Origin of the sequence: Caballeronia novacaledonica (assembly GCF_900258035.1) — a bacterium.
Lineage (GTDB): Bacteria > Pseudomonadota > Gammaproteobacteria > Burkholderiales > Burkholderiaceae > Caballeronia > Caballeronia novacaledonica.
Window position 1 is genome coordinate 57,235 of record NZ_OGTP01000004.1, and the last position, 112,950, is coordinate 170,184.

At 62.4% G+C, this 112,950-nt stretch carries 110 protein-coding genes and 4 pseudogenes (2 of these 114 cut by a window edge); 64 read left to right on the forward strand and 50 right to left on the reverse strand.

Annotation, left to right across the window (positions count from 1 at the left end):
- From NOV72_RS08250 to NOV72_RS08275, 6 genes are all read left to right on the forward strand, one after another.
- Positions 1–61, forward strand: partial view of a response regulator gene (locus tag NOV72_RS08250; protein WP_106854112.1) — the final stretch only. It extends 350 nt beyond the left edge of the window; only the last 61 of its 411 coding nucleotides appear in the window; the start codon falls outside the window, past its left edge; the stop codon is at positions 59–61.
- The gene (locus NOV72_RS08255) at positions 39–710 is read left to right on the forward strand and encodes a response regulator transcription factor (RefSeq protein WP_106854113.1); all 672 of its coding nucleotides are present in this window, start codon (positions 39–41) and stop codon (positions 708–710) included. Before NOV72_RS08250 ends, NOV72_RS08255 begins: the two co-directional genes overlap by 23 nt.
- Before the next feature lie 204 nt (positions 711–914).
- A complete protein-coding gene (locus NOV72_RS08260; RefSeq protein ID WP_146149962.1) occupies positions 915–1,340 on the forward strand; it encodes a hypothetical protein in 426 nt (141 codons plus the stop codon).
- On the forward strand, positions 1,334–2,659 hold the full coding sequence (locus tag NOV72_RS08265) for an epoxide hydrolase family protein (RefSeq protein ID WP_106854115.1): 1,326 nt from the start codon (positions 1,334–1,336) through the stop codon (positions 2,657–2,659). Before NOV72_RS08260 ends, NOV72_RS08265 begins: the two co-directional genes overlap by 7 nt.
- 41 nt (positions 2,660–2,700) lie before the next feature.
- Positions 2,701–3,168: a DUF3331 domain-containing protein gene (locus NOV72_RS08270; protein ID WP_106854116.1), complete on the forward strand. Its 468-nt coding sequence runs from the start codon at positions 2,701–2,703 to the stop codon at positions 3,166–3,168.
- 2 nt (positions 3,169–3,170) lie between these two features.
- Complete coding sequence (locus tag NOV72_RS08275) at positions 3,171–4,178, forward strand: alpha/beta hydrolase (protein ID WP_106854117.1); 1,008 nt, start codon at positions 3,171–3,173, stop codon at positions 4,176–4,178.
- Between the two features lie 155 nt (positions 4,179–4,333).
- Here NOV72_RS08275 and NOV72_RS08280 read toward each other — a convergent pair whose 3' ends face one another.
- The 3 genes from NOV72_RS08280 to NOV72_RS08290 all read right to left on the reverse strand — a co-directional run bounded on the left by NOV72_RS08280 (position 4,334) and on the right by NOV72_RS08290 (position 7,719).
- Positions 4,334–6,151 (reverse strand): phospholipase D-like domain-containing protein, encoded by a 1,818-nt coding sequence (locus tag NOV72_RS08280; protein WP_106854118.1) that lies wholly within the window; start codon positions 6,149–6,151, stop codon positions 4,334–4,336.
- An 88-nt stretch (positions 6,152–6,239) separates the two neighbouring features.
- Positions 6,240–6,605: an NUDIX hydrolase gene (locus tag NOV72_RS08285; RefSeq protein WP_106854119.1), complete on the reverse strand. Its 366-nt coding sequence runs from the start codon at positions 6,603–6,605 to the stop codon at positions 6,240–6,242.
- Between the two features lie 283 nt (positions 6,606–6,888).
- Positions 6,889–7,719: a CHAD domain-containing protein gene (locus NOV72_RS08290; RefSeq protein WP_106854120.1), complete on the reverse strand. Its 831-nt coding sequence runs from the start codon at positions 7,717–7,719 to the stop codon at positions 6,889–6,891.
- Positions 7,720–7,878: 159 nt separating this feature from the next.
- Between NOV72_RS08290 and NOV72_RS08295 the strand changes: the two genes are divergently transcribed.
- The 3 genes from NOV72_RS08295 to NOV72_RS08305 are packed head-to-tail and all read left to right on the forward strand — an operon-like array spanning position 7,879 to position 11,779.
- Positions 7,879–8,223, forward strand: a complete 345-nt coding sequence (locus NOV72_RS08295; protein ID WP_106854121.1) for a HigA family addiction module antitoxin — start codon at positions 7,879–7,881, stop codon at positions 8,221–8,223.
- A complete protein-coding gene (locus tag NOV72_RS08300; protein ID WP_106854122.1) occupies positions 8,213–9,715 on the forward strand; it encodes an ATPase domain-containing protein in 1,503 nt (500 codons plus the stop codon). Before NOV72_RS08295 ends, NOV72_RS08300 begins: the two co-directional genes overlap by 11 nt.
- A gap of 6 nt (positions 9,716–9,721) precedes the next feature.
- Positions 9,722–11,779: an ATP-binding protein gene (locus tag NOV72_RS08305; protein ID WP_106854123.1), complete on the forward strand. Its 2,058-nt coding sequence runs from the start codon at positions 9,722–9,724 to the stop codon at positions 11,777–11,779.
- 45 nt (positions 11,780–11,824) lie between these two features.
- Here the strand turns inward: NOV72_RS08305 and NOV72_RS08310 are convergent, their stop codons facing one another.
- The 3 genes from NOV72_RS08310 to NOV72_RS08320 form a co-directional block, all read right to left on the reverse strand.
- Positions 11,825–12,349 (reverse strand): phasin family protein, encoded by a 525-nt coding sequence (locus NOV72_RS08310; protein ID WP_181290919.1) that lies wholly within the window; start codon positions 12,347–12,349, stop codon positions 11,825–11,827.
- Between the two features lie 475 nt (positions 12,350–12,824).
- On the reverse strand, positions 12,825–14,495 hold the full coding sequence (locus NOV72_RS08315; protein WP_106854125.1) for a purple acid phosphatase family protein: 1,671 nt from the start codon (positions 14,493–14,495) through the stop codon (positions 12,825–12,827).
- A 93-nt stretch (positions 14,496–14,588) separates the two neighbouring features.
- Positions 14,589–15,206, reverse strand: coding sequence for a flavin reductase family protein (locus NOV72_RS08320; protein ID WP_106854355.1), 618 nt, complete (start codon positions 15,204–15,206; stop codon positions 14,589–14,591).
- Between the two features lie 537 nt (positions 15,207–15,743).
- Between NOV72_RS08320 and NOV72_RS08325 the strand changes: the two genes are divergently transcribed.
- From NOV72_RS08325 to NOV72_RS08335, 3 genes are all read left to right on the forward strand, one after another.
- Positions 15,744–17,234 carry a SulP family inorganic anion transporter gene (locus NOV72_RS08325; protein ID WP_216858864.1) on the forward strand — a complete coding sequence of 497 codons (1,491 nt, stop codon included), beginning with the start codon at positions 15,744–15,746 and terminating at the stop codon, positions 17,232–17,234.
- A 178-nt stretch (positions 17,235–17,412) separates the two neighbouring features.
- Positions 17,413–17,646, forward strand: coding sequence for a DUF2934 domain-containing protein (locus NOV72_RS08330; RefSeq protein ID WP_106854126.1), 234 nt, complete (start codon positions 17,413–17,415; stop codon positions 17,644–17,646).
- Positions 17,647–18,172: 526 nt separating this feature from the next.
- Positions 18,173–18,745: a YbhB/YbcL family Raf kinase inhibitor-like protein gene (locus NOV72_RS08335; protein ID WP_106854357.1), complete on the forward strand. Its 573-nt coding sequence runs from the start codon at positions 18,173–18,175 to the stop codon at positions 18,743–18,745.
- 216 nt (positions 18,746–18,961) lie between these two features.
- Here NOV72_RS08335 and NOV72_RS08340 read toward each other — a convergent pair whose 3' ends face one another.
- Together NOV72_RS08340 and NOV72_RS08345 are read right to left on the reverse strand one after the other, a co-directional pair.
- Positions 18,962–19,483, reverse strand: coding sequence for an SRPBCC family protein (locus tag NOV72_RS08340; RefSeq protein WP_106854127.1), 522 nt, complete (start codon positions 19,481–19,483; stop codon positions 18,962–18,964).
- Entirely contained in the window at positions 19,461–19,865 is a 405-nt protein-coding gene (locus NOV72_RS08345; protein WP_245932947.1) for an ArsR/SmtB family transcription factor, read from the reverse strand. The genes NOV72_RS08340 and NOV72_RS08345 overlap by 23 nt, the downstream gene beginning before the upstream one ends.
- Before the next feature lie 83 nt (positions 19,866–19,948).
- Here NOV72_RS08345 and NOV72_RS32630 point away from each other — a divergent pair.
- Positions 19,949–20,112 (forward strand): annotated as a pseudogene (locus NOV72_RS32630) (fatty acid desaturase); the annotation flags it as partial.
- A gap of 2 nt (positions 20,113–20,114) precedes the next feature.
- Here NOV72_RS32630 and NOV72_RS08355 read toward each other — a convergent pair.
- On the reverse strand, positions 20,115–20,708 hold the full coding sequence (locus NOV72_RS08355; RefSeq protein ID WP_106854129.1) for a hypothetical protein: 594 nt from the start codon (positions 20,706–20,708) through the stop codon (positions 20,115–20,117).
- Between the two features lie 67 nt (positions 20,709–20,775).
- Positions 20,776–21,066 carry a muconolactone Delta-isomerase family protein gene (locus NOV72_RS08360; protein WP_106854130.1) on the reverse strand — a complete coding sequence of 97 codons (291 nt, stop codon included), beginning with the start codon at positions 21,064–21,066 and terminating at the stop codon, positions 20,776–20,778.
- Positions 21,067–21,397: 331 nt separating this feature from the next.
- Between NOV72_RS08360 and NOV72_RS08365 the strand changes: the two genes are divergently transcribed.
- The 3 genes from NOV72_RS08365 to acuI all read left to right on the forward strand — a co-directional run bounded on the left by NOV72_RS08365 (position 21,398) and on the right by acuI (position 24,289).
- Positions 21,398–22,024, forward strand: coding sequence for a cysteine hydrolase family protein (locus NOV72_RS08365; protein ID WP_106854131.1), 627 nt, complete (start codon positions 21,398–21,400; stop codon positions 22,022–22,024).
- Between the two features lie 37 nt (positions 22,025–22,061).
- Positions 22,062–23,240: an MFS transporter gene (locus NOV72_RS08370; RefSeq protein WP_106854132.1), complete on the forward strand. Its 1,179-nt coding sequence runs from the start codon at positions 22,062–22,064 to the stop codon at positions 23,238–23,240.
- 62 nt (positions 23,241–23,302) lie between these two features.
- Entirely contained in the window at positions 23,303–24,289 is a 987-nt protein-coding gene (gene acuI, locus NOV72_RS08375) for an acrylyl-CoA reductase (NADPH) (RefSeq protein WP_106854358.1), read from the forward strand.
- A 30-nt stretch (positions 24,290–24,319) separates the two neighbouring features.
- Here the strand turns inward: acuI and NOV72_RS08380 are convergent, their stop codons facing one another.
- A complete protein-coding gene (locus NOV72_RS08380) occupies positions 24,320–24,832 on the reverse strand; it encodes a winged helix-turn-helix transcriptional regulator (protein ID WP_106854133.1) in 513 nt (170 codons plus the stop codon).
- 248 nt (positions 24,833–25,080) lie between these two features.
- Between NOV72_RS08380 and NOV72_RS08385 the strand changes: the two genes are divergently transcribed.
- Together NOV72_RS08385 and NOV72_RS08390 are read left to right on the forward strand one after the other, a co-directional pair.
- Positions 25,081–25,704, forward strand: coding sequence for a cysteine hydrolase family protein (locus NOV72_RS08385; RefSeq protein WP_106854134.1), 624 nt, complete (start codon positions 25,081–25,083; stop codon positions 25,702–25,704).
- 13 nt (positions 25,705–25,717) lie between these two features.
- Positions 25,718–27,295 (forward strand): aldehyde dehydrogenase (NADP(+)), encoded by a 1,578-nt coding sequence (locus tag NOV72_RS08390; RefSeq protein ID WP_106854135.1) that lies wholly within the window; start codon positions 25,718–25,720, stop codon positions 27,293–27,295.
- A gap of 97 nt (positions 27,296–27,392) precedes the next feature.
- On the opposite strand, the gene gad is transcribed toward NOV72_RS08390, so the two are convergent.
- Together gad and NOV72_RS08400 are read right to left on the reverse strand one after the other, a co-directional pair.
- A complete protein-coding gene (gad, locus tag NOV72_RS08395; RefSeq protein WP_106854136.1) occupies positions 27,393–28,784 on the reverse strand; it encodes a glutamate decarboxylase in 1,392 nt (463 codons plus the stop codon).
- 363 nt (positions 28,785–29,147) lie between these two features.
- Positions 29,148–29,588, reverse strand: a complete 441-nt coding sequence (locus NOV72_RS08400) for an isocitrate lyase/phosphoenolpyruvate mutase family protein (protein ID WP_425428721.1) — start codon at positions 29,586–29,588, stop codon at positions 29,148–29,150.
- A 269-nt stretch (positions 29,589–29,857) separates the two neighbouring features.
- Here NOV72_RS08400 and NOV72_RS08405 point away from each other — a divergent pair, with 269 nt between their 5' ends.
- Positions 29,858–30,736, forward strand: coding sequence for an alpha/beta hydrolase family protein (locus NOV72_RS08405; RefSeq protein ID WP_181290921.1), 879 nt, complete (start codon positions 29,858–29,860; stop codon positions 30,734–30,736).
- 133 nt (positions 30,737–30,869) lie between these two features.
- Positions 30,870–32,453, forward strand: coding sequence for an FAD-dependent monooxygenase (locus tag NOV72_RS08410; RefSeq protein WP_106854138.1), 1,584 nt, complete (start codon positions 30,870–30,872; stop codon positions 32,451–32,453).
- Between the two features lie 89 nt (positions 32,454–32,542).
- On the opposite strand, the gene NOV72_RS08415 is transcribed toward NOV72_RS08410, so the two are convergent.
- On the reverse strand, positions 32,543–33,934 hold the full coding sequence (locus NOV72_RS08415; RefSeq protein ID WP_106854139.1) for an aminotransferase-like domain-containing protein: 1,392 nt from the start codon (positions 33,932–33,934) through the stop codon (positions 32,543–32,545).
- Between the two features lie 390 nt (positions 33,935–34,324).
- Here NOV72_RS08415 and NOV72_RS08425 point away from each other — a divergent pair, with 390 nt between their 5' ends.
- From NOV72_RS08425 to NOV72_RS08490, 14 genes are all read left to right on the forward strand, one after another.
- Positions 34,325–34,807: an MSMEG_0572/Sll0783 family nitrogen starvation response protein gene (locus NOV72_RS08425; RefSeq protein WP_061119141.1), complete on the forward strand. Its 483-nt coding sequence runs from the start codon at positions 34,325–34,327 to the stop codon at positions 34,805–34,807.
- Positions 34,808–34,812: 5 nt separating this feature from the next.
- Positions 34,813–35,820 carry a Nit6803 family nitrilase gene (locus NOV72_RS08430; RefSeq protein ID WP_106854359.1) on the forward strand — a complete coding sequence of 336 codons (1,008 nt, stop codon included), beginning with the start codon at positions 34,813–34,815 and terminating at the stop codon, positions 35,818–35,820.
- Positions 35,813–36,883 carry an MSMEG_0568 family radical SAM protein gene (locus NOV72_RS08435; protein WP_106854141.1) on the forward strand — a complete coding sequence of 357 codons (1,071 nt, stop codon included), beginning with the start codon at positions 35,813–35,815 and terminating at the stop codon, positions 36,881–36,883. Before NOV72_RS08430 ends, NOV72_RS08435 begins: the two co-directional genes overlap by 8 nt.
- Positions 36,884–36,885: 2 nt before the next feature.
- Complete coding sequence (locus NOV72_RS08440) at positions 36,886–37,446, forward strand: MSMEG_0567/Sll0786 family nitrogen starvation N-acetyltransferase (RefSeq protein ID WP_106854142.1); 561 nt, start codon at positions 36,886–36,888, stop codon at positions 37,444–37,446.
- Positions 37,443–38,393, forward strand: a complete 951-nt coding sequence (locus tag NOV72_RS08445; RefSeq protein WP_106854143.1) for a sll0787 family AIR synthase-like protein — start codon at positions 37,443–37,445, stop codon at positions 38,391–38,393. Before NOV72_RS08440 ends, NOV72_RS08445 begins: the two co-directional genes overlap by 4 nt.
- Positions 38,381–39,592, forward strand: coding sequence for an MSMEG_0565 family glycosyltransferase (locus NOV72_RS08450; protein WP_106854144.1), 1,212 nt, complete (start codon positions 38,381–38,383; stop codon positions 39,590–39,592). The genes NOV72_RS08445 and NOV72_RS08450 overlap by 13 nt, the downstream gene beginning before the upstream one ends.
- Positions 39,571–39,855, forward strand: coding sequence for an MSMEG_0570 family nitrogen starvation response protein (locus NOV72_RS08455; RefSeq protein ID WP_106854145.1), 285 nt, complete (start codon positions 39,571–39,573; stop codon positions 39,853–39,855). The genes NOV72_RS08450 and NOV72_RS08455 overlap by 22 nt, the downstream gene beginning before the upstream one ends.
- A gap of 32 nt (positions 39,856–39,887) precedes the next feature.
- Positions 39,888–41,159, forward strand: a complete 1,272-nt coding sequence (locus tag NOV72_RS08460) for an MSMEG_0569 family flavin-dependent oxidoreductase (RefSeq protein WP_106854146.1) — start codon at positions 39,888–39,890, stop codon at positions 41,157–41,159.
- 393 nt (positions 41,160–41,552) lie between these two features.
- Positions 41,553–42,278 carry a 2'-5' RNA ligase family protein gene (locus tag NOV72_RS08465; protein ID WP_181290923.1) on the forward strand — a complete coding sequence of 242 codons (726 nt, stop codon included), beginning with the start codon at positions 41,553–41,555 and terminating at the stop codon, positions 42,276–42,278.
- A gap of 613 nt (positions 42,279–42,891) precedes the next feature.
- The gene (locus tag NOV72_RS08470) at positions 42,892–44,232 is read left to right on the forward strand and encodes an MFS transporter (protein WP_106854147.1); all 1,341 of its coding nucleotides are present in this window, start codon (positions 42,892–42,894) and stop codon (positions 44,230–44,232) included.
- 59 nt (positions 44,233–44,291) lie between these two features.
- Positions 44,292–45,122, forward strand: a complete 831-nt coding sequence (locus tag NOV72_RS08475) for a phosphogluconate dehydrogenase C-terminal domain-containing protein (protein ID WP_106854148.1) — start codon at positions 44,292–44,294, stop codon at positions 45,120–45,122.
- Positions 45,123–45,171: 49 nt separating this feature from the next.
- On the forward strand, positions 45,172–46,422 hold the full coding sequence (locus NOV72_RS08480; protein WP_181290925.1) for a ribulose-bisphosphate carboxylase large subunit family protein: 1,251 nt from the start codon (positions 45,172–45,174) through the stop codon (positions 46,420–46,422).
- On the forward strand, positions 46,419–47,801 hold the full coding sequence (gene oiaK, locus NOV72_RS08485; RefSeq protein WP_106854149.1) for a 3-oxo-isoapionate kinase OiaK: 1,383 nt from the start codon (positions 46,419–46,421) through the stop codon (positions 47,799–47,801). Before NOV72_RS08480 ends, oiaK begins: the two co-directional genes overlap by 4 nt.
- A gap of 30 nt (positions 47,802–47,831) precedes the next feature.
- A complete protein-coding gene (locus tag NOV72_RS08490; protein ID WP_106854150.1) occupies positions 47,832–48,539 on the forward strand; it encodes a transcriptional regulator NanR in 708 nt (235 codons plus the stop codon).
- Between the two features lie 240 nt (positions 48,540–48,779).
- Here the strand turns inward: NOV72_RS08490 and NOV72_RS08495 are convergent, their stop codons facing one another.
- Positions 48,780–49,730, reverse strand: coding sequence for a LysR substrate-binding domain-containing protein (locus NOV72_RS08495; RefSeq protein ID WP_106854151.1), 951 nt, complete (start codon positions 49,728–49,730; stop codon positions 48,780–48,782).
- A gap of 215 nt (positions 49,731–49,945) precedes the next feature.
- The gene (locus NOV72_RS08500; RefSeq protein WP_106854152.1) at positions 49,946–50,551 is read right to left on the reverse strand and encodes a TetR/AcrR family transcriptional regulator; all 606 of its coding nucleotides are present in this window, start codon (positions 50,549–50,551) and stop codon (positions 49,946–49,948) included.
- 131 nt (positions 50,552–50,682) lie between these two features.
- Here NOV72_RS08500 and NOV72_RS08505 point away from each other — a divergent pair, with 131 nt between their 5' ends.
- Positions 50,683–51,606 (forward strand): NAD-dependent epimerase/dehydratase family protein, encoded by a 924-nt coding sequence (locus tag NOV72_RS08505; RefSeq protein ID WP_106854153.1) that lies wholly within the window; start codon positions 50,683–50,685, stop codon positions 51,604–51,606.
- A 2-nt stretch (positions 51,607–51,608) separates the two neighbouring features.
- Positions 51,609–51,953: a DoxX family protein gene (locus tag NOV72_RS08510; protein ID WP_106854362.1), complete on the forward strand. Its 345-nt coding sequence runs from the start codon at positions 51,609–51,611 to the stop codon at positions 51,951–51,953.
- A gap of 207 nt (positions 51,954–52,160) precedes the next feature.
- On the opposite strand, the gene NOV72_RS08515 is transcribed toward NOV72_RS08510, so the two are convergent.
- The 4 genes from NOV72_RS08515 to NOV72_RS08530 all read right to left on the reverse strand — a co-directional run bounded on the left by NOV72_RS08515 (position 52,161) and on the right by NOV72_RS08530 (position 54,274).
- Positions 52,161–52,499, reverse strand: coding sequence for a type II toxin-antitoxin system RelE/ParE family toxin (locus NOV72_RS08515; protein WP_106854154.1), 339 nt, complete (start codon positions 52,497–52,499; stop codon positions 52,161–52,163).
- Entirely contained in the window at positions 52,499–52,783 is a 285-nt protein-coding gene (locus tag NOV72_RS08520; RefSeq protein WP_106854155.1) for a type II toxin-antitoxin system Phd/YefM family antitoxin, read from the reverse strand. The genes NOV72_RS08515 and NOV72_RS08520 overlap by 1 nt, the downstream gene beginning before the upstream one ends.
- A gap of 216 nt (positions 52,784–52,999) precedes the next feature.
- Entirely contained in the window at positions 53,000–53,497 is a 498-nt protein-coding gene (locus NOV72_RS08525) for a hypothetical protein (protein WP_106854156.1), read from the reverse strand.
- 3 nt (positions 53,498–53,500) lie between these two features.
- The gene (locus tag NOV72_RS08530; RefSeq protein ID WP_106854157.1) at positions 53,501–54,274 is read right to left on the reverse strand and encodes a DUF2092 domain-containing protein; all 774 of its coding nucleotides are present in this window, start codon (positions 54,272–54,274) and stop codon (positions 53,501–53,503) included.
- Positions 54,275–55,135: 861 nt separating this feature from the next.
- Here NOV72_RS08530 and NOV72_RS08535 point away from each other — a divergent pair.
- Positions 55,136–55,747, forward strand: coding sequence for a LysR family transcriptional regulator (locus NOV72_RS08535; RefSeq protein ID WP_146149963.1), 612 nt, complete (start codon positions 55,136–55,138; stop codon positions 55,745–55,747).
- A gap of 42 nt (positions 55,748–55,789) precedes the next feature.
- On the opposite strand, the gene NOV72_RS08540 is transcribed toward NOV72_RS08535, so the two are convergent.
- From NOV72_RS08540 to NOV72_RS08550, 3 genes are all read right to left on the reverse strand, one after another.
- Positions 55,790–56,563: an ABC transporter ATP-binding protein gene (locus tag NOV72_RS08540; protein ID WP_106854159.1), complete on the reverse strand. Its 774-nt coding sequence runs from the start codon at positions 56,561–56,563 to the stop codon at positions 55,790–55,792.
- Positions 56,563–57,336, reverse strand: a complete 774-nt coding sequence (locus NOV72_RS08545) for an MOSC domain-containing protein (RefSeq protein ID WP_106854160.1) — start codon at positions 57,334–57,336, stop codon at positions 56,563–56,565. Before NOV72_RS08545 ends, NOV72_RS08540 begins: the two co-directional genes overlap by 1 nt.
- An 82-nt stretch (positions 57,337–57,418) precedes the next feature.
- On the reverse strand, positions 57,419–58,192 hold the full coding sequence (locus tag NOV72_RS08550) for an ABC transporter substrate-binding protein (RefSeq protein ID WP_106854161.1): 774 nt from the start codon (positions 58,190–58,192) through the stop codon (positions 57,419–57,421).
- Between the two features lie 106 nt (positions 58,193–58,298).
- On the opposite strand from NOV72_RS08550, the gene NOV72_RS08555 reads away from it, so the two are divergent.
- The 3 genes and pseudogenes from NOV72_RS08555 (at position 58,299) to NOV72_RS08565 (ending at position 64,450) form a co-directional block, all read left to right on the forward strand.
- Positions 58,299–59,837: a type I restriction-modification system subunit M gene (locus tag NOV72_RS08555; protein WP_106854162.1), complete on the forward strand. Its 1,539-nt coding sequence runs from the start codon at positions 58,299–58,301 to the stop codon at positions 59,835–59,837.
- Positions 59,838–59,935: 98 nt separating this feature from the next.
- Positions 59,936–61,030, forward strand: coding sequence for a restriction endonuclease subunit S (locus tag NOV72_RS08560; protein ID WP_146149964.1), 1,095 nt, complete (start codon positions 59,936–59,938; stop codon positions 61,028–61,030).
- 14 nt (positions 61,031–61,044) lie between these two features.
- Positions 61,045–64,450: pseudogene (locus NOV72_RS08565) on the forward strand (DEAD/DEAH box helicase family protein).
- Positions 64,451–64,703: 253 nt separating this feature from the next.
- Here the strand turns inward: NOV72_RS08565 and NOV72_RS08570 are convergent.
- Positions 64,704–65,885, reverse strand: a complete 1,182-nt coding sequence (locus NOV72_RS08570; protein ID WP_106854164.1) for a porin — start codon at positions 65,883–65,885, stop codon at positions 64,704–64,706.
- 362 nt (positions 65,886–66,247) lie between these two features.
- On the opposite strand from NOV72_RS08570, the gene NOV72_RS32635 reads away from it, so the two are divergent.
- Positions 66,248–66,604, forward strand: coding sequence for a DUF2000 family protein (locus NOV72_RS32635; RefSeq protein WP_245932949.1), 357 nt, complete (start codon positions 66,248–66,250; stop codon positions 66,602–66,604).
- On the opposite strand, the gene NOV72_RS08580 is transcribed toward NOV72_RS32635, so the two are convergent.
- The 9 genes from NOV72_RS08580 to NOV72_RS08620 form a co-directional block, all read right to left on the reverse strand.
- Complete coding sequence (locus tag NOV72_RS08580; protein ID WP_106854165.1) at positions 66,539–66,988, reverse strand: DUF3788 domain-containing protein; 450 nt, start codon at positions 66,986–66,988, stop codon at positions 66,539–66,541. The two genes, NOV72_RS32635 and NOV72_RS08580, sit on opposite strands and share 66 nt — an antisense overlap.
- A gap of 130 nt (positions 66,989–67,118) precedes the next feature.
- Entirely contained in the window at positions 67,119–67,568 is a 450-nt protein-coding gene (locus NOV72_RS08585; RefSeq protein ID WP_106854166.1) for a GNAT family N-acetyltransferase, read from the reverse strand.
- A 43-nt stretch (positions 67,569–67,611) separates the two neighbouring features.
- On the reverse strand, positions 67,612–68,031 hold the full coding sequence (locus NOV72_RS08590) for a cupin domain-containing protein (RefSeq protein ID WP_106854167.1): 420 nt from the start codon (positions 68,029–68,031) through the stop codon (positions 67,612–67,614).
- Positions 68,032–68,228: 197 nt separating this feature from the next.
- Positions 68,229–69,146 carry an NADP-dependent oxidoreductase gene (locus NOV72_RS08595; protein WP_106854363.1) on the reverse strand — a complete coding sequence of 306 codons (918 nt, stop codon included), beginning with the start codon at positions 69,144–69,146 and terminating at the stop codon, positions 68,229–68,231.
- Positions 69,147–69,211: 65 nt separating this feature from the next.
- Positions 69,212–69,757 carry a carboxymuconolactone decarboxylase family protein gene (locus tag NOV72_RS08600; RefSeq protein WP_106854168.1) on the reverse strand — a complete coding sequence of 182 codons (546 nt, stop codon included), beginning with the start codon at positions 69,755–69,757 and terminating at the stop codon, positions 69,212–69,214.
- A 130-nt stretch (positions 69,758–69,887) separates the two neighbouring features.
- The gene (locus NOV72_RS08605; protein ID WP_106854169.1) at positions 69,888–70,505 is read right to left on the reverse strand and encodes a nitroreductase family protein; all 618 of its coding nucleotides are present in this window, start codon (positions 70,503–70,505) and stop codon (positions 69,888–69,890) included.
- Positions 70,506–70,699: 194 nt separating this feature from the next.
- Positions 70,700–71,746: an AraC family transcriptional regulator gene (locus NOV72_RS08610; RefSeq protein WP_106854170.1), complete on the reverse strand. Its 1,047-nt coding sequence runs from the start codon at positions 71,744–71,746 to the stop codon at positions 70,700–70,702.
- Positions 71,743–72,039, reverse strand: a complete 297-nt coding sequence (locus NOV72_RS08615) for a DUF3331 domain-containing protein (RefSeq protein WP_106854171.1) — start codon at positions 72,037–72,039, stop codon at positions 71,743–71,745. The genes NOV72_RS08610 and NOV72_RS08615 overlap by 4 nt, the downstream gene beginning before the upstream one ends.
- Before the next feature lie 48 nt (positions 72,040–72,087).
- Entirely contained in the window at positions 72,088–72,738 is a 651-nt protein-coding gene (locus tag NOV72_RS08620; RefSeq protein WP_106854172.1) for an FMN-dependent NADH-azoreductase, read from the reverse strand.
- Between the two features lie 148 nt (positions 72,739–72,886).
- On the opposite strand from NOV72_RS08620, the gene pdxR reads away from it, so the two are divergent.
- The 15 genes from pdxR (at position 72,887) to NOV72_RS08690 (ending at position 88,004) form a co-directional block, all read left to right on the forward strand.
- Positions 72,887–74,350: a MocR-like pyridoxine biosynthesis transcription factor PdxR gene (pdxR, locus tag NOV72_RS08625; RefSeq protein WP_106854173.1), complete on the forward strand. Its 1,464-nt coding sequence runs from the start codon at positions 72,887–72,889 to the stop codon at positions 74,348–74,350.
- A 175-nt stretch (positions 74,351–74,525) separates the two neighbouring features.
- Positions 74,526–75,104 carry a YajG family lipoprotein gene (locus NOV72_RS08630; RefSeq protein ID WP_106854174.1) on the forward strand — a complete coding sequence of 193 codons (579 nt, stop codon included), beginning with the start codon at positions 74,526–74,528 and terminating at the stop codon, positions 75,102–75,104.
- 178 nt (positions 75,105–75,282) lie between these two features.
- Complete coding sequence (locus tag NOV72_RS32640; RefSeq protein WP_245932969.1) at positions 75,283–75,465, forward strand: hypothetical protein; 183 nt, start codon at positions 75,283–75,285, stop codon at positions 75,463–75,465.
- A gap of 32 nt (positions 75,466–75,497) precedes the next feature.
- The gene (locus NOV72_RS32645) at positions 75,498–75,737 is read left to right on the forward strand and encodes an MOSC domain-containing protein (protein WP_245932967.1); all 240 of its coding nucleotides are present in this window, start codon (positions 75,498–75,500) and stop codon (positions 75,735–75,737) included.
- A gap of 247 nt (positions 75,738–75,984) precedes the next feature.
- Positions 75,985–77,028: an NAD(P)-dependent alcohol dehydrogenase gene (locus NOV72_RS08640; RefSeq protein ID WP_106854175.1), complete on the forward strand. Its 1,044-nt coding sequence runs from the start codon at positions 75,985–75,987 to the stop codon at positions 77,026–77,028.
- Positions 77,029–77,061: 33 nt separating this feature from the next.
- Positions 77,062–77,367 carry a hypothetical protein gene (locus tag NOV72_RS08645; RefSeq protein WP_106854176.1) on the forward strand — a complete coding sequence of 102 codons (306 nt, stop codon included), beginning with the start codon at positions 77,062–77,064 and terminating at the stop codon, positions 77,365–77,367.
- A gap of 217 nt (positions 77,368–77,584) precedes the next feature.
- Positions 77,585–77,761, forward strand: a complete 177-nt coding sequence (locus tag NOV72_RS32205) for a hypothetical protein (RefSeq protein ID WP_181290927.1) — start codon at positions 77,585–77,587, stop codon at positions 77,759–77,761.
- Between the two features lie 211 nt (positions 77,762–77,972).
- Positions 77,973–79,643: an aromatic/alkene/methane monooxygenase hydroxylase/oxygenase subunit alpha gene (locus tag NOV72_RS08655; protein WP_035498102.1), complete on the forward strand. Its 1,671-nt coding sequence runs from the start codon at positions 77,973–77,975 to the stop codon at positions 79,641–79,643.
- Between the two features lie 60 nt (positions 79,644–79,703).
- The gene (locus tag NOV72_RS08660; protein WP_106854178.1) at positions 79,704–80,747 is read left to right on the forward strand and encodes an NADH:ubiquinone reductase (Na(+)-transporting) subunit F; all 1,044 of its coding nucleotides are present in this window, start codon (positions 79,704–79,706) and stop codon (positions 80,745–80,747) included.
- A gap of 41 nt (positions 80,748–80,788) precedes the next feature.
- Positions 80,789–81,874, forward strand: coding sequence for an aromatic/alkene monooxygenase hydroxylase subunit beta (locus tag NOV72_RS08665; protein WP_106854179.1), 1,086 nt, complete (start codon positions 80,789–80,791; stop codon positions 81,872–81,874).
- A gap of 35 nt (positions 81,875–81,909) precedes the next feature.
- On the forward strand, positions 81,910–82,263 hold the full coding sequence (locus NOV72_RS08670; protein ID WP_106854180.1) for an MmoB/DmpM family protein: 354 nt from the start codon (positions 81,910–81,912) through the stop codon (positions 82,261–82,263).
- Between the two features lie 58 nt (positions 82,264–82,321).
- A complete protein-coding gene (locus NOV72_RS08675) occupies positions 82,322–83,347 on the forward strand; it encodes an amidohydrolase family protein (protein WP_106854181.1) in 1,026 nt (341 codons plus the stop codon).
- Entirely contained in the window at positions 83,344–84,123 is a 780-nt protein-coding gene (locus NOV72_RS08680; protein ID WP_106854182.1) for a metal-sulfur cluster assembly factor, read from the forward strand. The genes NOV72_RS08675 and NOV72_RS08680 overlap by 4 nt, the downstream gene beginning before the upstream one ends.
- A complete protein-coding gene (groEL, locus tag NOV72_RS08685; RefSeq protein WP_106854183.1) occupies positions 84,101–85,738 on the forward strand; it encodes a molecular chaperone GroEL in 1,638 nt (545 codons plus the stop codon). The genes NOV72_RS08680 and groEL overlap by 23 nt, the downstream gene beginning before the upstream one ends.
- Positions 85,739–85,946: 208 nt before the next feature.
- Positions 85,947–88,004 (forward strand): sigma-54-dependent Fis family transcriptional regulator, encoded by a 2,058-nt coding sequence (locus tag NOV72_RS08690; protein ID WP_106854184.1) that lies wholly within the window; start codon positions 85,947–85,949, stop codon positions 88,002–88,004.
- 282 nt (positions 88,005–88,286) lie between these two features.
- On the opposite strand, the gene NOV72_RS08700 is transcribed toward NOV72_RS08690, so the two are convergent.
- Complete coding sequence (locus NOV72_RS08700; RefSeq protein ID WP_106854185.1) at positions 88,287–89,663, reverse strand: NAD-dependent succinate-semialdehyde dehydrogenase; 1,377 nt, start codon at positions 89,661–89,663, stop codon at positions 88,287–88,289.
- Between the two features lie 163 nt (positions 89,664–89,826).
- Here NOV72_RS08700 and NOV72_RS08705 point away from each other — a divergent pair, with 163 nt between their 5' ends.
- Together NOV72_RS08705 and NOV72_RS08710 are read left to right on the forward strand one after the other, a co-directional pair.
- Entirely contained in the window at positions 89,827–90,813 is a 987-nt protein-coding gene (locus NOV72_RS08705) for an AraC family transcriptional regulator (RefSeq protein ID WP_106854186.1), read from the forward strand.
- Positions 90,814–90,975: 162 nt separating this feature from the next.
- Positions 90,976–91,185 (forward strand): annotated as a pseudogene (locus NOV72_RS08710) (IS5/IS1182 family transposase); the annotation flags it as partial.
- Between the two features lie 284 nt (positions 91,186–91,469).
- Here NOV72_RS08710 and NOV72_RS08715 read toward each other — a convergent pair.
- The 12 genes and pseudogenes from NOV72_RS08715 to NOV72_RS08770 form a co-directional block, all read right to left on the reverse strand.
- A complete protein-coding gene (locus NOV72_RS08715; protein WP_106854187.1) occupies positions 91,470–93,209 on the reverse strand; it encodes an ABC transporter substrate-binding protein in 1,740 nt (579 codons plus the stop codon).
- Positions 93,210–93,311: 102 nt separating this feature from the next.
- Positions 93,312–93,593 carry a DUF2160 domain-containing protein gene (locus NOV72_RS08720; RefSeq protein WP_106854188.1) on the reverse strand — a complete coding sequence of 94 codons (282 nt, stop codon included), beginning with the start codon at positions 93,591–93,593 and terminating at the stop codon, positions 93,312–93,314.
- Positions 93,593–94,405, reverse strand: a complete 813-nt coding sequence (locus NOV72_RS08725) for a carbohydrate ABC transporter permease (RefSeq protein WP_106854189.1) — start codon at positions 94,403–94,405, stop codon at positions 93,593–93,595. The genes NOV72_RS08720 and NOV72_RS08725 overlap by 1 nt, the downstream gene beginning before the upstream one ends.
- Positions 94,395–95,291 carry a carbohydrate ABC transporter permease gene (locus tag NOV72_RS08730; protein ID WP_106854190.1) on the reverse strand — a complete coding sequence of 299 codons (897 nt, stop codon included), beginning with the start codon at positions 95,289–95,291 and terminating at the stop codon, positions 94,395–94,397. The genes NOV72_RS08725 and NOV72_RS08730 overlap by 11 nt, the downstream gene beginning before the upstream one ends.
- Positions 95,288–96,412 carry an ABC transporter ATP-binding protein gene (locus tag NOV72_RS08735; RefSeq protein WP_106854191.1) on the reverse strand — a complete coding sequence of 375 codons (1,125 nt, stop codon included), beginning with the start codon at positions 96,410–96,412 and terminating at the stop codon, positions 95,288–95,290. Before NOV72_RS08735 ends, NOV72_RS08730 begins: the two co-directional genes overlap by 4 nt.
- Positions 96,399–97,490 carry an ABC transporter ATP-binding protein gene (locus tag NOV72_RS08740; RefSeq protein ID WP_106854192.1) on the reverse strand — a complete coding sequence of 364 codons (1,092 nt, stop codon included), beginning with the start codon at positions 97,488–97,490 and terminating at the stop codon, positions 96,399–96,401. Before NOV72_RS08740 ends, NOV72_RS08735 begins: the two co-directional genes overlap by 14 nt.
- Positions 97,491–97,760: 270 nt before the next feature.
- Positions 97,761–98,697, reverse strand: a pseudogene (locus NOV72_RS33110) (transposase family protein); the annotation flags it as partial.
- Positions 98,698–98,783: 86 nt separating this feature from the next.
- Entirely contained in the window at positions 98,784–99,221 is a 438-nt protein-coding gene (hpxZ, locus tag NOV72_RS08750; protein ID WP_106854193.1) for an oxalurate catabolism protein HpxZ, read from the reverse strand.
- Positions 99,218–100,642 (reverse strand): AtzE family amidohydrolase, encoded by a 1,425-nt coding sequence (locus NOV72_RS08755; protein WP_106854194.1) that lies wholly within the window; start codon positions 100,640–100,642, stop codon positions 99,218–99,220. The genes hpxZ and NOV72_RS08755 overlap by 4 nt, the downstream gene beginning before the upstream one ends.
- Positions 100,639–100,818: an AtzG-like protein gene (locus NOV72_RS08760; protein ID WP_106854195.1), complete on the reverse strand. Its 180-nt coding sequence runs from the start codon at positions 100,816–100,818 to the stop codon at positions 100,639–100,641. Before NOV72_RS08760 ends, NOV72_RS08755 begins: the two co-directional genes overlap by 4 nt.
- Positions 100,819–100,829: 11 nt before the next feature.
- Positions 100,830–101,981 carry an amidase gene (locus NOV72_RS08765; RefSeq protein ID WP_106854196.1) on the reverse strand — a complete coding sequence of 384 codons (1,152 nt, stop codon included), beginning with the start codon at positions 101,979–101,981 and terminating at the stop codon, positions 100,830–100,832.
- On the reverse strand, positions 101,978–102,784 hold the full coding sequence (locus tag NOV72_RS08770; RefSeq protein WP_106854197.1) for a cysteine hydrolase family protein: 807 nt from the start codon (positions 102,782–102,784) through the stop codon (positions 101,978–101,980). Before NOV72_RS08770 ends, NOV72_RS08765 begins: the two co-directional genes overlap by 4 nt.
- 197 nt (positions 102,785–102,981) lie before the next feature.
- On the opposite strand from NOV72_RS08770, the gene NOV72_RS08775 reads away from it, so the two are divergent.
- From NOV72_RS08775 to NOV72_RS08795, 5 genes are all read left to right on the forward strand, one after another.
- Positions 102,982–104,007, forward strand: coding sequence for a BMP family protein (locus NOV72_RS08775; protein WP_106854198.1), 1,026 nt, complete (start codon positions 102,982–102,984; stop codon positions 104,005–104,007).
- Positions 104,004–105,575 carry an ABC transporter ATP-binding protein gene (locus tag NOV72_RS08780; protein WP_106854199.1) on the forward strand — a complete coding sequence of 524 codons (1,572 nt, stop codon included), beginning with the start codon at positions 104,004–104,006 and terminating at the stop codon, positions 105,573–105,575. The genes NOV72_RS08775 and NOV72_RS08780 overlap by 4 nt, the downstream gene beginning before the upstream one ends.
- Entirely contained in the window at positions 105,572–106,690 is a 1,119-nt protein-coding gene (locus tag NOV72_RS08785) for an ABC transporter permease (protein ID WP_106854200.1), read from the forward strand. Before NOV72_RS08780 ends, NOV72_RS08785 begins: the two co-directional genes overlap by 4 nt.
- A complete protein-coding gene (locus NOV72_RS08790; RefSeq protein ID WP_106854201.1) occupies positions 106,687–107,604 on the forward strand; it encodes an ABC transporter permease in 918 nt (305 codons plus the stop codon). Before NOV72_RS08785 ends, NOV72_RS08790 begins: the two co-directional genes overlap by 4 nt.
- Before the next feature lie 65 nt (positions 107,605–107,669).
- Positions 107,670–108,362 (forward strand): TetR family transcriptional regulator, encoded by a 693-nt coding sequence (locus NOV72_RS08795; protein WP_106854364.1) that lies wholly within the window; start codon positions 107,670–107,672, stop codon positions 108,360–108,362.
- A gap of 4 nt (positions 108,363–108,366) precedes the next feature.
- On the opposite strand, the gene NOV72_RS08800 is transcribed toward NOV72_RS08795, so the two are convergent.
- The 4 genes from NOV72_RS08800 to NOV72_RS08815 are packed head-to-tail and all read right to left on the reverse strand — an operon-like array spanning position 108,367 to position 112,578.
- Positions 108,367–109,263, reverse strand: a complete 897-nt coding sequence (locus tag NOV72_RS08800; protein WP_106854202.1) for an ABC transporter permease — start codon at positions 109,261–109,263, stop codon at positions 108,367–108,369.
- A gap of 1 nt (position 109,264) precedes the next feature.
- The gene (locus tag NOV72_RS08805; protein WP_106854203.1) at positions 109,265–110,179 is read right to left on the reverse strand and encodes an ABC transporter permease; all 915 of its coding nucleotides are present in this window, start codon (positions 110,177–110,179) and stop codon (positions 109,265–109,267) included.
- A 16-nt stretch (positions 110,180–110,195) separates the two neighbouring features.
- Complete coding sequence (locus NOV72_RS08810) at positions 110,196–111,485, reverse strand: ABC transporter substrate-binding protein (RefSeq protein WP_106854204.1); 1,290 nt, start codon at positions 111,483–111,485, stop codon at positions 110,196–110,198.
- A gap of 37 nt (positions 111,486–111,522) precedes the next feature.
- Complete coding sequence (locus NOV72_RS08815; protein ID WP_106854205.1) at positions 111,523–112,578, reverse strand: ABC transporter ATP-binding protein; 1,056 nt, start codon at positions 112,576–112,578, stop codon at positions 111,523–111,525.
- Between the two features lie 270 nt (positions 112,579–112,848).
- Between NOV72_RS08815 and NOV72_RS08820 the strand changes: the two genes are divergently transcribed.
- Positions 112,849–112,950, forward strand: the beginning of a protein-coding gene (locus NOV72_RS08820) for a polysaccharide deacetylase family protein (RefSeq protein WP_106854206.1). The gene runs 816 nt beyond the window's last position; 102 of the gene's 918 nt are visible here — the first part of the coding sequence; its start codon is at positions 112,849–112,851; its stop codon lies beyond the right edge, outside the window.

Below are 112,950 nucleotides of genomic sequence, written 5' to 3' on the forward strand. Positions count from 1 at the left end.
CCACGCTGCGCTCGGCGGTGCCGTGATTGGAGATCGTAATGACACCGGCCATCGACAATGAACATGAACGGAGCGAGTCGGTCGTCTTCATCGTCGACGATGACGTGTCAGTGCGTGAGTCGCTGCAAGCGCTGATTCGCTACGCCGGGTTCGAGGCCGAAACGTATGCGTCGGCGCAGGACTTTCTCGGGCGTCCACGCGCGACGGTTCCAAACTGTCTGGTGCTGGACATTCGCCTGCCCGATCTCGGCGGCCTGGAGTTGCAGAACCATGTGGCGTCGGAGCGTACGGAGATGCCGATCATCTTCATCACCGGCTACGGCGATGTTCCGATGACGGTACAGGCCATGAAGGCGGGCGCGGTCGAATTTCTCACCAAGCCATTCGATGACGAGATACTGCTCGATGCGATCCGCCTGGCCATCGAGCGCAGCCGCGTGGCATTGTCCGAAGCGGCGCGGATGAAGGTGCTCGCGGATCGCTACGCATCGCTCAGCCGACGCGAACGCGAGGTCATGGCATTGGTCGTGTGCGGACTGCTCAACAAGCAGGTGGGATTCGAGTTGGGCATCAGCGAAATCACGGTGAAGGCGCACCGCGGGCAGGTGATGCGAAAGATGAACGCGCACTCGCTCGCCGATCTGATAAACATGGCGCAACGGCTCCAACCGGGCCGCACGTCGAGTGCAATGCTCGAAGAAGCGGCATGAACAAGAGGCCTCTGCCGTAGACCGCTGCACGGCGGTTCACGCGTATCACATTTCCCCGCTCGCCTGCATTTCTCCACTCCGGCGTTGAACGGAGCCGCGTCGACTCTCACCAATACGAAGGTATCGCCAATACCTTCGTATAGTAGAACGCGCACTGCCTTTGAAATACCTTTGCGTTGTGAAGACAACCGTCAGGTTTCGGTCATGCGTGCATCTCCTCAACGTGTCTCGGAAGAGGCTGCCGGTTTGGCCACCGGACCGGTGCGCCTGTTCAAGGCGTTTGTCGCGACGATCTGTATCGGATCGCTGATCGAGATACCGCTCGATACCGGTGCTTCGATCGATTCGAATCGCTTGCTCTTCGTGCTGGCGCCAAAGCTCGTGATGATCTTCATCGGTGTGGCCGCCATCGCCGACGTGCCCTTCGCTCGCCAGGCATTCACGTTCATCTGCGCCGTGAGCGTATTGGCGATCGCGCCAGCATTGCCCATCGAATACGGTCGATACATCTCGATCGCTCTTCTTGTCTCCACCGTCGAATGCATCGGCAAAAGCGTGTGCATTGCAACCTTCGCGATCATGTCGTGGCGCGAAACGCAGTCTTATTCTCAACAGGATTTCTTATGCTGAAAGATATCGATCCCCAGACGCCGTCGCGTCGCCGCTTCGTGGGCGTGGCGGCGGCTGCCATCGCGGCGACTTCATTGAGCAAGCTCGCCTTCGCAGAAAGCACGCAGGCTATCACCGAAGTCGCGCCATCGGCGGGTGGTGACAAGACCGCTATTCGTCCGCTTCACGTGCATGTGCCGGAAGCGCAACTCGTGGAACTGCGCAGACGTATCAAGGCGACGAGATGGCCCGAGCGCGAGACGGTGACGGACGCATCGCAGGGTGTGCAACTCGCGACCGTGCAAAAGCTCGCGCGCTATTGGGCGACGGGCTACGACTGGCGCAAGGTCGAAGCGCGGTTGAATGCGCTGCCGCAGTTCGTCACGGAGATCGACGGCCTCGACATTCACTTCATCCACGTTCGTTCGAAACATCAGAATGCGTTGCCGATCATCGTCACGCACGGTTGGCCGGGCTCGATCATCGAGCAGATGAAAATCATCGGGCCGCTGACCAATCCGACGGCACACGGCGGAACGCCTTCCGACGCCTTCGATGTCGTGATTCCGTCGCTACCCGGCTACGGCTTCTCCGGCAAGCCGTCCGCAACGGGCTGGGATCCTGCCCGAATCGCGCGCGCCTGGGTCGTTCTGATGCAGCGCCTCGGCTACAGCCGATACGTCGCGCAAGGCGGTGATTGGGGCAATGCCGTCACCGAACAGATGGCGCTGCTCACACCGCCGGGACTGCTCGGCATCCATACCAACATGCCGGCGACCGTGCCCGACGATATCGCAAAGGCACTCAAGTTCGGCGACCCGGCTCCCGCCGGTCTGTCACCCGACGAGAAGCACGCATTCGATCAGCTCGACTTCTTCTACAAGCACGGTCTCGGTTATGCGCAGGAAATGGCGGGCCGGCCGCAGACGCTGTATGGAATCGAGGATTCGCCTGTCGGCCTCGCGTCGTGGATGCTCGATCACGATGCGGCCAGCCTCGCGCTCATTTCGCGTGTATTCGATGGACAACCGGAAGGTCTTTCGCGTGACGACGTGCTCGACAACGTGACGCTCTATTGGCTGACCAACACGGGCATCTCTTCGGCTCGGCTGTATTGGGAAAACAAGCTCAACTTCTTTGCGCCGAAACACGTCGGCATTCCTGTTGCCGTGAGTGTCTTTCCGGACGAGCTTTACGCCGCTCCGCGGAGTTGGACAGAGCAGGCTTATCCCAAACTGATTCATTACAACCGTCTGCCCAAAGGCGGGCATTTCGCCGCCTGGGAGCAGCCGAAGGCCTTCACGGAAGAGCTTAGAGCGAGCTTCCAGTCGCTGCGGTGACAAGCTCACGGGTGAGCAATCATGAACCGAGGTGAACTGTTATGACTTGCCGTATCGAAGACGACATCGTCCGACGTGCATTGATTGCACTGTTACCACCTGAGCAGCATCGGCCGAAATCCGAAAACCATGTGCACGGCCTTGAACGAACATCTCGCCGAAAGAGGCGCGTGGCGAACTTCGGGCCTGTCGATGAGCAACGCGTTCCTGCGCGCATCTTCGTGATCGAGCAGCCTTCGTCGCAGACATTGAGCGTGTGCTGGAGCGATTCTCAGTCCGGGCACTATGCCGCTCAAATGTGGCGCAAAGGCGTCGCACGTAAGGCATCTCTTTGCGTATTGAGCGGCGCGCAGATTCTTCCCGGCGATGCCGTGTACCGTCCGCACGCCGGCGAACGCCACTCGCCTGCGAATCGTGAATACATGCTTCTTGCGTCGGCGGTTCCGGAGGAAGCGAGCGTGGTACTTCAAGAGCAGTGTGAAGCACTGGCAATCTCAAGAGGAGAGTAGTTGTGACAGATGGAATCGACACGCGTCGCCGGCGTCTCCTGGGCGCTGCCGCCATGAGCGCGGGCGCAGTGGAACTCGGTATCGGACGGTTCGCGTTTGCAGCATCGAATGTTTCGTTCGACAAGATCAGGCAGATCAATGCGGGGGTTCTGAATGTCGGATATGCGGAACTCGGTCCGGCCGATGGTCCGGTCGTGATACTGCTTCATGGCTGGCCTTATGACATCCACAGCTTCGCCGATGCCGCGCCCCGAATTGCGCAGGCGGGCTATCGTGTGATCGTTCCGCATCTGCGCGGCCATGGAACGACGCGTTTCCTGTCCGGCGACACAGTGCGCAATGGCCAGCAATCGGTGCTTGCCGTCGACGTCATTGCGTTGATGGATGCGCTGAAGATCCAGAACGCGGTCATCGGTGGATTCGACTGGGGCGCGCGCACGGCCAATGTCGTCGCGGCGCTTTGGCCGGAGCGCTGTAAGGCATTGGTCTCGGTGAGCGGTTACCTGATCGGGAATCAGGCGGCCAACAAGACGCCGTTGCTGCCGAAGGCGGAACTCGCGTGGTGGTACCAGTTCTACTTCGCGACGGAACGCGGCAAGCTCGGCTACGAAGCCAATCGCCGCGATTTCGCAAAGCTCATATGGCAACTCGCTTCGCCGAAATGGCATTTCGACGATGCCACGTTCGACCGTTCCGCCAGATCGTTCGAGAATCCAGACCACGTTGCGATCGTGATAGACAATTACCGCTGGCGGCTAGGCCTCTCGAACGGCGAGCCGCAGTACGACGCACTCGAATCGCGGCTTGCTCGGGCGCCCGTCGTCACGGTTCCGGCGATCACGCTCGAAGGCGACGCGAACGGCGCGCCCCATCCGGAGCCGTCGGCGTATGGGAGGAAGTTTGTCGGCAAGTACGCGCACCGGACGATTTCCGGCGGCATCGGCCACAATTTGCCGCAAGAGGCACCGAATGCCTTTGCGGATGCGGTGATCGAAGTCGCGAGCTATTAGATCGATCGAATAGCTTTATAGGCACGAACATCACGATGCATTGCCGGTCGCTCTCGCGCACGGCTGGCTCTCGGGCCGCGGCCATCGTCATGATGGTGTTAATTCCGCTCATCTGGATCACGAAGCCGGGCAAGGCAGCGGCGGCGGCGCGCTTGTCAGGCGGAAGCCAGCGCCGGCCGCTGCGGTTCGGTGCGATCCTCGGGCGCGGCGGCCAGCGCGATGCGCGCTTTCGCCTCCGGACTGCCATCGACGTAATACTTGTCCGCCCAGTGCCTGTCCGGCTCCAGCGCCAGCTTGCGCGCTTTCTTCTTTTGCACCTTGGCTTCGATTGCTATCGCGCGAGCCCTGTAGTGCTCATAGAGCCGCAGAAACTCCGCGAGATAAATGGCCGCGATACGAGAATCGCTTATCTCGAGCAGGTTTTCGTCATTGTTATGCTCGGAGTTATTGCTCATGTTCGCCGAACCCGTGTACACAATGGGCTGCTCACCTTCGGCATCGATCACGAGGAACTTGTGATGGATGATGACGGGCGGATACGGCGGCCGCTTTTCGCCGGGAAAGAGCTGCATCTCGACGTCGAAACCTTCGGGCACGGTGGCGCTGGAAAAGTACCGGCCATCGACGACATCGCGGTTATCCTTGCTGCGGTGATAGAGCTTGATGCTCGTGAGCTGTGTCGCGTTCAGCTTGTCGCCCTGTTTCTGTTTCTCTTCGCCCGATTCGGCCGCGCGCTGCGAGATTGCGTTGACGAGACCGAACATCATCAAGCCCTTGTCTCCGGCGGCGAAGCATGCGTCGCGCAAGGCTTTGTCCGTCGGAGAGAAAAGGCAAAACAGCACGGAATGCTTTGCCCGTTGAATCGCCTGCACGATCGTGTCGATCTCGATGCGCTTGTCGTTCGGCTCGGGCGAAAACGAAGCGCGCACCGACGCACTGCCGATTTGCAACGCGCCGCTCCAGCCCTGCGGAAGTTTCTTCGTCGCGGCAAGCGACGGGTCGCTCGCGATCGCGGCTGCGCGGTCGCTATAGAGTTGCGCGAGTTCCGGCGAGTTCAGCAGATGCAGCAAGTTTGCCTGTTCGGTCAGCCCTTCGGTCGTGAAGTTCGCGGAACCGGTGAGCACCCGCGCGGGCTTTCCCGCGTTCGACGATGCATCGGTGACGATGAACTTGTTATGCATGATGTTCGTCGCCTTGCGCGGATGAAAGTCGATCACCTTGCCCAGTTCATCGACGACTTCCTGATTCGGCGAAGGCGGCTTGGGCTGTCCCTTCGGGGCATCGCCCGGATGCGAATCGTAGACGATAGCCGTCGAGTGCGCGCCCTGCGCTTTGGCGAAACGTGCGAACGCGGGTATGGCCCATAGATCGTCGGTCAGGTGATAGATGGCGCTTGCCGCGCGTGTCGCGTGATCGAATGCGGCATCGAAGCTCTGTTCGAGATCGTTGGCGAGCCAGCGGCGCAGCACGAGCGCCTTGTCGGCGGGCGGCGCTTTCGATGGATCGAGGCCCATCGCGGCGACCTTGCGCGTGAATGCCTGAGAACTCACGACCGCGCGATTGAACCACGTGCCGATGCCGTCTTCGATATGAGCGGGCAGCGTAATGGTCAGCCGGGACTGCTCGTCGTCGAGAAGCTGCGGATCGCTCGCGCTTCCGACTACGGGCCACGCCGTGTAGACGAACGATGTTTCGCGATCGGGTTCGTCGATTCTCGCGTCCCACCACATGAATTTCTGAATGGGCGCGACATTGGATGGCGCGTCCGGATGACCATTCGGGACAGGGCCATCGAAGGTCAGCCGGTTAGGAAGCCAGCTCGTCGGCGCGCGGTGTTTTCCGTCGGCCGACCAGAAACCCGGCGAGCGCTGAATGGCGAAACCCAGAAAATCGGCGCGCGTTTTGCCTGCGGCCCAGTCGAGCGCCAACAGCACGAGAGTAGGGGATAGATAAGCACGAATCTGGATGGCCATCGTTACCTCGCTTTGATGACAGCCATGCTATGAGACTCGTGTGACATTTATGACGCTGCTCCGGCCGCTCGATCACGGCGGCGCGGGTTCACTTCTTCCGCTTTTGACTGGCCAGTTTGACGATGTCGCCAGTCGGGGCGCTGGTCATGAGCCGTCGAACGTCTTCGAGCTCCACCCAGCGGCATTTGGATATTTCGTTGTTCGGACGCGGCTTCGCCCGGCTCGAAATGTCGCAATAGAAAACGTGATGATGTTTCTGCTTGCTCTTGAAGTCGAACAGATACTTCGCGGACTTACCGGAAAGCTGCGTTTCTTCCTTGAGCTCGCGAAGCGCCGCATCGGGCAGATGCTCGCCACGTTTGAGCATTCCACCTGGCAGCGCCCATTTGGACTCTCTTGCGACGAGCAGGATTCGTTTGCCTTTTCGACAGATGACAGTGGCGCGTTTCTTCAAAACTTGAACTCCGCGTTTTTTCTTGGTGTCGATGCTTGAGGTGTCTCCGGCTGCGCGTCACGCGCGCGCAGCGTGCGCTAATGCTATTACAAAATCAGCGTTATTCGCCAACGAATAATTAGTTTGCGACGCGTGCAAATTTGATTTCGTGACATAAAAGAGTCATCAAGACGTGATTGGCCGTGTCGAATGCAAATGTGCGGGTAAAGAGCGGCGCGCGTCACGCTTCAGAAACTCGGCCGCGCGGATCGTCGAGCGCGCGGCATTGCAATGGCCCGTGCTGCTACAACAGCCTGGATGCCGCCTTCAGTCGGCGCTTTTGTTCCTTCTTGAGCAGCCGAAGCGCGGCGTCGGCGCTCGCTTCATCCGGCAACGACCCTTGATGCGTGGTCAGCAGATTCCGGCTGGCGACGACGTCGTTCAATCCACCGAAACGCTTCTGCAACTGTTTCAACTCCTTCAAACTTTTGCGTTGCCTTTTCTGCAAAAGCGGTTCGAAGAATTCGATCAGATAACGAACTTTCTTCCCGGCTTTGCGGACGTCGTGATAAGAGTTGTAGTCCGAGCCGCCGGTTTTCGATGCATGCTGCATGCGCTTCTTGAGTTGCTTTTGCGCCGCCGATACACGCTTTCGCGCGAATTTGGTCAAGGGCGTACGCACGGCGGAAGTGTTCAATTCGCGATTCGCTTCGCTGATGGCTTCGCGCAGCAGCTTCGTCAGGTCCGAATTCAGCAGCGTCTCGCGGCTTCTGTCCGCGGTTTCTTTTCTGTTTTGTCGGAAGACGTTTAACAGTTCTTCGTCGCTCCTGTCTTCGACGAGACCGATCAGTATGTCCCAGTCACGGGTGTTTCCCGCCGCGTTCGCGAGAAACTTCAAGACTGCGCGCTGTTCGTTGTCGAACTGCTCGTCGAGTATCGGCCGGTATGCCCATAGCAGTGTCCGCAGCCGGCGCAAGGCGACCCGCAGCTTGTGCAGTTTCTCGGCGTCGGCCGTATCTTTCAGAGCCGAGGCTTCCTCGATGGCCTCGTGCACGAGCGGGTCGGCGTATGTTGCGAAGTTCGCTTCGGCTACTGCTTCGCGCTCCGAGGCGCGGTGGGTATCGTCGGTCGTCACGGCAGTGTCTCCGTATCCGTAGTGGTCTTATCGCGGAGGCAAGTTCCGTACCGCCGGAGCGGGCTTGTTCTTTGCTTTTGTGTTCGTCCTGCGCCGGCGTTCTCGCGCCGGGCTTCGTGATATGCTCGGTCGGGTGTCACGCAGGAGGTTACACCCGACATGACCGTTGCAGCTATTTCCCATGTAACTCGCCATCCCGGCGTTCTTCTCAAGGACTTCGTGCTGCCGGGCCTGGGCCTCTCCGTGAGCCAGGCGGCGCGAGATCTGGGCGTGTCTCGTCAGACGCTGCATCGAATCTTCGACGCCAGCGCCAGTCTCACGCCTGAAATGGCGGTGCGGCTGGAAGCGCTATGCGGAATTTCGGCAACGTATTGGCTTCAACTGCAATGCGCGCATGATCTCCGCGACGCTCGCACATCGTTGGCAGATGCGCTGCCGCACATTCCAAGATATCGGCTTTCTCGCATCGCGATGAAGCAGCTCGGAGCAACCGATGCACGCTAACACCGTAACGCAACAATACGCTCGAACGGGCGTGTCCGGACTCGACGACATCCTCGTCGGCGGTTTGAGCAGGGGAAACGTGTTTCTGTTGGAGGGCAGTCCGGGCACCGGCAAGACGACCATCGCGCTCAGTTTTCTGATGGCCGGTGCGGATCTCGGCGAGCCATGTCTGTATATCACGCTCTCCGAAACGGCCCCGGAATTGCGCAAGGGCGCGGCGTCGCATGGCTGGCATCTCGGCGATGAGATCAGCATTTTCGAAGTCAGTCCCTCCGAAAACCTGCTCGATCCGGATCAGCAGCAAACGCTGCTCTATTCCTCGGATCTCGAACTGGGTGAAACGACACGGCTGATTCTCGGCGAGTTCGAGCGCGTCAAACCAAAGCGCGTCGTGATCGATAGCCTTTCCGAAATCCGGCTGCTCGCGCAGAGTTCCTTGCGTTACCGCCGGCAGATTCTCGCGTTCAAGCATTATTTCGCCGGGCGCGATGCGACCGTGCTCCTGCTCGACGATCTCACTTCCGAAGCCGCGGACAAGACGGTCCATAGCGTGGCGCACGGCGTCATCAAGCTGGAGGAGTTGTCGCCGCAATACGGGGCGGAGCGACGTCGTCTGAAAGTGCTCAAGTATCGCGGCCAGCAATTTCGCGGCGGTTATCACGACTTCGCGATCAGGCACGGCGGTGTGTCGGTGTTTCCGCGGCTCGTGGCGAGCGAGCATCGCACGAGTTTCGCGCGCACCCAGATGACGAGCGACGTGACCGAACTGGATGCACTGCTGGGCGGCGGTATCGAGCAGGGATCGAGCACGCTGATCCTCGGGCCCGCGGGAACCGGCAAGAGCCTGTTTGCGATCCAGTTCATCTCCTCGGCGGTCAGGCGAGGCGAGAAGGCCGCGCTATTCGTGTTCGACGAAGAACTCGGGCTGCTGTTCGACCGGCTCCGCATCATGGGTATCGATCTCGAAGCGATGCGGGACGCGGGCAGTCTCCATATCGAACAACTCGACGCGGCGGAACTCTCGCCGGGCGAGTTCGCGCATCGTGTGCGTGCGAGTGTCGATACGGCGCGCGCGAAAACAGTCGTCATCGATAGCCTCAACGGCTATCAGGCCGCCATGCCCGAAGAAAATGCGCTCGTGCTTCATGTGCACGAGTTGCTGCAGTATCTGAACCGTCAGGGCGCCAATACGTTTCTGACGGTTGCGCAGCATGGCCTCGTCGGCGACATGAAAGCGCCGGTCGACGTGACCTATCTCGCCGACACGGTCATCCTGCTTCGTTACTTCGAAGCGCTCGGTCGCGTACGGCGCGCCGTTTCGGTCATCAAGAAGCGCACCGGTGCGCACGAAGAATCGATACGCGAGTTTCGTATCGGCGCAACGGGACTCGTGCTGGGCGCGCCGCTGGAGGATTTTCAGGGCGTGCTGCGCGGCGTGCCCACGTTCGTCGGAAACTCGGCCGCGCCGCTGCTTACTCCGAAGGAAGGGTAAGGCCGCATGTTCGAGATCGATCGATGTCCGGTACTTCTCCTCACCCCCTCGGGGCGCGACTTCGCCGTCGCGCAGGCGCTCCTGGCGGCGGCCGGAATCGATACGGCGGCATGCGCGGACGTGCCGCAACTCGGTGCGAAGCTGGCGGACGATGTCTGCTGTGCAATAGTCGCCGATGAAGCCTTGAATGGCGTCGATCTTGCCGCGCTCTCGACGTGGGTTTCGTCACAGCCACCCTGGTCGGATTTTCCCTTCGTCGTTCTGACACGGCGCACCGGCGGCGCCGACCGCAGGCCGATGGCCGAACGCCTGACGCGAGCGCTCGGCAACGTCACGTTCATCGAGCGGCCTTTTCATCCGACGACGTTCGTGAGCGTGGTCGAGACCGCGGTGCGCGGGCGGTATCGCCAGTTCGACGCGCGGGCGCGGATTCGCGAACTGCACGAAGGCGAAGCGCGCTTGCGTACCGCGCTGACGGCCGGGCAGCTCGGTTCCTGGACGCTGGACCTCGCCACGCTGACGCTCACGGCATCCACGACCTGCAAGGGAATTTTCGGGCGCGGAGAGCATGACAGCTTCACGTATGCCGAACTGGTCGCGAGCGTTCATCCGGAAGACCAGGAACGGATGCAGGCGGCCGTGAAGCGATGCATCGAAACGGGCGGCGACTATGTCATCGAATATCGCAACGTCTGGCCGAACGGCTCCGTGCATTGGGTGGATATTCGCGCGCGTGTCGTGCGTGACGATCTCGGTCGGATCGTTCAGCTCGTCGGCGTTTCGTCGGATATCACTTCGCGCAAGACCGCCGAAGATCAGTTGCGCCGTTTGAACGAGTCGCTCGAAGTGAAAGTGCTGGAGCGCACGGCGCAACTGGAACACGCGCATCAGGCGGTCCTCGATGAAATCCGCCAGCGCGAACGCACGGAAGAGCTTCTTCGGCAGATTCAAAAACTCGAAATGATCGGCCAGTTGACGGGCGGCATCGCTCACGACTTCAACAATCTTCTGATGGCGATCATGGCGAATCTCGAACTCGTGCGAAAGGAAGTGCCGCCCCGAGAGAAAGCCGGACGCCTCGTGGAAGGCGCGCTCAAGGGCGCGCAGCGCGGCGCGGCGCTCACGCAGCGGCTGCTCGCTTTTGCGCGGCAGCAGGTTCTCAAGGTCGAACCCGTGCGGATGTCCGCGTTGGTCGACGGCATGTCGGACCTGCTCGAACGCTCGATCAGTTCGATGATCGAGTTGACGATCGATACCGCCGGCGAAGTTCCGTTCACGATGGTCGATGCCAATCAGGTCGAGCTCGCGATCCTGAACCTCGTCGTCAATGCGCGCGACGCGATGCCCGACGGCGGCGCGATCACCATCAGCGTGGCGCTTGCTCATTCATCGGACGACGGCGAACTGACCGCCGGCGATTACGTTCGCGTCACCGTAAGCGATACCGGCACGGGCATGGACGCCGCGACGCTCGCCAAAGCCACGGAACCGTTCTTCACGACGAAGGAAGTGGGCAAGGGCACCGGACTCGGCCTCTCGATGATTCACGGCCTCGCGCGCCAGTTACAAGGCGCGTTGCGGCTCGAAAGCACGCCGGGACGAGGAACGTGTGCATCGCTTTGGCTTCCGGTTTCGGGCAGCAGGGCCGCCGAAGAGGAAATGCCGAACAAGTCTTCCGACCCTGCTTCGACCGAAGCGCCGCAAATACGCGCGACCATACTCGTGGTCGATGACGACCCGCTCATCGCGTCCAGCACTTCGTATCTCTTGCAGGATCTTGGACAAGAGGTGATCGAAGCAAACTCCGGCGAAGCCGCGCTCGAGATTTTGCGCAGCGGCCGCGAAGTCGACGTCCTGCTCACCGACTTTTCGATGCCCAGAATGACCGGCGTCGAACTGGCTACCGCCGCGCGCACGCTCAGGCCCGCGCTGCCCGTCATTCTCGCGACCGGTTATGCCGAGTTGCCGGAAGGCGCGGAAGCGAATCTGCCGAGACTGCGCAAGCCGTATCAGCAGAGTCAGCTTTTGATGGAAATCACCAAGGCGGTGGCATCCAGGCATTGAGACGTATCCTGAGGCACGCACGCGGCCTCAGGCGTCACGCCTCTATCAGACCGTGCGCCTTGCCGACGCACGCGTCGTCTTCGCGATCTCGCCGCTTGCATCGAGAACGGCGCCGCTCGTGTCGCGTGCGGCGTCGGTCGCGGTGTCGGCCAGATTCGTGATGAGTTCGCCCGACGACTCCGCAGCCGTCCTGACATCGTCGGCGGCGGCGTTCGTCATTTCGTTCAACTTGATGCCGTTGCGTTCGTATTGATTGCGCACTTCGCCGATCATGTCGTCGTGCGTCGACGTGATGATCGACAGCGCATGCTGACTGTACGAAGCCGCCTTCTGCGGCAATTGCGCGAACATGACGGATTGCCAGCCGAGCACATCGCCGGCGCCTGCTTCGTCGCCTGCGCGCAGGAGCGCGTTGCTTTCTTCGACGACTTTCCGAACCGTTTGCACGTTCAAATCCGTGAGTGCTTGCAGACCGCTCGCGAAGCGTCCGGTCACGTTGAGAAACACCTGCAAATTGGCACGCGCGATAGACGGAATCTGATAAGCGAACTGACCGGGATACTGGAACATTGACCACTCCTTTGAAGAGTCGAATGAAAAGATCCGCGCGGGACGGCGGACCATGACGTATCTCACGCTGAGACGAAGCAGGCGCGCGGCGGTTCCCACGTCGCGATGAAAATCTCAAGCACGCTCGGTCTTTATCTTTCGTACGCGCACGGCGGAATGCGCATTGCTGGGCCGCTCAATTCGTGACCGCAAAAAGCCGAAGCCCCGGCAGAACCTTCACCGGGGCTTGCGGATAATGCGAGCTTCCAAAAACGACCGACAGCAGTACTTCGACAACTCGAGAACAGACGCGTGCTGCATCCGGTGCAAGATCAGGTAAGCCGGTTTGCTCAGCGCGTCCGGGCGGTGTGATGTGTTACCTGCATCACGGAAACCAGTGTATTGCGTCGCGCTCGAAAGCCATCGTCCAAACAAGTGCCGATTTGGCCTTCATCCCGACCGATTGCCACGCTGAAGATCGCGCGCCGGATGCCGACTATCGACGGCACTGCTTCTCGAAGACCACTGCCTCGAAGAGTTCATATTCGGCGGTCGGCGTTTTGTCGGCGCCGGGTGCGTGGTAATAGCTCATCGTGATCGACGCCTTGCCGCCACGCTCGCCGGGATCCACATCGAATACCGCGATGCCGTATCCCGTGCCCGTATCGCGCTGCGCGGACCAGATCGCGTCTTCGACCGCATCGGCGACCGGGCGAACGAACGCGCCCGCCGTCGCGCCCGGCACAGGGCGATTCGGTTTCGTGAACACTTGCGCCTGCGGCAAGCCATTGCCCGGATCGGTGCCGTAGACATCGAGCGGCGCGCTGGTGCCGCCGCCGCCGAGAATCACGTGGATGGTGCCGTGCGTCGTGTCGATGGGATCGTTCGCCCGCTGCGATGTTTCGACGGGACGCGGCTGCAACGTATCGACGCGTTCGCCAGTCGTCGCATCGCGGCCTGCGTGATGATTGCAGCCACGCACCGGATGGCTGCGCTCGTAATCGTGATCGTGACCGCACAACACGAGATCCACGCCATAGCGATCGAAAAGCGGGAGCCACGCTTCGCGAATGCCCTTGTCCGAGCCGTTCCCCGTCTTCGATGAACTGAGCGCATCCTGGTGCATCTGCACGACGATCCAGTCGATGTCGTCGTCATGCGATGCATCGCGCAAGGTTCGTTCGAGCCAGCGCGTCTGCTCGCCGTTGCTGTATCCGCGCACATAGAAGGACGTGCCCGGCGCGATGGCGGCATTGCCCGTGCTCGCGGCGGGCACGAGCGGCGCGGGTCCGGCGACGAATGCGGCGCCGTCCTGATAGACGACATCGTCGGCGTCGAGCGAGATGAACAGCACCGAGCTCACGCGAAAGCTGTACCAGCGCCCCGGAAAATGCGTGCCGTTGTCGGGCAACGTATAGCGCGTCAGATAGGACGTGAAGCCTTGCTGGCCGTTATTGAACTCGATCTCGTGATTGCCGGGGCAGGGCATCCACGGCCGGTTCGCCGCCGACGTCTGCGCGTTGTTGCCGAAGTCGCGCCAGACGTCGGGCTGCTGCGCCGGATTCAGGTTGGCATAGCAGAGGTCGCCGTTCAGCAAGTGGAACAGCGGTTCGAAGCGTTCGACGGCCTGCACGGCGAAGCGGCTTTGAGGCGACGACAAAACCCACGTGGTGTTCGGCGTGGCGAGATCGCCATAGCTCGTGAAGCGGAACTTGCGACGCCCGCGAGGCGCGGTCGTGAAGCTGGCGGTGAAGGGCTGGCCGGCTTTGCTGTCGTTGTCGGCGGTGACTTCGTATTGATACGTCGTATGCGGGCGAAGCTCATGCAGACGCGCGTGATACGTGAAGACGGTCTCGCCGTTCAGGCCATCGGTGTAGGTTCGCTGCACGGCGTGGATGACGTGCGCGTGGCCATCGTGCGTGCTGATGCGCACGCGCGGCTGAACCGCCTGCGCAAGCGATCCCCAGCTTACGATCACTTCGCTCGTCGGATCTTCGCCCCACGTCAGATGAATCTGTTCGGGCGTGCCATCCGGATGCGACGCCTGAGCGAGCGCAGGACCGGTCACGACATTCGCGGCGGTCGCGAGTCCCGATGCGCCCGCGAGCTTCAGAAATCCGCGGCGCGATGCAACCGATGCGCCGTCCTGCTGGTTCTTCGTGACCATGGACGTATGTCTCCTGATGGGGATGGATTGCGCTCCGTCAGGGAGACATTATGGCGAGTCGTATGACCCCGCCATGACAGGCGGGCAAGCGAACTACGCGCGGAAAGTTTTCCCTAACTCCTTTCCGGCAAGCCTGAAATAGTGACGGAAGTTATAGATGAGCGGCGACCACTTCTGCGTGTCGATATGCTTTCCTTCCTTCACGAAGGCTTCGTCCGCATGCATGCGAACGATCTCGACTTCGGCCGCGACGCCGCCGCCGAGCTGCTCCAGCTTTTCGCCGCCCATGCGATGCAACTGGCGAACCCTCGCTTCAAGCTGCATGGGACACTCCGCGACGCGCGCCGGTTTCACGAGTTCGCTCGCCATCGGCGTGAAGTCGCCTGCTTCGAACTTGTCCTTCTCGTAGCTGAACTGATCGGCCTTCATGTCCGGAACGGGGTCCTTTCCCGTGAGTGGCGCGAGTTGTTCCACTTGCCGCCAGAGTTCCGGCGACGGAATGTTGACGACGCACTCCGCATGCCGCGCCATGTTCTCGGCTGTCTTGGTTTCGTCCAGCAGTCCCAGCATCATCGTCCAGCCCAGCGCCCAGAATGACGATATCGGTGCGATGTTGGTGGTTCCGTCTTCGTTGATCGAACTGACGAGCGCTACCGGGGTGCCGAAGTACAGGATTTTCGGCTCAATGGTCTGAAAAGAAGTGTCGGGCATTGTGTCCTCCTTACTGAGTTGCCGTCGGTCATCGCGCGAATGATCGTGCAATGTCGCTTCAGTATGTGCCTCTTTCGATGATCGATGTTTCATCGCTCGATGAAGTAACGCGGTCGCTTCGCGAGCCTCGATATGCCCACCAGCCAGGTCCCCACATGCTCCAGTCCGGATCGGGGTGGCCTTCATCCTGAACGTTACGGACGTCGGTCAGGCACATGCAATGCTCGAGGCGCTTCCGTTGGGGAAGGCGAACCTGATGACATTCTCCCTCCTCCCGATAGGCCCGCTGAAGCCGCTGGGCACGCTTCTGAATCTGCCTTCGCCTCAATAGCAAGAGGCCCGCGCGTAACGGGTCGCTGCGCCGCCATCGATGCCGATTTTCACCAAGCTGTTAAAATCCCCCTCTTTCACGTCATAGCCCGCAGCTAACCGGCGCCGCAAGGGCGCCGTCATTTGCGTCGTGACGTCTCGACGCTCTCCAGCAAGGCCCATGCGCCGTCTCCCGGCCGCTCCTGTCTTCAAACAAGCGATATCACCATGAATATGCCCGTCACCGGGAATGACGCGCCGCGCGGCGTGGCGCCCGAAACACGTATCGACTGGATGCGCGAGATTCTCGCGGGCATCGTCACCAGTCTCGCGTTGATTCCCGAAGTCATCTCCTTCGCATTCGTTTCCGGCGTGGAGCCGCGGTCGGCATTGTTCGCGTCGGTGGTGCTTCTGGTCGTGACATCGCTGTTCGGCGGCCGCCCGGCGATGGTCACCGCCGCCGCCGGCTCGGTCGCGCTCGTCGTCGGGCCCATGGCGCACGCGCATGGCGCGGGGTATATCCTGCCCGCCGTGCTGCTCGCCGCGCTCATTCAGGTCGCGTTCGGCTTGCTCGGCCTTGCGCGCATCGTGCGCTTCATTCCGCGCTCGGTGATGCTCGGCTTCGTCAACGCGCTCGGCATCCTGATCTTCTGGGCGCAGATTCCGCATCTCGTGAATCAGCCGCTCCCCGTGTATGTGCTCTTCGCCGTGACGCTGGCGATCGTGCTCATCGGGCCGCGCCTGACGCGCGCCGTGCCCGCGCCGCTCGTCGCCATCATCGTGACGACCTTGATCGCGGTGGCGCTGCACTGGGCCGTGCCGACCGTCGGCGGCAACGGTCCCATGTCGTCGGATCTGCCCGGTCTCACCGCGTGGACGGTGCCGTTCGATCTCGGCACGTTGAAGATCGTGTGGCAAACCGCGGTGTCCATCGCATTCGTCGGTCTGCTCGAAACGCTGCTGACGGCCAAACTCGTCGACGAAATGACCGACACCCGCTCGCGCAAGTCGCGCGAATCGTGGGCGCTGGGACTCGCCAATCTCGGCGCGGGCGCGTTCGGCGGCATCGCAGGCTGCGCGATGATCGGCCAGACCGTGGTGAACGTGAGCATCGGCGGCGCGCGCACGCGTGTCTCGACGCTCGCGGCGGCGGCCACGCTGCTGTTGCTGATCACTGCGCTCAGCGAAGTCATGTCGCATATCCCGATGGTCGCGCTCGCAGGCGTGATGATGATCGTCGCCGTCAAGACAGTGGACTGGCACAGCCTGCATCCTTCGACGCTGCGCCGCATGCCGCTGATGGAGACATCGGTGATGCTTGTGTCGGTCGCGCTGACGGTGTACACGGGCAATCTGGCGGTCGGCGTGGCGGGCGGCGTGCTGCTTGCGACCGTGTTCTTCGCGAGGCGCGTCGCGCACGTCATTCGCACGATCCGCACGGTCTCCGACGATGGCGAGAGCGTGCGCTATGAAGTGCATGGGCCGCTCTTTTTCGGCAGCAGCAACGACCTCGTCGACCAGTTCGAATACGCGATGGACCCGCGCATCGTGATCATCGACTTTACGAAGTCGCAGATCTGGGATGCATCGACGGTCGCTGCACTCGACGCCATCCAGTTGCGATATCGGCAGCACGGCGTCGAGGTGAGGATGACCGGACTGGATGAGCGCAGCCACGCGTTCCACGCCCGTTTGAGCGGCAAGCTGAACGTCGGGTGAGCTGATTTGACGCCGCCATGAAAGTGCGCCCGCGCCTTGGCTGATGCCTTTCTTGGCTCGCAAGACGCGTGCTTTCATCGAAAGCATCGCGGAAGCCATGCGGCACGGCGGTTGCTCCTGAGGAGAGGCGAGCGCCTCGGGATCGAAGGCCGAGCCATCGTTTATCAGTGAGGACGTCATGGACGATCAGAAAGAGCAAGACCGCATTCGTCGTCGCGCGTATGAAATCTGGGAGCGCGAAGGCAGCCCCGAAGGACGCGCCGAGGAATTCTGGCAACAGGCGATAGCCTCGCTCCAAGCGGAAGAGTCGCAAAACGGCGCGGCGGGCCGGGCAGCAAATGGCAACGCCGATGCAACGCCCGACGAGCGCGAGCGCAACGCGGAGGAACGGAATAGCGCGACGGGAAAGTGATCGAGACGCACGCTGATAACTTGCAAGATCGAGGCCCACATTGCCCCTGCTTGGGGCTTGCGTTCGCGCGCGATGGCTTCGCGCCAGCGAGCGGGACGGATCGACGGTGCTCACGCGAACCGGTTTTCCGCTCACAATGTGCGGATAGCAAAAGTATTGCCGCAGCGCCGACGCGCGAAATGTATTAGGAATCCGTTTAAGAAAAAAATCCCCGTCGGGCGTTTTAATTTTCTTCCGCCAGACGTCGACGAAGCCCCGCTCGGAGAGCTTCAGCGCATGAATTGGCATTGTTGCCGCTCGTACAACACGGTGATCGCTTTCGAGTTTCTACCGTGATTGACAGCGCGATCCTACAATCGGTTTCGAAGTAGGCGCGTTTCGCGAGTGATGTTGCATGCCGCCAACTTCGAATAACGATTGCCTTCAACGGCTGCCTCGACCTTCCTATGATTAGGATTGCGACATAACTATGTTTCGGGACGCCGGCTTCAACGACTTCTCACTTCTTCCCATTTCGGAGATCAGCATGAAACGCAATGCCGCATTGCGAGGCACGATCTGTTGCGCGACTTTGCTGGCGATCGTGCCGGCGCTCGCTTCCGCCGAACCGTTTTCAGTCAAGGTCGATGGTCTGGATCGAGGTCAGTTCGGAAACGAACAGGTGTACGGTGGTTTCGGCTGTCACGGTGCTAACGTGTCGCCGCGCATCTCGTGGTCACATGTTCCGGCCGGAACCAAGAGCATCGTCATTACCATTCACGATCCGGATGCGCCCACGGGCGGCCTCGGCTGGACGCACTGGCAAGTGGTGAATATTCCGCCGTCGCAGACATCGATCGAAAAGGGCGCATCGGGTACTGCGAAGCTGCTGCCGGCCGGCGCGGTCGAAACGCTGACCGATTTCGGCGCCTCGGCTTACGGCGGACCTTGCCCGCCACAAGGCGAATCGCATCGATACGTCGTGACGGCTTCGGCGCTCAGGGTGTCGAGCATCGACGTGCAAGCGGCGTCCAGTCCGGCGCTCGTCGCTTATCAGATGCACGGCAAGGTCATAGGGCAAGCACGCTATGTCGCGCACTATCATCGCTCGATGGAGTGAGTGGGACGCCGGTGAGAGATTCGAGCCCGGAACGGCTGCGATACGTGAATATGCCGTGTGTTTCAGCGTGTAGCTTGCTTTGTTCCGGGTTCTCGATGTAGAGGTTCGACGACGTAGAAACGCAATACTGGTCCCTTCCGCAGCGAGGCACGCGGCCCGCCCGATGCACTTGCGGTCGAACATTCCGCCGGTGCTCGTCATGCGCTCGCTTGACGGTCAGGTCCGCTCCGCGCCCGTGCCACGGGCAATCAGGAATTCGTCCAGTTGCTCGAACGTTTCGGGCATCGCTTCGTCCATTCCCTCGATGGCGACGTCGAGTGCTTCCTTCGACGGATAAAGCTCGTGCATCACCAGCAGCGTTTTGCCATCCTTTTCTTCGAAGGTCACCGTCGTGACTGCACCATTCTCGCTTTCCTCGTTGGTCCAGACGAGGCGGGCATTCGGCACCACTTCGAGATACCTGCCGAAGAACGCCATGGGCGACGTAGCCTTGGGATGCGCGAACTCCAGGCGATAGCCGCCGCCGACACGGACATCCTGTTCGCAGGAAAGCAGGGTTGCGCCGCTCGACTTCGGCACCCACCATTGTTTGAACAGCTCGGGCGTGGTCCACGCCTCGAAGACGAGCTGCGCCGGGGCGTCGAAGGTTCGCGTGATGACCATCTCGCGATCGGACTTCCGTTCCGACGTCGTGCGGTGGCTCGTGCGGGCAGGCTCATTCTCTCTTCTTGCGACCATCACGTTTCTCCTTGCGTTTGAGTTCCTCGATAACTGTGTCCAGCGCGTCGAAGCGCGCGGCCCACAGTTGGCGATAGTTCTCGATCCAGGCCGACTCTTCCTCGAGGCGGCGTGGGCCGAGCTTGCAAGTCCGCACGCGTCCCACTTTCTCCGTGGTGACGAGTTCCGCCTGCTCCAGTACGCCGATGTGCTTCCTCATGCCTGTCAGCGTCATGTGGAACCGCTCGGCGAGGTCCGTGACGGACGCGTCGGCGCGCATCAACTGCTCCAGCACGCCTCGTCGCGTGGGATCCGACAGCGCGGCGAACGAGGCGTCGAATCGAGCGGATTGTGAATAGTGAGCCATTTGGTTCAGTATTGCACGCGGATCGACTGTAGACAAGGGGAAGCTGCACTAGAAAGCAACTAATAGTCTGCCCGAGTAAAACCCTTCAACGGCTTCGCCGAAAAGCCTTCGCGCGCTCTGTTCATCAGGATCTTCCGCATCTGTCTTGGTATTTGCTGCCGTATGAATATCGGCGTACGCCGCCAGGAATGGAGGGTATTGGGAGCTCTTGAAACGCCACGCATGGCATGAGACCGATACTTCGGTCCACCCTGGATACAAGGCGTGCAACCGGATATCTTAGGCTCAGAAGTTCGATCGTGAGATTCGCGGCGCCAATCCTGTAGCCACTCGCAACAACATTGCTGCGACCATGATCGCTCCGGGAACGACATAGCCCGCATGTTGATGCGCGCGAGTGAAGAAGGAACCCGCAAAAATGATGGCGAGTATCCATACGCCGGTGCGATGCAGCCTCTTCCAGTTCGCAGGACCGACGAGACGCGCCGGCACGGCGAAAGACGTGAGGGCGAGAAGCAAAATCATCAGATAGCCGATCGAACCCGGTATGTTCGTCGCGGGCGTGCGCCCGGCCCAGAATGCCTCGGGCGCCGTCCTGACATAGACCACGAGCGCCACCGCGTGCAGAAGATGCGAAAACGCGAACGACAGTCCGATGTATCGCCGCTCTCCCGCCAATGCTCCGGTAATCGCCGACGGCCACAGTCTTGCCAGAGAACCGGCCATGAAGACCGCCAGAAATAAGACGAACGACGTGCGGGCCGTCGCGCGCACCGCATATTGCAGCGATTGCACCTGATCGGGCGCCAGTGCATAGGCTGCGGTCGCAAACAATGAAACGATTACGATAAGTACAACGAAAAGATTCCAGCGTGTCATGACCTTGATCCAGAAGACGTTGACTGGAGAGGGCGCCGCCAATGAAGCGGCCGCCCCGACGTCATGTTCAGTTGCTGCGCGGACCGAATCCCGAGTAAGAGCGCAACTGGCTGATCTGCGGCGCGGCGAGAAACCCCGACTTCACCAGCGGAAGTTCCGAAAGAAGCTGATTCAGACGGTCTTCGTCATCTGCTTCCGAAATCATGCAGGCGCCGCCTTCGGCGCGCAGCCATATCTGTCGAACCACGCCGGACGCGTACAGACGGCGCACATATTCGGCCTCCGCTTCGATGTCCTGTTTGCCAACGGACATGGAGGACGCGTTTTCTGAACGGGAAATCATCACGAGATATTGCATGTTGCGCTCCTGAAAGAAGCAATGCGCCTGGGTGCCTTGCTTCGTGCGAATGGCACCGAAACCCGGCGCCGGGGTAGCGAGGGCGACTCGCCGTGCATCGAAAATATGAAAAACATAGTAACACGGTGCTTTAGCTTTTCAAGCACGGTTTAGCACAAGTCTTTTTCGCACGGATGTTCGAGTCTGACGGAGAGCACGCATTTTCTCTTGACACTATGAAAAACATATCTACAATGCAGTCAGCTACAGGGTTCGTCTCAGGCTGAACGGTCAACTGGAAACGAGCCATGCCGAACGCACATTTCCGTGTGCAACCTTGCAAGGAGCGCAAATGAGCCAGATCGCCTATGACGCCCGGTCGACTGCACTACTCTTCGTCGATCCCTACAACGACTTCCTGTCCGAAGGCGGCAAGGTCTGGCCTTTCGTCGAAAACATCGCGAGGGAAGTCGGCTTGCTCGATAACCTTCGAACCATCAACCGCGCTGTACGCGATGCCGGTATTCAGGTCGTCTATGTCCCGCATCGCCGATGGCAGCCTGGCGACTATCGGTGCTGGTGTCATCCGAGCCCGAGCCAGCGCAAGATCATGGATGGTCATCACTTCGCAAAAGGCGAGTGGGGCGGCGAATGGCACCCCGACTTCGCGCCGCAAGACGGCGACATCGTCGCGCTCGAACACTGGGGTTCGAGCGGCTTTGCGAATACGGATCTCGATTTTCAACTGAAGCAGCATCGCGTGACGCACGTGGTGATCGTGGGTCTGCTCGCCAACACCTGCATCGAGGCCACGGGACGATATGCGATGGAACTCGGCTACCACGTCACGCTCGTGAAGGACGCGACCGCCGCGTTCCGGCGGGAAATGATGCATGCGGCGCACGAACTGAACGGGCCGACTTATGCGCACAGCATCGTCAGCACCGCCGAACTCGTCGAAGCCTTGCCGAAAGCCTGAGCGCACATCGATTCCCTCCTACTTCGCGACGACAACCATGATCTCCCCGCGTCAGGTCTTTCTGATGGCGCTGTGCTGCGCGCTGGCCGTCTCACCCATCTACTATCACCAGTCCCTGTTGCCGCAGATCGCGGCGGCGTTCGCGCTGCCATCGGCGCGCGGGAGTGTCATCGCCACGGTGACCCAGCTCGGTTATGCCATCGGATTGCTGTTGTTCGTGCCGCTGGCGGACGGCGTTCAGCCACGCACGCTCGCGACGCGGGCAGTCGTCGCGAATGCGGTGGCGTTGGTCGGTTGCGCGATCGCACCGTCATTCTTCGCGCTCGCGCTATGCAGCTTCCTGGTCGGCATGACGGCGATTTCCGCGCAGATCATCATTCCGGCCGTCTCGGGTGCGGCGGCGCCGGAGAAACGCGGTCGCATCGTCGGCTCGCTGCTCGGCGGGCTTTCCTCCGGCGTCCTGCTGGCGCGCACGTTGAGCGGCGTCGTCGGCGCGCTGCTGGGTTGGCGCTCGATTTTCGTGATCGCCGCCGTCATCGATCTCGCGCTCCTCGTTGTCGTGAGGGAATTGCCGATCGCGACGGGGCTTGTCACGATCCGCTATCGCGAGTTGATGCGCTCGCTCGGCCGGCTGGTCCGTGAAGAACGAATGCTGCGCGTCTCGGCGGCGATGGGCTTTCTCGTCTTCGCCGCCTTCAGCGCGCTCTGGGCGACGCTCGCCGCGCTGCTCGTGCGGCCGCCGTATCACTTCGGTCCTGCCGCGATCGGGGCGTTCGGACTCGTCGGCATCGTCGGTCTTTCGATCTCGGCGCAACTCGGCGCGATCGTCGACCGGATCGGCGCCCGCAAGATCGCCTTGGCTGGCGCGCTGACGGTCGCCGTGGCGTTCGCGTTCGTGGCGGCGGGCGGGCACGGCCTGGCGTGGCTCGTCGCCGGCATGGTGCTCCTGGACCTCGGCAATCGCGCGACGTTCATCGCCAACCAGGCCCGGATCTATGCGCTGCGTCCCGAAGCACGCAGCCGCCTCAACACCGTCTACATGGTTTCGTATTTCCTCGGCGGCGCGTTCGGGGCGGCGCTCGGCGGCGTGGGCGCGCTTCACGCCGCGTGGATCGGGCTCGCTGTCGTCGGCGTTTTGCTTTCGCTTGCGGCCGTGGCAGTTAATTCACTCGCTTACCGTCGATGGAATTCCGCTTTCGCGGGCGGACAGACGTAATGGGAAACGCGAGGCAACCGCGCCCCGCACGCCGATGGACGCATTCCGCAAAGGAGCAACCGATGACATTCAAGGCCCTACTCGCAACGAAGTCGCGCGATGCGATTTCGACTCACATCGTCGAGATGGATGAACGCGATCTCGCGCCCGGAGACGTGACGATCTCGGTCGAATACTCGAGCGTCAACTTCAAGGACGCACTGGCCATCAGCGGACGTGCGGAGATCATTCGCGCGTTTCCGTTGATCGCGGGCATCGACCTCGCGGGTACTGTCGAGGCGTCTGCGTTTCCGGGCATCGCAGCCGGCGACCGCGTGGTCGTCAACGGCTGGGATCTGAGCCAGACGCATCACGGCGGATTCGCGCAGAAGGCGCGCGTGAAGGGCGAATGGCTGGTCAAGCTCCCGGCGACGCTCTCCACGAGGGACGCCATGGCGATCGGCACGGCCGGATACACGGCCATGCTCGCCGTGCTGGCGCTCGAGCATGGCGGCCTCACGCCGGAGCGCGGCGACGTGCTCGTCACGGGCGCGAATGGCGGCGTGGGTTCCATCGCCATCGCGATTCTTTCCGGACTCGGCTATCGCGTGGTCGCGTCCACCGGACGGCAGGAGGAGGCCGACTATCTGCGCAGCCTCGGCGCGGCCGAAATCATCGACAGGCAAACGCTCTCGGAGCCGGGTGTCCCGATCGGCCCCGAACGATGGGCGGGAGCCGTGGATTCCGTCGGTCATCACACGTTGGCGAATGTGCTGGCCCAGACGCGATATCGCGGCGTGGTCGCGGCGTGCGGCCTGGCACAAGGGGCGAGCCTGCCCGGATCGGTGCTGCCTTTCATCCGGCGCAACGTCACGCTCGCGGGCATCGATTCCGTCAATGCTCCGCAGGACGTGCGTAACGAGGCGTGGACGCGGCTCGCGCGCGACCTCGATCTGAAAAAGCTGGCCCGTACGACGCACGAGGTCGGTCTCGCCGACGTTCCCGCCATTGCACATCGAATGCTGGAGGGTAGGATTCAGGGCCGCACGGTTGTCGACGTAAGCGCGTGACCGCGTTGTCGCGACGGCAGCCCGCACGGATCATTCAGCGCGGGCTTTCGCGGCCTTGTAGGTTTCGCGCCGCTTCTCGCGCTCATTGGCAAAAGTCTTGCTCAAGGCGGCGTCGAGATCGCCGCGCTCGACATATTCGCCGCACACCGGGCACAGATAGTCCAGTCCCACTTCGTGGCCGCATTTGCGATGCGTGAACCGTACCGCGACTTCTTCGCCTCGGCTCTTGCACCACGTTTCGCCCCATGTGCGCAGCGTCCGGATGACCGGATAGAATGCCCGCCCTTTCTCGGTGAGACGATACTCGTAGCGCAGCGGCTTCTTTTGATAAGGATGCCGCTCCACCATGCCGTCCGCTTCGAGCGATTTCAGGCGCGTTGCCAGCATCTGGGGCGTGGCCTCCGTCTGAATCTGTATTTCCTCGAACCTGGACGCACCCATGTACAGCTCGCGCAGGACCAGGATGGTCCACTTGTCACCGACGACATCGGTCGAACGCGCAACCGGGCACACCGTGGTCAACGACATTTCCTTGCGTTTCATTTCGCCTCCGCACTCACTTTTGTTTTCATAGTAGCACAGTTTTCCGACGTTCGCACGATTAACGAACGGTCGTCAATAAGCGTATAAAAATCCATTCGCGCATCACGGAATTCACGCCACACTTGCAACTATGATTTTCATATATATAATTCGCTTTTGAGGCATCTAGCACGACACGGCGCGAACGAGCCGCGCAGCCGCTGCCGGTTGCGACATGCCCCGCCCGAATCCGTCTTCTGGAGAACATCATGTCAGACACTGCCTATCGCGCCGAACACACCGGTCTGCTTCTGGTCGATCCGTACAACGATTTCCTGTCGCATGGCGGCAAGATCTTCCCGATGATCGAAGCCGTTGCCAATGACGTCCGGCTTCTCGACAATTTGCGCGCCGCCGTCGGCGCTGCGCGGAAAGCGGGCATTCAGGTTTTCTACGTGCCGCATCGTCGCTGGCAGCCGGGCGATTACGAAGACTGGGATCATCCGAATCCGACGCAGCGCATCGTGCAGAAGCGCCAGTCTTTCGCGAAGGGAACGTGGGGCGGCGAATGGCATCCCGATTTCGTTCCGCAGGAAAACGACATCGTCATTCACGAGCACTGGGCGCAAAGCGGCTTCGCAAACACCGATCTCGATTTCCAGCTCAAGCAGCACAAGATTTCGCATGTCATCACCGTTGGCCTGCTCGCGAACACGTGCATCGAATCCACTGCGCGATTCGCGATGGAACTCGGTTATCACGTGACGCTCGTGCGCGACGCGACCGCCGCGTTTTCGGCAGAAATGATGCGCGCGGCTCACGAACTGAACGGCCCGACGTTCGCGCATTCGATCGTCACGACGGCCGAGTTGCTGGCCGCGCTGCCGGCATAAGGGGCGTCGCACGATGAAACTCACTGGAAATCTGCTTATCGGGGCACAGGAAGTCTCCGCGACGCGCGGCACGCTGATGGCGCTCAATCCCGCGATCGACGCGCACATTCCGCCTGAGTTCGCGCTTGGTGGCGTCGAAGAAGTGGATCGCGCGGCGCGTCTCGCCGACGAAGCCTTCGATAGCTATAACCACACGACCCTGGCCGAGCGCGCGAGCTTCCTCGAACGCATCGCGGATGGCCTCGACGCCGTGGCGTCTGAACTTGCACAGCGGGCGTCGCTGGAAACGGGCTTGCCGGTCGCACAACTCGAAGGTGAAACCGGCAAGGCTGCGATGCAGTTCCGCCAGTTCGCGACGGTCGTGCGGCAGGGACGCTTTCGGCAAGCGACCGTCGATCCCGCTCAGCCCGAACGGCAGCCGCGCCCGCGCATGGATCACCGCATGCAGAAAATCGCCATTGGACCGATTGCGATCTTCGGTGCCAGCAATTTCCCGATCTCCTATTCGGTCGCGGGCGGCGACACGGCTTCCGCGCTGGCGGCCGGCTGCCCGGTCATTCTGAAAGCGCACAACGCGCATCCGGGCGCTTCCGAAGTCCAGGCGCGCGTCATTCGTGAAGCGGTTGCCGCATCGGGGTTTCATGAGGGTGTGTTCTCGTTGGTCCGCGGTGGCGGGAACGAAGTGGGCGAGGCGCTCGTCGATCATCCGCTGATAAGAGGCGTCGCCTTTACCGGATCGGAGGCGGGGGGCATGGCGCTGTACCGTCGCGCGCAGCTTCGTCCCGAGCCGATTCCCGTCTTCACGGAAATGACCAGCGTGAATCCGACCTTCGTCTTGCCGGATGCGCTCGCGAATCGCGGTCGGGAGATCGGTGACGGCTTCGCCGAGCGCATGCTCGTCACGGTCGGCCAGGCGTGCCTCAAGCCGGCGATTCTGCTGGCCATCGACGGCGCGGGATTCGAGGTGCTCAAGGACGCCATGATCGCGCGCGTCGAGGCCATGCACGCGCGCACGATGCTGACGCCCGGGATCTTTCAGGCATACCGGAAGAATGTCGAGCGCCAGCTTTCGGCGGGTGCGGCCGAGATCGCTGCAGGAGGAAAGGGCGACGGCCCCTGGGACGGCCAATCGGTCCTTTTCGAAGTCGATGGCGCGGCCATGCTGGAAGAGCCTTCGCTTGCAGAGGAAGTATTCGGCCCTGCCGCGCTGCTGGTCCGTGTCGCCGATGCCGGGCAGTTGATCGCGCTGGCGAAACGCTTCCGGGGCCAGCTTTCGGCGACGATGCATATCGATTCGCGCGACCGCGTGCTGGCTTCGAGTCTGCTGCCTGTTCTGGAGCGATTGACGGGACGTATCGTCGTCAATGCGTTCGCGCATCCGCAAGAGGTGTCGTATGCGTCGATTCACGGCGGCCCGTTTCCCGCAACATCCGACAGTCGATTCACGTCGGTGGGGATGAGCGCGATCGAACGTTTCCTGCGGCCGGTCTGCTATCAAGGCTTCCCCGACGAACTGCTGCCCGAGGCGCTTCGGAGTGGCAATCCGCTGGGAATCTGGCGGCTGACGGATGGCGAGTTGTCGCGTGCCTAGATGGCTGCGCGCATGCGGACAAGAACGCGGCGTGAGCGGCAGGTGTCAGGCGGAAGGGCGTCAGGCGACGCCCTTCGTGCGGCTTCGACGATCGCCCTCAGCATTTCGCCGGTGAGCTTTTCTCCTCCGCATGCTTGTGCAACTCCGGCGGAGTGGCCGTGCCGCCGTGCTGTTCGAGGTACTTGCACGCGTCGACGATGTCACGCGCAAGCGTCATGGCGACGTTGTGGTTGATGTGAGGCCTCACCACCACGCGCAGGCTTCTCACGTCCTGCGCATCGGAAGGCATGGTGTAGGCGGACAGAACCCAACCCTTTTCGCGCACCTTGTTGGACACGTCGAATTCGTTGAACCTGGTTACCTTCGGATCGAGCGTCACGGCGACCACCGGAATGCGCTGTGTCTCGTTCATGATCGTGAAGTAGCCACTGTCGACGAGTGCAGTGCGCAACGCGACGGCATTCTTGAGCGTATGCGTCATGACTCGCTTGTAGCCATCGAAGCCGAGACGCAGGAACTGGTAGTACTGAACCGCGACGGGCGCGGCGTTACGGCTGAAGTTCAACGTCGCGGTCGGCATCTCGCCGCCGAGATAGTTCACGTAGAAGATCAGATCTTCGTTGAAGATCTTGCGCTCGCGGAAGACGACCCAACCGAGTCCCGGCGGCGTCAGTCCGAACTTGTGGCCCGATGCGTTGATCGACTGCACGCGCGGCAGCCGGAAGTCCCAGGCATAGTCGGGATAAAGAAACGGATTGACGAAACCGCCCGATGCGCCGTCGATATGCATCGGTATCGAAATGCCCGTTTTCTTTTCGTAGTCGTCGAGCCAGTCGTGTATCTCCTGAATGTCGTCGTCCTCGCCCGTGAAGGTCTGGCCCGCGATCGCCACCACGGCGATCGTGTTTTCATCGACATAACTGTCCAGTTGCTCGGCGGTGAGACGATAGTTTCCCGGTTTGAGCGGCACGATGCGCGGCTCGACGTCGAAGTAGCGCAGGAACTTCTTCCACACGATTTGAACGTTGCCGCCCGTGACCATGTTCGGGCGGCTCGCGTCTTTGCCGGCATTCTCCCGCGCCTTTCGCCAGTTCCACTTGTGGGCGAGTCCCGCCAGCATGCATGCTTCCGACGAGCCGATCGTGGCCGCGCCATAGGGTTCGACGCCCTTCGGCCCATTCCAGAGCTGATGCAGCCACCGCACCATGCGCCGCTCCATCGCGAAGAGCTGAGGGTACATGTCGTGGTCGATGTAGTTCTTGTACATGTTGCGCTTGGCGACTTCGACCGCCTCGGGTTCGGAGAAAGTCGTGACGAACGAGGACATGTTGAGCATCGGGTTGGTGTCGGTCCATTCGTCGCTTACCACGAGCGCTGCCGCGGCCCGGGCGGAGATGCCCTGCTGCGGGAACTCGTCTTCGGGAATGTCGAAGTTGAATTCGTCATACGGCGTGATCTTCTCGATCGGTACGTCCTTCGGCTCGCTCATCGCTCTCTCCTGAATCGAAGTCAACGCAATCCTCGACGTGGCGTCTGGATTCTGTCGAGGGTCTTGCCGGACGCCGCGTCGTAGCGTTCGACTTACTCGGCCATCAGTTGCGGATCTCCGCGTCGATTACGTGTAGTCGCTTGCACGCCTTCGATTCACCGGGAGCCGGAATTAAAGCCAATCAATACACCATTTTGGTGATGTCGGCGTGCGGGAGGGTGAAGAATCTCCGTATGCGAATGATGCGGTGTTTCGGCGCTCGCGGCCCCATTTGCGCGTCGAAACCGTGCGGATATGACTGGCGGGAGTTTTGCGCCGTCGGTGCGCATGCCGCCGACGCCCTCGCGATTCAACTTCGCTCGATCAGGCAAAAAGCCGTTGAATCTCGGCGTACGAGAGTGGGTTGTCGTCGAGCGATTCGGAGCGCCCGTGCGCCAGAAAGTCCTGCGTCATGGCCTTCGCTCTGCCGAGCAAGACCTGCGAAATGGCGCTGCCCGCACTGAGCCGGCGCACGCCGAGTTTCCCGAGCGTCGCCGCATCGGGCAGGCCGGGGAACGCCATCACGTTCAGCGGCAAGCGCGTCGCGCCGACGATCGCTTCGATATCCGACAGCCGCACGAGCGCGGGGAGAAAGAGACCATCCGCGCCGGCCGATGCATACAGATTCCCGCGCGCTATCGCCTCTTGCGGCTGCTTCACCTTCTCGACGAGACTCGCAAGAAAGACGTCGCTGCGCGCGTTGACGAAGAGGTCCGCGCCGGCCTTCGCGACGGCATCCTTGATCGCCTCGATCTTCGCGGCCAGAAGCGGCGCGTCGTCCGTGCGCTTCGACTCTGGTCACGACGCCGTCTGATTCACAATCTAGCGATCCGCGACGGAAAGGAAAAAGACCTTCTGGGCTGGGAAGTATGCCTTGGCCTAAGGCCGAGACGCTCCGTTGGCTTCATCGAGCGGGAGCGGAGGGACAAGCGCGCGGCCTTCGCGTGACATGGCGCGCCTCGCAAGAGGCTGGAGCTTCGACAATAGGAACCCGCATGAGCCGAAAAAGAATCTCGATCCGCCTGGCGTGGTCGATGACGTTGGGCGCATCGATATGGGCCATCGCCGGCGTCGCGTTCGCTGACGACGACGCGGACACGCGCGCCATGGACCTTCACGAAACGGTAGTCAAAGTGCCGATGACCGAGCACGGACTGTTCGGCGATCACGAACGCGACATCGTCGCGACCACCTACATGCCCGACGGCTCCGGACCTTTTCCGTTGATCGTCCTGAGCCACGGCAGTCCACCCGATGCGAGGGATCGCCCGAAGATCGGCCGCTATCGTGCGTTGCCGCAAATCCGGACATTCGTTGAACTCGGCTTCGCGGTCATCGTGCCGATTCGTCGAGGCTTCGGTGTAACGGGCGGAACTTACGAGGAACAATTCGGTACGTGCAGGAATCCTGATTATATTGCCGCCGGAAAGGAGGCGGCAAAGGATGTGCTCGCAGCCATCGCCTACGCCGCAACGTTGCCGCAGGTCGATCGGGATCACGTCGTGCTGGTTGGTCAGTCGGCAGGCGGATTCGCGTCGCTGGCCGCGGCGAGCTATGCACCGAAGGGGCTGGTCGCGGTCGTGAACTTCTCGGGCGGTCGCGGCGGGGACCCGTCGAAACATCCGGGCATACCTTGCGGCCCGCAGCAGATGGCCGACGCGATCCAACATTTCGCATCGACGACAAAAGTCCCGGTCCTTTGGCACTATGTTCAGAACGATCTGTACTTCGCGCCGCAGATCGTGGCGACGTGGTTTGCCGCGTTTCAGGCGGCAGGCGGTCAGGGACAGATGATCGTCGAACCGCCTTTTGGAAGAAATGGACACGGGATGTTTGGCGTCAGCGATTCCATTCCCGTCTGGTTGCCGCACGTCGAGCGCTTTCTCGCTCCGCTGGTGCCGATGAAGCAGTGACAGCGTTGAACGCGTCGCTCGTCCGGGCAAGGCTCGGCGAGCAAGGGCGGCTTGGTGTAGGCTACTCTGCGATTCACGTTTGCTTCGTTTCATACCATTCCAGTTGCCCTGCGCTCTGGCTTAGGAGATTACGATGCCCGATTCGCCTGTTTTGATCGTGGGTGCCGGACCCACCGGCCTGACGCTCGCGCTCACGTTGCAGCGGCACGGAATCGAAGCCCGTGTCATCGACAAACTCGAACGTCCCGCCGACTTGTCCAAGGCGCTCGCCGTGTGGCCTGCGAGTCTCGAAGTACTGGCCTCGCTCGGCATGCACGACGCATTCAGCCAGTCCGCGACCCCGCTACGCTCCGTGACGTTCGGCGATGGCGCCAAAAGGCTTGCACGCGTCGACATGGGCGAAGGAATAGACAGCGCCTATCCCCAGCCGATTCTCCTGCCGCAGTCGAAAACCGAACACATTCTCCATGAGCAGTACGTGGCATCGGGCGGTCGAGTCGAGCGCGGCGTCGAGCTCGTGTCGCTTGATGAAGACGGCGACGCCGTGACCGTCACGCTGCGCGATGCGCATGGGCACGAGGAAACGACGCGTGTCGCGTGGCTTGTCGGCGCCGATGGCGCGCGTAGCACGGTGCGCCACGCACTGGGGATCGAATTCGAAGGCTACACCGAGCCGGCGCTCTTTCTGCTGGGCGACGTGCACATCGATGGCGGCGATCTGGACCGGCATAGCATTCACATCTGGTGGCACAACGGCGGGACCGTCGCGCTCTTTCCGTTCGAGCATGACGTATGGCGCATCATCGTCGAACGCGAGGGCTCGCCGCAAACTGCTGGCGACGATTCGTCCGCCGATACGCCCGCGACGCTCGAAGAGCTGCAACAGGCGATGGACCGTCACGGGCCGCCGGGCACGCGGCTCTCGCAACCGGCGTGGCTATCGTCGTTTCGCACCAACGAACGCCTTGCCGTGCGTTATCGCGGCGCACGCGTGTTTCTCGCCGGCGACGCCGCGCATATCCACACGCCCGCCGGCGGGCAGGGCATGAACACCGGCATTCAGGACGCGTTCAACCTCGGATGGAAACTCGCCTATGTGCTTCAAAATCGCGGCGACGCGCAGACGTTGCTGGACAGCTACGAGGCCGAGCGTCGTCCCGTCGGTATTCAGGTTATCGATCATGCGTCGCGGCTGATGCATATGGGCATGTCCCGCAGCGCGCTGGTCCGATTCGTTCGCGATCTGGCCGTGACCGTGCTCGACCATATGCCCGCGCTGCAAATGCGTCTGCGCACGGAGATGTCCGAGACCGACATCACTTATCGAACCGGACCATTGCTCGCGCTCGCCGGCGACTCGCGGCATTTCGCGCGTGGACTGCCCGGCACGCGCGCCCGCGACGTTCACTGGACGGATGCCGCCGACGGCACCGCTCGCACGCTGTGGCCGTCGTTGAGCCCGGCGCTTCATACGCTCGTCACGTTCGGCGAGGCCGACGACATCGCCGCACGGGCCGCGCCCCATACCGACGCCGTGCAGATCGTCAGGCTTCCGGGAACAGGAGAGCACGCCGAGCGCTACGGATTCGAGGCGCCGGGCTTCGTGCTGATTCGTCCAGACCAAGTAGTCGCTCTGCGGGGCAGCGCGCAGGACGGATTCATACTCGACCGTTATCTCGAGCGCGTCGTTCGCATGGGCAGCGCGCCCGCCGCGTAGTGAGCGTCGCAAGCATGTGAAGTGTCACAACGAAGATGTGATATGGAATCCGAACGAATCGAATGAGATTGCGCGAACTGATCGAGGCTTCAAAGCATCGGCATATGCAGATGATGCGGATCGGCCATCATATCCGCCACACGCCTTAGCGCTTCGCGGCAATCCTCCCGATCCTGAGGCCCGCCGAGACACAACCGCAGCGCATTCGGCGGATTGCCATCCGTGGAAAATGCGGCCCCGGCCACCGCGCCGATGCCTTGATTCCGCAACTGAAGCGCCAGTTCCGGCGCACTCCAGTCGCTCATCGAGGGCACGGGCAGCCAGAGATGAAACCCTTGCGGGTCCGCGTCGAATGCGAGGCCTCGAAGCTCGGCCGACGCGATGATCTGTCTTGCCGCCGCTTCATCGCGAATGGAGTCGAGCACGTCGGCGGCGGTGCCGTCGTTGATCCATTGCGTCGCGAGCAGCACGGTGAACGGACTGGGCATGACCGTCGTCGCACGCAATGCGCCCGCGATGCGCTGAGTCTGCCGCGAAGTCGGCGCCTTCAGATACGCGACACGCAGTCCCGCGCCCAGCGTCTTCGATAAGCCGGTCACGTGATACGTCAGTTCGGGCGCGAGTTCCGCGAGCGTGGCGGGCGCGTCGAAAGGCAACATCCCGTAAGGCTCATCCTCGATGATCGGCACGTTGTAACGCAGGGCCACATCCGCAAGCGCCTCGCGCCGCTGCCGCGTCAGAGTCAACGTGCTGGGATTCTGCAAGGTCGGATTGCAATAGAATCCACCGGGCTTCTCCGTTCGGCACAATGCTTCGAACGCATGCGGCAGCGGCCCTTCATCGTCGCGAGGCAAAGCCTGCAAGCGCACGCCCAGTTGCGACGCGATCGCCTTGATCCCCGGATACGCGAGCGAATCCAGACAAATCATTTCGCCCGGCCGCGCAAGCTGCGAAACAAGCGCGACGAGTGCGCCGTGAATACCCGGACAGACGAGCACGGTTTCGACATCGCAATCCGGAATGCGTGCCTTGAGCCACTCGCGCCCCGCCGCGCGATCCGCCGCCGTGCCGCCGAAATCCTGATAGCGCAGCAACTGAAACGGGTCGGCACGCTCCATCAGACGCGCCGCCGATGCACGCAGACGCGCCGCGAGCGCGGGCGGCTCGGGCGGCATGTTCATCGACATCTCGACGCTGCTGCCGCCCGCGAGCGGCAGCGTCTGCGTTCTGCCGCGCACGAACGTGCCGCTGCCCGCGCGGGAATCGAGCAGGCCGCGTTTGCGCGCTTCCGCATAGGCACGCGCGACGGTGGTGTAGTTCAGCCCGAGCAGATCGGCGAGATCGCGCAGGCCGGGCAGACGGTCTCTCGGACGAAGCCGGCCGCTCGCGAGATCTTCCTCGATCAGATCGGGAATCGTCAGATACGCGGGCTTCCTGCTGTCTTCGAGCTTTCTGATCCAGTGATGCGCGAGCTGATTCATGACCGCGATGCCTCCGCAAGGGTTCGGCTGAACTTAGCATGACAAATCAATCGAACGAAAAAGAGATTGCATGTCGTGATCGCACTTGATTGCATTGATCGCATCGATGCACGGCTTCGGTGTGCCTCGCACCACGCACACGCTTTTCTGCGCTGAAATCGTGCGCGAGCCGCGCAGGCGCGATCGGGCGGCGTGCGGCGAATGCCCGCCGATCATGGCTTCCGCAAATTGTTTTCGGTTCGCGCATGCAAGTTCGTTTTGCTTGATTGCAAAGTGATTGCATTTCGCGGGCCAATCATTGGCATATCCGTTGCGTTTGAGCGTTCGCCGTCGCGATGAATGCGGTCGGCAACGACGGCTCGTTCGCGCACCCACACATCGGAGAATGCCATGCCCGCAGTCAATCAACCGCTTCACAAGAACGGCGACTTTCTGGTCGACTACGAAGAGAAAGTCTTCGAGGACGTGAAGGCCGAACCCGGCGAAAAGGCGCTCGTCACCTTCCATACGGTTGCGTTCGAAGGGTCGATCGGCTTCGTGAATCTGTTGCAGGCCACGCGCCTGCAACGCAAGGGCTTCGATACGTCGGTGCTGCTTTACGGTCCCGGCGTCACGCTCGGCCTGCAACGCGGCTTCCCGACGCTCGGCGACGAAGCCTTCCCCGGTCATCTCAACTTCAACAAGCAACTCCAGAAGTTCATGGCGGAAGGCGGCAAGGTGTACGCGTGCCGTTTCGCGTTGCAGGCCTTGTACGGACACGGCGAGGCCTCGCTGATCGAAGGAATTCGTCCGATCAACCCGCTCGACGTGCTCGATCTCCAGTTGCTCCATCGCAAGGAGAACGCGCTCGTCATCCACACCTGGACCGTGTGACGATCATGTCCGATGCTCTTGCCGGAAAGCGCATCGTGCGCGCCGCCGCCGTGCAGATCACGCCGGACTTCGAGCGCCCCGGCGGCACGCTCGACCGCGTCTGCACGGCCATCGACGAGGCCGCCGCGCAGGGCGTGCGGCTCATCGTGTTCCCCGAAACCTTCGTGCCGTATTACCCGTATTTCTCGTTCGTGCGCGCGCCGGTGGCATCGGGCGCGGATCACATGAAGCTCTACGAGGAAGCGGTCGTCGTGCCGGGGCCGGTCACGCAGGCAGTGGCCGAACACGCGCGGCTCGCGAACATGGTCGTCGTGCTCGGCGTGAACGAACGTGACCACGGCAGCCTCTACAACACGCAACTCGTCTTCGATACCGACGGCAAGCTGCTGCTCAAGCGCCGCAAGATCACGCCGACGTTTCACGAACGCATGATCTGGGGACAAGGCGACGCAGCGGGCCTGAAGGTCGTCGAAACGGGCGTGGGGCGCGTCGGTGCGCTGGCGTGCTGGGAACACTACAACCCGCTCGCGCGCTATGCGCTGATGACGCAGCACGAAGAGATCCATTGCAGCCAGTTCCCCGGCTCGCTGGTCGGTCCGATCTTCGCGGAGCAGATCGAAGTGACGATCCGCCATCACGCGCTGGAATCGGGCTGCTTCGTCGTCAACGCGACCGGCTGGCTGACCGATGCGCAGATCGAAGCCGTCACGCCCGATCCGAACCTGCAGCGTGCGTTGCGCGGCGGCTGCAATACGGCGATCGTCTCGCCCGAGGGCCAGCATCTCGCCGAGCCCTTGCGCGAAGGCGAGGGCATGGTGATCGCCGATCTCGACATGGCGCTCATCACGAAGCGCAAACGCATGATGGACTCGGTCGGTCATTACGCACGGCCCGAGTTGCTGAGCCTCGCGATCAACGATCGCCCGGCATCGCCCGTGACTTCCTTCAAGGACATTGAAAACGATGAGCGCCCGAGAGAACCTGCCGGCATCGACCCGGCAACTGATGACTGAGCTTCAGTCGAGCGGCCTGCGGCTCGTCGATCCGCGCGCGGGCGTGTCGAGCCGGCGTGGCGGCGCGGGGCCGTCGGATCACAAGGCGGTGACCGTCGATGGCGTGACCATCATGGTGCCCGTGCATACGAGCACCGCGTGGGCGTCGCCGTTCGTCGCCGGGCAGCCCGATGCGAACGGCAACAGCGCGCTCATGCGCAACACGATTCCGATCGCGAGCATCCGCTTTCCGAAGACGCCGCGCTTCTATGCGATGCAGACACTCGACGGCGTGCCGTACTCGCACATCGCCACGCTGCACAGCGCCGACGTGCTCGCGACGACGGTGCTGCAAAGCTGCATCCGCTACGAAAGCCGCCGCAAGTCGTGCAAGTTCTGCGCAATCGGCCAGTCGCTCGCGGCGGGCCGCACGATCGCGCGCAAGACGCCGGAGCAACTCGCGGAGGTGGCGCGCGCCGCCGTGCTGCTCGACGGCGTGAAGCACATGGTGCTCACGACCGGCACGCCGCCGACGCCCGATCGCGGCGCGCGGATTCTCTGCGAAAGCGCGTTCGCGATCAAGGCGGCCGTGAACTTGCCGATCCAGGCGCAATGCGAACCGCCCGACGACGACCGCTGGTTCGAGCGCATGAAGGCGAGCGGCATCGACACGCTCGGCATGCATCTCGAAGCGGTGACGCCGGCCGTGCGCGAACGGATCATGCCGGGCAAGGCGACGGTGCCGGTTTCGCGCTACATGGAAGCCTTCGAAGCGGCAGTCGCCGTGTTCGGGCGCGGACAGGTGAGCACGTACATCCTCGCGGGGCTGGGCGACGGCGCGCAGGCCATCGTCGATATGGCGCGCGAACTGATCGCGCTCGGCGTCTATCCGTTCGTCGTGCCGTTCGTGCCGATCAGCGGCACGCCGCTCGAAGATCATCCCGCGCCCGCGCCCGAATTCATGCGCTCGGTGCTGGCGCCGATCGGCGCGATGCTCGCGGACGCCGGCATGCGCTCCGCCGACATCAAGGCAGGCTGCGGCAAATGCGGCGCGTGCTCGTCGCTTTCTTCGTACGAGGTGTGACCATGTTCGTCGAAGCCATCGAAGGCGATGCATTCGATCTCGCCTACACGCCGGTCGAATTTCGCGTGAAGTGGGCGACGCTGCCCTGGGAAGCGGAAGAAGCGTACAAACTGCGCCGCGCGGTGTTCTGTATCGAGCAGGGCGTGTTCGTCGGCGATGACCGCGACGAAATCGACGAGCGGGCGCAACTGCTGGTCGCGCTGAGCTGCGTCGCGGGCATTCCGGAGCAGGTGGTCGGCACGGTGCGCATCCACGAAACGGAGCCGGGCGTGTGGCTCGGCTCGCGGCTCGCGGTGCACGCGGCATTCCGTTCGCACAGCAAGATCGGATCGACGCTGATCCGGCTCGCGGTGTCGAGCGCGCATGCGCTCGGATGCGAGACCTTTCTGGCGCACGTGCAGGCGCAGAACGTGCCGCTTTTCAGGCGCCTGCGCTGGGACACGCGGCAGGAAGAGACGCTCTTCGGCCGCGCGCATCATCTGATGCGCGCGCAGCTCGACGCGTATCCGCCGTGCCTGACGCCGCAAAGCGGATTCGTCGCGTTGGCGCGGAGGATGTCGTGAGCGCGCTGAGCGGCCTCGTCGAGCGTTTGCGCGAAAGTCGCGGCTTTCGTCACAAGCGCGACATTTCGGACGTGCTGTCCCGGCTGCCCGCGAGCGCGCAGGCCGTGCCGATCGGCGACGACTGCGCCGCGATCGCCGATGGCGACGGCTATCTGCTCTTCGCGATCGAAGGTCTGGTGAGCGACTTCGTGCGCACGATGCCGTGGTTCGCCGGCTACAGCGGCGTGATGGTGAACGTGAGCGACATCTACGCGATGGGCGGCCGTCCGCTCGCCGTCGTCGATGCGCTGTGGAGCGGCGACGCGCAAGCGGCAGCCGACGTGCTCGCGGGCATGGCGGCGGCCTCGGCGGCGTATGGCGTGCCGATCGTCGGCGGACACAGCAACGTGCGCAGCGAAGGCGCGCAGCTCGCGGTGGCGATCGTCGGGCGGGCGCGCACGCTCCTGACGAGCTTCGACGCGCGCCCCGGCGACGCGCTCGTGATGGCCGTCGATCTGCGTGGACGTTTCGAGGATCCGTATCCGTTCTGGAATGCATCGGTCAGCGCGCCCGCAGGCCGCGCCCGTGGCGATTTCGAACTGCTGCCCGCGATGGCCGAAGACGGCCTGTGCGATGCCGCGAAGGACATCAGCATGGCGGGCGCGCTCGGCACCGCGCTGATGCTGCTCGAATGCTCGAAGGTGGGCGCACGCATCGATCTCGATGCCTTACCGCGCCCTGAGGACGTCGATTTCGAGCGCTGGCTGACCGCGTTTCCGAGCTTCGGATTCGTGCTGTCCGTGCGTCCCGAACATGTCGGCGCGGTGCTCGCGCGCTTTGCCTCGCGCGAACTTGCGAGCGCGGTGATCGGCGAAGTGAATGCGTCGCGTGAAGTCGTCGTGACGCGTGGGAATGACACCGCGTTGCTGTGGAGCCTGCGCGAGGAGCCGTTCATATGTGCGCGATGAGCAGGCTGCGGATCGCGTTGCTGACGCACTCCGTGAATCCGCGCGGCGGCGTCGTGCATGCGCTCGAACTCGGGCGCGCGCTGCACGAACTCGGTCACGATGTCACGGTGTTCGCGCCGGCGCGCGAGGGTGAAGCGATGTTCCGCGCGTCGCCGTGCCGCGTCGTGCTCGCTCGCGTGGACGGTGAAACGCGAGGCGTGGCCGGCATGGTCGAGCAACGCATCGGCGCACTGAAACGCGTGCTGTTGCGGGAGGACGCGAGTCGCTTCGACGTGCTCCACGCGCAAGACAGCATCGGCGGAAACGCGCTCGCGGAGTTGAAGGAGAAAGGCGCGATTCGCGGCTTCGTGCGCACGGTTCACCATCTCGATCATTTCGACGATGTCAGGCTCGCGCACTGGCAACGGCGCGCGTGGCAGGACGCCGATGAAGTGCTGTGCGTGAGCGAAACCTGGACGCGGACGATGCGCGCATCGTATGGCGTGACGGCGCAAACCGTCGCGAACGGCATCGACCGGGCGCGCTACGGCGCATCCGCCGATGGCGACACTGAAACGCTGCGCGCACGCTTCGGCATCGGCTCGGGGCCGGTCGTGCTGGCGGTCGGCGGCATCGAGGAACGCAAGAACACGGCGATGCTGCTCGAAGCCTTCGCGTCGCTGCGCGCGTGGCGGCCTTCCGCGCAACTGCTGCTCGCGGGCGGCGCGAGCCTGCTCGATCACGACGCCTACATGCGCGGCTTTCTCGATCGCGCAGCCAAGTTGAAACTCGACGTGGGAAATCGCGGCACGCCGGTCATCGTGACCGGCGCGCTTCCGGATGCATCGATGCCGGCGCTCTTTCGTATCGCGGATGTCGTCTCGATGATCTCGCTACGGGAAGGCTTCGGTCTCGTCGTGCTCGAAGCGCTCGCGAGCGGGCGTCCGATCGTGGTGTCGCGAATCGCGCCCTTCACCGAATATCTCGACGATCGAACCTGCACGTTCACCGATCCGCACGATGCCGCCGCGATCGCCGCCGCGCTCGTCGAGGCGATCGACGGCGCGAGCAGCATCGACTTCCTTCATGCCGTGCCCGCTCTGCTGCGACGCTTCACCTGGCAAGCCAGCGCTTTGCGTCATCTCGACATCTACAGTAAGTGGCTCGCGCAATCTCAACCTGCAACCGGAACTCAGCCATGCCAGTCATGCATTTCCTGATTCGTTGGCCGGACGGCGTGGAGGCGAACTGCTATTCGCCTTCGACCGTGGTCGGCGAGTATTTCGCGGCCGGCGAAAGTTATTCCGTCGGCGATTTCGTCGCGCGTTCGCGCGAGGCGCTGAACATCGGCTCGGAGCGCGTGCGCGAGAAATATGGCTTCGCGTGCTCGGCGGCGCTCGATCAGCTTGCGCGCATCGAAGAGGATGCGGGCCGATTCAGCGATGCGCACGACGCACGCGTGACCGTGCTCGCGCTCGCTTGAATCAGTCGTCGATTTGAAGGAGGGGAAGGGTCATGTCGAACATCGATTCAGTGCAGGGCGCGCCGGCGCATTACGGCGTCATCGTCATCGGCGGCGGACAGGCCGGGCTCTCGGCCAGCTACTTTCTGCAACAGGCGAACATCGATCATCTCGTGCTCGAGAAGCACAGTGTCACGCACACCTGGCGAACGCAGCGCTGGGACACGTTCTGCCTCGTGACGCCCAACTGGCAATGCGCGCTGCCGGGACATCCGTATCAGGGCGCGGACCCGCATGGCTTCATGAAGAAAGACGAGATCGTCGCGTATCTCGATGCATTCGTCGCCAAGGTGAATGCGCCGGTGCTCGAACGCGCGGCCGTCACGCGCGTCACGCGCGACGCGCAAGGACGCTACGCCGTGAAGAGCACGCGCGGCGAGTTCACGGCGGATCAGATCGTGGTTGCCTCGGGTGGCTATCACACGCCCATCGTGCCGCGCATGGCCGAGCGTCTGCCTGCGGGCATCGCGCAGGTGCAGTCATCGGAATATCGCAACGCCGATGCGCTGCCGCCCGGTGCGGTGCTCGTGGTCGGCTCGGGTCAGTCGGGCGCGCAGATCGCGGAGGATCTGCATCTGTCGGGACGCAAGGTTCATCTCGCGGTCGGCGAGGCGCCGCGTTGCGCGCGTTTTTATCGCGGCCGCGATGTCGTCGACTGGCTCGCGGACATGCGCTATTACGACATGCCCGTGACCGATCATCCGCTGCGTGAAGGCGTGCGCGACAACACCAATCATTACGTCACGGGCCGCGATGGCGGACGCGATATCGATCTGCGCCGCTTCGCGCTCGAAGGCATGGAACTGTTCGGCCGGCTGGAAGATTTCCGCGACGGCAAGCTGCATTTTGCGACCAACCTGCGCGCGAATCTCGACGACGCCGACGATACCTACAACCGCATCAACGCGAGCATCGACGGCTTCATCGCGAAGCACGGACTCGATGCGCCGTCCGCCACGCCGTATGAGCCGCTCTGGCAGCCGGACGGGGAGCGCGCGGAACTCGATCTGCAGGCGAGCGGGATCACGTCGATCGTCTGGTGTATCGGCTTCACGCCGGACTTCGCATGGCTCGACGCGCCGGTGTTCAACGGGCGAGGATATCCGTCGCACAGGCGCGGCGTGACGGCGGTGAAGGGGCTGTATTTTGTCGGCTTGCCGTGGCTGCACACGTGGGGCTCGGGCCGTTTTTCCGGCGTGGCGCGCGATGCGCAATTTATCGTCGACGCCGTCTGCGCGGAGCGGGTGTCGATTGCGTGCGCCTAGCGCTCTCATGCCCCACGACGATCTGTATCGCGCGGCATGCGGCAGACCGGCGCGTGGACGCACTTGCGCGTATGTTGTATCTGACCGTGACAGAGTAGGAATACTGCTTAAAACAAGGCCTCTTTCAAACTCGAAGCCGCTCCGCGCTACATCTACATGAGTCGAGTCCGGAGCGGTTGATTGGCTGCTTAATTGAGCACTTCGGCAAGCGGGCCAGGTTCCTCCGTTGACGAACGTCCGCTCACAGGAAATTGTGGCGGCTTCGCCGGTGGCTGATAAATCGCTGCCGTGCAGCCGCACGATGAGGTACTCTTTCACTGGCGCTCAGGGTAGCACGCTGGTCTCGGTCATTCGGCCGCAGGAAAGCGTTTCTGTCGCGCCGAGGAGGAGCACATGAGCCTGTTCCGGAAAATACTCGTCGCCTTCATTTTCGTTGTGGCTTCCTGTGCTGCCTATGCCCAATCACAGAAGGGCGAGATGGCCATACCATCCACGGCAATCGACATTCTGCTCGATCCCGACGCAATCATGCTTGGGCACGCCAAGGCCGCGAATGAACGCTTGCGGAAGGTGTATCCCAAGGGCTTCGCGTTGGACGAGTCACACAAACCGCACATCACCTGCCTCCAGCGGTTCGTGAAGACAGCCGATCTCGAGAAAGTCTACGAAGCCATCGACCAAGTCCTGGCCGATGAAAAGCCGGCGACCTGGAAACTCAAAGCCCGCGGGTACTACTTCATCCCGTTCAATGATCTCGGCCTTGCCGGGATCGTGATCGAGCCAACCGACGACCTGATCCGGTTCCAGCGAAAGCTGATCGATGCCGTCGAACCATTCACCGTGAACGCCGGCACGAAGGCGGCTTTCGTCACCACACGAGAAGATCCCGAGATCAACCAACCCACTATCGACTACGTGAAGTCGTTCGTACCGGATGCGAGCGGCGAGAAGTTCAACCCGCACGTGACAATCGGCTTGGCGTCGCAGGCGTATTTGAAGCAGATGCTAGATGAGAAGTTCGATGCATTCACGTTTTCGCCGGCCGGAGTGTCCGTCTACCAACTCGGTAACCTCGGGACGGCGCAAAAGAAACTCAAGAGCTGGGAGTTGAAGCGCTGAAGTCACGCAGCTTTCGGGCCTTGCGACACGTTGTCTGGCTGATCTTGAGTACGTCTGCGGCATTGAGCGTCCCCTTCCGGCGACAAGAACAGAGAATCGAAGGGCGACTTCGGGCATGGCTACTGGACGACAGTCGGCCAACTATCATTCTGCGACGTGGGGGCGTGACGCGTCGGCGTTTGATGCGCCCTAAAGAGCGGCGCTGCTCTGAAAAACGCATTCGCGTGTGATCAAAATCCGGGCTGCCCGGTGCCCGAACGGTTTGGCAGGGCGGCTAAAGTTGATAGCCGTCCCGCGCCACGAGCGCATTCGCCACTGGATACGACTTCTCGCCGACATGCGCTCTGGTCGTCAGCGCCACGACGCTCAGGCTGATCATCTCGGCTTCGCGAAACACCGTGCGAAATCGATGCCGCGCGCCGTCCAAAACCTATGACATTTTCTCCGACCCGAACCGCTTGAATTCCGCCGTCGCGCCGAATTTTTCTCATTTCGATGTGAGAAAAACTCGACGCGTTTCCGCGTTTCCGCGTTTACATGTATGTCGAGTCCGTGGGAGTAGTGGTCTACTCATCACACCAGTCAAGTCATCGCACATTGGAGCGGAGCAGACATGAACATGACAGAGGCGGCAACCGTCGAGCGGTCGACAATTCGAAAGATCTCGTGGCGGCTCGTGCCGTTCGTCGGATTGATGTTCTTCATCAATTTTCTCGACCGGACCGCGATTTCGTTCGCCGGACCCAACGGGATGAGCAAGGATCTGGGCCTCACCGCCGCACAGTTCGGACTCGCGGCGGGCGTGTTCTTCATCGGCTACATCGTGCTGGAGATTCCCAGCAATCTCGCGCTCCACAAGTTCGGCGCCAGGCGCTGGCTCGCACGCATCATGGTGACGTGGGGCGTCGTCGCGCTGCTGTTCACCTGGGTGAGCAGCGTGAACGGGCTTTACACGCTGCGCTTTTTGCTCGGCGTGGCCGAAGCGGGCTTTTTTCCGGGCGCGATCCTGTTCCTGAGCATGTGGGTCCCGGCGAAGCATCGCAGCCATATCCTCGCGCTGTTCTATCTCGCGCAACCGCTCACGATCGTCATCGGCGCGCCGGTCGCGGCCTTGCTGATCGGCGCAAACGGTCTCTTCGGACTCGCCGGCTGGCGCATCATGTTCTTCGGCGTCGCGATTCCGGCGATCCTGGTCGGCGTCATCGCGTGGTTCTATCTGACCGACAAGCCCTCGCAGGCCAAATGGCTGACCGCCGCGGAACGCGAATGGCTGATCGCGAAGCTCGAAGCCGAGGAAAAAGAGAAGGGCAGCAGGAGCGCCGCGCATCACGGCAATCCGCTCGCCGCGCTCGCCAACGGCCGCGTGTGGATGTTCTCGCTGATGTACTTCGGCCTCATCTACGGCTTGTATGCGCTGGCGTTCTTCCTGCCGACGATCATCGGCGGATTCGAGACGCGCTTCGGCACGCACTTCAACGTGTTTCAGAAGGGTTTGATCACGGCGATTCCGTATCTGCCCGCGGCGATCGCACTGTTCCTGTGGAGCCGTGACGCGACGAAGCGCGGCGTGCGTTCCTGGCACATCTCCGTGCCGGCGCTGATCGGCGCACTGAGCGTGCCGCTCGCGTTGCAGATGGGCTCGCCCACCGCGAGCATCGCGGTCATCACCGTGACGGCCTGCGCGATCTTCTGCGCGCTGCCGAACTTCTGGGCGCTGCCGGGACGCTTCCTGTCGGGTGCGGCGGCCGCGGCGGGCATCGCGCTCATCAACACGGTCGGAAATCTGGCGGGATTCGTCGCGCCGTACATCACCGGCATCGCCAAGGACATGAGCGGTTCGTATCAACTGCCGATGCTGATCGTCGGCGCGATGATGCTGATGTCCGCCGTGCTCGCCCTCGCCATCGGACGCACGAGCACGCAGACGTCGCTCGAACCCGTGAAAGCGCATTGACATTCACCTCGCCGGGGGCGCGCGCCCCGGCTCACATCGACTGCTGAAGGAGAGTTGGAATGAAAGAGAAAATCGCATTGTTCGGCGCGGGCGGAAAGATGGGCGTGCGCCTGTCGAGCAATCTGCTGAAGTCGGACTATCGTGTGGCGCACGTCGAGCCGGGCGCGGCGGGTCAGAAGCGCCTGAAGGACGAACTCGGCCTCGGCGTCGTGTCGGCGGATGCCGCGCTCGACGGCGCCGATGTCGTCATCCTCGCCGTGCCCGATACGCTCATCGGCAAGCTGTCGCACGAAATCGCGCCGAAGCTCAAAGCCGGCACGATGGTCATGACGCTCGACGCCGCCGCGCCTTTCGCCGGCCATCTGCCGGATCGCAAGGACCTGACGTACTTCGTCGCGCATCCATGCCATCCGATCATCTTCAACTACGACCTCGACGAGAAGTCGCTGCACGATCACTTCGGCGGCGCGCACGCGAAGCAGTCGATCGTCAGCGCGTTGATGCAGGGACCGGAGGAAGCGTTCGATCTCGGCGAGGCGGTCGCGAAGGTGATCTATGCGCCGATCCTGCGTTCGTATCGTCTGACCGTCGATCAGATGGCCATTCTGGAGCCGGGTCTTTCGGAAACGATCTGCGCGACGCTGCTTTACGTGATGCGCGAAGCGATGGACGAAACAATCAAGCGCGGCGTGCCCGAGCAGGCGGCGCGCGACTTCCTGCTCGGCCATATGAACATTCTCGGCGCGGTGATCTTCAACGAGATTCCCGGCGCGTTCTCCGATGCGTGCAACAAGGCGATCGAGTTCGGCAAGCCGCGTCTCATGCGCGACGACTGGAAGAACGTGTTCGATCGCGAAGAGATCGCCGAGAGCATCCGCCGGATTACGTGAAGACCCCGTGAGCATCGCGTGATTGCATCGCTGAACTGACTTTGAGGATATGAACGTGACTGAACGCATCCACGCCACTTACTGGCTCGAAACCGGTGTCGATCCGCAGCAGGCCGCCGACGTGATCGCGGGCGAGCAGTCGAGCGGCACCTTCATCGCGCTGCCGAACGAGACGCCCGAACTGAAGGCACGCTCGGGCGCGCGGGTCGAGCGGCTGGAGGTGCTCGGTCACAGCGGCACGCCGAGTCTCGCGGGCGGCATCGAATCGGCGCGTTATACGCAATGCGCGCTGGAGCTTTCGTGGCCGATCGAAAACTTCGGCGCATCGTTGCCGAATCTGATGTCGACGATCGCGGGCAATCTGTTCGAGTTGCGGCAGGTGTCGGGGCTGCGCCTGACGGACTTGCGCTTGCCGCCTTCGTTCGCGAAGGCGTATCCGGGGCCGGCGTTCGGCATCGAAGGCACGCGCAGACTGAGCGGCGTGACGCGTGGGCCGCTGATCGGCACGATCATCAAGCCGAGCGTGGGTTTGTCACCGGAAGAAACCGCAGAGCAGGTCAAGGCGCTGGTGGCGGGCGGCATCGACTTCATCAAGGATGACGAACTGCAAGGCGACGGTTCGCATTGTCCGTTCGACGAACGCGTGCGCGCGGTCATGCGAGTCGTGAACGAGCACGCGGACCGCACCGGCAAGAAGGTGATGGTCGCGTTCAACGTGACCGGCGATCTCGATCAGATGAAGCGCCGCCACGATCTCGTGCTCGAACAGAACGGAACGTGCGTGATGGCCGTGCTCAATTCGATCGGGCTCGTCGGCATGACCGAGTTGCGCAAGCACAGCCAGTTGCCGATTCACGCACATCGCGCGGGCTGGGGCTATCTCACGCGCTGTGAAGCACTAGGATGGGACTATGCGCCGTGGCAGAAACTCTGGCGTCTCGCCGGCGCGGATCATCTTCACGTGAATGGGCTGCGCAACAAGTTCAGCGAAGCGGACGAGAGCGTGATCGCGGCGGCGCGCGCCGTGCTTGCGCCCGTGATGCCGGACGCGCCATTGCCCGCCATGCCCGTCTTCAGTTCGGGTCAGACGGGCTTGCAGGCAGCCGACACCTGCGAGGCGATCGGCTGCGCGGATCTGATCCATACGGCGGGCGGCGGCATCTTCGGCCATCCGGGCGGCGTGGCCGCGGGCGTCGAGGCATTGCGCGAAGCCTGGGTCGCGGCGATGGAAGGTGTGCCGCTCGCGCGTCATGCCGAGCGCAATCCCGCATTGAAGGCCGCACTGGAGTTCTGGCAATGACCGACGAGCACAGCCCGCAATGGCCCGACGGCGTCCTGCTCGCCTACTACGGCGACGATTTCACCGGCTCGACCGATGCAATGGAAGCGATGACCGCCGCCGGCGTGCCGACGCTGCTCTGCCTCGACGCGCCGACGCCCGAGCTGCTCGCGCGCTTTCCGGGCGTGCGCTGCGTGGGGCTTGCGGGATCGTCGCGCGGGCGCAGTCCGCAATGGATGGACGACGCGTTGCCGGGCGCGTTCGCGAGCCTGGCCGCGCTCGGCGCGCCGATCCTGCAATACAAGGTCTGTTCGACCTTCGATTCATCGCCGCAGACGGGCTCGATCGGCCGCGCGATCGATATCGGCGTGAAGCACATGCCCGGCGCGTGGTCGCCGATGATCGTCGGCGCCCCGCGTCTGAAGCGCTATCAGGCGTTCGGCAATCTGTTCGCATCGGTCGATGGAATTGGTTATCGGCTGGACCGTCATCCGACGATGTCGCGCCACCCCGTCACGCCGATGAACGAAGCCGACCTGCGCGTGCATCTCGGCCATCAAACCCGGCGCGACATCCGGCTGATCGATTTCGTGCAGTTGCGTTCGGGAAAAGCGCACGAAAGCCTCAACGCGCCGACCGGCCCTTCCACGCCCGTCGTCCTGATCGATGTGCTCGACGAAGAAACGCTGGCCGCCGCGGGCAAGCTCGTCTGGGAAGCGCGCGGCGAGGGCGTGTTCACGGCGTCGTCGTCGGGCTTGCAATACGCGCTGGCCGCGCACTGGCGCGCGCTCGGGCTCGTGCCCGAGGCGCCGTCGCTGCCGGTGGCCGGTCCCGTCGATACGATTGCCGCCGTGAGCGGGAGTTGTTCGCCGGTGACGGCCGCGCAGATCCGCTGGGCGCGCGACAACGGCTTTTGCGTCGAGCGGCTCGATCTGCGGCGCGCGCTCGACGCCGACACGCGCGCGGCCGAAATCGCGCGCGCGGTGCAGGTGGCCGTCGATGCGCTGTTGCGCGGCCGCAGCGCGCTCGTCTTCAGCGCCGAAGGCCCGGACGACCCCGACGTGCTCGGCTTCGACGACATCGCCGCGCGCGCGAAGCTCACGCGTCCGGAGGCGGCGCGGCGCGTGGGCGAAGCGCTCGCCGATGTCATGTTGGGCATGCTCCAGCGCACGCGCGTGTCACGCGTGGTCGTGGCGGGCGGCGACAGCTCGGGCGAAGTCGCGAGCCGTCTCGGCATCGCGGCGTTGAGCGTCGCCGCGGGCATGGCGCCGGGCTCGCCGCTATGCCGCGCATGGTCCGACGATCCGCAGCGCGACGGGCTGGAAATTGCGCTCAAGGGCGGGCAGATCGGCGCGGCGTCGTTCTTCGGTTCGGTGCGCGAGGGACGTCTTTTGGGATAATCGTGGTTTGATCGATGCGAGAAAACTGCGATGGCCGAAGCAATTCAGCGGCGCAAGCTGTATCAGGAAGTGCTGGACCGGCTGATGGAGCGCATCCAGTCGGGCGAGGTCGCGCCCGGCGAGCAGCTTCCATCGGAGCGCGAACTGATGGAAACCTACGGCGTGGGCCGGCCGGCCATCCGCGAGGCGCTGCAAACGCTGGAACGCGCGGGCATCGTCGAGATCGCGCATGGCGAACGCGCACGCGTGGTCGTGCCGACGGCGCAAAGCCTGATCGCGCAGATTGCGGTCGGCACGATGCATCTGCTGCGCACGCAGCCGGACATGCTCGATCATCTGAAATCGGCGCGGCTCTTTCTCGAAACCGGCACCGCGCGCATGGCCGCCGAGCGCGCCAGCGACGACGATGTCGAACGCCTGCGCGCGAAAGTGCGGGCACAGCGCGCCGCGCGCGCGGACCGCGATGAATTTCTCGAATGCGACATGGCGTTTCATCGCGAGATCGCGCAGATCACGGGCAATCCGATCTATCCGTCCATCGTCGAGTCGATCTTTCGCTGGGCTGCCGAATACTATCGGCCGATGGTGCGCGCGCCCGGCGCGGAGCAACTCACGCTCGCGGAGCACGAGCGCATCGTCGAGGCTATCGCGCGGCGTGACGGGAACGCCGCTGCGGAGGCGATGCATGCGCATCTGAGCCGCGCGAATGCGTTGTATGGGAAGCTGATTTTGTCGTGAGTTGTCGGCCGGTTCGAGCTGGGCGTTTCTTTCGGTGGCGTCGAAATGCGCTGCATGCGCGAAGCGATGCGCTCGTGGGGGCCGGACCTTCTCAAGGGCATCGAACTGCCGTTGATCGCCTTGCTGATGCAAATGGCGACGCATCACACACGGCGGTTCCTCGCCGCCTATCTCGCGCTGATCGCCGGCATCGGCTTCGTGACGACGTTCTTCACGCCGGAGACGCGGCGCCGCGCCCGATCAACCGGGTGCGTAGCGCTCTTCGCGCTGTGCGCCTGCGCTGTCCGCCCCGTCGAGAAACGCCGTCATTTCCTTGAGGCTTTCGTTCATTTCAGCAATCAGCCACTGCTCCAGTTGCTTCACGTCCGCATGCGCGCGCAGATGCGGCGCCACCCACAGCACCAGTTGACGCGGCCCGCGTACGAAGCCGAACGGCGCGCACAGCTTGCCCGAGATCAGGTCGTTCATGACGAGCATCTGCGGCACCAGCGCGATGCCGAGGCCACACACTGCCGCCTGAATCAGCAAGTAGAAGTGATCGTAGACGCCGGCCGATTCCTGCGGCACCGCATCGAAACCCGTCGCGCTGAACCAGTCGGACCAGGCTTCCGGGCGGGTTCTCGTCGACAGCAGCGTGGCGCGTTCGAGATCGCGCGGCGTCGCAAGGCCCTGCGCCTTCGCATATGCGGACGAGCAGACCGGGCCGATCCATTCGTCCATCAAGGTGCGCGTGAGCGCGCCCTTCGGCGGCTCGATCGTGCTCGCGCGGATCGCGACGCTGATCTTGTCGCGCACGAAATCGATCTGGTCGTAGTTCATGTTGAACTGCAATTCCGTCTGCGGATGCCGCTGATGAAAACCCGCGATGCGCGGAATCAGCCAGTACATCATCACCGACGCGGAGCACGACAGCATGAGCGGCTCGGGCCTCAGCTGCTCGATGCTCGCGTCGATCAAGGTGAACGCGGCGCTCAGGCCTTCCGCGAGACGCGCGCCTTCAGGCGTCGGATCGGACGATTGCGACGAGCGCACGATCAGGTTGAGTCCGAGCGTCTCCTCCAGCGACTTGATCTGCCGGCTGATGGCGCCGTGCGTGACGCACAGCTCGTGCGCCGCGAGCGTCATGCTGCGCAGCCGCGCGACGGCTTCGAACGCGCGCAATGCGTTCAGGGAAGGACGCGGGGTGTGCATGAATGTCTCCTCATCCGCCGATGGTCGCTTCTACGGGTTTTTATCCGTATCGCGTGAGATTTTCTCACGGCTTGGCGAAAGCAAAATCGAACAGCGTGACCTGCGGGAGTGGGCCGGGTATCGAAGATCGTGCCGCCGCCGTTGCGCGGCGCTCGAATTGCGAAGTTCGGCAAAATCGTCAACCACCCGTGATCTCAACTCCTTATGCGACGCCCTTAGCGCAGTGCAGCCGCTACCGCCTCGTCGATCTGGAGTGCAAAGCGCGCTTCGACATCGGGAACAGCGTAGCCAATCGACAGTTCCAGATACGCGTCGCCTAGCACCAACTGAACGAAAGTCGCGGCTCGCAATGCAGCGGTCGATTCGTCGAATCTCTTTCGGAGAATTGTTGCCGCGAAGGCCCGCACGACCTTTGCCCCGTTTTCGTAAAACACCTGGCCGAGTTCCGGAAGACGCTCGGCCTCGGCAACGATGGCCCGGTAAAGCCGCAGATAATCCGGCTCGATAAGGATTTGTGCCAACGCCCGTCCCAAGTCGTGCAACTCGACGTCGGGCGAGCCGTCGGACTGCTCGTCCTGACCGCTGACGAGAAGTGCGCCCACTTGAGCGCACATCGAGCTCACCAGACCGACGAAGAGCGCCTCCTTCGACTTGAAATGCCGATAGACCGTCTGTTTGCCGACGCCCGCAGCCGCGGCGACGTCGTCCATCGTTGCCAGGCCGAAACCCTGGCTTAAAAAAACGGTTCTCGCACCGTCGAGGATGGCGGACCGCTTACGGCGCTGCAGCGGGCTCAGGTCGGTAAGAGAAGACGTGTTCATCCCCCATAAATAACAGATCGCCGAGTGGTTGACAAGACTGACCAGTCTCGTTTAGATTTGGCGAAAACGAGACTAATCAGTCTCGTATGTGTGACTTATCGACTTCGCAGGCACTCATCGAGGAGAACGCCATGGAACTGTTCATGACAGGTGGCACGGGCTACATCGGACAAGCGGTCGCGCGCAAGGCAATCAGCCTCGGCCATCAGGTGACGGCCCTGGTGCGCGACGACAAATCGGCGGGCGCGACCGCGCTGGCAAGTCTCGGCGTGAAACTGCATGGCGGCGACTTGCGTGATCCATCGTCTTTCGCTGCGACTGCCGGCGCCGCCGATGGCGTGTTGCACGCCGCATCGACCAACGACGCCGCCGCCCCCGCTGCCGACAAGGCCGCAGTCGAGGCGATGCTTTTGCATTCGAGGCCAGGCGCGGCGTTTGTCTATACGTCGGGCACCTGGGTCTACGGCAATACGAATGGCGAGCCCGCAACTGAAGCATCGGCGTTGAACCCGACACCACTCGTCGCCTGGCGGCCCGAAGTGGAGCAACGCGTGCTGGCGCTCGCAGCACGTCGCTCGATTGCCGCCGTGATCCTGCGGCCGGCGATGGTGCACGGACACGGCGGCGGCGTCTTCGGCATGCTTGCCGGTATGGTCCGTCAGACCGGCAGTGTGAGAGTCGTCGGCGATGGTCGCAACCAATGGCCCGCCGTGCACGTCGATGATCTCGCCGCTGCATATCTGAGCGCGATGGCGCGGCTGGCGAGCGGGGACGATCAAGTCGCCGGACAGATCCTCAACGTAGTCGCGGAAGAAGCCGTTGCCGTCGCCGAAATGGGCGAGGCGATTCGGGCCTCGGTTGCGGCCGATCGCGTCGAATTCTGGCCGCTCGACGATGCTCGCCAGTCGCTTGGGCCATTTGCTGACGCACTGGCTCTCGACCAGACGGTAAGCGGCCAGCATGCCCGGCGCGTTCTTGCGTGGGAACCCCAAGGCCCTGGCCTGATTGCGGACCTCTCCGTGCAGAAGCACTTTCAGCAAGGCAACGGAGAATGACGATGGCGTTAAACATTGCCTCTTTCGAATCGGTTCTCGCGACGATCGTGGCGGTTCTGTTCACGGTTGCCGGAGTGGTCAATCTCGCGGGACCCGGCGCGGTGAAGCGCGACTTCGCACGCTGGGGTTATCCGGCATGGTTTCGTTTGCTCTGCGGTGCTCTCGAACTGTTGAGTGCGGCACTTATTGCCGGACACCAAACCCGAGTCTTGGGCTTGATGCTGTCCGGTGCAATCATGATCGGTGCACTCTTCACGTTGCTGCGAAATCGAGAGCCGTTCGGGCATCTCGCCCCGGCGCTGATCTTCTCGGCCCTCGTTGTATTTACTGTCGTGCTGCGTGGTTGAGGCTTGCTCGGGAACTTGAAATGCACATGCGGATATCGTCGCGAAGGCCAGGACGACCGTGCATGTCCGACGGCCGCTTTGCGTGGGGGCGACTGACACTAATGGGTCGAGTACAGAAGACGGCGCCACGGCCGCAAGAGGAAATCTCGTTTCTCCTCTTGGGAGCGAGGGCGTTGTGCGCGGGACATGTTGAGCAGATCGAGCGATCTACATCAGTCGAAGGACGATCCGCTGGAGCAGGGCTTGCAAATCGCGCCGTGTATCGGCGACAAGATGAACATACAGAGTGCCATCTTTCACTTGGTAGATGATTCGGTTCTTACCGGAGATGGCTTGTCTGAAGCGCTCATCGATGAAGCCGTCAAGTTCGGGCGGCACATGCCCGCTCTCTGGGAACTGGCGGATGTGATTGATCGTCTCCTGCAGGTGCGCCGAGGTTTCGCGCCACGTTTCCCAGCCGAAAGTGCGAACGATGTAGCTTCGTACTTCATCAATGCCTATGCGAGCCGTCGGAAGGATTCGGTATTTCAGCAGCGGTCGTTGCATCACCGCAATGTTTGCTTGCGATCGAGTTCGTTAAGCTCGGAGAAAAAATCGTCGCCGTCTTCATGGTCTGCCTGCTCGATCTGCTTTTGACCGATGGCCAAAATCTTCAGCAAGGCGATCGTCTGCTGCGTGGCCTCGTAGGTCCGAACGTCTTGAACCACCAGCTTTGCCTCACCGTTCTGCGTGATGATCAGCGGCTCGCCCGAGTCGGTCAGGTCCTTGACGATCTGAGCAGCTTCGCTCTTCAAATAACTGATGGGCTTCACGTGGTCGGCAATATGCATGACGGCTTTACTCCTCGCTTGATGAGACCGAATATAGACCATTTTTAGTCTTCCAGCAAGGCAGAAGGTGCACACGTGCATCGCACGTTCGGACGTCCGTTGAGCCCGGGCGGTTTCCCCCTGTGAGGATCGCAGCGCCTGCCGCCCCCGCATGCGAGACACCGCGCAGCAGACCGCGCGGTGTCGGGTCCGGACGCCTTCGACGGTTACGGCGCGTCAATACGGCGCGTTGACGACAATGTATTGACTGCCTTGAGGTTGATACCACGTGCTGCCACATCGCTGATAGATCATGCCGCCGTAGTTCACCGGGGCGCAGTTCGAGGGAACCGAATTGACCATGGAGCCGACGATGGCCGACGTGACGCCCACCGCGGCGGTCACAGCGGCGGCGGTCGCTACCGGGTGATAGTCGTTGTCCCATCCGCCGTGGTTGTCGACATTCACATTGACGTTCCGATTGATATTGGTATTGCGGTTCACGTTGTTCACGCTCGTATTGCGCACATTGCGTGTGCGCGTGTCCGCCCGCGAGTTGTTCAACTGGCCGCCGCCGTGCGCACCATGCGCCATGTTGCCGCCGCCGCCGCCTCGCTGCACATGGCCGCCGCCGCCGCGTCCTGCGGCATACGTCGACTCCGCCGCGACCGACAGGCAAGCGGCAAACGCCAATCCGATCAGGAGCGGTCGATTCCCTTTGCGTGGAATGTTCATGAGTCACTCCTTCGTCTTGATAGGGACGATGTCGACTTTCTTTGCACCAGCCGGCGGTTTGAAGGTGAACACCGCGTTTGTGAACGCGGGCGAGACGTTCCAGTCGATGATCGAGCTCGACTGAGGACGCGCGTCATCGTCCCGGCGCGTGATCACGAGCTTGCGCGGCAGCGGACTGGCGCCTGCCTTGATCCAGATCTGCCAATCGAGATCCTGCTGCCGGAACGCATAGTGGTCGCACACGTCCGAACCGATGTAATCCTGCCCCGCATACATGGCCGACTCGAACTGGTCGGTCGGCGCATCCGGCGTTCCCCAAACGAAAAGATCCGCGAGCGGAAATTCCACTCCGAAGCGAATCCGGAACTGTTCGACCAACGCCTTGAGATTGCCGTCGAACGGCACGGACGAGTAGTACTTCTGTGCTGGCGTGTATAGCCAGACAGTGCTTCCGTTATAGAAGACCTCTCGCTCGCTGCGCGCGCTTCGCATCACGACGCGAATCTTGTCTGGCCGGTCGACTTCGAGATCTGCGGTGGCCGTGTGTTGCAGTTTCTGCCCATCTTCGAGCACGCGCTCGCCCGTCAGGTCCGTCGACACGCTGAAGCGTTTCATCGACTGAAGATGCGTGCCCATTTTCTGAAGCGCCTGCACGGCCGCGGGGTCCACGGCAGGCGCGGCGCTGGCGGCAACGGCCGCGGATGCTTCCTGTGCCTGAACCTGTGGTGCAGACACTGTTCCGATGAGCAAGGCTGCGGCCAATACCTTTCGCCTCATGGTTCGCTCCCCCAGTGTGTGACAGAGATATCGTCGGGCGCTCGCGTCGGCGGCTTTCGCGCTGATGCTTGCCCAACGAAGTTAATTTAGTAACTGATGCCATGAAAGGGAAGTCCTTTTCACGGAATTGCCCTAAAGAGCAGTTCGTTGCTCCGATTCCCCATGGAAACGCGTGCCGGCGTGTACCACAATCCGGCAACGGGGAAGTGGTCTGGAATGAACGCGATCTGCGGCGCGCCGTCGAGCGGCAGCGACGCTTCAAATGCTCGCGGACGGGGTATGGTGCTCGATGTCCGGCGACCGCGACTTCATCGCGGCGTCCCGCGCGATCAATCCGCAGGCTTAGGATGGCGTCCTCATGAAAACACTTTGACAACGGCCGCTCGTCACGATATCGGTACTGAAATCTGCAGTCACGCACTACAGCGAGATCGCACGCGCGGTTCGCGAGATCGACAACGTCACGACGGTCAAGGAAAGCACCGGCGATATCCAGCGCATGCACGTTCTGCATCAACTGGCCGACGGCGAGACGAACCGCTGACGCTCGAAGCGTTTTGGGCGGGCGCGAGCGGATGGTGCACGGCCGCGCCCAATCCGATTGCGAAGCTCACGCTCGATCTTTACGCCGCGATCAGGCGGGAGATCTTCGTGAAGCGCGTGCGTTGTTCTACAGGCAGTCTGCCTACGACGATCAAAGCGGGTCTCAAGCCGAAGGGGCACGATGTCGGAGCGTTGCGTCGTCCACTCATGACGCGACCGCGAGACTCGCCAAGCTGCTCGAAGCTGCCGCATAAGTAATACGCCCGCTTCCTGCCGATCCCTCGTGCAAACTTTTCTCTGGCAAGCCGGTGCGTCTTCGTGGATCATGCGATCGGGGTCTTCGATACGATCCGCACATCGGTGCGCGGACCATTTCCCGGGAAACATCCATCTGGCGAACAGAGCGGTCCGATGAAGCGACGACTTCCTCCACTTCTCGCGCTGCGGGCGTTCGAAGCCGCCGGCCGTCTCATGAGCTTTTCCAAGGCGGCGGACGAACTCAACGTCACGCAAGGCGCAATTAGCCGGCAGATCAAGCTGCTGGAAGATTTCCTGCGCGCGCCGCTATTCCGGCGGCTTACGAGGCAGGTGGAACTGACGCCGTTCGGGCAGAACTACCTTCAGGCCGCAACCGCGGCGCTCAATCAGATCGAGCGCGCGACGGTCCAGAGCCTGCAGGAAGCCAGGGCTTTATCGGTGAGCCTGCTACCGACCCTCGGGGCGCTCTGGCTCATGCAGCGGCTGACGTCCTTCATGACCGAGCATCCGCAGATCAGGCTCGAAGTTTCGTCTTCGCTGGAGCCGGCCAATTTCAAGCGCGACGGAATCGATGTCGCATTGCGCGTCGGCAAAGTGCGGCCAAGCAGGCAGACCAGCTCGCCTTCATCGACCGACAAATCGATACCGTGCAGGATGTGCGCGTCTCCGTAAAACGCATGGAGATTCGACACCTTCAGCACGTTGGTCCGGATCTCAGGCATGGGCGGCTCCGATATAAGCGCTCGTCACGGCAGCGTTCTTCGACACTTCGTCGTAGCTGCCCTCCGCGAGAATGGCGCCTCGCGCAAGCACGGTCACGCGGTCGGAAATATTCGCGATCACCTTCAGGTTGTGCTCCACGATCACGATCGTCCGCTTCGCGGAGATCTTCTTGATGAGCCGGGCAATGAGGTCGACGTCCTCGATGCCCATTCCCTGCGTGGGCTCGTCGAGCAGCAGGACGTGCGGGTCCATCGCGAGCGTCGCGGCAAATTCAATGCTTCGGCGCTGACCGTGTGGAAGATCCTTCGCGATCAGATCCTTGCATGCAGCCAGGCCGACTTCCGCCAGCAGCGCCATGGCTTCGTCGTCGAGATGGCGGGTGGCCTTGGCGCCGCCGAACAATCGTCGTGACAAGCCGTGGCGCTTTTGCAGCGCGATCTTCACGTTGTCGAGCGCTGTCATCTCCGGGAAGATCGCGGAGATCTGGAACGACCGGACCATGCCCCGTTCGGCTATCGACGCGGGCGGCGTGTGCGTGATGTCCGCTCCGTTCAGCAGGATGTCGCCCGAAGAACGCGTGACGAACTTGGTCAGCAGATTGAACATCGTGGTCTTGCCCGCACCGTTCGGGCCGATCAGCGCGTGAATATCGCCACGCCGGATTCTCAGGTTCACGTCGCAGATGGCTCGAAAGCCGAGGAATTCCTTGCAGAGGCCGCGCGTTTCGAGCGCGTAGTCGCTTGGCTGGTTCGGTCGGCATTTCATCACTGGTCCTCCAGTTCCATCTTGTCGCCCGGCCTGATTTCGCCGCCCGTCAGTACCTCGGCGTAGACGCCGAGATCTCCGTGGTTGACGTAGTCCCTGATCTGCAACGGAAGGTTGATATCGCGCTCCGCCGTGGCCGGATTCACGCTCGTCGCCGCGCAGCGCTTGGTGCGCCTGACCACTTTCAGACGGGCATCGCCGATGCGGATGTGCCGCCCGAGCCATTCCATTTCGCTCCACGCGGGAAGCCCGTCGAAATAGACGTTTGCGCGAAATCGCACGGGATCGAGCTCCATGCCCACGCGTTCACCCAGATCGCGCACCGTCGCGAGATTGATGAACGAGATGCTGCGCATCAGGGCAATCGAGTGAACGCTGACGTCGGTGAACTGATGCCCCGGCGCGTGAACGACCTTCGGCATTCCCGGAAGCGGCACGCCGAGAAAGTCCCTCATGAACGATGCGGCCGTTTCCTTGCCGTCTTCCGTGGCGAGATCGAAGCGGATCGTCGATTCGTCATGCTCGATTTCGAGTTCGCTGGTCTGCTCGATCAGGCGGGTTTTCAGTTGCGCGAGCCGCTCGTATTTGGCCAGCATCAAAAACTTGGTCTTCGGTTCGGGAGCCGGATTGTCCGGATCGAATTCGAAGGAGCCGTCGGTGATGGCAAAGGCGCGATCGAGCGGGAAACCTTGGGCCTCGCGCAGAAGTACGGAAGGCAGAGGCTCCGGCGAAAGCCCCTTCACGGGATATCGCTTCAGACAATCTACGAACATGGCGGACTCGGCTGGATAGGTGGAGGGCGCCCGGACGAGGCCGAGCGTGGCGAAGTCGACAGACGATCAAGGACGCGGAACCCTACATCTTGCAGGCGCCCGGCTTCTCGGGCGAGAACGCGTCGGATGCGGGTACGGTCGAGATCTTCTTGTAGTAATCCCAGGGGCGTCTCGACTCGCCTGGCGTCTTCACCTGCATAAGATACATGTCGTGGACGGCCAGCCCGTCTGCGCGAATATGACCGTTATGCGCGAAGAAGTCGTTGATGGGTGTCGACTTCATTTTGGACATGACGGTGGCCGTGTCGTCGGTGCCGGTTGCGGCGACGCTTTGCAGATAGTGTGTGACGGCCGAGTACATGCCGGCCTGAACCATGGTCGGCATCTTCTTTGTCTTGTCGGAGAAGCGCTTCGAGAAGCTACGTGAAGCGTCGTCCGCGTCCCAGTAGAACGGCGTGGTCAGCATCAGGCCGCCCGCTTGTGCAAGTCCCATGCCATGCACGTCGGAGATGAACGTCAGGAGCGATGCCACGTGTTGCTTGCCACCGTCGGCGAGGCCGAATTCGCTCGCGCCCTTGATCGCGTTGACCGTATCGGCGCCGGAATCGGCCAATGCGATGACTTTTGCGCCCGAAGCCTGCGCCTTGACCAGATACGATGAAAAGTCCGCCGTGTTGAGCGGATGACGCACCGCGCCGAAGACCTTGCCGCCTTGCTGCTGCACGACGGCGGTCGTCGTCTTCTCGAGGCCGATGCCAAACGCGAAGTCCACGGTGATGAAGTAAAGGCCTGCACCGGATCGACGACCACGACGATCCATCCTGAACCTAGCCGCACACTTGCTCGACGTAGGCATGCCATTGCTCCGCGATCCTTTCCAATGAACGTCCGAAGCTTTCCATTAAAATCCCGCCTCCGGCGTTCTTCACTTAGGATGCCAACATAAATGTAAAAAAGTATCAATGCTCACTGGCACACTACGCACGCAAGTCGATTCCATCTGGAATGCTTTCTGGTCGGGCGGAATTTCGAATCCGCTCGAAATAATGGAACAAATCACCTATCTGCTGTTTCTCCGCCGCCTGGATGAAATCCATACGCTCGAGGAACGCAAAGCCGCAGTCACGAAGAACCCGATGGCGCGGCCCATCTTTCCCGAGGGCGCCGACTCCGGTGGACAGCCCTACGACGACATGCGCTGGTCGCGCTTCAAGCACTTCGCCGCGCCCGACATGTTCGCGCTCATCGACAAGCATGTGTTTCCCTTTCTGCGTACCATGAACGCGGACGACTCGACCTACGCGCATCACATGCGCGACGCGCGCTTCACCATTCCGACACCGAACTTGCTGGCCAAGGTCGTGGACATGCTCGACCACGTGCCGATGGAAGATCGCGACACGAAGGGCGATCTCTATGAATACATGCTCGGCAAGATCGCGAGCGCCGGGCAAAATGGTCAGTTCCGCACGCCCAGGCACATCATCCAGTTGATGGTCGAGCTCGTTGCGCCTACGCCAGCGGACGTCCTTTGCGATCCGGCGAGCGGCACATGTGGGTACTTGGTGGCAGCGGGCGAATATCTGCGTGAGAAGCATCCTTCCATGCTCCGCGATGCCGCCGAGCGCGAGCACTTCCACCACGGCATGTTTCACGGCTACGACTTCGACAACACGATGTTGCGAATCGGCAGCATGAACATGGCGCTGCATGGCGTCGACAATCCGGACGTGCGGTACAAGGATTCGCTCGCACAGGACCATGCCGAGGACGATGAAAAGTATTCGCTGATTCTTGCCAATCCGCCGTTCGCGGGTTCGCTCGATTACGAGAATACGGCGAAGAATTTGTTGAGCATCGTCAAGACAAAGAAGACGGAACTGCTGTTTCTTGCGTTGTTCCTGCGACTATTGAAGCCCGGCGGTCGGGCGGCCGTCATCGTGCCGGACGGTGTGCTGTTCGGATCGAGCAAGGCGCATAAGGAATTGCGCCGGCTGATCGTCGAAGATCAGAAACTCGATGCGATCGTTTCGTTGCCTTCGGGCGTGTTCAAGCCTTACGCGGGCGTGTCCACTGCGATTCTGCTTTTCACGAAGACGAATTCGGGCGGCACGGATCACGTGTGGTTCTACGACATGGAAGCCGATGGCCGCAGTCTCGATGACAAACGTCAGCCGTTGTTGAGTGAAGACAAGCTTGGCGTTACGCCAGCGACTGCCTTGACGGAAGCGGAGCACGAGAAGAACAACTTGCCGGATGTGCTGGCGCGGTGGAACCTGCGCGATGGCACGGAGCGTAAGCGGGCGCGTACGGAGCAGAGCTTCTGCGTGCCGAAGGCGGATATCGCGGCGCAGGGTTATGACCTGTCGATCAATCGGTATAGGGAAGTGGTGCATGAAGTGGTCGAGCATCTGCCGCCGCTGGAGATTCTGGCGACGTTGAATGCGTTGGAGGCGGAGATTCAGGCGGCGATGAAGGAGCTTGAGGGGATGTTGAATTGACTAGAGTTCATTCTGTTCGCTTGGGGGAGGTCATATTGCTGAATCCTGCGAATGACACTGGGTCCATTGCGCATGACGACGAACTCGATTTCTTTCCTATGTCAGTAGTGGAAGCGGGGAAGTCAGTCGCAGCGACTGCCGAAACACGTCCGTTCAGTGAAGTCCAAAAAGGCTATACGTGTTTTGCAGACGGCGATGTGCTTCTCGCCAAGATCACCCCATGCTTCGAAAACGGAAAGATTGCGGAAGCGAGAGTCCGGTCCGAATTCGCATTCGGATCAACAGAGTTTCACGTTTTGCGCCCCCAACCGCAAAAGCTCGACACTCGCTATTTGGTGAACTTCCTTCGACGCGACACGGTGCTCATAGAAGGTGAGCGGAAGATGACCGGTAGCGTAGGTCAGAGACGCGTTCCGAACCATTTCCTGGAGTCCCTCCAAATTCCGCTTCCGGATCTGGCAGAACAACGCCGCATCGCCGCGATTCTCGATAAAGCCGACGCGCTGCGCGTCAAGCGGCGTGAAGCGCTGGACATGCTTGATGGATTGGCGAATTCGATCTTCATTAACATGTTCAGTGATCCGATCAGCAACGTGAAACGTTGGCGGACTGTTTGTCTGAGCCAACTCGCAAATCGAATCCAGATCGGCCCTTTCGGAAGTCAACTTCACGAAGAGGACTACGTAGACAATGGCATCCCTCTAGTGAATCCAATGCATATCCGGAACGGCCATATTTGTGCAGATGTGTCGTTCACTATCACGGAAGAAAAGCACAAGGAGCTTGATTCGTATCATCTTGAAGAAGGAGATCTGATACTCGGCAGACGCGGAGAAATGGGACGTTGCGCGGTTGTCTCGTCTCGCGAGAAGGGCTGGCTCTGCGGAACGGGAAGTCTGTTCGTTCGGCTGAAGGCAGACGAGGTCGATCCCGTCTACCTGGCGCAGGTTATATCGTCGCCATCGATGCGTAAGCATCTGGGCAACGTCGCGCAGGGCGTAACCATGGCTAACCTCAATAAGAATATCGTTGGGAGCCTAACGATTCCCGTGCCTCCAATGGAAAGGCAACGGCTATTTAAGGCTGCCATGAATGAGATTGGAGTTTTGAAAGCGAGTCACGGGTCATCTTTAGAGCAAGCTGACAACCTCTTCTCCTCCCTCCAACACCGCGCCTTCACCGGCGCCCTATAAAAGCGAATAAAAAAATGACCAACTTCGCCTTCCTCACCCCCGAATGGTCCATGCTCTTCGACGCGGCGAGCAAGGCGGAGTCGTTCGCGAACACCGACCCGCGCGCGTCCTGCTTTTACGCCCGCCGCGCGCTGGAAGTCGCGGTCGCGTGGCTCTACACGCACGACAAGACATTCAAGCTCCCGTACCAGGACAATCTCAGCGCACTGATCCACGAACCGACGTTCCGTCAAAACGTCGGCGAAGCGCTCTTCACGAAAACGCGCTTCATCAAGGACCTCGGCAATCTCGCCGCCCATGGCGTCAAGAAAATCGCCGTCACCGATGCGCTCAACGCCACGCGCGAACTGTTCCATCTGTGCTACTGGCTCGCCCGCACTTACGGCCGCACATCTCGACCCGCGCCGAGCCTGACGTTCTCGCTCGATCTGATTCCGAAGCCCGTCACCGCGGCCCCGCCCGCGAAGACGCTCGAACAGATCCAGCACCTCAACGACGAACTTCACGCGAAGGACAAACGCCTCTCCGACCTGCTCGCCGATAAAACCGCGCTCGACGAAGCACTCCAGAAACTGCGCGAGGAATTCGCAGCCGCGAAAAAGGCCAACAGCGCGCAGCCGGACACGCATGACTACTCGGAAGCCGAGACGCGTCGCGCCTTCATCGACCTGATGCTCAAGGAGGCCGGCTGGACGCTCGATCCGGCAAAGGATCATGAAGTCGTCGTCACCGGCATGCCCAACAACGAGGGCATCGGCTACGTCGACTACGTGCTGTGGGCCGACGACGGCAAGCCGCTTGCGCTGATCGAAGCCAAGCGTACGACGAAGAGCCCGCTGGAGGGCGAGCAACAGGCCAGGCTCTACGCCGATTGTCTCGAGAAGAAACACGGGCGGCGTCCGGTCATCTTCCTGTCGAACGGCTATGAGAACTGGGTCTGGGACGACCAGTCCTATCCGCGCCGCGCGCTGCAAGGCTTCTACAAGAAGGCAGAACTCGAACTCGTCATCCAGCGCCGCACGAGCCGCAAGAAGCTGGCGGAAGCGGTCATCGATGCAAAAATCGTCGAGCGCTTCTATCAGACGCGAGCCATTCGTCGCGTGGGAGAAACGTTCGAAGTCGACAACCAGCGCAAGGCTTTGCTCGTGATGGCGACCGGCACGGGCAAGACGCGCACGGTCATCGCGCTCGCCGACGTGCTGATGCGCTGCAACTGGGCCAAGCGCGTTCTGTTCCTCGCGGATCGCGTGGCGCTCGTGAATCAGGCGGTCGGTGCGTTCAAGACGCATCTGCCCGATGCGTCGCCGGTCAATCTCGTCACGGACAAGTACACCGAGGGCCGCGTGTTCGTGTCCACTTACCCGACGATGATGGGCCTCATCGACGAAGCGCACGACGGCGTGCGGCGCTTCGGTGTCGGGCATTTCGATCTCGTCGTCATCGACGAGGCGCATCGCTCGGTGTACCGGAAATATCGCGCGATCTTCGACTATTTCGACTCGATGCTCGTCGGCCTGACCGCCACGCCGAAGGACGACGTCGACAAGGATACCTATAGCCTGTTCGACCTCGAAAAGGGCGTGCCCACCGACGCCTACGGTCTCGACGAAGCCGTGGCGAATTCGCATCTCGTGCCGCCCGAGCCGATTTCGGTCCCGCTCAAGTTTCAGCGCGAAGGCATTCGTTACGACGATCTCTCCGAAGAAGAGAAAGAGCGATGGGATGCGGTCGAATGGAACGAAGACGGCACGATGCCGACTGAAGTCGATACGGAAGCCATGAACAAGTGGCTCTTCAACATCGATACCGTCGACAAGGCGCTCGAAGTCCTGATGACCAGGGGGCAGAAAGTCGCGGGCGGCGATCTGCTCGGCAAGACCATCATCTTCGCCAAGAACAACGATCACGCCGAGTTCATCACCAGACGCTTCGACGCTAACTATCCGCACTACAAAGGACACTTCGCGCGGATGGTGACGTACAAGACCACTTACGTTCAATCGCTCATCGACGATTTCTCGAAGCCGGAGAAAATGCCGCATATCGCGGTCTCCGTCGATATGCTCGATACCGGCATCGACGTGCCGGAGATCGTCAATCTCGTCTTCTTCAAGGTTGTGCGCTCCAAGACGAAATTCTGGCAGATGGTCGGACGCGGCACGCGCCTGTGTCCGGACCTGTTCGGCCCGGGCCTGGACAAGAAGAAGTTCTTCATCTTCGATTTTTTGCCAGAACCTGGAGTTCTTCGGCGCAAGCCAGGACTTCGCCGAAGGCTCGACCACGGAACCGCTCGGGACGAGGCTCTTCAAGGCGCGGCTGGAAATGATCGGCGCGCTGGATCAGCGTTCGAAAGACGACATCGGTCGGCCTGAGCCGCAGCCTTACGGTGGCCACCTTTCGGAAGGCCAGTTGCGCAAGGAGACCGCCGCGCTGCTGCATTCGCAGGTCGCGGCGATGAACGTCGACAACTTCGTGGTCCGGCCGCAACGCCGGTTCGTCGACAAGTTCAGTCAGGCCGACGCGTGGCAGTCGCTGTCGCCGGAGGATTTCCACGAACTGTCGGAGCATGTGGCCGACCTGCCGACCACGCTTCTGGATAGTGACGAAGAGGCGAAGCGCTTCGATATGCTGGTTTTGCGCGCGCAGCTCGCCATTCTTCAGGCAGGCACCGGGTTCAACGGACTGCGCGAGAAAATCCAGCGGATTGCCGGCGAACTCGAGGAGCAGATCGCCATTCCCGCAATCAAGGCGCAGATCGCACTCATCAGCGCGGTCGCGAGTGACGACTGGTGGGAAGACGTCACCGTGCCGATGCTGGAGACCGCGCGTCGCCGGCTCCGCGAGCTCATCAAGCTGATTCCGAAGGTCAAGAAGAAGATCGTCTACACGGACTTCGCGGACGAACTCGGGGAAATGACCGAAGTCACGCTGCCGCAGGTGACGGCCGGCCTGAACATGGCCAAGTTCAAGGAAAAAGCGCGCGTCTTTCTGCGGGCGCACGAGAACCATCTGGCCTTGCAGCGACTCCGGCGTAATCAGTCGCTGACAGCAACCGATCTCGAGGAACTCGAACGGATGCTGGTCGAAGCAGGAGGATCGCCGGAACTCATCAAAGCTGCGACTGAGCAGAGTGAGGGCTTGGGCATCTTTATCCGGTCTCTAGTGGGTCTGGAACGCGAGGCCGCGATGCAGGCGTTCAGTGAGTTCGTCAGTGGAACGACCGCCACGCCGGATCAGATTGAGTTCATCAACCTCGTTGTCGAAGAACTGATTCAGAACGGGGTCATGGATGCATCGCGTCTCTATGAAACTCCATTCGTGGATATGTGCCCTTCCGGGCCCGAGACGATCTTTCTCGCGGATCAGGTCGATCAGTTGGTGACGGTGCTGGATTTGATCCGTGCCAGAGCCGCCGCGTAGAACCGCTTGTCTCGGTGCAACGACGGTGCAGGTACGCTGAAGGCCCGAGAAGGGACGCAGCAAGAGACCAATTCGCGTCGATACCGGCGGTTCGCGCCACGGTCACCCCGGATCAACGACGCTCGAACTACGATCAAGCCGCCGTTGAGAAAAGTGGCGCGTGCCTCGAATGCAATGGTCGTGATTATTCTCAGTCACCGTGGCGACCAAATCCTGGAGGGTCTTTCAGGCAACTCTACGGCGTCACGAGGGATCAGAAGCGATGTCTCAAGCCGACGGTTGCCTCAATCTGATTGCTCGTGGACGACGGCTCGGTGACGCCGTTAATCCATGCCACGCCCAATGGCGAATTGCCGCTTGGGCTCACCCGTTGCCACACGCCCTGAATGTAGACATCGGTGCGCCGCGAGAAGCGGTAGTCGGCCATCGCGCTCACCTGATTCCAATGCGGAATTCCGCCGGCGCCGCCGTTTCCGCCAGCGCGCGTGTAGGTATAAGCACCCGACAATTCGACCGCCGGCGTCAGCGCGTAACGAATGTTGCCCTCGAAGTTCTGGAAAGTTCCACTAAGCGAATTTTGAAAGAACTGGGCGAACTTGCTATGCGAGTACACGAAGCCCGCCACAGCCGGGCCGAAGGTGTAGTTCACGCCAGCGCCAAAGGTCTTCTGACTGCTGGCCAGCACGCCTAAAGGCACGGCGGCCGGTGTGAGCGCGCCCTGCAGGGACGAGCCGGTTGTATCGGTGACTGCGCCATTGGTGTTCAACTGTGCCGGCGTGCGCGCGGAACTGTTGAGCTGAAGGTAACCGGCACCGAAGTTCCACGCCCCCGATACATACGACAGGCCGAAGCTATAGGCGCGATTGTTCGTGAATCCGCCTGCCTGATTGGAAAAGCCGTACAGCGCGCCAAATTTGAAGCCAGCGAAATTCGGGCTCAGGTACTTCACGGAGTTATTGATCTGAAACGAATCGTTCAAGTTGTCGTTGTCTAGCGGGTGCGCGAAATGCGTGCCGCCGAACTCCGTGCCGGTCAATGAAAGCGGCGCGACAAAATCGACCATGCCGTCGGTTTGGCGACCCAGCGTGAGCGCGCCGTAGTCGCGGCTCGACAAGCCAACGTACGCCTGGCGATTGAAGATGCGATTGTTCGACGAGAACTGCCCGTTATTCAGGTTGAAGCCGTTCTCCAGGGTAAAGATGGCCTTCAGCCCTGCGCCGAGGTCTTCGGCCCCGCGTAGACCCCAGCGGCTGTACTGAGCCGCACCGCTCGTCATCTCCCAGTTGCTGTGTCCGCCACCCGTTCCGTTGATCTGGTTGTTCGTGTAGGTCAGACCGGCGTCGATCAACCCGTAAAGGGTGACACTGCTTTGCGCATGCGCTGCGCCGGCCAGTGTGATGATCGTCGTCGCACCGGTTATAAGTAACTTGTTCATGTGCCTGCTCCAGCCATGACCGAGAGATGAGATTGTCCTGGAACGCTTTCTACACAGGATCTCGATGTCTGCCGCGTGTATAGCCGTACGGGTCATCGATAGGAAAAGGTGCGATGTTCCCAAACACACTTTATGCAACCGCAGTCAGAATCGCCAATTAAAAATATGCCGTTCGAACTGCGGCGTCAGGAGATCCGAGGCTTTAAGAGGCACGGACGAAACTCATGCTTGGCAAGAAAGGCCAATGGCCGCTGTCGCCTTTTCGAGAATGAGCGTTTGAGGGGCTCTTTCGGGGCGAAAAGTTTCAGACGCGTGCCATTCGATCTTCAGCGTCTCGCGCGATCATCGTCAGTAGAGTTTCTGTGGACGACCTCGATATTAACGATCTGGCCGTCATCGCCGAACGTGCCCGCCTGCCGACGCAGCGCGCGTATCTAGCGAGTCTGCCGCCCGATGCCAACGTGTTGTTCCATAATGCTCTCCGAGGTCGATTTTTCAGGAGAGAGCTATTGCTATTGCATACCGAAGCAATCGAGGCGGACGCGCAGAAAGTGCCGCCAAAGCTGGAACGTTGTGTGATCGTCGTCGATGAAGCGCTGCCGCCGGGTAAAGCGTCGAACGCTGCGGCAGTGGTCGCGTTCACCCTTGGCCCCTCATGCAAGCGTAGGGCGCTTCATACTCATAAGCTCTATCACCTCATGCCGATCATCCGCCGATGAGACTGGAACAGTCAGCCATTTTCCGTCGGGGTAGGCTCGGGTTTCATCGTAGAGCTTGACCAGTTGCGGGCTCCAGGAATAACGCCGCGCTTCGAAATTCTCTCGCTCGACGCGCCCCAGGACTACCAGCACCGAAAACAGCCTGTATGCCGGCAGCAGGGTGCAGAAGGCCTTGTTTTTCTTGTAGCGCAGTGACCAGCCGCGCTTCTTTCCACCATATAGCCAATCGGGCGCGAAAACACCGGGATAGGATGCCTCGATCCAGGTCCGCAGTTCCACCCAGTGCTGAAACGCCTCCGGCCCCATCCACGCCCGGACAGCGCGCTCATCGGGCTGTGAAGATCTGTCGGCGATTCTGTCGCCGATCTGGGGGGCATGGTTCATGTTGCTTTCCTCTTCGTCCTGGTTGCGACGCCTTTAAAGTGCATCCCGCCATCGCTTCCGCCACCCGGGGTGCTCAAGGAGAAGGTGAGCGTGATGAATCAAGTCGCAGCCGACAGCGAGCGTGTGCATTTCAAGTGAATAGTTTCCGGTACTGAATAAAACCCGAGCGAGCACCGACGCTGTCGTAAAGCCGCCTGCCGGTATAGTTGGTTTCATGCGTGAGCCAGTGAACACGCGACACCCCGCGACGGTTCGCATCCGCATAAACATGCTCGATCAGCGCGCGGCCAATGCCGCCGCCGCGTACATCAGGCGCGACATATAAGTCCTGAAGATAGCAGTAGTCGCTTGTTGTCCAGGTGGACCGATGGTAGATCGAATGCACCAGGCCGAAAGCGTGTTCGCCCACCATCGCGAGCGCGGCATGCATCGGCTCAATGGGGTCCAGAAACCGCGCCCATGTCTCGAGTGTCACGGACGCGGGGATATCCACTTCGTAAAATCGCTGATAGCCTTTCCACAAAGGAAGCCAGATATCGAAATCCTTGCTATCAATGGCTTTGATCTCAATTGATTGCATTGAATGCTCCTCAAACCCGATTGATCCATAGCCAGGCTTTCGGCTATTTGATCGGCGTGGTCAGTGCTTTGTCATTCGTGTCGAGGACGAAGACTGCGAGCAGCTTTGCCGGCTGGGTCTTACTCGCGTTGCGGCTGATCGAATGGGTCGCGCCCGGCGCTTCGGACCAGCTCTCGCCTGTCCGATAGACGCGCGTCTCGCCATCATTCACCTTCGACTCGATCGCACCCTCGATCACGTAGGCGTAAATGAAGGCCGACTTCGCGTGCGTGTGGGGCGGCGAAGCTCCGCCCGGCGCGTAATCGACTTCCACGACGATCATCGACTTGCCGGGAATATTGGGAACAACCGCATCGAAATTCGTGGCGACGGTTTGCCCTTCGCTATCATGGGCCGAGGCGGGACTGGCCGTCACGATGGCGAGCGTCACGTAGCCGGCAGCGATGATGGCTCGAATCTTCATGGACTTCCCCTTCTCAATGTTGGCGAGTCGGCGCTCTTCCGTGTCCATGCCGGGGCTGCTTCAGGCCGTCGCCACTTCCAGCCCACGCAGCACCGCCGGACGCGCGAGACCACGGTCCAATCAGCGCGGGACATGCCCGAAGCGGTCGAAACCGACGCGCTTTTCCGGCTGCATCCGAACAGGAGCCATCGCCGCTTTCAAGGACGAACGCGGATAATCGTCTTCCCATTGAACCGCTTGGGCCCGTTGAAGGTGGCGATGGCGTCGTCGAGAGTCGAGACGTTGCCGATGTGTGTCCGCAACCGTCCGTCCCGCACCCGCTGGACGATCTCACCGAGTTGCGCGCGATTGGACTCGACAACGAAGTCGACCGTCAGGCCGTCGGCGGGCCGCGCCTCGGTCGGCCCGGCGATGGTCACCAGCGTTCCTCCGGCGCGAATCAGGGCTGCAGACCGCCTGGCAATGTCGCCGCCGAAGACATCGAAAACCAGATCGACGCCGCCGACGTCTTCGAGGGTGTCGTTCTCGAGGTCGACGAACTCGTGCACGCCGAAGTCGAGCGCCGTTTGACGGTGGAGCGCGCGTCCAGTGCCGATGACGTAGGCGCCGTCCTCACGCGCAAGCTGAATCGCCATCGACCCCACTACGCCCGCCGCGCCGTGCACGAGGACGCTCTGCCCCGACCGAAGGCCGCCGTGCTCGAACAGTCCCTGCCACGCGGTCAGACCCGGCATCGGCAGGCTGGCGCCCACCGTGAAATCGACGTCACCGGGCAGCGGAGCGAGGTTGCGGGCCTCGACGGCCACATACTCGGCCAGCGTGCCGTCGCGAGTCCAGTCCGTGAGACCGAACACCCGCTGTCCCACTGACAGCCCCGCCGTGCCATAGCCAAGAGCGGTCACCACGCCGGCCAGTTCGTGACCGGGAATCGATGGTGTCCGGTCACGGTTGAGGCGATCGGTCCAGGTCGGGGGCCACGTCAGCTCATCCCAGGTGAATCCCGAGGCATGAACCTGCACGACCACATCGTTTATCGCCGCCTGCGGCTCGGGGCGCACCGTCAACTGCATCCCGGCCGTTCCAGCGGCCTGGTCCGTCACAATGATTGCCTTCATCGTCCACCTCCTTTTCATCAGTACACGCTCGTCGCCGAATGCCTTCGCAGACGAGCGGGTAGCGTTCAGATCGAGCCGGCCGGCGCGACAGCGGGAAAGTCCTTGTCGGGATCGAACACGTTGTTGAAGAAGTTCGTCAGGGAGTACATGGCCACGAGCGCGACGATTTCCATCACGTTGGCGTCGGTGTAGCCTGCATCGCGGACGGCATTCAGATCAGCGTCGCTGACTTGCCCCCGGGTCTCGATGACCTTGCGCGCAAACTGGACGGCGGCGTCCCGCTTCGGATCGGTTGCATGGCCTCTGCGGGCCAGGATGATTTCATCGGACGGCAGCTTCGCCATGTGCTCGGCTGTGAAGCTGTGAACCGTCAGGCAGTAGTTGCAGCCGTTCACTTCGGAGACCGCGAGGCCGATGCTGTCACGCGTCTTCACGTCGAGCACTTTGCTCAGCGAGCCAAGCAAGGTGGCCCATGCGTTGAACGCGATCGGGCTCTGCGCGAAGCTCGCCATCATATTCGGAGTGAATCCGATATTTTTGCTGAAGGCATCGAGTGTCGGTTTCGAATCGGCCGGCACTTGTTCAGTATTTAAAGTAGTAGTCCTTGACATATTAAGCTCCATAATTTACTGGTTTAACTGGTTCAGGAAAGCTCATTTGGGAACTATCCTTCGGCCTGTTTCGTGTCCGGATCCCGGGTAGAAGAGAGCGTTCAGCGTGGTCGCTGCCGCGGCGAAGCGCTTACACGAGATCCAACACATCGTCCACGGGGCGGCGCGGCTTCTGCGCCCAGTTTCCTGCCCGTTCCGGTCCCACGGACAACAGCAGGACCGGCACTTCGTCCGTGGCGAGTCCGAACTCGCGGTGCACGGCTTCGGCATCGAAACCGATCATCGGCGTCGAACCTAGACCCAGCGAGCGGGCGGCATAGATCATTGCCGACGCGCCAAAGGTCGCGGTGCGTACGGCCTCGTCTCGCCGGCGCTGCGGGTACGCCATGTACAGTTCGCGCGCCGGGTTCTCCCATTCCGGCACCATCGCGGCCGGCATGATGCCCGCTTTCACCAGCGGAGCCAGGCGCTCCGGAATGACACTCGTATCGACCAACTGGCCGCAGACGATGAACGTAACAGCCGCGTCGGTGATTGCGGGCTGGCTCCAGGCGATCGGACTCAGCCGCGCCTTGGCCTCAGGCGTGCGTACGGCGATGAAGCGCCAATTCTGCAAGTGGAAGGACGTCGGCGCACTGGTGCCGATTTGCACCAGTTCGCGGATCTGGTCGTCGCTCAAGTTGGCGGAGGAATCGTAGTACTTGGCGGCGCTGCGATTCAGGATGCATTCGATGACTGCATTGATCATGGCGATTTCCTATGGCTACAAAGATAGATTGGATACGAGACGGATTTCGTTTTACGAAGTGGTTATGTCATTCATGGTCTTCAAATTGAAGGACGGCATCGGCGTTGTCCGGGGAGGCGGTTAGGAGCTTCCACTTTAGGCCTGCCGTTCCACAATCTCGAGACTGGATTTACTCAATAAAATATCCAAAAGGATCAAGTTCCATCCCGGCGCGCGAGACGGCGCCATTGGCCCGGCGTCATGCCCGTCCGGTCGGCAAACAGACGTCGGAATGACGACACGGATTGATACCCCACCGACTCGGCCACGGCCTCGGTGGTCATCGCCGGCTTCTTCAGTTCGTTGGCGGCCATGCTCATGCGGATATCGGTCAGAAAGTCGATGGCCGAACGTCCCAGTGTGTCTTGAAAGTGCCGCATGAAGGTGGCGCGTGACATGCTGCACAAAGCGGCAAGGTCAGGCAGATTCCAGGGCCGTGCGGGATCCCCCAACATGGCCGAAATGGCCGGAGCCAGCCGTGGATGGCCGGCGAGCGCCAACAAGCCCGCCGGAGCCTGATCGGATTTGCTGGCTTCGCGCAGAACCAGTGTGAAGAGCGCCGAGCTAAGCGAATTGAGGATGGCGTATCCGCCCACCTTATCGCCGTTAGACTCCTCGCGCATAAGCTCAACGAAACTGGCCAGGTGGCTCGAAGCAGACGTGCTACGCGCTTCACCATCGCCGATCGTGGTCCGCACCACGAGATTGGTGGGCAGGTAATTGCGAATGAGCCGACCATGAAGCGGTCCGATGAAAAAACGGCCGCACAGCATGTCGAGGTGTTCACCCTGGCCGTCATTCTCGCTGAACGTCAATCCGGCAGCACTTTCGCGTTCGCACGTGGGTCCGGGCGCCTGTCCACTGCCATCGTGCAGAACGTGCGCCGACCCATGGGGCAGCAGGAGGATATCGCCGGCTTGCAGTTCCATAGCCGTCCCTGTTTCCCGATCCTCGATGATGGCCCGGCCCTCGAGCACGACGTGGTAGGGAATCTCGTGCGCTGCCGACGGACCCCAGGCCACACGCCAAGGTGCACCATAGGCGCAGCGCACCTCCGGTCGGCCGGTGATGGTTACCATTTGCAAAAGGTGGCTCAGCCAGTCGACTTGGGACGTCGGTAAGGGAAAGACGGTATCGAGATCGGCGTCGGCGCGCAGGCGCACGTCAGCGGCCGCCGTCGCAACCTTTCGTGATGTGCTCATGATTCACTGTGTTCCAAGGTGATGGCGCACAGGCTGGAAACAGCGGAAGCGAGAATCATGCGATGGCGATTGATGGGCACCCGTGAACCATAGGCGCGCGGACGAAAGACGGAATCTCCACGGCGGATTCGCTTACCTGACAGCACACAAGTCGCTTCCCCGCGCGCAGAACCGATTCCCCAGATCTGATTCGCGTAATGACCCAGACAAGGGTCGCTCCAGCACACGCTGATGGTCGTCGACGAAAGCTTTTCCACAATCGAGATATGCAAGGGCGAACGTTCGTTTTGCATGGCCGGGTATCGCTCATCATGAAAATATTGTCGCTGAGTTCGGACGCGTTACCGTCCTTCGTTCATGCAAACGGGACGGTGCACGAGGCTCGACACTGCCGGTTCAATCGCGGCGATGAGCGAGCCGCGAAGTTCGGCCGCGCGTGATTCATCGATGAAAGCGGTGGCCTGCATCGGCAGATAATGGACTGAGTTCAGACCGATGCAGCCGAGCACAGCGGAAAGGTAGGGCGTGAGGAAATCCGGCTGGTTGGCTCGATCGCCCGTGAACACACCACCCGAAGCGATACCGACGAATACAGGACGGTCCCGAAGCATTCCGACCTTGCCCGCCGGCGTCGACTTCATCGTGCGGCCGACACGGAGAATCTGATCGATCCACGCCTTCAGGACGGACGGGATCGTAAAGTTGTTCATCGGCGTTCCGATCACGATGACATCCGAGCGCTCGACCTCACGAATGAGTTGCTCGGCCAGAAGCAGCGCGTCGGCCGACCGCCCGGCCGCAGCCAGCGAGGCCGGCGTCGAGAGCGCCGCGGCATAGGCGGCTCCTGCATGGGGTATCGGTTCATACCCCAGATCCCGGCGATGCACATGCGCGTCCGGGAGGACGTCGAGAAGCTTGCGAACGACCGCTGCCGACAGTTGTCGACTCTGCGACTCCGGTCGCGGGCTGCAATCGATATGCAGGATGTTCATGGCTCTTTCTCCGGCTGCTTCAAGGGCGATTGCGGTATCGAGTGCTTGTATAGGATCGGGCTGGCCGGTCTGCGGACGGCATCGGGCAGCTATGTCCGTGTTGGCCTTGCTTTTGTTTCAACTGCGATGCAAGAATTCTGTACCATCGATGGTGCGGAATGAAGAACCAAGACTCCTTAATTTTGTGTGTACCAAGATCGTGGAACCAGGTTTTCAGATTGAGCTTGACCGGACAGCGAAGCTGCCCTTGGCGGAACAGATTCGCGAGAGCATCAGCAGGGCCATCGAGTCAGGCGTGCTCACACCCGACACTCGACTTCCCTCGTGGCAGGATCTGGCCGCACAGCTCGGCGTGGCGCGCGGTACGGTTCAAGCGGCATATGAACGCTTGTCCGACGCCCAGATGATCGAAACATTCGGGGCAGGGGGCACCCGCGTGGCCCCGCGGCCCCACGTGGCGGCGACTCGACCCAAAGCGCCGCGGCTCGGCGCGTTCATGAAGGCCTATGAGGAGATGAACGCGGGGCCGGCAATCTTTCAGCTCGGCGTTCCTGCGTTTGGAGGGCTACCGGACAACCTCTTTTCACGAGCGCGTTCGTCCAATCTACTGAAAACCGGATGTCTGTCTTCACTGCTCTATCCCGACCCAAGAGGGGAGTTCGAACTGCGCAGGGAGGTCGCGGGCAATCTCTCCATCGCCAGAAACTTTCATTGCCACCCTGAGCAGGTGTTCATCACATCGGGATACAGCTCTGGCCTGGGCCTGGCGCTGCGCGTGCTGAGTCTGGACCGCAAGAAAGTCTGGATGGAAGAGCCGGGTTTCATGGTTACCCGGAAAGGGTTGGAGCTCGCTCGCTTGAATATCGTGCCGGTCCCGGTCGATGCAGACGGCCTGAACGTCGACTATGGCATCGAGCACGCTGCGGACGCCGCCTTGGCCGTCTTGACACCTGGTCAGCAGGCTCCCTTGGGCTCGACCCTGTCGTTGAGGCGGCGTCTTCAGTTGCTCGAATGGGCGGCCTCGAACGATGCCTGGATCATCGAAGACGACTATCTCGGCGAGCTACAACTGCAGGGCAGGCCGGCACCGGCTATGGCGTCTTTGGGCGAGGGCCGGCGAGTCATTCACATTGGTTCCTTCAGCAAGACTGTCAGCCCGGCTCTGCGCCTTGGTTTCGTCGTGGCGCCGATCGAACTGGCCAACGCGTTCGCCGAGGTGGCCGCAACACTCGCTCCCGCGCCGTCACCCGTAGTTCAACTTGCCACGGCTCAATTCATGCATGACGGCCACTTCGTTCGCCGCGTGCGTCGGCTCAAGCGACTGTATTCCGCCCAACGTGACGCACTATGCGAGCAGTTGAGAATGCGCGACGCGGAGTGGGTCAATGCAGGCCTGGCAGTGCTTCTCCGCCTTCCCGACGGCGCACCCGATGTGCGGATCGTTCGCGAAGCGATGACCGCTGGCATGGCGCCATCGCCTTTCTCCGCGTGGTTCGCGAATCCGTCCTGGACTTTACCCGGCCTTTTGCTCGGGGTTGCCACGGCGCCTGAAGAGCATCTCGCCGCATCGTGTCAGCGACTGTTCGAGATCATCGACCGATATCGCTCATGAGACGTGCCGGGCGCACGCGCTATCGTCGCGCAGTTGCAGGAATGCCTCCGATTGGCCACCTCAATGAAGCAAGATACGGTGACTGCGCACCGCCAGAAAACGTGCTTATCAGGTGTCATTTCTGCGCCGTGCAAAAGCCTCATACTGTGACGCGCCTTCAATCGAGAACTCAAACATGCGCAATCGCTATCTCTCTGCTTTGACGCTCAGCGGCATCGCCTTTCTTCTGAGCGGATGTGCTGCCTCGCTGCAAACCCAGAACGCCGCAACGTCGGCTACAGCTTCATCGGACGGAAAGGTAACGCAGACCGGCATCGTGGTTCCGGCGGCTTCCACGCACACCATCGTGCTGCGAATGAGCGGATCGACCGTCGCCACTTCTGCGTCGGACTGGCCGCGGGTGCAGACCGAGTGGCGCGAAGCCATGGAAGGCGCATCCAAGGATGCCAGTTCCGCATTCGTCGATGAAACCGTCAAGCGCACATCACGCTCCGGCGCTGGCACGGTGGTCGATGTCTACGTGGAAGATTTTCATTTCGTTGCGCCGGGCGCGCGTTATACCTTGGGCATCATGACCGGCAACGCTTTCATTCAGGCGCGCGTGGCATTCCGTGATCTTCAAAGCGGGCGAGTATTCGGCGAACGCAGCTACAACACATCGTCTTCAGCGTGGCAGGGCATCTTTGCCCCGACCTCGGACAAACAGGCACGCGCCATCGCCGCCGATATCGTCAAGCAGATCGATCCACGCTAGCCATTCGGGCGGGTGCTTCGAGGACAGGAGGCTCTTGGGCCAACATCGCCGGCCTGCCCGAAAAATAGCTTCGACAAATCTCTTTGAATCCACCGCATGGCATGACCGATAAAATCGGGCGAATCATTCACCTTCTCATGCCATGCCGCTCAATCCCGATTCCCCTCTCGCACGTCTCATGAATGCTCCGGTGAGGCCGGGCAAAGTCGTATGGATAGGCTTGCGCGGCGCGCGGCGCGAGCCGCTCGACGTGGTCGAATTCGCGCTCGCGCTGACGGACGGCGGTCTCGAAGGCGACCACTACAGCCGCAAGGGCGGCAATCGGCAAGTAACGCTGATGCGGAGAGCCTGCGCGCGATAGCGAGCCACCTCGGTCTCGATGACGTTTCGCCCCTGGATTTGCGGCGCAATATCGTTACGGCGGGCATGAATCTTCATGCGCTGAAGGACCGGCGCTTTCGTATCGGCGGCGCGGTGCTGGAAGCGAGCGGGGAATGTCATCCGTGCTCGCGCATGGAAGAGGCGTTCGGCGTGGGCGGCTATAACGCGGTGCGCGGATTCGGCGGCATCACGGCGCGCGTCGTCGAAGGCGGCAGGCTCGATCTTTCGAGCATGATCGAGCCGCTGCCCTGATCGCTCGCGCTGGCCGTCGCAAGTTGCGACATCCTCATACGACAAAGCTTCGTCAATGTGTTCGAAACTGCGACACGTCTCCCCGCAACCCGCCCGGAGTCATGCGCGTATCGCGTAGCCGATTGCCGCGAAGACGTGCAGGAATCCGGGTTCTCCGCGCAGAGGTCTTCATTGGCGTAATCCTTGCTCCAGAGGCTCCGCGGGCAGCTCTGCGCTGACTCGACGATAACGCCCAAGGAGACATAACGTGAAGGCTGCCGTGCTGCACGAGTACGACGAAACCTTGTCCCGCGACGAATTCGTTCGCTATGAAGACGTTGAAACGCCCGACATCGTCAGACCGACCGACGTGATCGTCCGCATCGGCGGAGCAGGCGTGTGCCGCACCGACCTGCACGTCGTCGAGGGAATCTGGCGCGGCAAGGTCGATGTCGCGCTCCCCTACATCATGGGCCACGAGAACGCCGGCTGGGTCGAGGCCGTCGGGCGCGCCGTCGAAAGCGTCAAGGTGGGCGATCCGGTCGTCTGTCATCCGCTCGTCACGAGCGGCCACTGTCTCGCGTGCCGGCGCGGCGACGACATGCACGCGACCGAGAGCCGCTTTCCCGGCATCAACGCGAACGGCGGTTACGCCGAATATCTATCGACCGGCGAACGCTCGCTGATCCGTCTGCCATCCACGCTCGCGCCGAAAGACGTCGCGCCCTACACGGATGCCGGCCTGACCGCATATCGCGCCGCGAAGAAGGCGTCGCGTCATTTGCTGCCCGGGCAGTTCGCCGTGGTGATCGGTGCGGGCGGACTGGGGCATATCGGCATTCAGGTGCTCAATGCGCTGTGCGCGGCGGAGATCATCGTCGTCGATCGTTCGGAAACTGCGCTGGCGCTAGCGAAAGAGTGCGGCGCGCATCACACCGTTCAAGCCGGGGAAGGCGATGTGGAACGCGTGCTCGAACTGATGCACGGCAACGGCGCGGAAGCCGTGATCGATTTCGTCGGCGAAGGCGATGCCATCGCGAAAGGTCTCGCGATGACGCGCAATGCGGGCTTCTATTACATCGTCGGTTATGGCGGGAAGATCGAGATTCCGACCATCGACATGATCACGAGCGAAAAGACCATCGTGGGCAATCTGGTCGGAACCTATCCCGAACTCGTCGAACTGATGGCGCTCGCGGATCGCGGGCTCGTGAATCTGGCCACGCGCGAATACCGGCTGAGCGACGCGAATCAGGCGCTCAAGGATCTGCATCACGGCAGGATCAAGGGACGCGCGGTCCTCATTCCCTAGTAGCCGGTCAACTGGATTCGAGCGGAGAGCGTCATGGCGGCGCAAGGCAATGTCACGCCCATCTCGGAGCGCGTGCGGCTCGTGATCGCGCTGACGCAGATCAATTCGGATCATCTGCGCGGCAAGAGCCGCGTCGCGGGCGTCGAGATCGAGCTGGAAGGCGCGCTGGCGGCAAGTCCGCCCGAAGCGCGCACGTCGCAGCAATGTCTGGACATCGAGATGCTGCGCGAACGGCTACACGACGCGAACGAATCGATACGCGCGCTCGAGGAACGACGCGCGCGTCTCACTGCTGCACTGGCGGACGTGGAAGCGGCGCTGCGCCGCGAGTCGCGATGAAGCGCATGACCGGCTTTCCCGGCGCGGGCAAGACCACGCCGCTCGATTGTGTGCTGCGCCGGGCAGCCCGGGCGGCGCTTTGGAGTCGTCGAATTCCGCCAGCGCACCGAAGTCGATAGCGCGATCTGCGTCGCCGATGCGCTGCGTCTGTCGGCGATCCCGCGCTCGTGTATCTGCCGCACGCGTTATTCAGGATCTCGGGAACACGGAGATGAACATGACGACCGATGCAACCACGAAAGAAGCGTTCTTCGAACGGCTAGGCGCGCTGTCCGACGAGATGATCGGCGCGTACGGCCGCGACTTCGCGATGGGCGCGCTGATCGTCGCCGCGCGCTGCATCGCGCAAGGACAGCCGGTTGAGAACGAATCCACGCCCGCGAACAGCCCGTGAACGATGTCGCAGATTCGGACACCGCAGGAACGCACACGTCGCGTTCCACGACACGCTCGCGAGCGCGGCCTTGCTGCATGGGGACCGAAGCGCATGGCACGCTTGTCGCTCTATATCGGACCGCGCCGACGAAAGCGGCGCATGTGTTGACGATCACGGGCCTGCGCGCGAGAAGCCGCCGGTCTCCCTGTAACCGGACAAGGAGAGCTCGATGTCAGAAGCATTAACGCTCAACAAGATCACGTCCCAGCGAGGAATCAGCATCGGCGAGGCGGCCAAACGCGTCGCGGATCTCGGCTGGACACCCAGTTACGTTCAGGAAGCGATGACCTTCCCGACCGACTACAAGATCAGCAAGGCGCCGCGCGATCCCATGAAGCAGGTTTTGCGCTCGTATTTCCCGATGCAGGAGGAGAAGGACAACCGCGTCTACGGCGCGCTCGACGCGGCGTTGCGCGGCGATATGTTCCGTAATGTCGAGCCGCGCTGGGTCGAGTGGATGAAGCTGTTCCTCGCGATCATCCCGTTTCCGGAAATCTCGGCCGCACGCTCGATGGCGATGCTCGGCCGTCTTGCGCCCGGAGAAGAACTGCGCACCGGCTTCACGATGCAGATGGTCGACGAGTTTCGCCACTCGACGATCCAGATGAACCTGAAGAAGTGGTACATGGAGAACTACATCGATCCGGCGGGCTTCGATATCACCGAAGCCGCGTTCGGCAAGTGCTACGCGACGACCATCGGCCGGCAGTTCGCGGAAGGCTTTCTGACGGGCGATGCCGTGACGGCCGCCAACGTGTTCCTGCAGGTGGTCGCGGAAACCGCCTTCACCAACACGCTGTTCGTGGCGATGCCATCGGAAGCGGCGCGCAACGGCGACTATGCGTTGCCGACCGTGTTCCTTTCCGTGCAGTCGGATGAGAGCCGGCACATTGGCAATGGTCATTCGCTGATGATGTCGGTCATCAACGATCCGGACAATCATCTGCTGCTCGAACGGGATCTGCGCTATGCGTTCTGGCAGAACCACGCCATCGTCGATGCGGCCATCGGCACGTTCATCGAGTACGGCACGACCGATCGCGACAAGAAGAAGGAGTCGTATGCGGAGTTGTGGCACCGGTGGATCTACGAGGATTACTACCGCACCTACATGCTGCCGCTCGAAAAGTACGGCATCAAGATTCATCACGACGATGTCGCCGCCGCGTGGGATCGCCTCGTCAAGAAGAACTACGTGCACAAGGTCGCGCAATTCTTCTCGGTCGGCTGGCCGGTGAACTTCTGGCGCATCGAGGCGCAGACCGAGAAGGACTTCGAGTGGTTCGAGCATAAATATCCGGGCTGGTATGCGGAGTTCGGCGACTACTGGAAGTGGTATGCGAAGAAGAGCGTGCCGGGCGAGACCAACATGCTGTTCGATCAGGAGAACGGCTATGTGTATCCGCATCGGTGCTGGAGCTGCCTCGTGCCGTGTCTGATCCGCGAGGACTTCTGCGTCGATGAAGTCGACGGCAAGCTCTACACGTACTGCTCGGAGTTATGCCGCTGGACACACAAGGTCGCGTTCGCGTCGGAATACGAAGGCCGTCCGACGCCCGCGATGGGCCGCTTCAGCGGCCGCCGCGAATGGGAAGAGGTCTATCACGGCTGGGATCTCGCGGATTGCATCAAGGATCTCGGCTTCGTTCGCAGCGACGGCAGGACGCTCGTGCCGCAACCGCATCTGCGCTTCGACAACCGCGACATGTGGACGCTCGACCATGTTCGCGGCCACACCATCCAGAGCCCGATCGTGCTGTTGCGGGAGATGACGCCGGAGCAGCGCGAGAAGCACATCGCGGAATATCGCGCGGGCTTCACGATCAATCCGTGCAGTTGAGACGGGCCTGCGGCCCGCTGCGTTCGTGCGCATCGGGCCGCGACGAGCATGGGAAAACCTATGAGCGATTCGAATCAGACGCATACGGTCCGCTTCGAGCCGGTCGGCGTCGAGATGTCCGTCGAGGAGGGCGAGACGGTGCTGGAGGCGGCGTTCCGGCAGGGCATCGCCGTCATGCACGGATGCAAGGAAGGGCAGTGCAGCAGTTGCAAGTCGCTGCTCGTGGAGGGCGACGTCGAGTTGAAGAAGTATTCGACCTTCGCATTGCCGGACTACGAAAAGGAGTCGGGTCATATTCTGCTGTGCAGGACGCTCGCCTACAGCGACCTGACCGTCGAGCTGCTGAACTACGACGAAGACCTGATGCGCCGCTCGATACCCGTAGCCGAATACGACGCGACGGTCACGAGCATCGCGCCGCTCACGCACGACATCCGTCTGCTCGAAGTCGAACTGAGCCGTCCGCTGCGCTTCTGGGCCGGCCAGTACGTCGATCTGACGATGCCGTCCGCGGGCATCACGCGCTCGTTCTCGATGGCCAATCCGCCCGATGGCGAAAGGCGGCTGCGCTTCATCATCAAGAAGTATCCGAACGGCGCGTTCTCTTCGCTGCTCGACGACGGCCTGAAGCCCGGCGACCGGCTCGTTGCCAAAGGCCCTTACGGCACGTGTTTTCGGCGCGAGGATCAGCCCGGCCCGATGGTGCTGGTCGGAGGCGGTTCGGGCATGTCGCCGTTGTGGTCGATCCTGCAGGATCACGTAGAGAGCGGCGAAGAACGGCCCGTGCGTTTCTTCTACGGCGCGCGCGCCCGCCGCGACCTGTTCTATCTCGACGAGTTTGCGGACTTCGCCGGCCGGCTGCCGGACTTCCGCTTCATTCCGGCGCTGTCGAATGCCGAACCCGGCGACGACTGGACGGGCGATACGGGTTTCATCCATGAAGTCGTGAGCCGCAGGTTGCGCGAGGAATCGCTCGCGGGCGATATCGACGCCTACGCATGCGGTCCCACGGCGATGATCGACGCCGTGATTCCGGCGCTGCAGATGGCGGGCGTGGAACCGGAGCGGCTCTTCTTCGACAAGTTCACTCAGGCGGTCCGATGATCGATTCATCGGTGCACAAGGCTAAGTAAAGGAGACGCGACATGAGTACAGTGACGGAGCATTCGGCAACGGTTAAGTCGGGTGCCGCGGGCGCGGCGCAATTCGCGGGCTGGGACAGCCGCAAGTACAACTATTTCGAACCGAAGGGCCGCAAGGCGAGCCATTACGAGGACATGACCGTCGACGTGCAGCCGGACCCGAAGCGCTATCTGATTCAGGACTGGATCCTTCAGTTCGCCGACGGCACGCCGACCTACTCGGAAACGTGGACAGCGGCGAAAAGCTCGGACTGGCACACGTTCCGCGCGGTCGACGAGGAATGGGAGCGCACGCATTATCAGCGTCAGTCGACTATCGTCGGAATGGTTACGAATGCGATCGCCAATGCGCGGCGCACGGGCGCGGTCAAGCGTTTCGACAAGGCGTGGGTGAAGGTTCTGGAGCAGCATCTGGGCGCCTACAAACATGCGGAATTCGGCCTCGGCACCGCGACCATGCACGCGCAACGCTACGGCTACACGCAGATGATCAACAGCGCGATCCTGACGAACGCGTCGTACAAGCTGCGTTTCGCACAGGACCTGACGCTGTATCTTGGCGAGATCGCGCTCGACCTGCCCGGCTTCGATCTCGATGCCGGCAAGAAGCACTGGCTCGAAGATCCGGTCTGGCAGCCTACGCGTCTGGCCATCGAGACGATCGGCGGCGCGACCGATTACCTTGAAAAGTATTTCGCCGTCAATGTGGTCTTCGAGCCGCTGGTGGGAGATCTGTTCCGCAGCGGTTTCATCATGCAGATCGCGGCTGCGCAAAACGACTTCGTGACGCCGACCGTCGTGTCCGCCGCCGAAGGCGACTACGAGCGCAATCTCGCCAACGCGGTCGAGCTGTTCCACATGCTCGCGAACGACCCGGCGCACGGCGAAGCGAACCGCGCGCTGTTCGGGGCGTGGCTCGAAAAGCACGGCGCGCTCGCCGCCGACGCGGCCAGGCACTTGCAGCCGGTCTGGTCGATTCCCCATGCGAAGGCGGCGCAATTCACCGATTGCCTGAACAGTTCCATCGAGCGTGCGGAACTGATCGCAAAGGAAATCGGCATTCCGTCTTCACTCGCGACCGAAGCCTGAGACTCGTTTGAATCCACCGCGAACAGGAGCAGCTCATGTCAGTGCATACCGACAACATCTTCAAGTCGATCAAGGATCTTCGCTTCGAGCAGACCATCTCGCATCAGTGCGGCGTGACGATGAACGACAGCGTCGAGGCCCGCGCGATCGCCGAGCTCATGGGAAGCAAGCCGGGCATCACGGTCACGTATCTGCCGGCGATGATCCGCATCGACGGGCAGGACAAAATCGAGTTCAGGATGGGCGAAATCAGCGAAGTGCTGGGCCGCGAGATGACGCCTCATCTGTTCGAGATATCGACGTCGACGCATTACGGCCGCATGGTGATGATCGACGACGACACCGTCGTGCTGTTCGGCAACATGGAAGACGCGATGGCCTACGAATGAAAGCGCGCGACGGCGCGCCGCGCGCGCCGCTGTCCGGCAACCCCACGGAGACACAGACATGTTCAGAACTCAGGACGGCGAGGAGATTTTCATCATCGACGGGCACGTTCACCTATGGGACGGCAGCAAGGCGAATCTGAAGAACGTGCACGGCCAGCAGTTCATCGACTGCTTCTATGCGTATCACAGCAATCTGAGCCCGAAGGAATATCTGTGGCCGAAGGAGAAGTTCGACAAGTACGGCGAAGAAGTGATGTATGAAGACCTGTTCGTCACCGGCTACGACGACATGGCGATCTGCCAGCCGACCTATCTCACCGACTTCTACAAGAACGGCTTCAACACCACCGAGGCGAACTACGTGGTGAAGAAGAAGTATCCGCACCGTTTCATCGTGAACGGCGCGTTCGATCCGCGCGATGGCGAAGCGGGGCTGGAGCGCCTGAACGAGCTTGCCGAGCTTTACAAGATTCAGGGCGTGAAGCTCTATACGGCGGAATGGCGCGGCGACAGCAAGGGCTACAAGCTGTCCGATCCGGGCGCGTATCGCTTTCTGGAGCGATGCGAGCAACTGGGCATCAGGAACATTCACGTGCATAAGGGCCCGACGATTCTGCCGCTCAACCGCGATGCCTTCGACGTCGCGGATATCGACGATGTCGCAACGAGCTTCCAGGGACTGAACTTCATCGTCGAGCATTGCGGGCTGCCGCGCCTGGACGATTTCTGCTGGATCGCCACGCAGGAAACGAACGTCTATGGCGGGCTCGCCGTTGTGCTGCCGTTCATCCACACGCGGCCCGAATACTTCGCGCACGTGATTTCCGAGCTTCTGTTCTGGATCGGCGAGGACCGCATTCTCTACGGCAGCGATTACGCGATCTGGTCGCCCAAATGGCTGATCGAAAAGTTCATGGCGTTCGAGCTGCCGGAATCGGTCAGCAAGGAAACGGGCGTGAAGCTGACGCTCGAGGCGAAGAAAAAGATCCTCGGGCTGAATGCGGCGCGCCTGTACGGCATCGATATCGACGCGCAGAAGAAGCTGCTCGAAGAGGCGCCGCACCCTGCGGTGGCGCACGCATGAGCGGCGATCGCGCGCAGCAGGTCTGGGCGCGACTCGCATCCGTCATCGATCCGGAACTCGACGAGTCGGTGACGGAGCTCGGCTTCGTCACCACCGTCGAAGTCGATGCCGAAGGCGGCGTGGACATCGCATATCGTCTGCCGACTTACTGGTGCGCGGCGAACTTCGCGTATCTGATGGCGGCGGACATGCGCGCGGCCGTCGCGGGCCTGCCGTGGGTGACGCGCATCGGCCTCACGCTCGACGAGCACATGTACGCGGACGAGATCAATCGCGGCATGGCGCAGAACCTGTCGTTCCAGCGAGCCTTCGGCGACGCCGCCAGCGACGATCTCGACGAGGTGCGCCGGACGTTTCTCGTCAAGGCGTTCCAGCGCAGGCAGGAGGCGCTGCTGTCGCATCTGCTCGCCCGAGGGCACGAAGGGGCGAAGCTGCTTGCGCTCGCCACGGACGAGCTTGCCGCGCTTGACGGCGATCCCGAAACCGCGCGTCTCATCCGGCGATACCTCGAGCGCCGTCATGTCTGCGCGCACGAACTCGCCTTCGTCGATACCAACAGCGCGCCCATCGATCCCGCGGCACTCGGCGCTTATCTGCGCGCGTTGCGGCGCGTGGGCGTGAATGCCGAATTCAACAGCGCGCTCTGCCGTGGCCTGCTTGCGGCCCGCTACGGCGAAGTGGAGGCGCAGCCGATTCATTTTTTCCCGCGACCGCTCGAACCAGACAACCATAAACCGGAGACAGGAGCACACGATGCCCAACATCATGCTGCATGACGAAGAAGCGCGCGCGGCGCTCGGACGCGGCGTCGGCAAGCTCGCGCGCGCGGTGAGCGCCACGCTCGGGCCGAAAGGCATGAACGCGATCATCGACCGGCCGATCGGCTCGCCGATCATCTCGCGCGACGGCGTGAGCATCGCGAGCGAGATCGAGCTGGAAGATCCGTTCGAGAACATCGGCGCACAGGTCGTGCGCGAAGTCTCGAAGCAGACCAACGAAATCGCGGGCGATGGCACGACCACGGCCACCGTCCTCGCGGATACGCTCGTGCAGCAAGGTCTCGAATGTCTCGCGGACGGCGCGAACCCGGTCGAGCTCGTGCAGGGGCTCGACGCGGCGGTAATCGAAGTCATCGCTGCGCTCAGGCGCGCGGCCACGCCGCTGCGCGGGCCGGAGGAAGTGCGCGCGGTCGCCGTGGTCGCGGCCAACGACGACTTCACCGGCGGTCTCGTTGCAGAGGCGCTGGAGCGCGTGGGGCCGGACGGCATCGTCGATGTCGAGTACGGCACGACCGTGGAGACGCGGCTCGAAGTGGTCGACGGCATGGCGTTCGATCGCGGCTATCTCTCGCATCACATGGTCACGGACATCGAACGCATGCAGGTGGTGCTCGACAGCCCGCTCATCCTGATGACCGACCAGCGCCTGCAAAACCAGGCCGAAGTGACGGCGCTGCTCGCGCTCGCGAACGCAAGCAAGCGGCCGCTGCTGATCATCGCGGAGGAGGTCGCGCCCGCGTGCGTCGTCACGCTGCTGGCGAGCCGCGACAACGGCGGCCCGGCGGTCGCGGCGATTCATCCGCCCGAATACGGTCACTGGCGCAAGGCCATGCTGGAAGACATTGCGATCGTCACCGGCGGGCGCGTCATCGCACGCGATCTCGGCGGCAGGCTCGAAGCCGTCGAAATGCGCGATCTGGGCAGCGCGCGGCAGGTCCGCGTATCGTCCAATCAGACCATCATCACCGCGGGCGGCGGCGATCCGGCGGCGGTGGCGGCGCGGCGTCAGCAGGTTGCGCGTCAGTACGAGATGGCGCCGGAGAACGTCGAGCGCGACAAGTTCGAAGTCCGGATGGCGAAGCTTTCCGGCGGCACCGCGATGATCCTCGCCGGCGGCGCGACGCCGGTCGAGCAGAAGCGCCGTCTGCATCTGATCGAGGATTCGATCAACGCGGCGCGCGCGGCGATCGCGGAGGGGATCGTGCCTGGAGGGGGCACGGCGTTGCTGCGCGCATCGGCGCAACTGGATGACCTGATCGGACGCACGCGCGGCGCGGCGCAACTGGGCGCGCTGCTGCTCAAGCGGGCGCTGGAGAAGCCGCTGTTCACGATCGCGTCGAATTGCGGACTGGACGGCCATGCGATCGTCGCGCAGGTGGCGGCGGCCGGCCGCGGTGCCGGGCTCGATGCGCGCACCGGCGAGATCGTCGATCTGCTGGAGCGCGGCATCATCGATCCGGTGAAGGTGACGTATAGCGCGGTGCGCAATGCGGCATCCGTCGCCGGGCTGATTCTGACGACCCAGACGCTGATCGCCAAGAAGCCCGATCTCGCCGATCCGACAGCCGGGCCGGCGCTCGGTGCGGGCGCCGAACTGCTCGGGAGAAAATAGGCGGCCCGCCTTGTGCGTCGCCACACGCGGCCGGCGCCGGAAGCGTTTCCCCGAAAGGACGTGGCGCACGCGTGAGGTCTATACTCAGCGGACGATGTCGCGCAGCCACCGGGCGCTCTGCCCGGGGCTGGCCGGCACGTCCTCGCGAGTCGCGCCGAGTTCCGCCACAGAGCGGGCTGCGCGTCCCCACCTCGCACGGAGGAGACACATGACGAGGCGCCTCATCGGCATGCCGGCTGGCGACGATTCCGCGGGCGAAGGCGGCATCGCCGGGCGGACACGCCCCGACGTGAACGCTGGATTTCAATCGGACAGCAGCACCATGCTCGCGTGGGAACGCTTTCTGGCGGGCGAAATCACGACCGCCGCACCGACCGAGCTCATCGCGTCGTGGAAGCGGAGTCTGCAATCGGGCGTCAATCCGACCTCGGGCGCGGCGCCGTTCGCGGTGCATGGCGATGCGATCGACGCGCTGCGCTGGCGTCATCGCGAACTGTTGGCGGCATCGGACCGGCTGTTCGCGGCGACGGCGGATCTCTTCGTCGGTTCGTCCTCGATTCTGCTGCTCACCAATGCCGACGGCGTCATTCTGAAGGCCGCCGGCGACCTGCACACGCTCGACGCGGGCGAAAAAATCCATTTGATGACGGGCGGCGACTGGCGCGAGGCGACGGCCGGGACCAACGGCATCGGCACGGCGCTGGCGACGCGCCAGCCGACCTATATTCACGCCTCCGAGCATTTCTGCGAAGGCATCAAGGCGTGGAGCTGCGCCGCCGCGCCGATCTGCGAGCCGGGAACGGGCGCGGTGCTCGGCGTCCTGGACATTTCGGGGCCGCCATCGACGTATCAGATCAACAATCTGACGCTCGCCGTGACGGCCGCGCGGCAGATCGAAATGGTGCTCGCGGAGCAGGTGGCGCGCGAGCAGATGCGCCTGCTTGCGTTTTGTCTGCAACGGCTGTCGTCGGCGGATGCGGCGGGGCTCATCGCCATCGATCGGCGCGGGCGCTTCGTGCACACCACCGCGCGCATTCCGCTGCCCATCAACCTGGGCGAGCGGTTTCCCGGCATGAGCGAGCATTGCCCGATCGAAGACTGGCCCAATCATCTTCCGCAAGGCTTGCGGCCGGAATGGTTCGATCCGGTCGTCGCGGACGGCGAAGCGATCGGGGCGATGCTCATCGTCCCGGCGCAGTCCGGGCTTGCGGGCGCGTCGCGTCTGACGAGCGGTGCGCGGCGCGTCGGCGTGCAGGTTCAGGGGCGCAGCGAAGCCGATCCGAAACGCAACTGCTTCGGGCAGATCATCTGTCAGAGCGCGGCGATGCAGCGCGCCATCGATCGCGGACGGCAGCTTGCGCGGCGCCGGGTGCCGGTGCTGATCGAAGGGCAGACGGGCGTCGGCAAGGAGCTTTTCGCGCGTGCGATCCACGGCGAGGAGTCCGGCGAAGGTCCGTTCGTGGCGTACAACTGCGGGGCGGCGTCGAAGGAGCTGATCGGCGCGGAACTGTTCGGGCACGTGCGCGGCGCCTACACGGGCGCGACGGCGGAAGGGCGGCCCGGGCGCTTCGAACTCGCGCACGGCGGAACGCTGTGCCTCGACGAAATCGGCGAATTGCCGCTCGATCTCCAGCCCATTCTGCTGCGCGCGCTGGAAGAGGGCGTGATCTACCGACTCGGCGATACCCAGCCGCGCCGCGTCGATGTGCGGCTCCTCGCCATGACGAACCGGAACCTGCGCGAAGAGGTCGAGTGCGGGCGTTTTCGCGCGGATCTCTACTATCGCGTCGGCGTGACGCGGATCTGCATTCCGAGCCTGCGCGAACGCGACGGCGACGTCGATCTGCTGATCGAGCACTTCAATCGCGCGCTTGCGCTGCGGCATGGCGTGCCCGCGAGAGAGTTTGCGGACATCGTGATGGAAGTGCTGCGCGCTTACTCGTGGCCTGGCAATGTGCGCGAGCTGCGCAATCTCGTCGAGAACCTGCTGCTCACGTCCAATGACAAGCGCGTGATGCTGGCCGAATTGCCCGCCGAGGTGCTCGACGAATCTCCCGCCGCGCGCGACAGCGTGACATCCGGCGCCGCGCCGGGCACGGGAAGTCTGGAGGAAACCGAGCGATTCGCCATTGCGCGTGCGCTGCGGCATGCGCAGGGCAACATGGCGCAGGCCGCGCGTGCGCTGGGCGTGTCGCGCAGCACGCTGTATCGAAAGATGGAGCAGTACCGGATTCGCGCCGAGGCTTCGGCGATCTCGTCCCATTAGTTCCTTTCCGATTTCCGCGTATTGCAAGCGCGCCGGTCCCGATGCACTCGCGTTCTGACCGGCGCGGATTCTCGCCTGCTTCAATCTGACAGGCCACCCGCTTGCGGGCGTCGGGTACTCGATCGTGTCGCTGTTGCCCTGTCTTGCCGTCACGTTCTTCTGGGGACTACGGCAGGATCGGCTCATCCGTCAGCGCCATCGCGAAGTACAGTGCGCAAGCCCTGCGGACGCGAGCCAGTTGCCGGTACGCTGAGTCAACCACGACACGAGGCGCGGCATCGTTCAGGCAAGACCGCCCATCAGCGTGTATTTGACGTGCACATATTCCTCGATTCCATGATGACTGCCTTCGCGCCCGTAACCGGATTGCTTCACGCCGCCGAACGGCACCGAAGCCGTGCCGACCGAGCCGGAGTTCAGGATCACCATGCCCGCCTCGAGGTTGCGCGACAGCCGGAACGAGAGGCCCAGTTCGCGCGTGAACGCATAGGCGACGAGACCATATTCGCTGTCGTTGCTGCGTGCAATGACTTCGGCTTCGGTGGAGAAGCGGTAGAACGGGAAGACGGGTCCGAATATTTCGGCGGAGGCGATCGGCATATTGTCCGCGACATCGACGAGGATGGTGGGCGCATAGAAAAGCCCGCCTTTCGCGTGCGGACATCCGCCGAGCACGACCTTGGCGCCGCGTTCGCGCGAATCGTCGACAAGCTGGCCGACCTTCCCGATGGCCGCGCGATTGATCAGCGGACCGACGACGAACCCCTCCTGCAGCCCTTGATCGACGGGAATTGCCTCGACGAGCGCCTTCACGCGCTGAACGAACGAGTCATGCACGCCGGCCTGAACATACACGCGGTTCGGCGAGATGCAGACCTGCCCGCTGTTGCGCAGCTTGGCGGACACGAGCGCCTTTGCGGCTTCGTCCAGATCGGCGTCGTCGAAAACGATGAACGGTGCGTTGCCGCCCAGTTCCATCGTCATCTTCTTCAGCGTCCCGGCGCATTGCGCGGCGAGCAGCTTGCCGACCGCGGTCGAACCGGTGAACGAGATCTTGCGGATGCGCGGATCGTCGGTGATGAGCTTGCCAATCTGCGCGGGGTCGCCCGTGACCATCTCGAACACGCCTTCCGGAATACCGGCGCGGCGCGCGTACTCGAGCAGCTTGTACGCGGTCAGGGGCGTTTCCTCTGCGGGCTTCACGAGGATCGTGCAACCTGCCGCGAGCGCGGTCGCCACCTTGCGCGTGATCATCATGAACGGAAAATTCCATGGTGTAATCGACGCCACTGGCCCGACAGGTTCTTTTGTGACGATCACCGCCGCGTCTTTCGAGTGAGTGGGGATGGTATCGCCGTACACTCGTTTCGCTTCCTCCGCGTACCATTCGACGAAGCCCAACCCATATTCGATTTCGCCGAAGGCTTCCGACATGCACTTGCCGTTCTCGCGGCACACCAGTTCGGCGAATGCGGTCTTGTCGGCGCTGACGAGGTCGAACCATTTGCGCAGCAGTTCGCTTCGCTCGCGTGCCAAGGTGCGCGACCAGGCCGGAAAGGCCGCGCATGTGCGATCGATCGCCGCGAGCACCTGCGCTTCCGAATGATGTTCGACTTGCCCGACGCGCGTGCCGTCGGCGGGATTAAACACATCGATCATGCTTTATTCTCCGAAGTAAGTAAGCCTTCTCAGCGCATCGACGCATGGTGATGCGCATGCGGATGCATGATCGAATGTTAGGGACGTTGCAACGGGACGAGAACGTATGATCGTCTGCGAAGCTTGCCCGATTCTATGAACCCACTGTTATCGAACTCGAAGGATGAAAACGCACCGCTCTCCCAAACTGCCGACGATGGAAACCGAAGCCGCTGCAATGGCTCGTGTGCACGCTTCGATGGTGAACCGCCTGCTGGAACTCGCGCCAAACGAAGGCTATAACGCGACGCCGATGCCGGACATTCGCCTGTTGCGATCGAATCGTCCGCTCGCGCGCACGCCCGTGCTCTACGAGCCGGGTATCGTGGTCATCGCGCAAGGCCGTAAGCGCGGTTATCTCGGCAGCAAGGTCTATGTCTACGATGCGCAGCATTATCTTGCTGTCGCCTTGCCGCTGCCGTTCTCGATGGAAACCGACGCCACTGCAGACGAACCGTTGCTCGCGGTGTACGTGCGCCTCGATCCGACGCTTGCAGCCGATGTGTTGCTGCAAATCGACGAGCGCAACGGCGTGGTGCCGGGCGAGCCGGGCGGCATGGCCACGACGAAGCTCGATGTGGCGCTCGGCGAAACCATGCTGCGCTTCCTCGATGCGATGCGCGATCCGCTCGAAGCCGCGGTTCTGGGGCCAACCCTCGTGCGGGAGGTCTACTTTCGCGTGTTCATCGGAGAGCAGGGCGCTTCGATGCGTGCGGCGCTCAACCTGGATGGAAACTTCGGGCGCATATCGAGAGTGCTGCGCATGATTCATTCGAATTATGCCGAGCCGCTGACGATCGAAACGCTCGCAAGGGAAGCGGCAATGAGCGTGCCGTCGTTTCATCTGCACTTCAAGGCGGCCACGAACACTTCGCCGCTGCAGTACATCAAGTCGACGCGACTCCATCAGGCGAGGCTATTGATGGCGCGGCAAGGCATGACGGCTGCTGCGGCCAGCGCACGGGTGGGCTACGAGAGCGCGTCACAGTTCAGCCGCGAGTTCAAGCGGCTCTTTGGTGGCACGCCTTCGGAAGAATTGCGGCGAATGAAACGGCATTTTGCAGTCCCGGAAGCGGATCCGGGGTCGTCGCTATATGTTTCGTCGCATTGATGCGGTGGTTGCGTGGTTTCGACCATCGTCTGTCGAGGCCCTTTGACAGATCCGGCTGGCGAGGTTCGAATTCGTGGCGTCGCGAGCAGCGACGAAAGGGGTGGACGTGGGCAGTGTTGGCGGTTCTGTCGCAGGCGACGATGACGATCACACGCCATCGGGCAAGACATCAAGCAAAGCCGCACGGACCCGGAAAGCGGCTACATGGTGCGCGAGGACAAGCCCAAAGGGTTTTTCTATCTGGATCACCGTACGGTGGATGCCAGGCACGCGATCATCACCGATACGCACGTCACGCCCACCTCGGTGCACGACAGTCAGCCGTATCTGGCCAGGCTGGAGCGGCAGCGCAAGCGTTTTGGATTCGAGGTTCGCCGAGCAGTGTTTGCTGGCGGCTGCCGCGCAGAACATCAAGAAGATTGCGCTGCTGTTGAGCCGCCTGCGGCGGCTTTTAACTCATTTATCGGGCGCTCAGACGCGTATCGGAGAGCTTGCCGGACGCCTGCCGGTTTGCCTGATGCCCCATCGAGACGGGCGCGTTTTAATTCGACTTGCTTGCAAATGAAAAACCCCACGTCTGAAAAACGTGGGGTTGGTCAGCAGTCTGAGGCGGCACTATCAAGTGCCGCCCATCCATAAGCGCGCCGTCAAAAACCTCACCGCACCTTGCCCGCCTTCCACGCCGACAGCAGTTGCTCATACTTCACCGTCTCGCCCTTCGGTTTCTCGTTGGCGAGCGCCTTCCACGGCGCGTGCTGGTCGGACAGCCATTTGGACGGATCGCTTTGCGGATTCAGTTCCGGCGCGCAAACCTTCATCCCGGCCCGCTGCAAACGGGACAACACCTGATCCATTTCCTTCGCGAGGGTGTCCATTGCAGCCTGCGGCGTTTTCTCACCGGCGACGGCGGTGCCGACGTTCTTCCACCAGAGTTGCGCCATCTTCGGATAGTCGGGCACGTTGTTGCCGGTCGGCGTCCACGCGACGCGCGCCGGGCTGCGATAGAACTCGATCAAGCCGCCGTACTTGTCCGCGTTTTTCGTGAAGTAGTCGCTATGAATGTCGGAGTCGCGAATGAACGTGAGACCGACAATCGACTTCTTGAGCGACACGCTCTTCGACGTCACGAACTGCGCGTACAGCCACGCGGCGGCGCGCTGATTCGGCGGCGTCGATTTGAAGAACGTCCACGAGCCTACGTCCTGATACCCGTTTTGCATGCCTTCCTTCCAGTAAGCGCCGTGCGGGGAGGGCGCCATGCGCCACTTCGGCGTGCCATCCGCATTCGTGACGTTGCCCGGCTTGAGCATCGACGCCGTGAACGCGGTGTACCAGAACACCTGTTGCGCGATCCGGCCTTGCGCGGGCACGGGGCCCGCTTCGCTGAAGGTCATGCCCGACGCTTCCGGCGGCGCGTATTTCTTGAGCCAATCGATGTATTTGGTCGTCGCGTAGACCGCTGCCGGGCTATTGGTGCCGCCGCCGCGCGACACCGACGCGCCCACCGGATGACAACCATCAGGCGTCACGCGAATGCCCCATTCGTCGACGGGCATGCCGTTCGGAATACCCTTGTCGGCTTCGCCCGCCATGGAAAGCCAGGCGTCCGTGAAGCGCCAGCCGAGCGACGGGTCTTTCTTGCCGTAATCCATATGTCCGTAAACCTTTTCTCCGTCGATGTTTTTCACGTCGTTCGTAAAGAATTCGGCGATGTCTTCATACGCGGACCAGTTGACCGGCACGCCGAGATCGTAGCCGTATTTCGCCTTGAACTTGTCCTGCAAATCCTTGCGTGCGAACCAGTCCGCGCGGAACCAGTAAAGGTTCGCGAACTGCTGGTCGGGAAGCTGATAGAGCTTTTTGTCCGGCGCGGTCGTAAAACTCGTGCCGATAAAGTCTTTCAGGTCGAGACCGGGGTTCGTGTAATCCTTGCCTTCGCCTGCCATGTAATCGGAGAGCGGAACGATCACGCCATAGCGATAGTGCGTGCCGATCAGGTCCGAGTCCGAGATCCAGCCGTCGTAAATGCTTTGCCCGGATTGCATCGAGGTCTGCAATTTCTCGACGACATCCCCTTCCTGAATGATGTCGTGCTTCACCTGAATGCCGGTGATTTCACTAAACGCCTTGGCAAGCGTTTTGGATTCGTAGGTATGCGTGTCGATGGTTTCCGACACCACATGAACTTCCTTGACGCCTTGCGATTTGAGTTTCGCCGCGGTGTCGATGAACCATTTCATCTCGTCCATCTGCTGCTGTTTCGAAAGCGTGCTCGGCTGAAACTCGCTGTCCACCCATTTCTGCGCCTCGGGCGTGCCCGCCAGAGCCTGGTTCGCGAAGGCACTCGACACGATGCTTGCCACTGCCAGCGCGACGATCCGTCTCCTCTGATGCATGGTCTTCTCCTGTGTCTTCCGCGCCCCTTCGATTATGTCGGCGCCCGCTGGGGGCATCAGCGGAACCGGCAGTTGTCAGTCTTCATTGCATGCGTCGGCTTTCTAGCCCTTCCACATGATCGCGAGCAGCACCAGCACCGAGGCCGTGAAGCCCGGCCAGGAACTCGAGCCCTCGGCGCTGACTGCGAGCCACGCGAGATTCACATACGCGGCAGTCAGCAGGCCGATGAACAGGCGATCACCGCGAGTCGTCGCGATAGGCAGAAAGCCCTTGCGTTCATGAGTGGGCGAGCGCAGTTCCCATACCGTCATGCCGGCCAGCATCACGACGATGCAGCCGAAGAAGATCGCCACCTCGGGAGTCCAGTACATCCAGGTGAACATCACACTCTCCCCATCGCGAAACCCTTCGCGATGTAGTTGCGCACGAAGTAGATCACCAGCGCGCCGGGGACGATAGTCAGCACGCCCGCCGCCGACAGCACGCCCCAGTCCATGCCGGCCGCCGACACGGTGCGCGTCATCACGGCAGCGATCGGTTTCGCGTTGACCGAAGTCAGCGTGCGCGCGAGCAGCAGTTCGACCCAACTGAACATGAAGCAGAAAAAAGCCGTGACGCCGACGCCCGACTTGATGAGCGGCAGGAAAATCTTCACGAAGAAAGCGGGAAACGTATAGCCGTCTATGTACGCGGTTTCGTCGATTTCGCGCGAGACGCCCGACATGAAGCCTTCGAGAATCCACACGGCGAGCGGCACGTTGAACAGCATGTGCGCAAGTGCGACGGCAATGTACGTGTCGGTCAGACCGACGCTCGAATAGAGCTGGAAAAACGGCAGCAAGAATACGGCGGGCGGCGTCATGCGGTTGGTGAGCAGCCAGAAGAACATGTGCTTGTCGCCGAGAAAGCGATAACGCGAGAACGCGTACGCGGCCGGCAGCGCGACCAGCACCGACATCACCGTGTTCATCAGCACGTAGATGATCGAATTGATGTAGCCCCAGTACCACGAGGGATCGGTGAAGATCACCTTGTAGTTTTCGAACGTCACGTGCTGCGGCAGCGTGGCGAACGTGGACATGGTTTCCTCGTTCGTGCGCAGGGAGATCGAGAACATCCAGTAGAGCGGAATCAGCGCGAACAGCATATAGACGACGAGCATCGACGTCCGCATCCAGCGGCGCTTATCCTGCATGGTCGTCTCCTTGCGCGGCGGGGCCGCCGCTGCCCACGCGGCTCATCCAGTTATAGAGAATGAAGCACAACAGCAGAATGATCAGGAAATAGATCAGCGAGAAAGCCGCGGCCGGGCCAAGATCGAACTGGCCGACCGCCTTTTGTGTCAGATACTGACTGAGGAAGGTCGTGGAATCGCCGGGTCCGCCGCCTGTCAGCACGAACGGCTCGGTATAGATCATGAAGCTGTCCATGAAGCGCAGCAGCACGGCGATCATCAGCACGCCGCGCATCTTCGGCAATTCGATGTAGCGGAATACCGCAAAGCGGCTCGCGCCATCTATTTCCGCGGCCTGATAGAAGGCGTCCGGAATCGCGCGCAAGCCCGCATAGCACAGCAGCGCGACGAGCGGAGTCCAGTGCCAGATGTCCATCACCAGCACGGTGATCCATGCGGCCGTGGGACTCGCCGTGTAGTTGTAGTCGAAGCCAAGACTATTGAGCCAGTAGCCGAGCAGTCCGATATCCGGGCGCCCGAAGATCTGCCAGATCGTGCCCACCACGTTCCATGGAATCAGCAACGGCATGGCAAGCACGACGAGCGTGGCCGATGCGCGCCATCCCGAAGCCGGCATCGAGAGTGCGAGGCCCACGCCCAATGGAATCTCGAACAGCAGAACGCACGTGGAGAAAATGACCTGTCTGCCGAGCGCTTCGCGCAAATCCGGATCGGTCATGATGTTGCGAAACCACTCCGTACCGACGAACACATGCTGCGTCGGGCCGATGATGTCCTGCACCGAATAGTTGACCACCGTCATCAGCGGCAGAATCGCGGAGAACGCGACGCAGATGAACACCGGAACGACCAGGAACCACGCTTTCTGATTGACGGGCTTGTTCATCGCGCGGCCTCTTCGGAGATACGCGTTTCGATTCTTTCGTCGTTGCAGAAGAACACGGTTTCAGGCGCAACGAGATGCAGCCAGGCCGGTCCGTCGACAACCGGCAAATGCGGCTCGAGCCTCGCATTGAACACATGGCCGTCGCATTGCAAGGTAACCAGTTGATAGTTGCCGAGCTGCTGCGCGCGCAGCACCCGCGCGTCCACTGCGCCGGCTCCGCCTTCCTGCGAAAGGCGGACGAATTCCGGGCGAATTCCCAGTTTGAGCGCGCCGTTTGCCTGCTGATGCGCGCCGCGTAGCGTCGCAAGCGTGCCGGCGTCGAGCGGCAAGCGCTGCGAGCCGATTTTCGCGCCGTCGGCGTCGAGCTCGATCGGACAGAGATTCATGCCCGGACTGCCGATGAAGTAGCCAACAAAAGCGTGATCCGGCCGCAGAAAAAGCGCATCGGCTCCGCCTTTCTGAACGACGCGGCCATTCGTCATGACCACGACTTCATCGGCGAAAGTCAGTGCTTCCACCTGATCGTGCGTCACGTAGATCAGCGTGAGCTTGAGTTGCTGGTGGATCTTCTTCAACTGCCGGCGCAGCATCCACTTCATCGCGGGGTCGATCACGGTCAACGGTTCGTCGAAGAGAATCGCCGCGACGTCCTTGCGCACGAGGCCGCGCCCGAGCGAGATTTTCTGCTTGGCGTCGGCGGCCAGATTGCTCGCCTTGAGCGGCAGGTCGCGCGTCATATCGAGGATATCCGCGACTTCGTGCACGCGCTTCGTGACCTCGGCGGCTGACAGCTTGCGATTGCGCAGCGGAAACGCGAGGTTATCGAACACGGTCATCGTGTCGTAGACCACGGGGAACTGGAACACCTGGGCGATGTTGCGCTGGCGTGCGCCGAGCGCCGTCACGTCGCGTCCGTCGAACAGCACCTTGCCCTCCGACGGCTTGACGAGCCCCGACACGATATTGAGCAGCGTGGTCTTGCCGCAACCCGATGGCCCGAGCAGCGCATAAGCGCCGCCGTCATCCCAGACCATGCTCATGGGTTGAAGCGCGTAGTCGTCGAGCGTCGCGGGGCTCGGTCCGTACGCGTGCGCGAGATTTTGGAACTCAATGCGCGCCATGAGCTGCCTCCGGGCTGGACACCAGTTGGGTCTGCGCGCCGAACACGAACAGTTCGTCAGGGTCGATGAAAACGTCGAGCTGCGTGCCGAGCTCGATCTGATGCACGCCCTGCAACTGCGCAACGAGGTCGACCGCGCCGGTCAGCGTGCGCAAGTGCAGGTACGTTTCCGAGCCGCTCAGTTCGGCGAGTTCGAGCCGGCACGGAACGGCGATCGCATGAGCGGCCTTCGCCTGAAGACGCAGATGCCCCGGCCGGATGCCGATGCGGCATGCGCCGCTCGCAGCGAGACCGTTGCGGACTGGAACCTCCACGCCGATCGGCAGACGCGCGCGGCCGTTGCCGCAGTCGCTCTCCAGCATGTTCATCGGCGGGTCGTTGAAAACGGCGGCGGCCGCGACGTTGACCGGTGCGTTATAGACATCGAGCGTGGGACCGAACTGCAGAACCCGGCCTTTATCGACGATCGCCGTATAGCCGCCCAGCAGTAGCGCTTCGAGAGGTTCGGTGGTCGCGTAGACGACGGTCGTCTTGCCGTCAGCGAAAAGCGCGGCCAGTTCCATGCGCAATTCCTCGCGCAGTTTGTAGTCGAGATTGACGAGCGGCTCGTCGAGCAGCACCAGCGACGTGCGCTTCACGAGTGCACGCGCGAGCGCGCAGCGCTGCTGCTGGCCGCCCGACAGTTCGCCGGGCCGCCGCTGTAGCAAATGATCGATATGCAGTCTGGCTGCGACTTCCTGCACGCGCCGGCGGATTTCGGCAGGGTCGATTTTTTGCAGACGCAAAGGCGAGGCGATGTTCTCGGAGACCGTCATCGCCGGGTAGTTGATGAACTGCTGATAGACCATCGCGAGATTGCGCTGGCGCACGCTGACGCCTGTCACGTTCTGGCCATCGACGAGCACCCGGCCTTCGTTCGGCCTGTCCAGACCCGCCATCACGCGCATCAGCGTGGTTTTGCCGGCCTGGGTGGGTCCGAGAAGCACATTGATGGCGCCTGGGACGAGGCGCAAATCCACGCCGTACAGATACGGTTGCCCGCCAGAAACGACACTGACTCGCTCCAGTTCCAGGACCAAATTGCTCTCCTTTGCGGCGTGCGCGACGCCAGACCGCAGAGGCCGGCGTTTTAGGGGGTGTCAATTGGGTTGCACTTTGATTACATGCAGCAGCCAAAATGTCCCTTTTGTTGGTTTCCGTTTAAATCGGGGTAAACCTTACGACAGTGCGAAATAGGGAAATCGTCGGCGGATTGGGGGAGATCGGCGATTCGGCACAGGGCGACGACGCCGCTCTAAAATGCCAGGCTGGCGAAACCAAGGTGAGTTAGCCGGTTGATTTTGTTGCCGCTAAGTTGAAATGTCCGGGTTACGAGGGCTTCGATTGCGTTTCTTTCTGGGTTGAATCCACGTGGCGTCGAAGGATGACGCCTGATCGGGCAGGGCGCTGATGCCAATGTCGCTGGCGTGCGCGAACTGGTGAGCCGGTGGCTGCGCGGTCAATGGCGCGGCGTTGCGTCGCGCCCGTTGCAAGATCACTTGCTCAACATCCGCCTGCGTGATTTCGCGCTGCTTCTTCGTGCCAGGCAAACGAGTTTGCGACCTGAGCGCCTCACCCCGATGCGCCGGTTATCGCGCTGCGGCTGAAGCGCCTGTGAGATCTCGAGCGCGTGCGCCAGACGCTTATGCTCGATGATGGCGCCCTGATCGACCGCAGCCAGCCGGTCATACGCACGCGACACAATCAGCCGTCCATTGGCGCGGATCTCCGTGCGCCCATCCGGATATTCCCGGACGTCGACGTATCGATCGCTTAACCTGCGATTCTCAAGTGTGTCGTCCAGCAGATACAGCACCCGGTCGTACTGCACGCTCAGCATCTTTGACCTTGCGTGGCTCGCGCCACATCAACGCCCACTCCAGATGCTCGTCCTCGCGCACCGGCCGATGCGCATTAAACGCATTGCGCGCCGGCTTGGCAAAGCGCGCATTGTAGGCGGCCATGAAGCAGGGCGCATACGCGTTCGCTTGCGCCACCGTGCTGATGCCGCGCAGGTGCAACTCCTTCACGAGCCGGTCCTGCAAGGTCAGGTGCGCGCGCTCCACTCGGACATTGGCCGAGCTCGAATTGGCGCAGAACGTATCGATGTTCAGCTCATACATCGCCCGGCCGAACTGGGTCGTGCTGTGGCCGGTCCTACCGGCCGTCGCATGCGAAACACCGTGAACTTGTCGCTGAGAACGCCCCGGGCTTGCCGTAGCGTTCGATGTACGCACGCGTGGCCTCATCCGCCGTGGTCTACGACTTCTGCGCCTATTGACGCGTCCATGAGCGGGATCGGATAACCCGCGAACCGCTGACCCAAAATCTCGTCACGAAGATGCCCGCGGCATGCCACCCGCGCACGTTGTAAGCGGACGCACACCGTCTGTGCCACCCATCCAGCTCACATGCGCGCTCACCACGCGCCAACCGTCCGGCATCTTCACCCACGTCTGGCTCTGTCTGCCGATCCGCGGATCGCCATCGCGCCGAAACTCGATATTGGCGACGGCGAAAGCGTCGCCGTATGTCGTCACGACGCGCGCCGTGATCGTTCGCGCGAGGCCCTGGCCGGGCCGGGCGGCGCGAAACGCGCGAATCGCGTCGTAGCCGTAGAGGTTTTCGGTTGCGCCGTAGCGCAGCGTGTGCGACGAGTCGAAGAAAAGCGTATCGAGCACGGCGACGTCGTTGGTGACGAGCGCGTGCTCGTAGGCGTTGAAGGCCGCATCGACTTCGGCGAGCACGTCCGGCCGGTTGATCTCGATCATGCGTCCGCTCCTGAAGAAAGCAACGCCTCGTCCAACGATGGCGGCGGCGGACAATGCGCGACCTGCGCCGCTTCGAGTCTGCGCGCAGCTTCGAACGCCAGATCCTCGCGCCACGGCGGCGCGATCAGTTGCACGGCGATCGGCAGGCCGCTTCTCGTGCGCATCGGCGCGGCGACGACCGGCAGGCCGAGGCACGACACCGGCTGCGTCAGCAAGCCGAGATTGGGCCGCACACCGAGCCGCTCGCCATTGATGTCCATGAACTCGTCGCCGATGCGCGGCGCGACCACCGGCGTGGCCGGCGCGACGAGCACGTCGTAGCGTTCGAACAATTCGAGCACGCGCGTTCTCAACGCCGCGCGCACGCGCTGCGCCTGCACCACCCACGCCGCGGGCAGGAGGGCGCCTGCGATCAGACGATCGCGCGACAACGGTTCGCGCTCGTCGTATCGCGCACGCAGGTTCGCCATGTGCAACTGACCGCCCTCAGCCGCCGTGATGAGAAACGCCGCGCCGCGCGCGGCAGCGGGATCGGGATAGTCGACGGTCTCCGACGCGCCCAGCGCCTCGGCCGCCGCATGCGATGCGCGATGCGCGTCGTCGTTCGCGTGTTCGTCGAAATAGCCACCCAGCCGTGCGACTCGCAATACGCCGTGCTTCGCATTCGCAGATTCGAACGCCCGCTGCGCGCACGCGGGATCGAGCGGATCGGCGAACTGCAATGCATCGTAGGTGGCCGCAAGGTCGTCGACGCTACGCGCGAAAGCGCCCATGTGATCCAGGCTCGCGACGAATGGATAGACGCCGTGGCGCGAAAGACGTCCATAAGTCGGTTTCACGCCGAACACTCCGCACAGCGACGCGGGCACGCGCACCGAGCCGTTTGTGTCGGTACCGAGCGTGACCGGGACGAAGCCCGCTGCGACCGCGGCTGCACTGCCGCCCGACGATCCGCCCGCCGAGCGCGTGAGATCGTGCGGATTGCGGCACGGCCCCGCATGATGATTCTCGGTGGTGAAGCCATAAGCGAATTCGTCCATGTTGAGCGCCCCGATCAGAATGGCGCCCTGACCGGTGAGACGCCTGACGAGCGTTGCATCGCAGGCGGCGGCCGGCGCGTCCCTGAGCACGCGCGAACCGGCTAGCGTCGCGATGCCCTCGATATCGAAGAGATTCTTCGCAGCGAACGGCACGCCCGCGAGCGGCGGCAACGTGTGGCCACGCGCGCGGCGGGCATCGAGCGCGTCCGCTTCGACGAGTGCGCGTTCGCGTGTGACGGCAGTGAATGCGTTGACCTGTACGTCATATGCGTCGATGCGCGCAAGTGTCACCTCGATCAGTTCGCGCGCGCTGAAGTCGCCGTTGGCATAGGCGCGCGCGATGGCGAGTGCGCCGAACGGAAAATGGTTCGATGTCGTCATGGGCGATATAACGGCGCGGGTTCGTCGGTTGCATCGACGGGATACGCGAGCGCGGGCGCGGCCAGTTGCGCAATGCGCGCGAACTGCGCTTTCACGCGCGCGGCGGCTTCGTCGGAAAGTGACGGAAAATGCAACGCGAGCGCAGCTTCAACATAGGCATCGATGGAAGAGGACATGGCGTTCAGGCTCACGAAACAGCGGGAAAGAGTTGGCGCACGCGGGCGATCAGCGCGCGATCGCTGCCGCGCGGACCGATGAACGACAGCGCGAGCGGCCTGTCGGGTTCGTTCACGACCGGCACGGTGACTTGCGGCAAGCCGCCGAACGCGGCGACCGCGTTCATCGTGAGCGCATCGCAATAGAACGCGCCGATGCCGTCAGGCGACTCGTTCTTGTCGAGCAGCGCGCGTGGCGTCGTCGGCAGCACGATCAGCGCTTTCGCCACGATGTTTTCGACGTGCGCGGCGAGCGTCTTACGCATGGCGCGACAACGTTCGACTTCCGCGTCGTCGAGCGACTTGATCCGCGCAAAGCGCGTTGCGATGTCCGCGCCGAAGCGCGGCGCATGCGCATCGATCCATGCGCCGAGCGAGGCGCGAATGGCATCGTCCTGCAAGTGCTGATACACGTGCAGCCAGCGTGCGCGATCGCCTGCGAAGATCTCGATCTCGTCGTGCGCCATCGAGAGTTCGCGCAGGCGTTGTGCATCGTCCGGCTCGCGCTCGGCGCGCGTATCGAACGCTTCCTTGAAGAGCACGAACGATGCGGGCGCGTCGAGTGCGGTGACGTCATCGAGCATTACGTCGGCGACGCGCGCGAGCAGTTCGCCCGAACGCGCGAACCAGCCCACCGTATCGAAGCAGGGCGCGAAGGGTAGCACGCCGTCGAGCGCGGCGTCGTCGTGCGTCGGGCGGATGCCCCACAGGCCGCAGAACGCGGCGGGCACGCGCACGGAGCCGCCGGTATCGGTGCTGAGCGCGAAATCGACATCGCCGTTCGCGACCGCCGATGCCGAGCCGCTCGAAGATCCGCCCGGCAACGCGTGCGGCCAGCGCGGATTGACCGGCGTGCCGTAATGCGCGTTCACGCCTTCGAGGCTGTAGGCGAGTTCATCGGTGATGGTCTTGCCGTCCACGCTCGCGCCGGCGGCCAGCAGTTTCGCGACACAAGGCGCATGGCGGGCGGCGGGCTCATGCGTGGCGAGCCAGTCGGGATTGCCGCCGCCCGTCGTGACGCCCGCCACGTCGATCAGATCCTTGACGGCAAAGTGCAGACCATCGAGCACACCGCCCGAAGTTGCGGCGAGGTGCACGCGCGGGCCGGGAACGAAGGCGCTCATTGATTCGCTCCCCTCAACGCATCGGCGAACTGGAGCGAGTCCGCGACGAAGCCATAGCACTTCTTCACGTTCCAGATGCTCGCCTCGGTGCAAAACTCGGGCGATGACGTCGCGCAGCAGTCGGTCAGCATCACGCAGCCATAGCCGAGGAAGTTGGCGTCGGTGAGCGTGTGCATCACGCATTGATCCGTGTTCACGCCCGCGAAGAAGAGCGTGCGCGCGCCGAGATTGCGCAGGATGCTGTCGAGCGGCGTGTCCCAGAAGCCGCTGATGCGGTACTTGTCCACGCGAATGTCCTGCGGCTCGATCATCAGTTCATCGACGACGGCGGATGCCCACGAGTCTTTTTCCAACACGCGCGCGCCGTGTTCCGGCAGCGCCTCGCCGAGGCCGATGCCCGTGCCCTTCGGCTTGTACAGATGAAGCTGGTTCGGCGGCATGTTGGCGAGATCAGGCCGGTTGCCCCAGTTGACCCAGATCACCGGCACGCCGCTCTTACGCGCGATCGGCAGCAGGCGCTGGAGTGGTGCAATCGGCGCGCGGTCCGCACCGTAATCGCCCCCGATATGGTCCACCCACCCGCCTTTGGTGCAGAAGTCGTTCTGCATGTCGATGATGACGAGCGCCGCTTTTTCGATGTCGAAGCGCACTTTCTGCGGCGCGGAATCGAGTATCGCAATGCGCGGCGCGGGCGCTTGCACGGCCATGTCGACAAGCGCATCCGTGGCGTGCCAGCGGGTCTGCGCAAAGACGCCGAGCGGGCCGCCGGGCATTGTCCGGTCTGGGTTTGAAGCGTGGTCCATCGGGTTCTCCGAAACGTTGGATCAATGGAGTACGAGTGCATCGGAGACGCGGCGCAAGCGCGTCATCCGTCGGCGTTCTGCGTGGCATCGAGGAAGCGGTTCTTCATCGCACTGACGGCGCATTGGCATCGAAGTTGCAATGAGCGTTTCAGTCATGAATAACCTACTTACCGAAAGTCAACGCAAAAGGAGTGCCAGTGATGTTGAGCTTGCAACAGGCTTCTCGCGAAAAATTGCGCCGTCGTCTCGTGTCGCGCCTCGTCGTGACGGCCGGTGTCGTCGCGCTCGCCGCGCCCGCGTTCTTTCTCTCCGATGCGCACGCCGCCGATGACGCGATGCGCGTCGGCGTGCTGATTCCCGGCTCGAAGACGGACAAGGGCTGGATGGAGTCGGGCTACGACGGCGTGCTCGCCGCGCAGAAGGAGTTCGGGCCGAAGCTCAAGACGCAGATCATCGAGAACATCAACTACGCGGACATGGAGCAGGCGCTCACCAATCTCGCGACGAAGAATCAGCTCGTGATCGGCATCGGCGGACAGACGCAGGCGGCCGTGCTCAAAATCGCCAAGCGCTTTCCGAACGTGAAGTTCTCCGTCGTCGGCGGCAACAAGGGCGAGAACATGCCGGCCAATGTCGCTGGCTATGACGTTAAGCAGGCCGAGATCGCGTTCGTCGCGGGCGCGGCGGCCGCGATGCTGTCTAAGAATGGCGCGGTGAGTTATGTCGGCGGCATGGAGATTCCGTCGATCGTCAACGCGGGCAAGGAGTTCGGCAACGGCGCGCGTTACGTCAACCCGAAGATCAAATACTTCGAGAGCTATACCGGCGACTTCGATAACGTCGCGAAGTCGCGCGAAGCGACGGCGGCGGCCATCGCGCAGGGCGCCGACGTGCACTACCACATCCTGAACCTCGGCTTGCGCGGGCTCGAACAGGCCGCCAAGGAGAAAGACACGCATATCATCGGCAGCTATACGGACCGCTGCGGAAGCGATCCGCTCTATATCGCGTACAGCATCACGGGCGTCGGCTATCAGGCGCAATACGCGATCGAGCAACTGGAGAAAGGGCAGTGGCAGCCCGGCTACAAGGCGTTCGGCCTCGCAATGGGACCGAAGGCGTCGGGCATGGTCGTCTGCAAGTCGACGCCCGCGATGGACGCGAAGCTCAAGCAGATCGAAGACGACATCCTGAGCGGCAAGATCAAGGTGTCCGAGGGATGAGCACGCTGCCTTCTCCTTCGGTCGATGCCGCGCCGATCCTCGCGCTCACGGACATCGGCAAGCGCTTCGGCACGTTCACCGCGCTCGAAGGCGTCTCGCTCGACCTGATGCCGGGCGATGTCCATTGCCTGCTCGGCGAAAACGGCGCGGGCAAGTCTACGCTGTGCAACGTCATCTTCGGCGTGCATCAGCCGGATTCCGGCGCCATGCGCGTGAACGGCGCGCCGTATCGTCCGCGCAATCCGCGCGAGGCGCTCGCGCACGGCATCGCGATGGTGCATCAGCACTTCAGTCTCGTCGACGACGCCAGCGTGCTCGACAATCTGCTGCTCGGGCAGGCGCGCGGATGGCTTCATCGGCAGCGCGAAGCCGAACGCGTGCGCGCCGTGCTCGCAGGCGTCGGGCTGGAACTGGCGCTCGAAGCGAAGGTGGCGGATCTTTCGGTCGGCGAGCGGCAGCGCGTGGAGATCGTGAAGTGCCTGATGCGCGAGCCGCGCCTCCTGCTGCTCGATGAACCGACCGCCGTGCTCCTGCCCGCCGAGATCGACGCTTTGCTCGACACCTGCGAGCGCGTGGCCGCGCGCGGCTGTGCAGTGGTGCTCGTCACGCACAAGCTGAAGGAAATCAGCCGCATCGCCACCCATGCGACCGTGCTGCAATCGGGCCGCGTGGTGGCGCGCTCCGCATCGCCCGCGACGGAGATCGACCGGCTCGTGCACGCGATGATTCATCGCGAAGGCGACGACACCCCCGACGATCTTGCCGGGCGTCTGTCGCTCGTGAAAAGCGCCTCGCCGTACTCGCGCCCGTTGCAGGACGAAGTGCTGCAGATCGATGGACTCAGCGCGCGCGATGCCGAAGGCGTCGCGCGCCTGAGTGACTGCACGCTCGTGGTGAATCGCGGCGAGATCGTCGGCATTGCGGGTGTTGAGGGCAATGGACAGAGCGAACTCGGCGCGGTGCTCGCGGGCATGTCGGGCGCATCGGCGGGACGCTTTTTCATCGCCGGTCGCGACATGACTCAGGCGAGTCCGCGCGAACTCACGCAAGCGGGGGTGGGCATCGTGCCGGAAGACCGGCACGCGGTCGGCTGCGTCACCGGCATGAGCCTCACAGACAATCTGCTGCTCAATCATCTCGACCGCTACACGCGCGGCGGCTTTCTGAAGCGCCGTGCGATGCGCGCCGCGGCGCTCGAACTGATGCAGCGTTTCGATGTGCGCGCGAGCGGTCCCGATGCGCTCTTTGGCGGCCTTTCGGGCGGCAATCAGCAAAAGGCCGTGCTCGCGCGCGAACTGACGCTCGATCCGCTGATCTTTCTGCTCGCCGCGCAGCCGACGCGCGGTCTCGATGTCGGCGCGGTCGCCGCCGTGTATTCGCACATCCGCGCGGCGCGCGATCGCGGCGTGGGCGTGCTGCTTATTTCCTCCGAACTGGACGAGCTGATGAGCGTTGCCGATCGCATCGTCGTGCTGTATCGCGGACGCATCATGGGCACGTGCACGCCCGATGCGAGCAATCGCGGACGCATCGGCGCGTGGATGGCGGGCGCGGGAGAGACTGCATGAATCCGCACATGAAGCTGCAAACACCGCTCGCGTCCGCGCCCGGTCCGCAAAGCTGGCGCGCGCGCTGGCCGCACTTGCGCGTGGCATGCGTGATCGCGGCGGCCGTCGCGTTCGCGATGCTCGCCGCGCTCGCGTTGATCGCACTGATGCACGTTTCCATCGCCGAGGCGCTCGCCGCATTCGCCGATGGCGCGTGGGGCTCGCCGTATGCGATCGGTGCGTCGATCAATCGCAGCCTCGCGTTCGCGCTCGTCGGCACGGGCTTCGTCATCGCGAACCGCGCGAAGCTCACGAACGTCGGCGGAGAAGGGCAACTCGCGATCGGCGGCATCGTCGCGACCGCGATGAGTCTCTATGGCGGTTGCGCGCATCTTCCCTTCGGTCTCTCCTTCATCGTGCCGATGCTGTGCGCGGCCGCGGCGGGCGCGGTGTGGGGCGGCGTGCCGGGCGTGCTGAAGGCGAAGGCCGGCACCAACGAAGTCATCAGCACGTTGCTGCTCTCGTTCATTGCGGTATGGCTGCTCTACTGGTGCGTGCAGAGCGAAGCGCTGCTGCGCCAGCCGATGACGAACGGCGCCACCTTGCCCGAATCGCTCGAAATCCCCGATCCGACCAAGCTGCCCGCGATCCTCGCCGCGAACGGCATGAACCTGAACATCGGCTTGCCGGTGACGATCGTGCTCGCCGTCGCATCCGCGATCCTGCTCGCGCGCACGCGCTTCGGTCTCGCGCTGCGCGCCGCCGGGCTCAACGCCATCGCGGCGAAACGCGCGGGCTTGCCGATCACGTCATCGCTGGTCGGCGCGCTGGCGCTCGCGGGCGCGTTCAGCGGACTCGCCGGCGCGCTGATGCTGCAAGGCGATCAATACTCGCTCAAGGCGGGTTTTTCGTCGGGCTATGGTTTCGACGGGCTCGTGGTCGGCCTGCTCGCGCGCGGATCGATCACCGGTGTGTTCGCGGCGGCGCTGCTGTTCGGCTTTCTGCGCTCGGGCGGCATCAACATGGAGATGGTCGCGCAGGTGCCTTCGGCGCTCGTGCTGATCGTGCAGGGCATCGTCACGATCGCGCTCGCGGGCGGCGCGTTGTGGCTCGACAAGGGAGAGGCACGGCGATGAATCTCGAACTTCTCGCGGTCTTCGCGGGTGCGTCCATTCGACTCTCCGCACCGATGATGCTTGCCGCGACCGGCGAACTCGTGAGCGAGCGCGCGGGCGTCCTCAACATGAGCGTCGAAGGCATGATGCTCACCGGCGCGTTTCTCGGCGCGACGTTTTCATGGCTGACCGGCAACCCGTCCATCGGTCTGCTGTGCGGCATGCTCGGCGTGATTCCGCTCGCGCTGCTGCAGGCGTTCCTGAGCGTGACGCTGCGTGCTAACCAGATCGTGACGGGCATCGGCATCAACATTCTCGCGCTCGGCGGCACGACGCTCGCTTATCGCGAGATCTTTGGTGAACGGTCGAGCGCCGCGATTCCGGGACTCGCGCACTGGTCGCCGCCCGTGCTCGGAAAATTGCCGCTGATCGGCGAACCCGTGTTCGGGCAAGTGTGGCTGCTGTATGCGGGACTCGCGGTGCTGCTGGCGACCTCGGTCATCATGCGCCGCACGGCGCTCGGCGTCGCGCTGCATGCAACGGGCGTCGCGCCGCGCTCGGTCGATCAGTCGGGCCTGCCCGTCGCGCGCATCCGTTACGGCGCGGTGCTGTTCTCCGGCGTGATGTCGGCGGCGGCGGGATGCTTCATCTCCATCGGCGATATTCACACGTTTACCGAAGGCATGACCAACGGCACGGGTTATCTCGCGATTGCGGCGATCATCTTCGGCAACTGGAAGATCGGCCGCACGGCGCTCGCATGCCTGCTGTTCGGCGCGGCCACCGCCATGCAGTTCCAGTTGCCGATGTTCGGCCTGCACGTGCCGACCGCGCTGCTCATCATGCTGCCGTACCTGCTCGCGCTGGTCGCGGTAGCGGGGCTGATCGGCCGGCAGACCGCGCCGCCCGCGCTTACGCAGCCGTTCAAACGCTAGCGGCGGCGGTGCGACGGAGTACCATCGTGTTTCGTCGCGCCGTGTTCAACTCATCGATCGAATTCATGTCACGTACCGCTGTTCCCGCGAAGAACAAGAAAGACGAGCCCACACGCCGCCAGCAGCTCGCTGCCAAAACCCGCGAGCGCATCTTCAGGATCGCCATCAGGGAGTTCGCCGACAAGGGTTTCAGCGGCGCGCGCGTCGAGACTATCGCGAGCCGCGCGAAGGTGAACATCCGCATGATCTATCACTACTTCGGCGGCAAGGAAGCGCTCTATGTCGAAGTGCTCGAGCACGTGCTCGCGCGGCTGCGCGAAGCGGAACTCGCGGTGACGCTCGACGTGCGGAGCGTCGATCCCGCGAGCGGCATTCTGCAGCTCTACGATTTCACCGAAGGCCACTTCGCCGCGCATCCGGAATTGCTGTGCCTGCTGTCGTGGGAGAACCTGAATCGCGCGCGCTTCCTGAAGCGCTCGAAAGTGATTCAGGCGATGTCATCGCCCGTGCTCGACAAGTTGCGCACGCTCATCAGGCGCGGCGAAACCGCGGGCACCTTGCGTCGCGGCATCGATCCCCTGCATCTGTACGTGACGCTCGTGAGCCTGGCCTATTTCCACAAGTCGAACGCGTACACGATCTCGCGGATGTTCGATACCGACATGCTCGCGCCTTCATGGCAGGCCGCGCACAAGGCGCAGGCGCATGAACTGGTGCGCGCGTTCCTTGCCGGAGAGCGTGTGCTCGAACTGACCTAGGCCTTCAGTTGACGAGCTTTCGGCGCCTGGCAATCGATCTCACGATCAACAGGCCGCCGACCATCACCGCAAGCGACATCAGCGTCGTCACCGTGCCGAGCGCGTAGATGACGGGCGTCGTCACCGATGTCGTCAAGCCCTGCAATTCGAGCGGCAGCGTGTTCTGATCGCCTATCGCCTGCGAGGTTCGCGCGATTTCATCCCACGAGAGCGTGAAGCCGAACATGCCGACGCCGATCACGGAAGGCCCGATGATCGGCAGCACCACATGTTTGAACGACTGCCACGGCGAAGCGCCGAGATCGCGCGCCGCTTCCTCGTACGCCGGATTGAATCGGTTGAACACGGCGAACATCACGAGCAGGCCGAACGGCAGCGTCCACGTGAGATGCGCGCCGAGCGCCGAGGTGAAGAGACCCATCGATGTGGTCCAGCCGTCCGCGAACGACTGGAAGCCCCATTCGTTCGCCAGATATTTGATGAGCGTGTCAAGCAGGCGAAAGGTGAGGCCGATACCGAGCGACACGATGATCGACGGCATGATGAGGCTCGCCACGGATACGTAGAACACCGCGGTATCGCCGCGAAAGCGCCGCCTGAACGCAAGGCCCGCGCTCAGGGAAAACAGCACGGTCAGCACCGTCACCGCGAGCGCGAGCTTCACGGAGCGCCCGAACGCGGCCCAGATGTCGATATCGCCGACGCCGGCGCGCAATGCAGCGAACCAGTGCAGCGAGACGCCGCGCATCGGGAAGGTGAGACCGCCTTCCGGACCCTGGAAGGACAGAATGAAGATCGTGATGACCGGCCCGTACAGGAACAGCACGAATATCCCGAAGAGGAGCGCGAGCCAGTAGAAGCTCGCGGGCCGATGTTCCCGATGCGCGACTGCACCCGCCATGTCACAGCTCCTTTCTGATATCGACGACGCGCGTCAGCGCCCATACGATCATCAGCACGACGGCGAGCAGGATGATCGCATTGGCCGCCGCGGCGGGAAACTGCAGATAGCCGGTCTGCACCTGGATGATCTTGCCCACCGAGGCGATTTGCTGTCCGCCCATCACGCCCACGGTGAGGAAGTCGCCCATCACGATGGTGACGACGAAGATCGAACCGATCACGATGCCCGTCTTCGAAAGCGGCAGCACTACGTCGCGGATGACCTGCCAGCCGCTTGCGCCGGCGTCGCGCGCCGCTTCGAGCAGCGCGCGATCGATGCGCATCATCGCGTTGAAGATCGGCACGATCATGAAGAACGTGTAGAGATGCACGAACGCGAGCACGACCGAGAAGTTCGAGTACAGCAGCCATTCGATCGGCCGGTCGACGAGATGCGCCGACATCAGCGCATGATTCACGAGTCCGTTGCGTCCGAGAAGCGGAATCCACGAAATCATGCGGATCACGTTCGAGGTCCAGAACGGAATGGTGCAGACGAGGAACAGCACGGTCTGCATTGCGGTGGTGCGCACGTGAAAGGCGAGGAAGTACGCGATCGCGAAGCCGAGCACGAGCGTCACCGCCCACACGATCGCGCAGAACCTGAGCGTCGACCAGTACGTCTTGAACGTCACGCAGACGTCCGTGAACGAACCGCAGCCGTCGAATATCGCCGCGTAGTTCTTCAGCGTGAAGGCAGGGATGATCTGATATTCGTTGAAGTCCCAGAAGCTCACGATCAGCGTGATCACGAGCGGCACGATGAAAAACAGCAGGAAGGTCAGCGTGAGCGGCGTTGCTTGCAGCCACGCGCTCACGCGCCGGTGACGCACCGGCGTCTGCTTTGCCTGCTGGAGATATTCGACCGAAGCCATCGTGAGCGGCGCTCCCTTATGCGGCGATGAACTCGTTCCATTTCTGGACCATGTAGATGTTCTCGTCCATCACCGCGTTCCAGCAGGCGATCGCGCCCATGCGCTGGGTGTACGAGCCGCCGTCGCGCACGGTGCCGGCCTTCTCCAGCAACTGGCCGTCGGGTGCCTTGATATCCTGAGCGGCGGGCTTGCCTTCCATCCAGTAGTCCCACTCGTAGGCCTGCATGTGCGACTTGGCCGTTTCGGTCACGCCGGGGTAATAACCCTGGCGCATCAGATACGCGCCCGCCCAGCCGTCCTGGAACCAGTTGACGAATTCATACGCGGCATCGAGTTTCTTGCCCTGCAGCGAGCGCGGAAAGCCGAAGCCCGAGGCCCACGAGCGATAGCCTTCCTTGAGCGGCTGGAACTTGCACGCGATGCCCATCGTGCGGACCTTGGTGACGGCGGGCGACCACATCGACTGGATCACCACTTCGCCCGAGGCCATCAGGTTCACGCTCTCGTTGAAGTCACGCCAGAACGCGCGGAACTGTCCGGCGCGCTTCGCTTCGATCAGCACCTTGATCGTCTGGTCGATCTCCGCCTTCGTCATGTTGCCTTTGTCGCCGTACTTGACGTGACCCGTCGCCTCGATCGCCATGGCCGCATCCATCACGCCGATGGCCGGAATGTTGAGCAGCGCCGCCTTCCCCTTGAACCGCGGGTCGAGCAGATCGGCCCATGTCGTCACCGGCCGCGAGATCAGATCCGGGCGGATGCCGAGCGTGTCCGCGTTGTACGTCGTGGGGATGAGCGTCATCCATTCGGTTGGCGTCGCGCTGAACTCGGTGGAGCGCGGGCCCTTGAGGAACATCACCTTCTTCGGCGCGGTGCCCTGGTCGCCGATCTTCTTGCCGTTCACTTCGCCCTTGGTCAATACGGGCGTGATCTTGTCCGCAAGCTTGATGCGCTTCGCATCCATGCCGGCAAGCGTGCCGGCGGGAATCAGCTTCTTGAGCGAGAAGTATTCGGTATCGACGATATCGAACGAGTTGGGTTGCGTGATGATGCGCTTGGTCACATCATCGGTCGTGACGGGAATGTACTGAATCTCGATGCCCGTATCTTCCTTGAACTTCTTCGCGATCTCCGCGCTCTGGTTCACCGCGGTGCCGAGATAGCGCAATGTGATCTTCTCCTGCGCGTGGACATACGGAAACCCGGCGATGCCCGCCGCCGCCACCGCGCCCTTGATGAACGTGCGGCGTGAAATGCCTGCGTTCGTGGTGTCTGCATCGCGTGCGTTGGCTTGTTCGTCGTTCATGGACTCTCCTCGAATTTGAAGTTGTGATTGCCTGATCTCACGCGGCGAGCGGATGCGCGTTCTGCTCGTCCCACCACACCGTTACGCGCGCGCCGGGGCCGGCGCGTTGCGCGTCGTAGTCGGCGTCGCTGATCATCGAGACGAGCTCGGCAGAGCCGTCGAGCGGATCGAGCGTCATGCGCAGATGCGTGCCCTGATACTCCGCTTCGCGCACCGTGCACGCGAGTCCGCCGATGCGCAGAAGACCGCTGTCGCCCGCGCTCGTGCCGGGCGCGACGCCCTGCGGCGCGATGCGCAGATGATCCGCGCGCACCGTGAAGAGCAGACCGTCCGAGCCGAGCACGTTATGACCGCCCAGAAAGCGGGCGACGAATTCCGTGCGCGGCCGGTTGAATACGTCGAAGGGCGTGCCGCTCTGCTCGATATGACCGTGACTCATCACGACGACGAGATCCGCGAGCGCCATCGCTTCCTCCTGCGAATGCGTGACGTGCACGAAGGTGATGCCGAGCGCCTTCTGCCAGCGCTTGAGTTCGGCGCGCATCTGCACGCGCAGGAAGGGATCGAGCGCGGAGAGCGGTTCGTCGAGCAGCAGGCAGCGCGGCTCGTTGAGGAGCGCGCGCGCGAGCGCAATGCGCTGCTGCTGCCCGCCCGAGAGTTGCGCAGGCTTGCGGTCCGCGTAGGCCGACATCGCGACGAGTTCCAGCAGTTCGCCCGCGCGCTTGCTGCGCGCATCCTTCGCGACGCCGCGCACCTTGAGGCTGAACGCGACGTTGTCGAGCGCCGAGAGATGCGGGAAGAGCGCATAGCTCTGAAACACCATGGCGGTGCCGCGCGCGACCGGCTGCTCGCGCGTGACATTGCGCCCGCCGATCAGCACATCGCCTTCGGAGACCCACTCGTGGCCCGCGATCATGCGCAGCGTCGACGTCTTGCCGCAACCGGACGGCCCGAGCAGACAGCAATACGCTCCGCCGGGAATGCGCAGGTCGATGGCGTCGACGGCGAGCGCATCGCCATAGCGCTTCGAAACATGCACGAGCTCGATATCGGCCGGGCTCGCGCGAACCACCGTGGATGCCGGTTGAACCATGAAGGCTTGTCCTGTTGAAGACGCTGATGGAATACAGCGGGCAAGCCATTGCAAGACATATGCCATTCGTGCCCAGGAGCACGGCCGAGTCGCAGGACCAGAACGCTGCCACATACGCTGACAGCAGGTGTCGACGAATTGGCGCGCATATTGCACACGATCGCGGAGCTCGATCGTCAGCATCCGCAGACACCTGACGTGTGCGATCGAGGTGCGGATCACGTCCGCCATGGGGCATGACCTAACCAAACCGGTTCATCACATTTGACAATGAACGACTTTGCTCCATTGAAGACGCATGGGCGCTTCGACTATCGGCCGATCCACGAAAGCGATGGTTATCGCTGGCCGAACGGCGCGGGCCTCGCGGTC

Coding starts and splice junctions, on each gene's coding strand:
- NOV72_RS08475 (WP_106854148.1), top strand. CDS start 44,292: ATGAAAGAGAAAATCGCATTGTTCGGCGCGGGCGGAAAGATGGGCGTG.
- pdxR (WP_106854173.1), top strand. CDS start 72,887: ATGGTGCGGAATGAAGAACCAAGACTCCTTAATTTTGTGTGTACCAAG.
- NOV72_RS08500 (WP_106854152.1), bottom strand. CDS start 50,551: ATGAACACGTCTTCTCTTACCGACCTGAGCCCGCTGCAGCGCCGTAAG.
- NOV72_RS08670 (WP_106854180.1), top strand. CDS start 81,910: ATGTCAGTGCATACCGACAACATCTTCAAGTCGATCAAGGATCTTCGC.
- NOV72_RS08270 (WP_106854116.1), top strand. CDS start 2,701: ATGACTTGCCGTATCGAAGACGACATCGTCCGACGTGCATTGATTGCA.
- NOV72_RS08365 (WP_106854131.1), top strand. CDS start 21,398: ATGAGCCAGATCGCCTATGACGCCCGGTCGACTGCACTACTCTTCGTC.
- NOV72_RS08530 (WP_106854157.1), bottom strand. CDS start 54,274: ATGAGGCGAAAGGTATTGGCCGCAGCCTTGCTCATCGGAACAGTGTCT.
- NOV72_RS08615 (WP_106854171.1), bottom strand. CDS start 72,039: ATGCAAAACGAACGTTCGCCCTTGCATATCTCGATTGTGGAAAAGCTT.
- NOV72_RS08545 (WP_106854160.1), bottom strand. CDS start 57,336: ATGTTCGTAGATTGTCTGAAGCGATATCCCGTGAAGGGGCTTTCGCCG.
- NOV72_RS08805 (WP_106854203.1), bottom strand. CDS start 110,179: ATGGCTTCGGTCGAATATCTCCAGCAGGCAAAGCAGACGCCGGTGCGT.
- NOV72_RS08335 (WP_106854357.1), top strand. CDS start 18,173: ATGAAACGCAATGCCGCATTGCGAGGCACGATCTGTTGCGCGACTTTG.
- NOV72_RS08470 (WP_106854147.1), top strand. CDS start 42,892: ATGAACATGACAGAGGCGGCAACCGTCGAGCGGTCGACAATTCGAAAG.
- NOV72_RS08690 (WP_106854184.1), top strand. CDS start 85,947: ATGACGAGGCGCCTCATCGGCATGCCGGCTGGCGACGATTCCGCGGGC.
- NOV72_RS08785 (WP_106854200.1), top strand. CDS start 105,572: ATGAATCCGCACATGAAGCTGCAAACACCGCTCGCGTCCGCGCCCGGT.
- NOV72_RS08800 (WP_106854202.1), bottom strand. CDS start 109,263: ATGGCGGGTGCAGTCGCGCATCGGGAACATCGGCCCGCGAGCTTCTAC.
- NOV72_RS08370 (WP_106854132.1), top strand. CDS start 22,062: ATGATCTCCCCGCGTCAGGTCTTTCTGATGGCGCTGTGCTGCGCGCTG.
- NOV72_RS08585 (WP_106854166.1), bottom strand. CDS start 67,568: ATGCAATCAATTGAGATCAAAGCCATTGATAGCAAGGATTTCGATATC.
- NOV72_RS08600 (WP_106854168.1), bottom strand. CDS start 69,757: ATGTCAAGGACTACTACTTTAAATACTGAACAAGTGCCGGCCGATTCG.
- NOV72_RS08795 (WP_106854364.1), top strand. CDS start 107,670: ATGTCACGTACCGCTGTTCCCGCGAAGAACAAGAAAGACGAGCCCACA.
- NOV72_RS08260 (WP_146149962.1), top strand. CDS start 915: ATGCGTGCATCTCCTCAACGTGTCTCGGAAGAGGCTGCCGGTTTGGCC.
- NOV72_RS08410 (WP_106854138.1), top strand. CDS start 30,870: ATGCCCGATTCGCCTGTTTTGATCGTGGGTGCCGGACCCACCGGCCTG.
- NOV72_RS08610 (WP_106854170.1), bottom strand. CDS start 71,746: ATGAGCACATCACGAAAGGTTGCGACGGCGGCCGCTGACGTGCGCCTG.
- NOV72_RS08770 (WP_106854197.1), bottom strand. CDS start 102,784: ATGGACCACGCTTCAAACCCAGACCGGACAATGCCCGGCGGCCCGCTC.
- NOV72_RS08515 (WP_106854154.1), bottom strand. CDS start 52,499: ATGCAACGACCGCTGCTGAAATACCGAATCCTTCCGACGGCTCGCATA.
- NOV72_RS08780 (WP_106854199.1), top strand. CDS start 104,004: ATGAGCACGCTGCCTTCTCCTTCGGTCGATGCCGCGCCGATCCTCGCG.
- NOV72_RS08415 (WP_106854139.1), bottom strand. CDS start 33,934: ATGAATCAGCTCGCGCATCACTGGATCAGAAAGCTCGAAGACAGCAGG.
- NOV72_RS08580 (WP_106854165.1), bottom strand. CDS start 66,988: ATGAACCATGCCCCCCAGATCGGCGACAGAATCGCCGACAGATCTTCA.
- NOV72_RS08495 (WP_106854151.1), bottom strand. CDS start 49,730: ATGCACACCCCGCGTCCTTCCCTGAACGCATTGCGCGCGTTCGAAGCC.
- NOV72_RS08425 (WP_061119141.1), top strand. CDS start 34,325: ATGCCCGCAGTCAATCAACCGCTTCACAAGAACGGCGACTTTCTGGTC.
- NOV72_RS08480 (WP_181290925.1), top strand. CDS start 45,172: ATGAACGTGACTGAACGCATCCACGCCACTTACTGGCTCGAAACCGGT.
- NOV72_RS08735 (WP_106854191.1), bottom strand. CDS start 96,412: ATGGCGCGCATTGAGTTCCAAAATCTCGCGCACGCGTACGGACCGAGC.
- NOV72_RS08765 (WP_106854196.1), bottom strand. CDS start 101,981: ATGAGCGCCTTCGTTCCCGGCCCGCGCGTGCACCTCGCCGCAACTTCG.
- NOV72_RS08725 (WP_106854189.1), bottom strand. CDS start 94,405: ATGCAGGATAAGCGCCGCTGGATGCGGACGTCGATGCTCGTCGTCTAT.
- NOV72_RS08295 (WP_106854121.1), top strand. CDS start 7,879: ATGACCGTTGCAGCTATTTCCCATGTAACTCGCCATCCCGGCGTTCTT.
- NOV72_RS08390 (WP_106854135.1), top strand. CDS start 25,718: ATGAAACTCACTGGAAATCTGCTTATCGGGGCACAGGAAGTCTCCGCG.
- NOV72_RS08315 (WP_106854125.1), bottom strand. CDS start 14,495: ATGGTCACGAAGAACCAGCAGGACGGCGCATCGGTTGCATCGCGCCGC.
- NOV72_RS08560 (WP_146149964.1), top strand. CDS start 59,936: ATGTCAGTAGTGGAAGCGGGGAAGTCAGTCGCAGCGACTGCCGAAACA.
- NOV72_RS08430 (WP_106854359.1), top strand. CDS start 34,813: ATGTCCGATGCTCTTGCCGGAAAGCGCATCGTGCGCGCCGCCGCCGTG.
- NOV72_RS08570 (WP_106854164.1), bottom strand. CDS start 65,885: ATGAACAAGTTACTTATAACCGGTGCGACGACGATCATCACACTGGCC.
- NOV72_RS08310 (WP_181290919.1), bottom strand. CDS start 12,349: ATGTTCCAGTATCCCGGTCAGTTCGCTTATCAGATTCCGTCTATCGCG.
- NOV72_RS08700 (WP_106854185.1), bottom strand. CDS start 89,663: ATGATCGATGTGTTTAATCCCGCCGACGGCACGCGCGTCGGGCAAGTC.
- NOV72_RS08705 (WP_106854186.1), top strand. CDS start 89,827: ATGAAAACGCACCGCTCTCCCAAACTGCCGACGATGGAAACCGAAGCC.
- NOV72_RS08730 (WP_106854190.1), bottom strand. CDS start 95,291: ATGAACAAGCCCGTCAATCAGAAAGCGTGGTTCCTGGTCGTTCCGGTG.
- NOV72_RS08815 (WP_106854205.1), bottom strand. CDS start 112,578: ATGGTTCAACCGGCATCCACGGTGGTTCGCGCGAGCCCGGCCGATATC.
- NOV72_RS08320 (WP_106854355.1), bottom strand. CDS start 15,206: ATGCCCGACACTTCTTTTCAGACCATTGAGCCGAAAATCCTGTACTTC.
- NOV72_RS08655 (WP_035498102.1), top strand. CDS start 77,973: ATGTCAGAAGCATTAACGCTCAACAAGATCACGTCCCAGCGAGGAATC.
- NOV72_RS08755 (WP_106854194.1), bottom strand. CDS start 100,642: ATGACGACATCGAACCATTTTCCGTTCGGCGCACTCGCCATCGCGCGC.
- NOV72_RS08265 (WP_106854115.1), top strand. CDS start 1,334: ATGCTGAAAGATATCGATCCCCAGACGCCGTCGCGTCGCCGCTTCGTG.
- gad (WP_106854136.1), bottom strand. CDS start 28,784: ATGAGCGAGCCGAAGGACGTACCGATCGAGAAGATCACGCCGTATGAC.
- NOV72_RS08660 (WP_106854178.1), top strand. CDS start 79,704: ATGAGCGATTCGAATCAGACGCATACGGTCCGCTTCGAGCCGGTCGGC.
- NOV72_RS08520 (WP_106854155.1), bottom strand. CDS start 52,783: ATGCATATTGCCGACCACGTGAAGCCCATCAGTTATTTGAAGAGCGAA.
- NOV72_RS08360 (WP_106854130.1), bottom strand. CDS start 21,066: ATGCAATATCTCGTGATGATTTCCCGTTCAGAAAACGCGTCCTCCATG.
- NOV72_RS08645 (WP_106854176.1), top strand. CDS start 77,062: ATGGCGGCGCAAGGCAATGTCACGCCCATCTCGGAGCGCGTGCGGCTC.
- NOV72_RS08605 (WP_106854169.1), bottom strand. CDS start 70,505: ATGATCAATGCAGTCATCGAATGCATCCTGAATCGCAGCGCCGCCAAG.
- NOV72_RS08505 (WP_106854153.1), top strand. CDS start 50,683: ATGGAACTGTTCATGACAGGTGGCACGGGCTACATCGGACAAGCGGTC.
- NOV72_RS08675 (WP_106854181.1), top strand. CDS start 82,322: ATGTTCAGAACTCAGGACGGCGAGGAGATTTTCATCATCGACGGGCAC.
- NOV72_RS08510 (WP_106854362.1), top strand. CDS start 51,609: ATGGCGTTAAACATTGCCTCTTTCGAATCGGTTCTCGCGACGATCGTG.
- NOV72_RS08380 (WP_106854133.1), bottom strand. CDS start 24,832: ATGAAACGCAAGGAAATGTCGTTGACCACGGTGTGCCCGGTTGCGCGT.
- NOV72_RS08720 (WP_106854188.1), bottom strand. CDS start 93,593: ATGTTCACCTGGATGTACTGGACTCCCGAGGTGGCGATCTTCTTCGGC.
- NOV72_RS08385 (WP_106854134.1), top strand. CDS start 25,081: ATGTCAGACACTGCCTATCGCGCCGAACACACCGGTCTGCTTCTGGTC.
- NOV72_RS08355 (WP_106854129.1), bottom strand. CDS start 20,708: ATGACACGCTGGAATCTTTTCGTTGTACTTATCGTAATCGTTTCATTG.
- NOV72_RS08525 (WP_106854156.1), bottom strand. CDS start 53,497: ATGAACATTCCACGCAAAGGGAATCGACCGCTCCTGATCGGATTGGCG.
- NOV72_RS08595 (WP_106854363.1), bottom strand. CDS start 69,146: ATGAAGGCAATCATTGTGACGGACCAGGCCGCTGGAACGGCCGGGATG.
- NOV72_RS08255 (WP_106854113.1), top strand. CDS start 39: ATGACACCGGCCATCGACAATGAACATGAACGGAGCGAGTCGGTCGTC.
- NOV72_RS08325 (WP_216858864.1), top strand. CDS start 15,744: ATGAATATGCCCGTCACCGGGAATGACGCGCCGCGCGGCGTGGCGCCC.
- NOV72_RS08490 (WP_106854150.1), top strand. CDS start 47,832: ATGGCCGAAGCAATTCAGCGGCGCAAGCTGTATCAGGAAGTGCTGGAC.
- acuI (WP_106854358.1), top strand. CDS start 23,303: ATGACATTCAAGGCCCTACTCGCAACGAAGTCGCGCGATGCGATTTCG.
- NOV72_RS08790 (WP_106854201.1), top strand. CDS start 106,687: ATGAATCTCGAACTTCTCGCGGTCTTCGCGGGTGCGTCCATTCGACTC.
- NOV72_RS08460 (WP_106854146.1), top strand. CDS start 39,888: ATGTCGAACATCGATTCAGTGCAGGGCGCGCCGGCGCATTACGGCGTC.
- NOV72_RS08620 (WP_106854172.1), bottom strand. CDS start 72,738: ATGAACATCCTGCATATCGATTGCAGCCCGCGACCGGAGTCGCAGAGT.
- NOV72_RS08455 (WP_106854145.1), top strand. CDS start 39,571: ATGCCAGTCATGCATTTCCTGATTCGTTGGCCGGACGGCGTGGAGGCG.
- NOV72_RS08405 (WP_181290921.1), top strand. CDS start 29,858: ATGACGTTGGGCGCATCGATATGGGCCATCGCCGGCGTCGCGTTCGCT.
- NOV72_RS08630 (WP_106854174.1), top strand. CDS start 74,526: ATGCGCAATCGCTATCTCTCTGCTTTGACGCTCAGCGGCATCGCCTTT.
- groEL (WP_106854183.1), top strand. CDS start 84,101: ATGCCCAACATCATGCTGCATGACGAAGAAGCGCGCGCGGCGCTCGGA.
- NOV72_RS08450 (WP_106854144.1), top strand. CDS start 38,381: ATGTGCGCGATGAGCAGGCTGCGGATCGCGTTGCTGACGCACTCCGTG.
- NOV72_RS08435 (WP_106854141.1), top strand. CDS start 35,813: ATGACTGAGCTTCAGTCGAGCGGCCTGCGGCTCGTCGATCCGCGCGCG.
- NOV72_RS08555 (WP_106854162.1), top strand. CDS start 58,299: ATGCTCACTGGCACACTACGCACGCAAGTCGATTCCATCTGGAATGCT.
- NOV72_RS08590 (WP_106854167.1), bottom strand. CDS start 68,031: ATGAAGATTCGAGCCATCATCGCTGCCGGCTACGTGACGCTCGCCATC.
- NOV72_RS08280 (WP_106854118.1), bottom strand. CDS start 6,151: ATGGCCATCCAGATTCGTGCTTATCTATCCCCTACTCTCGTGCTGTTG.
- NOV72_RS08810 (WP_106854204.1), bottom strand. CDS start 111,485: ATGAACGACGAACAAGCCAACGCACGCGATGCAGACACCACGAACGCA.
- NOV72_RS08550 (WP_106854161.1), bottom strand. CDS start 58,192: ATGCCTACGTCGAGCAAGTGTGCGGCTAGGTTCAGGATGGATCGTCGT.
- NOV72_RS08760 (WP_106854195.1), bottom strand. CDS start 100,818: ATGTCCTCTTCCATCGATGCCTATGTTGAAGCTGCGCTCGCGTTGCAT.
- NOV72_RS32640 (WP_245932969.1), top strand. CDS start 75,283: ATGAATGCTCCGGTGAGGCCGGGCAAAGTCGTATGGATAGGCTTGCGC.
- oiaK (WP_106854149.1), top strand. CDS start 46,419: ATGACCGACGAGCACAGCCCGCAATGGCCCGACGGCGTCCTGCTCGCC.
- NOV72_RS08330 (WP_106854126.1), top strand. CDS start 17,413: ATGGACGATCAGAAAGAGCAAGACCGCATTCGTCGTCGCGCGTATGAA.
- NOV72_RS08305 (WP_106854123.1), top strand. CDS start 9,722: ATGTTCGAGATCGATCGATGTCCGGTACTTCTCCTCACCCCCTCGGGG.
- NOV72_RS08440 (WP_106854142.1), top strand. CDS start 36,886: ATGTTCGTCGAAGCCATCGAAGGCGATGCATTCGATCTCGCCTACACG.
- NOV72_RS08465 (WP_181290923.1), top strand. CDS start 41,553: ATGAGCCTGTTCCGGAAAATACTCGTCGCCTTCATTTTCGTTGTGGCT.
- NOV72_RS08680 (WP_106854182.1), top strand. CDS start 83,344: ATGAGCGGCGATCGCGCGCAGCAGGTCTGGGCGCGACTCGCATCCGTC.
- NOV72_RS32205 (WP_181290927.1), top strand. CDS start 77,585: ATGACGACCGATGCAACCACGAAAGAAGCGTTCTTCGAACGGCTAGGC.
- NOV72_RS08300 (WP_106854122.1), top strand. CDS start 8,213: ATGCACGCTAACACCGTAACGCAACAATACGCTCGAACGGGCGTGTCC.
- NOV72_RS08665 (WP_106854179.1), top strand. CDS start 80,789: ATGAGTACAGTGACGGAGCATTCGGCAACGGTTAAGTCGGGTGCCGCG.
- NOV72_RS08540 (WP_106854159.1), bottom strand. CDS start 56,563: ATGAAATGCCGACCGAACCAGCCAAGCGACTACGCGCTCGAAACGCGC.
- NOV72_RS08340 (WP_106854127.1), bottom strand. CDS start 19,483: ATGGTCGCAAGAAGAGAGAATGAGCCTGCCCGCACGAGCCACCGCACG.
- hpxZ (WP_106854193.1), bottom strand. CDS start 99,221: ATGATCGAGATCAACCGGCCGGACGTGCTCGCCGAAGTCGATGCGGCC.
- NOV72_RS08715 (WP_106854187.1), bottom strand. CDS start 93,209: ATGCATCAGAGGAGACGGATCGTCGCGCTGGCAGTGGCAAGCATCGTG.